The organism is Helicobacter trogontum (assembly GCF_000765905.2).
In the GTDB taxonomy this organism is placed as follows: domain Bacteria; phylum Campylobacterota; class Campylobacteria; order Campylobacterales; family Helicobacteraceae; genus Helicobacter_A; species Helicobacter_A trogontum.
Genome location: NZ_JRPL02000001.1, coordinates 115,344 through 201,759, shown reverse-complemented (window position 1 = coordinate 201,759; position 86,416 = coordinate 115,344). Strand labels below are relative to the sequence as shown.

Annotated in this window: 72 protein-coding genes, 2 tRNA genes and 1 pseudogene (1 of these 75 running past the window's edge); 49 read left to right on the top strand and 26 right to left on the bottom strand. The window is 32.1% G+C overall.

The window, feature by feature from the left end; translation table 11 throughout:
* Positions 1-772, top strand: a pseudogene (locus LS81_RS11165) (hypothetical protein); the annotation flags it as partial.
* A gap of 772 nt (positions 773-1,544) precedes the next feature.
* On the opposite strand, the gene LS81_RS01005 reads toward LS81_RS11165, so the two are convergent.
* Together LS81_RS01005 and LS81_RS01000 are read right to left on the bottom strand one after the other, a co-directional pair.
* Positions 1,545-5,069 carry an acyl-[ACP]--phospholipid O-acyltransferase gene (locus LS81_RS01005; protein ID WP_104696417.1) on the bottom strand — a complete coding sequence of 1,175 codons (3,525 nt, stop codon included), beginning with the start codon at positions 5,067-5,069 and terminating at the stop codon, positions 1,545-1,547.
* Between the two features lie 490 nt (positions 5,070-5,559).
* Complete coding sequence (locus tag LS81_RS01000) at positions 5,560-6,273, bottom strand: YebC/PmpR family DNA-binding transcriptional regulator (protein WP_034347513.1); 714 nt, start codon at positions 6,271-6,273, stop codon at positions 5,560-5,562.
* Positions 6,274-6,433: 160 nt separating this feature from the next.
* Here LS81_RS01000 and LS81_RS00995 point away from each other — a divergent pair, with 160 nt between their 5' ends.
* The 9 genes from LS81_RS00995 (at position 6,434) to LS81_RS00955 (ending at position 15,108) form a co-directional block, all read left to right on the top strand.
* Entirely contained in the window at positions 6,434-7,504 is a 1,071-nt protein-coding gene (locus LS81_RS00995; protein ID WP_081955988.1) for an Mrp/NBP35 family ATP-binding protein, read from the top strand.
* A 193-nt stretch (positions 7,505-7,697) separates the two neighbouring features.
* The gene (gene dapE, locus LS81_RS00990) at positions 7,698-8,891 is read left to right on the top strand and encodes a succinyl-diaminopimelate desuccinylase (RefSeq protein ID WP_034347510.1); all 1,194 of its coding nucleotides are present in this window, start codon (positions 7,698-7,700) and stop codon (positions 8,889-8,891) included.
* Between the two features lie 179 nt (positions 8,892-9,070).
* Positions 9,071-9,319, top strand: coding sequence for a phosphoribosylformylglycinamidine synthase subunit PurS (gene purS, locus LS81_RS00985; protein ID WP_034347508.1), 249 nt, complete (start codon positions 9,071-9,073; stop codon positions 9,317-9,319).
* 2 nt (positions 9,320-9,321) lie between these two features.
* Positions 9,322-10,008, top strand: coding sequence for a phosphoribosylformylglycinamidine synthase subunit PurQ (gene purQ, locus LS81_RS00980; protein ID WP_034347506.1), 687 nt, complete (start codon positions 9,322-9,324; stop codon positions 10,006-10,008).
* Positions 10,009-10,072: 64 nt separating this feature from the next.
* The gene (locus tag LS81_RS00975) at positions 10,073-11,512 is read left to right on the top strand and encodes a tetratricopeptide repeat protein (RefSeq protein WP_034347504.1); all 1,440 of its coding nucleotides are present in this window, start codon (positions 10,073-10,075) and stop codon (positions 11,510-11,512) included.
* Positions 11,513-11,676: 164 nt separating this feature from the next.
* A complete protein-coding gene (locus LS81_RS00970; RefSeq protein ID WP_237022184.1) occupies positions 11,677-12,168 on the top strand; it encodes a type II secretion system protein in 492 nt (163 codons plus the stop codon).
* A gap of 74 nt (positions 12,169-12,242) precedes the next feature.
* Positions 12,243-13,157, top strand: coding sequence for a radical SAM protein (locus LS81_RS00965; RefSeq protein WP_034347501.1), 915 nt, complete (start codon positions 12,243-12,245; stop codon positions 13,155-13,157).
* Positions 13,158-13,367: 210 nt separating this feature from the next.
* On the top strand, positions 13,368-14,360 hold the full coding sequence (gene purM, locus LS81_RS00960) for a phosphoribosylformylglycinamidine cyclo-ligase (RefSeq protein WP_034347499.1): 993 nt from the start codon (positions 13,368-13,370) through the stop codon (positions 14,358-14,360).
* 4 nt (positions 14,361-14,364) lie between these two features.
* The gene (locus LS81_RS00955) at positions 14,365-15,108 is read left to right on the top strand and encodes a hypothetical protein (protein ID WP_034347498.1); all 744 of its coding nucleotides are present in this window, start codon (positions 14,365-14,367) and stop codon (positions 15,106-15,108) included.
* Positions 15,109-15,693: 585 nt separating this feature from the next.
* On the opposite strand, the gene LS81_RS00950 is transcribed toward LS81_RS00955, so the two are convergent.
* The 4 genes from LS81_RS00950 to LS81_RS00935 form a co-directional block, all read right to left on the bottom strand.
* Positions 15,694-17,280: a bifunctional anthranilate synthase component II/anthranilate phosphoribosyltransferase gene (locus tag LS81_RS00950; protein WP_034347497.1), complete on the bottom strand. Its 1,587-nt coding sequence runs from the start codon at positions 17,278-17,280 to the stop codon at positions 15,694-15,696.
* A gap of 74 nt (positions 17,281-17,354) precedes the next feature.
* Positions 17,355-19,040, bottom strand: coding sequence for an N-6 DNA methylase (locus tag LS81_RS00945; RefSeq protein ID WP_034347495.1), 1,686 nt, complete (start codon positions 19,038-19,040; stop codon positions 17,355-17,357).
* A 255-nt stretch (positions 19,041-19,295) separates the two neighbouring features.
* Positions 19,296-19,372: transfer RNA gene (locus LS81_RS00940), tRNA-Met, on the bottom strand.
* 90 nt (positions 19,373-19,462) lie between these two features.
* Positions 19,463-19,537: transfer RNA gene (locus LS81_RS00935), tRNA-Gln, on the bottom strand.
* A 105-nt stretch (positions 19,538-19,642) separates the two neighbouring features.
* Here LS81_RS00935 and LS81_RS00930 point away from each other — a divergent pair.
* From LS81_RS00930 to LS81_RS00890, 9 genes are all read left to right on the top strand, one after another.
* Positions 19,643-20,710, top strand: coding sequence for a bifunctional 3,4-dihydroxy-2-butanone 4-phosphate synthase/GTP cyclohydrolase II (locus tag LS81_RS00930; RefSeq protein WP_034347493.1), 1,068 nt, complete (start codon positions 19,643-19,645; stop codon positions 20,708-20,710).
* Positions 20,711-21,334: 624 nt separating this feature from the next.
* Positions 21,335-22,078 (top strand): Nif3-like dinuclear metal center hexameric protein, encoded by a 744-nt coding sequence (locus LS81_RS00925; RefSeq protein ID WP_034347491.1) that lies wholly within the window; start codon positions 21,335-21,337, stop codon positions 22,076-22,078.
* 9 nt (positions 22,079-22,087) lie between these two features.
* Positions 22,088-22,810, top strand: a complete 723-nt coding sequence (locus tag LS81_RS00920; protein ID WP_034316864.1) for a zinc ribbon domain-containing protein — start codon at positions 22,088-22,090, stop codon at positions 22,808-22,810.
* A complete protein-coding gene (locus LS81_RS00915) occupies positions 22,810-24,117 on the top strand; it encodes a 3-deoxy-D-manno-octulosonic acid transferase (protein ID WP_034347490.1) in 1,308 nt (435 codons plus the stop codon). Before LS81_RS00920 ends, LS81_RS00915 begins: the two co-directional genes overlap by 1 nt.
* Positions 24,118-24,342: 225 nt before the next feature.
* Entirely contained in the window at positions 24,343-24,582 is a 240-nt protein-coding gene (gene acpP, locus LS81_RS00910; protein WP_034316858.1) for an acyl carrier protein, read from the top strand.
* Positions 24,583-24,626: 44 nt separating this feature from the next.
* Complete coding sequence (locus LS81_RS00905; RefSeq protein WP_034347488.1) at positions 24,627-25,880, top strand: beta-ketoacyl-ACP synthase II; 1,254 nt, start codon at positions 24,627-24,629, stop codon at positions 25,878-25,880.
* 1 nt (position 25,881) lies between these two features.
* Complete coding sequence (accA, locus tag LS81_RS00900; RefSeq protein ID WP_034347487.1) at positions 25,882-26,808, top strand: acetyl-CoA carboxylase carboxyl transferase subunit alpha; 927 nt, start codon at positions 25,882-25,884, stop codon at positions 26,806-26,808.
* 487 nt (positions 26,809-27,295) lie between these two features.
* Positions 27,296-28,585: an O-acetylhomoserine aminocarboxypropyltransferase/cysteine synthase family protein gene (locus LS81_RS00895; RefSeq protein ID WP_034347481.1), complete on the top strand. Its 1,290-nt coding sequence runs from the start codon at positions 27,296-27,298 to the stop codon at positions 28,583-28,585.
* A 33-nt stretch (positions 28,586-28,618) separates the two neighbouring features.
* Positions 28,619-29,500, top strand: a complete 882-nt coding sequence (locus LS81_RS00890) for a homoserine O-succinyltransferase (protein WP_034347479.1) — start codon at positions 28,619-28,621, stop codon at positions 29,498-29,500.
* Positions 29,501-30,166: 666 nt separating this feature from the next.
* On the opposite strand, the gene LS81_RS00885 is transcribed toward LS81_RS00890, so the two are convergent.
* Together LS81_RS00885 and LS81_RS00880 are read right to left on the bottom strand one after the other, a co-directional pair.
* Positions 30,167-31,513 carry an FAD-dependent oxidoreductase gene (locus LS81_RS00885; protein WP_034347478.1) on the bottom strand — a complete coding sequence of 449 codons (1,347 nt, stop codon included), beginning with the start codon at positions 31,511-31,513 and terminating at the stop codon, positions 30,167-30,169.
* Positions 31,500-32,309 (bottom strand): metal ABC transporter ATP-binding protein, encoded by an 810-nt coding sequence (locus LS81_RS00880; protein WP_052089051.1) that lies wholly within the window; start codon positions 32,307-32,309, stop codon positions 31,500-31,502. Before LS81_RS00880 ends, LS81_RS00885 begins: the two co-directional genes overlap by 14 nt.
* Positions 32,310-32,662: 353 nt before the next feature.
* On the opposite strand from LS81_RS00880, the gene eno reads away from it, so the two are divergent.
* From eno to LS81_RS00845, 7 genes are all read left to right on the top strand, one after another.
* Positions 32,663-33,937 carry a phosphopyruvate hydratase gene (gene eno, locus LS81_RS00875; protein ID WP_034347476.1) on the top strand — a complete coding sequence of 425 codons (1,275 nt, stop codon included), beginning with the start codon at positions 32,663-32,665 and terminating at the stop codon, positions 33,935-33,937.
* Positions 33,938-34,228: 291 nt separating this feature from the next.
* On the top strand, positions 34,229-34,318 hold the full coding sequence (locus LS81_RS12400) for an Imm70 family immunity protein (RefSeq protein WP_324761635.1): 90 nt from the start codon (positions 34,229-34,231) through the stop codon (positions 34,316-34,318).
* A gap of 421 nt (positions 34,319-34,739) precedes the next feature.
* Positions 34,740-34,877: a 50S ribosomal protein L34 gene (gene rpmH, locus LS81_RS00865; RefSeq protein ID WP_004086213.1), complete on the top strand. Its 138-nt coding sequence runs from the start codon at positions 34,740-34,742 to the stop codon at positions 34,875-34,877.
* A 545-nt stretch (positions 34,878-35,422) separates the two neighbouring features.
* Positions 35,423-36,211 carry a hypothetical protein gene (locus tag LS81_RS00860; RefSeq protein ID WP_034347465.1) on the top strand — a complete coding sequence of 263 codons (789 nt, stop codon included), beginning with the start codon at positions 35,423-35,425 and terminating at the stop codon, positions 36,209-36,211.
* Between the two features lie 34 nt (positions 36,212-36,245).
* Positions 36,246-37,115: a hypothetical protein gene (locus tag LS81_RS00855; RefSeq protein ID WP_237022183.1), complete on the top strand. Its 870-nt coding sequence runs from the start codon at positions 36,246-36,248 to the stop codon at positions 37,113-37,115.
* A 28-nt stretch (positions 37,116-37,143) separates the two neighbouring features.
* A complete protein-coding gene (locus LS81_RS00850) occupies positions 37,144-38,121 on the top strand; it encodes an outer membrane beta-barrel protein (protein ID WP_237022182.1) in 978 nt (325 codons plus the stop codon).
* 35 nt (positions 38,122-38,156) lie between these two features.
* Positions 38,157-39,050 carry an outer membrane beta-barrel protein gene (locus tag LS81_RS00845; protein WP_081955986.1) on the top strand — a complete coding sequence of 298 codons (894 nt, stop codon included), beginning with the start codon at positions 38,157-38,159 and terminating at the stop codon, positions 39,048-39,050.
* 142 nt (positions 39,051-39,192) lie between these two features.
* Here the strand turns inward: LS81_RS00845 and LS81_RS00840 are convergent, their stop codons facing one another.
* The 4 genes from LS81_RS00840 to LS81_RS00825 all read right to left on the bottom strand — a co-directional run bounded on the left by LS81_RS00840 (position 39,193) and on the right by LS81_RS00825 (position 43,404).
* Positions 39,193-40,251 carry a YihY/virulence factor BrkB family protein gene (locus LS81_RS00840; protein ID WP_034347461.1) on the bottom strand — a complete coding sequence of 353 codons (1,059 nt, stop codon included), beginning with the start codon at positions 40,249-40,251 and terminating at the stop codon, positions 39,193-39,195.
* A 10-nt stretch (positions 40,252-40,261) separates the two neighbouring features.
* On the bottom strand, positions 40,262-40,597 hold the full coding sequence (locus LS81_RS00835; protein WP_233715836.1) for a toxin-antitoxin system YwqK family antitoxin: 336 nt from the start codon (positions 40,595-40,597) through the stop codon (positions 40,262-40,264).
* A gap of 237 nt (positions 40,598-40,834) precedes the next feature.
* A complete protein-coding gene (locus LS81_RS00830) occupies positions 40,835-41,275 on the bottom strand; it encodes a hypothetical protein (RefSeq protein ID WP_034347459.1) in 441 nt (146 codons plus the stop codon).
* 380 nt (positions 41,276-41,655) lie between these two features.
* On the bottom strand, positions 41,656-43,404 hold the full coding sequence (locus LS81_RS00825) for an ABC transporter ATP-binding protein (protein WP_034347457.1): 1,749 nt from the start codon (positions 43,402-43,404) through the stop codon (positions 41,656-41,658).
* A gap of 490 nt (positions 43,405-43,894) precedes the next feature.
* Here LS81_RS00825 and ribA point away from each other — a divergent pair, with 490 nt between their 5' ends.
* Positions 43,895-44,476 carry a GTP cyclohydrolase II gene (ribA, locus tag LS81_RS00820; protein ID WP_034347455.1) on the top strand — a complete coding sequence of 194 codons (582 nt, stop codon included), beginning with the start codon at positions 43,895-43,897 and terminating at the stop codon, positions 44,474-44,476.
* Positions 44,477-44,747: 271 nt separating this feature from the next.
* Here ribA and LS81_RS00815 read toward each other — a convergent pair whose 3' ends face one another.
* From LS81_RS00815 to LS81_RS00795, 5 genes are all read right to left on the bottom strand, one after another.
* On the bottom strand, positions 44,748-47,537 hold the full coding sequence (locus LS81_RS00815; RefSeq protein WP_034347453.1) for a valine--tRNA ligase: 2,790 nt from the start codon (positions 47,535-47,537) through the stop codon (positions 44,748-44,750).
* A 29-nt stretch (positions 47,538-47,566) separates the two neighbouring features.
* The gene (locus LS81_RS00810) at positions 47,567-48,115 is read right to left on the bottom strand and encodes a hypothetical protein (protein ID WP_034347452.1); all 549 of its coding nucleotides are present in this window, start codon (positions 48,113-48,115) and stop codon (positions 47,567-47,569) included.
* 69 nt (positions 48,116-48,184) lie between these two features.
* A complete protein-coding gene (locus LS81_RS00805; protein WP_034347450.1) occupies positions 48,185-48,721 on the bottom strand; it encodes a hypothetical protein in 537 nt (178 codons plus the stop codon).
* 9 nt (positions 48,722-48,730) lie between these two features.
* Positions 48,731-49,783, bottom strand: coding sequence for a hypothetical protein (locus LS81_RS00800; RefSeq protein WP_233715835.1), 1,053 nt, complete (start codon positions 49,781-49,783; stop codon positions 48,731-48,733).
* Positions 49,784-49,924: 141 nt separating this feature from the next.
* A complete protein-coding gene (locus LS81_RS00795; protein ID WP_034347448.1) occupies positions 49,925-51,220 on the bottom strand; it encodes an adenosylmethionine--8-amino-7-oxononanoate transaminase in 1,296 nt (431 codons plus the stop codon).
* Between the two features lie 109 nt (positions 51,221-51,329).
* Here LS81_RS00795 and LS81_RS00790 point away from each other — a divergent pair, with 109 nt between their 5' ends.
* From LS81_RS00790 to LS81_RS11810, 17 genes are all read left to right on the top strand, one after another.
* The gene (locus LS81_RS00790) at positions 51,330-52,487 is read left to right on the top strand and encodes an aminotransferase class I/II-fold pyridoxal phosphate-dependent enzyme (protein WP_034347446.1); all 1,158 of its coding nucleotides are present in this window, start codon (positions 51,330-51,332) and stop codon (positions 52,485-52,487) included.
* Between the two features lie 130 nt (positions 52,488-52,617).
* Complete coding sequence (gene dnaA / locus LS81_RS00785; protein WP_052096625.1) at positions 52,618-53,943, top strand: chromosomal replication initiator protein DnaA; 1,326 nt, start codon at positions 52,618-52,620, stop codon at positions 53,941-53,943.
* 215 nt (positions 53,944-54,158) lie between these two features.
* Entirely contained in the window at positions 54,159-55,277 is a 1,119-nt protein-coding gene (gene dnaN / locus LS81_RS00780) for a DNA polymerase III subunit beta (RefSeq protein WP_034347444.1), read from the top strand.
* Between the two features lie 16 nt (positions 55,278-55,293).
* Positions 55,294-57,624 (top strand): DNA topoisomerase (ATP-hydrolyzing) subunit B, encoded by a 2,331-nt coding sequence (gene gyrB, locus LS81_RS00775; RefSeq protein ID WP_034347442.1) that lies wholly within the window; start codon positions 55,294-55,296, stop codon positions 57,622-57,624.
* A gap of 239 nt (positions 57,625-57,863) precedes the next feature.
* On the top strand, positions 57,864-58,688 hold the full coding sequence (locus LS81_RS00770) for a prepilin peptidase (RefSeq protein ID WP_034347440.1): 825 nt from the start codon (positions 57,864-57,866) through the stop codon (positions 58,686-58,688).
* A gap of 10 nt (positions 58,689-58,698) precedes the next feature.
* Positions 58,699-59,697 carry an LptF/LptG family permease gene (locus tag LS81_RS00765; RefSeq protein ID WP_237022181.1) on the top strand — a complete coding sequence of 333 codons (999 nt, stop codon included), beginning with the start codon at positions 58,699-58,701 and terminating at the stop codon, positions 59,695-59,697.
* On the top strand, positions 59,697-60,464 hold the full coding sequence (gene truA, locus LS81_RS00760; protein ID WP_034347439.1) for a tRNA pseudouridine(38-40) synthase TruA: 768 nt from the start codon (positions 59,697-59,699) through the stop codon (positions 60,462-60,464). The genes LS81_RS00765 and truA overlap by 1 nt, the downstream gene beginning before the upstream one ends.
* 9 nt (positions 60,465-60,473) lie before the next feature.
* Positions 60,474-61,025, top strand: coding sequence for a hypothetical protein (locus LS81_RS00755; RefSeq protein WP_034347438.1), 552 nt, complete (start codon positions 60,474-60,476; stop codon positions 61,023-61,025).
* Between the two features lie 464 nt (positions 61,026-61,489).
* On the top strand, positions 61,490-62,311 hold the full coding sequence (locus tag LS81_RS00750) for a heat-inducible transcription repressor (RefSeq protein WP_034347437.1): 822 nt from the start codon (positions 61,490-61,492) through the stop codon (positions 62,309-62,311).
* A gap of 127 nt (positions 62,312-62,438) precedes the next feature.
* Positions 62,439-63,002 carry a nucleotide exchange factor GrpE gene (grpE, locus tag LS81_RS11710; protein ID WP_034347436.1) on the top strand — a complete coding sequence of 188 codons (564 nt, stop codon included), beginning with the start codon at positions 62,439-62,441 and terminating at the stop codon, positions 63,000-63,002.
* Positions 63,003-63,023: 21 nt separating this feature from the next.
* On the top strand, positions 63,024-64,931 hold the full coding sequence (gene dnaK / locus LS81_RS00745; protein ID WP_034347434.1) for a molecular chaperone DnaK: 1,908 nt from the start codon (positions 63,024-63,026) through the stop codon (positions 64,929-64,931).
* Positions 64,932-65,492: 561 nt separating this feature from the next.
* Positions 65,493-66,083, top strand: a complete 591-nt coding sequence (locus tag LS81_RS00740) for a toxin-antitoxin system YwqK family antitoxin (RefSeq protein ID WP_052096623.1) — start codon at positions 65,493-65,495, stop codon at positions 66,081-66,083.
* A 288-nt stretch (positions 66,084-66,371) separates the two neighbouring features.
* Positions 66,372-66,875, top strand: coding sequence for a type II secretion system protein (locus LS81_RS00735; RefSeq protein WP_034347432.1), 504 nt, complete (start codon positions 66,372-66,374; stop codon positions 66,873-66,875).
* 3 nt (positions 66,876-66,878) lie between these two features.
* A complete protein-coding gene (locus LS81_RS00730; protein ID WP_034347430.1) occupies positions 66,879-67,337 on the top strand; it encodes a hypothetical protein in 459 nt (152 codons plus the stop codon).
* A complete protein-coding gene (locus LS81_RS00725) occupies positions 67,334-68,293 on the top strand; it encodes a type IV pilus twitching motility protein PilT (RefSeq protein WP_034347428.1) in 960 nt (319 codons plus the stop codon). Before LS81_RS00730 ends, LS81_RS00725 begins: the two co-directional genes overlap by 4 nt.
* A 43-nt stretch (positions 68,294-68,336) precedes the next feature.
* Positions 68,337-69,062 carry a glycosyltransferase family 10 domain-containing protein gene (locus LS81_RS11815; RefSeq protein WP_233715834.1) on the top strand — a complete coding sequence of 242 codons (726 nt, stop codon included), beginning with the start codon at positions 68,337-68,339 and terminating at the stop codon, positions 69,060-69,062.
* 13 nt (positions 69,063-69,075) lie between these two features.
* Positions 69,076-69,510: a hypothetical protein gene (locus tag LS81_RS11810; protein WP_233715833.1), complete on the top strand. Its 435-nt coding sequence runs from the start codon at positions 69,076-69,078 to the stop codon at positions 69,508-69,510.
* 182 nt (positions 69,511-69,692) lie between these two features.
* Here LS81_RS11810 and mrdA read toward each other — a convergent pair whose 3' ends face one another.
* From mrdA to metG, 6 genes are all read right to left on the bottom strand, one after another.
* Positions 69,693-71,480 carry a penicillin-binding protein 2 gene (gene mrdA, locus LS81_RS00715; RefSeq protein ID WP_034347666.1) on the bottom strand — a complete coding sequence of 596 codons (1,788 nt, stop codon included), beginning with the start codon at positions 71,478-71,480 and terminating at the stop codon, positions 69,693-69,695.
* Positions 71,481-71,482: 2 nt separating this feature from the next.
* Entirely contained in the window at positions 71,483-71,959 is a 477-nt protein-coding gene (locus tag LS81_RS00710) for a hypothetical protein (RefSeq protein ID WP_034347665.1), read from the bottom strand.
* 595 nt (positions 71,960-72,554) lie between these two features.
* Positions 72,555-73,604, bottom strand: coding sequence for a D-alanine--D-alanine ligase (locus tag LS81_RS00705; RefSeq protein WP_034347664.1), 1,050 nt, complete (start codon positions 73,602-73,604; stop codon positions 72,555-72,557).
* Between the two features lie 402 nt (positions 73,605-74,006).
* A complete protein-coding gene (locus LS81_RS00700; protein ID WP_034317938.1) occupies positions 74,007-74,315 on the bottom strand; it encodes a c-type cytochrome in 309 nt (102 codons plus the stop codon).
* Positions 74,316-74,433: 118 nt separating this feature from the next.
* Positions 74,434-74,703 carry a hypothetical protein gene (locus tag LS81_RS00695; protein ID WP_034347663.1) on the bottom strand — a complete coding sequence of 90 codons (270 nt, stop codon included), beginning with the start codon at positions 74,701-74,703 and terminating at the stop codon, positions 74,434-74,436.
* A 31-nt stretch (positions 74,704-74,734) separates the two neighbouring features.
* Positions 74,735-76,726 (bottom strand): methionine--tRNA ligase, encoded by a 1,992-nt coding sequence (metG, locus tag LS81_RS00690; RefSeq protein WP_034347662.1) that lies wholly within the window; start codon positions 76,724-76,726, stop codon positions 74,735-74,737.
* A gap of 282 nt (positions 76,727-77,008) precedes the next feature.
* On the opposite strand from metG, the gene LS81_RS00685 reads away from it, so the two are divergent.
* The 4 genes from LS81_RS00685 to LS81_RS00670 all read left to right on the top strand — a co-directional run bounded on the left by LS81_RS00685 (position 77,009) and on the right by LS81_RS00670 (position 80,482).
* Positions 77,009-77,365, top strand: coding sequence for a rhodanese-like domain-containing protein (locus tag LS81_RS00685; protein ID WP_034317944.1), 357 nt, complete (start codon positions 77,009-77,011; stop codon positions 77,363-77,365).
* Between the two features lie 32 nt (positions 77,366-77,397).
* Positions 77,398-78,777, top strand: coding sequence for a S41 family peptidase (locus LS81_RS00680; RefSeq protein WP_034347661.1), 1,380 nt, complete (start codon positions 77,398-77,400; stop codon positions 78,775-78,777).
* A gap of 293 nt (positions 78,778-79,070) precedes the next feature.
* On the top strand, positions 79,071-79,844 hold the full coding sequence (gene purC, locus LS81_RS00675; RefSeq protein ID WP_081955997.1) for a phosphoribosylaminoimidazolesuccinocarboxamide synthase: 774 nt from the start codon (positions 79,071-79,073) through the stop codon (positions 79,842-79,844).
* Positions 79,845-79,873: 29 nt separating this feature from the next.
* The gene (locus LS81_RS00670) at positions 79,874-80,482 is read left to right on the top strand and encodes a hypothetical protein (RefSeq protein ID WP_034347660.1); all 609 of its coding nucleotides are present in this window, start codon (positions 79,874-79,876) and stop codon (positions 80,480-80,482) included.
* A 635-nt stretch (positions 80,483-81,117) separates the two neighbouring features.
* On the opposite strand, the gene LS81_RS00665 is transcribed toward LS81_RS00670, so the two are convergent.
* Entirely contained in the window at positions 81,118-81,594 is a 477-nt protein-coding gene (locus tag LS81_RS00665; RefSeq protein WP_081955996.1) for a DMT family transporter, read from the bottom strand.
* A gap of 1 nt (position 81,595) precedes the next feature.
* Entirely contained in the window at positions 81,596-82,720 is a 1,125-nt protein-coding gene (locus tag LS81_RS00660; RefSeq protein ID WP_034347659.1) for an alanine dehydrogenase, read from the bottom strand.
* A gap of 455 nt (positions 82,721-83,175) precedes the next feature.
* Between LS81_RS00660 and LS81_RS00655 the strand changes: the two genes are divergently transcribed.
* Positions 83,176-83,910 carry a BspA family leucine-rich repeat surface protein gene (locus LS81_RS00655; RefSeq protein ID WP_034347657.1) on the top strand — a complete coding sequence of 245 codons (735 nt, stop codon included), beginning with the start codon at positions 83,176-83,178 and terminating at the stop codon, positions 83,908-83,910.
* A 546-nt stretch (positions 83,911-84,456) separates the two neighbouring features.
* Here the strand turns inward: LS81_RS00655 and LS81_RS00645 are convergent.
* Positions 84,457-86,416 carry the 3' portion of a heavy metal translocating P-type ATPase gene (locus LS81_RS00645; protein ID WP_052096636.1) on the bottom strand. The gene runs 551 nt beyond the window's last position, so only the last 1,960 of its 2,511 coding nucleotides appear in the window; the start codon falls outside the window, past its right edge — the gene reads right to left on this strand; its stop codon occupies positions 84,457-84,459.

Below are 86,416 nucleotides of genomic sequence, written 5' to 3'. Positions count from 1 at the left end.
CATAAAGCATTCAGATGGTGTTGAGATTGTGTGGTTTGATTTCTTACCATTTTATGAAAATGATAACAAGAGGGAATGGGGAATAACTATGCAAGAATGTTTTGAATTCCAAGGAGACATAAGAATAAGTAGCCAAGAATGGCTAGATTGTTGTATCAAGAAAAAAATTGGCAGCTTTTATCTAGCCACAGCTGGTTTTATAAATTTTAATTTCTTGCAAAACATCGGATTATATTTTCTTGATGGCGTAATTCATGAAGATCATAATTTTGGACTATTGCTTATACTACAATGCAATAATATCTTTGTTCTACAGAAAAATTTCTACTACGTAAGGGCACGCCCTAATAGTACCACCCGCTTTGATTCTAGTGATCCACACATAGTCCCACATTGCAAGCATATTTATAAGGCTTTTAATAATGCGAGAATGACTAAGCAATATCATATTGCCAGTAGTTGGTTTCTTATGCTTATACAACTCATTCAGTTTTTAAAAGATCACCCAAGTAAAGACAACAAGATAATAGAGCAACTCTTTTTTCCGTATTACATACACTATAGCCTAAAACTTTTTGATTTTAAACATGATCCATTAAACCTTATCCCACAACTCACTATTATAGAGCCCTATCTTAAAAAAGGATTTAAGTGGCGTCATAAGCTCCGTATTACAAATCCAGAAAAATATAATAAACTTAAGCCCTTGTTTACATGTTATGATTTTATAAAAAGTATTGAGAAGGGTATAAGAAGGGTGTTTAAAAAATAATCAAAAAACTATTAAACCCTCCTTGCAATATTAGCAATATAACAAAGTGGCATCACTATTTAGAATCTTGCAATAAACTATGTTTATGCATGTCTAAATACAAGCATCTTTTATTGCCTACCCAATCATTACAAAAATCCCGCAAAACATTAAAAGATTAGAGCATTGTATTAAAAACTCTTTAATTGCCCTTTTCTCTTTTTACCAGTTCACAATATCTTTCAAAAAATAACCCCTCTTATTTGTTTTTCACTACTTCATATTTGCAAAATCTAACACTCTTTTCGCATTAGCAAACACAATCACAAGCATAAAGGACTTTACCATATAAGCCTTTAATATACTCATCACAATAGCAAGGACAGCACATACACACCTAAGCTTAAATAATTGGTCAAATACATAACAACACAACAAGGAAGCTTTATGGATTCTTTACATAAAAATATCTAATAAATTGTTTTAATAAATATAGATATCTAAAAGGTTATTTTAAATTTCTTTTATATTCCCTACACAATATAAGTATTTAAAAAGTCTATTTGAAGCAACTTATTTGCATTCCTCACATCACGCAAACATCTAAAAAGTTATTCAAAAAGCAAAACCTCTCAAAATACACTTTACAGGATGTTCTTATATATAGTTTGTAAAAAGCGTTAAAAAACCTAAAGCCATATCGCAAGCTGAAAAACCTTGTATATAGCTTTAAATGATACTTGTTGTAGAGTGTAATTGTAAATATAGTTTATTTCTACATCTTACAACCTTCTTAGCCCATACACCTCTTTGCCTCAATCTCTTTTGCAAGCTCTTTTGTATTTTTTAGATCCACTTTACCACTACCAAGTATCGGAATATGATCAACAACAAAATATTCGCTTGGTTTCTTAAGAGGGATAATGTCAGATTTTTTAATACTATCGATTGCCATAGCACAATGTTCTTGTGGCGATTCTATGAGCAACACCACTTTTTCACCTTTTTTGCTATCTTCAAGTGCCACTGCACAAAACTTCACATCGCTTGAAATCTCTTTGAGTTTAAAAACCTTTGCAATCTCTTCTTCAACACTCGACAAACTAATCATTTCTCCGCCAATTTTTGCAAAACGCGAATATCTATCTGTAATATGTAAAAATCCATCAGAATCTAGATATCCCTTATCGCCACTCTTATACCAGCGAATTCCGTGTAAATCAACAATAACCTCATTTGTCTTTTCTTCATCGTTGAGATAACCTACCATGATTTGATGTCCACCTATAAAAATCAACCCATGCTCTCCGAGCGGAAGCTCCTCTAATGTATCATAATCAACAATTCTAATTGCAGTCCCTGGTAGTGGCATACCTACACTGCCCTCTTTATTTGCTCTATGAATCTGCCAAAAAGTAACATCAAACTCATCTGGTAGATTTACACTTGCAACAGGTGTGGTTTCAGTCGCACCATACCCCTCGTAAATAGGCTTGTTAAATTTCATTGTATAAGCTTCACGCACTTCTTTTTTAAGTTTTTCAGCTCCTGCTACAGTCAAGCGAATGCTATCAAACATCACTCTATCAATCTTTGGATTCCTCGCATAGATTCCAAGTAACGTAGAAGTAGCACACATAATTGTTACATTATTTTGTGCAATCGCTCGTGCAATACCTAATGCATCAGTCGGATCAGCATGTGAAATTACCAACATATTCTCAATGAGCGGCATAAGTGTCGTAACGGTGAGACCAAAAGCATGAAATGGCGGCAAAGAAGAAAGCATCGTCTCATCATTTTTTGCGTGGATAACATCAGCAATTTGTGCGATATTACTCATGATATTTAAATGGCTAAGCATGACACCTTTTGGCACCCCCTCACTTCCACTACTAAAGAGAATAGCACACACAGATTCTATCTTGCTTTCTTTGGCAAATAAGAGTTTTAAAAGCCAAGTTGGTGCAAGTGTGATAAAGGCAACATTTAAGATAAAAGCGCCTTTTTGCTTACGAATTTGTGCAACAATATCTTCCATAAAATGCAAAGTAACATTACTAAAATCAATCTCTATACCTTTATCTTTTAATTTTTCCAAAAATTTTCTTGAAGTATAAATATGTGAGATATTAGCAGATTCTATTGCACTCCTAATAGCATTAGCCCCAGCAGTAAAGTTAAGATTGACGACAATTTTTCCAGCCATTATGCTAGAAAAATTACATAGCACACTTGCAAGTGAAGCAGGCAACATAATACCTATGCAATCATTTGGCAATGAACAAGAATTTGTCTTTTTTGGCAGAGGTTTATACTTCATTTCTTTCATATCTTGACTAAGCATAACGCAAAGGGTAAGTAGTTTGCGATAAGACATGCTGCCTGTCTGTGTATCAATGATTGCGATATCACTCCCACCACGTTTACAAGATTCTATAAAAGCAGCGGATAATGTCGGTGAATTTTGGCATTGATGCTCCCATGCCTTAAAACTCATTTCAAACACTTTTGCCTTAATTTTCTCTTTTTGTGTATGTAGTGGCAAAGGCATACCAAAGGCAATACTTACGCTTCTTTTTGTAAAACTTTTCTTACGCTCTCTAAATTGCTCGTTACTGCGACTAAAAATACTACCCCACATACCGCGAATATAAAAGGGCAAAACAACTGCGAGATTCTCATCTACACCTTGTGCTATTTTTTCAAATCCGCTCTTAAACTCATTTAAATGCCCATGTCGACTTATTACACCCTCAGGGAACAAGCACACAATATCACCATTACTTAATCTCTTTTGAACCTGCTCTATTGCCCCACGACTTGCCAAACTAGAAACAGGTATCACGCCAAAAAAATCAAGAAAAAACTTAATATACCAACGCGAATAAATGCTTCGCTCCATTACAAAATACACTTTCTTTGGTACAGCCATTTGCACAATAGCCCAATCAATAAATGAGATATGATTCCCGAGTAACAACACCCCGCCTTTTTGTGGGATATTATTAAAGCCCTCTACAATGAGTCTGTATCGCTGCAATATTGCCATGCTCACCAAAATTCTGACAAGTGAAAATGGTAAAAGTTTAACCATATACACAGTAGCAACTATCCCAAGCAATGCACTCACATAAAAAAGCCACTCTATAGGGAGATTCTGAATACCAAATAAAGTAGCTACAAATAGGGCTAAAAGCATACCGACATTTTGCACAAAATTATTTCCAGCAAGAATTGTCCCTAGTTCTTTGTCATTGCTATAAAATTGCATCAACGCATTTAAAGGCACAATATATAGTGCACCGCCCAAGCCAAAAAGAAAAAATAAGATTGAAATACCAAATAACGAAGTAAATGTAGTAAAAAATAAAAGAGCAACAGACATGATACATGCGCCAAGCGGTATAAGCCCTGTTTCAATATAATTTTTAGAATAACGACCAGCCATAACAGAGCCAATGATAATACCTAATCCAGTACAAGCAATAAGCATATTGACGACATCTGTATCCATAATCTGTAATACGCTTTTTGCATAAACAGGAAAAACATTGACAATGAGTTGTGAAATAGTCCAAAATACTGCTATAAAAAGCACTGATAGATAGATCATTTTGTGTTTTTTTATGATAGCAAGATTTTCTTTTAAAAGTTCACCTCTTAAATATTTATCCTTGTTAAATGAGATATTAGTATCTTGCGTTACTGTCGGCAATCTAAAGCTTAATAAAAACTCTAAGCATCCAAATACACAAAGCAATATTGCTAAAAATACCATATCTTGTATAATAAGTGATGGATCTGTAAGCCCTTGCGTATAGAATCTCTCAAAAAGAGCTGAAAAAAAGATCATACCGCCAAGCATTGCGATAATAGCAGTTGCTTGCACAATACCATTACCCCACGTAAGATTCTCTTTGCCCACAAGATCTTTTATATAACCATACTTTGCAGGTGAATAGACTGCTGCTTGCATCCCCATAAGCAGCGTCATATAAAACGCACCCCAAAAAAAGCCTATAGAATAGAAAAGCATAAGAATAAATAATAAAATAATATTAACTAAAGCCCCAATCTTTAGAATCTTATTTTTTGAAAACTTATCGCTAAGAAAACCAGCAGGAGAAAAAAGCAATATAAATGGCAAAATCACAAGTGCGTTTGCGATGGAATTATAGAATAAATGCTCTCCTTCGGCAAATGACTTGTAGATAATGCTTAGCATTAATACCTTATGTCCCAAATCAATGAATGCATTGATAAATGCCACAATTATAAATGGCGTAAATCCTTTGATTTTATAGATCTTATTCATATTACACACCCTCATAGTCATACTGAAATGAGATATTCTAGCAGAATTTTACACAAAGCAGAAAACCACAGCTTATTTTAGGATTACAGAGTCTAAAATCTCTTTTATCCTCCAATATTCTTCAAGAACGTATTATTAATTGGTTTTATTCATTGTTACTTTTGTGTTTTTGTATCACATACTAAATCATTACAATCTTTAAACTTAACTGCAACATTTTGCAATTGGCTTTTAATCTAATCAAATTGCAATACACCATATCGTCACAGAGGATTGCATACTTTTATTTGTTCCTTGCAGCAACATCACTAGAAAAATAGTCAAAAAAGATTACATACTTAAAACGATAATACTTTAAAATCAAACAGAAAAGAGAAGCGGTAAAAATTCATAGGAATATCTGCTCAGGGCAAATCACATTACTATCTATCAATAGTAGAACCAAAACATCAGCACCTTTAATTATACTTAAGCTACTTTCATAAGAAACTTAGGCAAGGTTTGTATAAACTGCTTGTACATCATCATCTTCTTCAATTTTGTCAAGCAATTTGTCAAGCTCTTGCATTTGCTCTTCTGTAAGAGTTATGGGGCTTGTTGGAATTCTTACAAGCTTTGCAGATTTTACCTCAATCTTTAGCCCTTCTAAACCAAGTGCTAATGCACCAAAATCTTCGTATTTAGAATATGCTATATAGTTATTTTCCTCTTCATTTTTTTCTAAAGAATCAAGTCCACAATCAATTAATGCAAGTTCCACCTCATCAACATTATCATCATTTAAAATGATCTGAAATTCACCTTTTCTTTCAAACATAAAATCAATTGCACCATTTGTAAGCAAACTAGCATTTGGGGTTTTATTAAAATAGCTTTTTATATTGGCAACCGTTCGTGTTGGATTATCAGTAGCACATTCTATGAATATCAGCACCCCATTTGCCGCCTTACCCTCATAGCTCACTTCCTCAAAGTGCCCATCCTTGCCACTTGCACGCTTAATTGCTGCATCAATATTATCTTTTGGCATATTTTGTGCCTTCGCATTAGCGATGGCGGTACGCAATTTTGCATTCATTTCTGGATCTAAACCACCTTCTTTTGCAGCAAGTGTAATCGCTGTTGCAAGCTTTGGAAAGATTTTACTCATTTTACCCCATCGCTTTTCTTTTGCGGCTCTGCGGTATTCAAATGCTCTACCCATAGTTATCTCCCTGCTAGATTCTAAAATAAAGGGGTGACATTATATCATATGCATTTAAATGATGATATTTTATAGAATCTACATTTAACCATGAACTTGTACAAATACGCTATAATTGCACCCATTACTACATAGATAAAGGAAAAGTATGCAAACAGAAATGAAAGGGGCGGTCGAAAACGCGTTGCGACAAGTGATCTACCCAAATTTTGAAAAAGACATTGTAACCTTTGGTTTTGTTAGCAAGATAGAGATTAATAATAATGTATGCTATCTTAAGGTCAATATCCCATCAAGCAATGAAGAAGTCATTAAAAAGGTAAAAGAAGAGATTCTAGAAAAGACAAAAAAACTCCCACTTGCAAATATTGATATAGAAATTGTAACCCCAAATATACAAAAAACGCAGACAGAACAATCACCAAAAAACCTTGCTCCATCAATCAAGCATTTTGTAATGGTTAGCAGTGGTAAAGGCGGTGTTGGTAAATCAACAACAAGCGTAAATCTTGCAATTTCTCTCGCAAAAAGTGGTAAAAAGGTAGGATTACTTGATGCAGATATTTATGGACCAAATGTTCCACGTATGTTTGGATTAGATGGAGTTGAGCCAAAAACGAGTAAAGATGGCAAAAAGCTCTTGCCACTTGAACAATATGGTGTGAAAATGATAAGCATAGAATCCATTTATGGCAAAGGGCAAAGTTTTATATGGAGAGGACCTGTTGTTATGCGTATTATTACGCAACTATTGCAAGATGTAGAATGGGGCGAACTTGATATTATGGTTGTTGATATGCCGCCAGGGACTGGTGATGCACAACTCACACTAGCTCAAAGTGTGCCCGTTGGTGCTGGTATTAATGTAACAACGCCACAAATGGTAGCAATCGATGATGGTTTTCGCGCACTTGATATGTTTGCAAAATGCAATATCCCAATTTTTGGAATCATTGAAAATATGAGTGGTTTTGTATGTCCAGATTGCAACAAGAAGTACGAAATTTTTGGAAAGGGCAATAGCGATATGTTGGCACAAGAGTTTCATACAGAAGTTATAGCAAAGATTCCATTGGAACCAAGCATAGTTGCAGCAAGCGATAGTGGTAAGCCCATTAGTTTTTTTGAGCCTGATAGCCGAACAAGCAAAAGCTATATGGAATGTGCAGTGCGTTTGATTGAATTTCTAGAATCAAATAAAGCTGATAATAGCACAATCCAGCCACGCTAATTTAATTGTTTATGTATTTTACATGCAAATATCTGCACAAATTTTTACTTGTGCAAGATAAGAATCAATCTTAATCATCCAATCCTTATTATTTTAACCATGCTTTTAACATTTAATTTTAATTCTATGTTAGAATCTAGAGTATATAACTCAACAAAGACATTTATTGTTAGTCAAACCACATGGAGTAAGAATGGCACTAGAGATTTTAAAAAAACTTATACAATATCCTACGGTTACCCCACTAGAGCATGGAATCTATGATTATATACAAAGCCTTCTACCCTCATTTCGGGCTCTACATATAGAAAAAGGTGGTGTAAAGAATGTATTATTTTATAAGATTCCAAAAAATTATGATGAAAAACTAGCATGGGAAACCCTAGAGCATTTTTGCTTTGCAGGGCATATTGATGTTGTAAAGCCTGGCGGTGGAGCGATTGTGCCAAGAGGTATAAACGACACGCAATATAATGAACAAAACAAAGGTGACTGGATCTATCCACCATTTACACCCACAATACATGATGGCTATATGTATGGTCGTGGTACGCAAGATATGAAAGGCGGTATCGCATGCTTTCTTAAAGCACTGCAAGATTTCACAGCACGCAATGAACCCCAAATAATTCTTTCTGTACTTTTAACAAGTGATGAAGAAGGTGATGGAATTTATGGCACACAATATATGTTAGAAATCTTAAAAGAAAAGGGTATGTTGCCTCAATATGCTATTGTCGCAGAACCCACGAGCACAAATTTTGTAGGTGATACCATCAAGGTTGGCAGACGCGGATCTATCAATGGGATAATTAAGATTATAGGAAAACAAGGACATGTTGCTTATCCTGAGAAATGTATTAATCCTGTGGAGCTATTAGGAAGTAGGCTTGGGCAACTCGCTGGAGTAAATCTTGATTCTGGTGATTCTGTATTTAGTGCATCAAAGCTTGTAATAACAGATATACGAGGCGGTATCGAAGCAGTAAATGTAACACCAAATGATCTAACCATTATGTTTAATGTGAGAAATTCTACGATGACAACACTAGAGAGCGTAAAATCGCATGTAGATTCTGTATTGCATGGAATCCCTTATACACTAGAGCTTAAACAAAGTTCAAAAAGCTTTCTCACAAAAGATAGTAGCTTAATTACACTTTTGCAAGATTCTATTCACGAAATTACACAGATAGAAGCAGAACTTAGTACAAGCGGTGGCACAAGTGATGCAAGATTTTTTAGTGAATATGGCGTTGAGGTTGTGGAATTAGGTGTTTGTAATGACAGGATTCATGCCCTAAATGAACGTGTCTTATTGCAAGACATAGAACGACTAGAAGCAATATTTTTCAGATTTTTAACAAATGTTGCCAAAAAAATCTAGTTAAATCCTACTGAATCATATAAGCTCTCAATACAAAACATACATAAACTTTATATCTATTCCTTGTATCCTCAACACAGCACAATACGTGAGATAGAGAGTTTTTCGCTTTATAAACAATAACTTTATAAAAAAGATTCTATAATACTTAATTTATTAGATTGCAAAAAAGGATAGCAATGCGTTACGATATAACCATAGAAGTTAGCACACGAGATGGTGTTTTAAATCCAGAATCAAAAGCCATTTTACAGGCATTACAGGGGCATGACTTCGCTGTTTCAAGTCTCACTATGAATAAAAGGTTTTATCTTACCCTCGATGCAAAAGATACACACGAAGCAGAACAATTAGCTAACCAGATGTGTGAAGATTTTTTAGCAAATCCAATTATACAAGATTATACAATTGAAGTGCAAAAGGCGTAACTATGGTAGCAATTTTGCATTTTTTAGGGACAAATTGCCAATATGATGTCGCAAATTTTTATACAAGACAGGGTATAGAAAACACGCTTGTATGGCATACAGAAGATACATTACCTAGGGAAACAAAACTCGCAGTGATTGCAGGTGGATTTAGCTATGGGGATTATCTACGATGTGGAGCGATAGCAGCACAATCACATAGCATGAAAGCCTTAAGGCGATATGCAGAGAATGGTGGCAGGGTTCTTGGCATCTGTAATGGATTCCAAATTCTTTGTGAATCAAAACTTTTACCAGGTGTGCTTATGCGTAATAAAGATTTAAAATTTATTTCCAAAAATGCCCTACTACAAGTAAAAGCAACAAACAATGCTATGCTTAAGAATTACGAAAAAAATCAAGAGTTTATGTTACCAATAGCACACGCTGAGGGCAACTACCAAATAGATTCCAAGGGTTTAGAAAATCTGTATAGCAACGATCAAGTGTTACTGCAGTATAGCGATGACATAAATGGGAGTGTTGATAGGATCGCTGGTATTTGCAATAAAGAGCACAATATTTTTGGACTTATGCCACACCCTGAAAGAGCAGTGCATAATAAATCTATCAATGCAGATTTATTAGACAATTCAAATGAAAATGCTATGGGTGTAGCTATGCTTAATTCGCTTTACAACGAACATTAAGTATCCTGTATGGTATATATTTTGCTTTTAACTGATATAAAACTGCTAGATTAAGGATATGATGATGAAAAAAAGGATATTTTTACTGGCTTTACTTGGCTTTTCTATCTGTGTATATGCTGCTGATGAAGAACAAGCAGAAACAAGAAAATCACAGCAAAATACAAACAATTCAGGAAGAAGCCCTGTAACAAATGTACCTGCAAATGGTGGTTATGATTTACGCGATCCAAGATATTATGGTGGGCAATATAACATGCAAGGTGCATATTATCCAGGTCAGCAGCAATATTATACGCCAAATAGTGGCTATTATCGCTATGATCCCTACGATCCACGAACCTATGAGAAATATTATTATGGCAATAGCTTCTATTATCCTATACCTTCGATCCCACAAACTATACCAAGCTATGGTCAAGGGCAGCCTATATATAGTGGCAATGAAGCAAAACCACAGGCACCGAGTGTTGTACCAAGCGAGAATCTACCATGGTTTGATGAGGGTGGTAGTAGCCAAATCCAAATCGCGCCAATTCAAATTGCACCAACACCACCAAGCGATATTGCTATAAGTTATGCACCGCGTGTGCCACCAATGCCTTATACACCAAATAATATTAACATTGTGCAACCAAGCTATAATTTCCCAAAACCAGATAATAGTCCAGTGGAGGATGCATTAGCAGATCCAAGGAGTGCAAGTGCTACTTTAAATGCAGGTGTTGAAGCAGCAAGGAAAGGAGACTATAAACAAGCATTAAGCATGTTTAATACTGCATGTGATCAAGGTAATCCTGCGGGTTGCTTTGGCGTGGGCGTGATGTTTATGTATGGTGCGGGTGTGCAAAGCGACACGCAAAAAGCAATTAAATATTATCAGAAAGGCTGTGCGGGTGGCGATCCAACGGCATGTGCAAATCTAGGTATGATTTATGATGAAGCCCCAAACATGGGAAACAACAAACAAAAAGCTGCAGAAATGTATATGACAGGCTGTGCGGGTGGCGATGTAGATGCATGTAATAACATCGGCTGGGCATATGCGAATGGATCTGGTGTGCCAAAAGACTTAAATAAAGCATTGCAATACTATCGTTTTGCATGTGATTCTGGAAGCCAACTAGGCTGTTATAATTTAGGTTTATTGAATAATGCAGGTAGTGTATATGGAATTAGCAATGCAAATATGAATCCTGCGGATTTAAATTATGTAGCATGTAATGCGGGTGATATTGTAGGCTGTGCTAATCTTGGCTATATTTATGCGCAAGGACTTGAGGGTGCGCCAATCAATTATGGACTTGCTGCACAATACTTTAATACAGCATGTATGGGTGGAGTAGCAAGTAGTTGTAATAACTTAGGTGTTTTGTATGAGCAAGGTAGGGGCATTACGCAAAATGCAGGACAAGCGCTACAAATGTATAGCCTCGCATGTGAAGCAGGATTGCAAAATGGTTGCGATAACTATAGAAATTTAAAAAAGAAAGTTGGGGGATAACTATCCTAGAAAACTTTTAGAGATCGCATGAGAAACTTATCTTATGTAGCTCTAAGCATATATAAGAAATGAATATGAAAAAATTAAAGTGCCTAAATATATCCTACATACTCAATGCAATTAAAAAGCTTCTCTATAGTATTAAAATAAGCTCCCTTAAAAGCATGAGAAGAAGAACGCATAATCTAGATTTAAATAAATCACACAAAAACATACGATATTACGCTGGTTTTAGCATGATGGAGCTTTTATTCGTGCTTGTCATAATTGGCATATTAGCAAGTCTTGCGTTACCACGTATAAGCTTTTCCCGAAACAATGCCTTAAGTATTGCCATCCAAAGCGATATACAAACAATTATTTCAAGCACACAAGAATATGCAATTACAAATGAATTTATGCCGCAAAATGCTAATCCGCAATGGCTTATCACCTACTTACATCTATCGCCCCAACGCTGGGTTGCAAATGGAGATTCTTTAAAGATTGCAAAAAATGGTATTCCAGATTCTCAAAATGATTGCCTTAGTATTCGCTTTAATCAAACAAATTCTTTGCAGATTTTGTTTAATAGAGCTCAAGATTCTAATCTGTGTCAAAACCTTTTAAAAAATTATGCAAGTGATATCATTATTCCACTGCATATTACACCCTAAGTATTTCTTAAGTAAGATTAAGACAAGATAATTTATTGCTATAATCACAAGACAAAATATAAAAAGGATACTTAATGCAAATTGTCTTTGGACCTATTCTATCAAGACGCTTTGGGGTGAGTTTAGGTGTGGATCTAAGCCCTTATGCAAAGCAATGCAATTTTGATTGTGTATATTGTGAACTCGAAGCAAAAAAACCTATGGATGCACAAACGCAAATCGCACCAGTAGAAATTATTATAGAATCTATTAAGAATGCTTTGGTAATACACCCTGATATTAATGTTTTAACCTTTACTGCTAATGGAGAGCCAACGCTTTATCCCCATCTTGAAACACTTATTTTACAAGTAAAAGAATTATTAAAAGAATACCCCACCATTAAGACCCTTATATTAAGTAATGGTTCGCTTTTTCAAGCACAAAAAAATGCTCTCAATCATTTTGACATTGTAAAATTTTCACTTGATTCTGCAGTTGCAACGCAGTTCAAACGCGTAGATAAACCAAGTAAAACGCTTGACTTATCTACAATCAAGCAAGGCATTAAGGAATTCTCAAAACAATATCATGGTGAGCTAGTCGCTGAAGTATTGATTGTAGCCAACATGAATGATGATATAGAATCAAATAAAGAAAGTGCTGCATTTTTGCGTGAAATAGATATTAAACGAGTTGATATTTCAACTATTGATAGGCCAAGTTCACACAGAGTATATCCTGTAAGTAATGAAAAACTTTATGAGCTAAGTACGTTATATGAGGGACTAAATATCTGTGTTGTTACACGCAAAAATGATACACTTAAACTCGTACAACAAGAAATTCAAGAAATAGAGATTCTTGAGCTATTAAAAAGACGACCCTTGACACATGCAGATTGTGAGATTTTACTAACAAAAGCAAGTATAAAGCGACTTGAGAATATGCTTGTGGCAGGGCAAATAAAGATAAAAAACATTGCTGGTGTTTCATTTTATTGTGTGTAAGATCATCTCTGACAAAACACGTAACAAGATTCTATACTTATAAATCTAGGTGATTAAAATATAACCTACGTTATTATTTACATATTGACAATTTAATAAGACTTATATATTTAGACAAATAGCGTAATGCTTCATTTTTTTATGTTTTAAGCGTATTTTGAGTGATTTTTTGTTACAATTCTTACACTTAACAAATAAGATGAGGAAAATATGGAAACACTACAATATAAGGACTTTGGTGTGGATATAGATGAAGGAAACAACTTCGTCCAAGCGTTAAAACCGCTTGTAAAAGAAACCTTTAACCCACTTGTTTTAGGTGGTTTAGGTGGTTTTTCTGGTTGCTTTACAATGCCAATGAACTATAAAAACCCCATATTATGTGCAGCAACAGATGGCGTTGGATCAAAACTTAGCCTTGCACTTGCATATAATAAATTAGATGGCATAGGGATTGATTTAGTTGCCATGTGTGTAAATGACTTAATTTGTGATTTTGCTACCCCTATGTTTTTCCTTGATTATTATGCAACACACAAGCTTGTAAGTCAAGATGCTTTACGTATTGTTCGTGGCATCACAGAAGGCTGCAAACAGGCACAATGTGCCTTAATAGGCGGCGAAACAGCAGAAATGCCGAGTGTATATGCAAAAGGTGATTTCGATTTAGCAGGTTTTGCTGTAGGTATCGCAGAAAAAGATGATATAGAAAGACGTGCAGGTATAACAGAGGGTGATGTTATACTTGGTTTAAAAAGTAGTGGATTTCATAGCAATGGATTTTCTCTTATACGTGGCATTATTGATACAAAAAAGATTGATGTAGAAATGAATTTTTCAGGAGGGCTACTTATAGATTCTATATTGCAGCCAACTCAAATCTATGTATCATCATTTCTGCAGAATAAAGATTCTATAAAAGGACTAGCTCATATTACAGGCGGAGGTATTAAAGAAAACCTTATTCGTATTTTACCTGAGAATACGCAAGCGATTATTGATGAGCATGCTATAAAAACCCCAGAAATTTATCAGTTCTTCTTGCCATATATCAATAAAGATGAAGCTTGGCGTGTATTTAATATGGGTATTGGTATGGCTGTTGTTGTGCCAAAGGAAAAAGCCCACGAGTTAGCTCAAAACATGCAAGCATCTATTATTGGGCATATACAAGCAGGTCAAAAACAAGTTCTTATAAAGTAGTTTCATGAAAATAACATTCTATGCAAAATTATATGCTTTGCCTATTAGCATCATATGTATTGGTTTTTTGGCATATTATTTTGTCTTTGATTCTCTTAACCAATATCAACAACATGTAATCACCATTACGCAACCCGAAACACCGCGAAATAATGACACAACTGATGAAAAAGCTCGTATACGTGAAGAATTAGAAAAAATCAAACAAAGTTCCAATGTTGATTTTATCCATAGCACACTATCACAAAATCTCAATCGCATGAGTGCCTATGCAAATATAGAATTTGATGATACAAAAACAATAGCACAAACAGAATTAAAGCAAAAACCAGACAATACTACGCGTAATCATAGCACAATAGAGATAAAAAAACCAAACAGCATAGAGTATGTCCCATATAGACAGATTCACACACATGAATTGCCAAATGCATTCATCACCAATCCAAATGCTGCAACAAATATTAAACTCAATAGCACTAACAATCCTTTTGATGTAAAAACCATACAAATCACGCAAGAAGATAAAAAATCAAGATGGGTAATACCCACCACAAAAGAAGCTAGAATTTATCATGCGCCAGACATACAAACAAAAGTAGTCGCTATCAATAAAAATGGCATGAGAATGCAGGTCATAGGGATCAACAAATCGTGGGTGCATGTTCGCTATGCAATTAGAAAAGAAATTATTGATGGTTATATTCCCATGAAAAATATACGCTTTGTGCAACCAATAAACCAATAAATAAGCTTTAAACGTCCAACAAAGTGAAAAAAGTAAGAATATCACTTTCTACACTTATTGATACTCCCATAAATAGCCTTTTGCTTGTAGTCTTTTTTTGAACACAAAACTATTTTTTCACATAAATCAAGCTCTATATCAAGCCCCCTAACCTTGAATAATATAAATCAAAAACCTGTCTTATATCCTTAAAGCGTATTGCTAAAATCACTATTTTTCATTAAGGTTATTAAAAGTGGTAGGCATATCCCAACATTACCATATATATTCTTATCTCATTTGTATTTGGAAGATTTAGTCTTTAATGCAATTAAAGTTTATTATCTTCCAAAACCATACGCAGAAAATTATTGAATAAAACTTGTTTTACGGGCTTCTTCTTTTGTGGAATCTTTTAAATGTTTTTATTGTCTGATAAAAGATTTAAATATGAAATCTTACTTTTTTGAAAGTGTGTGTAGAGTATTTTTAAAGTCACTATAAATCTATAAGCTTTAAAAAATAAATTACATAAGAATCTTAAAGTAATTTAAATGCGGTTTTACAAATGCTATAACCTACAATATTGCAAGGACGTCATGCATATTACATATTGCTTTGCAAACGAAAGGATTCTAAAAGATCTAGCACTTTTTTACTTTGCAAATGTGTTTTTGCCTGATGAAATCCTTCTTCAATACTTGCTGCATAACCATAGATATAAAGACTTGCTCCGGCATTTAAAGCGACTAAATCAGCTTTTTTACTTGCATTACCACTGAATATATCAAGTGTAATTTCTGTATTCATAAACACATCACTACCACGTAACTCCGAATGATTAGTAAGCTCTATGCCCAATTTTTGCGGTGAGAATACATAAGTATAAATCTCCCCATCCTTTAATTCACTAATTTGTGTTGCTGCACAAAGGCTAATTTCATCAATACCATCTAATCCATGCACAACCATTGCTCTCTCAACACCAAGAATCTTTAGTGCATTTGCAAGCAGTTCTGTATAATCTTTATGAAAAACACCAACAAGCTGATGTGTAGGACGCAAAGGATTGCTTAGAGGACCAAGCAAGTTAAAAAAGCTTTTAAACCCTAGTTCTTTACGCACACCTTGCACATATTTTAGGGCATTATGGATATTTGGTGCAAAAAGAAAGGTAATCCCTAGATTCTCATAACACGCTCTACAGGTTTGCATATCCATATTAATATTAACACCAAGATTTGTCAATAAGTCTGCACTCCCGCTTTTGCTTGTAATACCACGATTGCCATGTTTTACAACTTTTACCCCCATACTTGCTAATAAGAGGGCTGTTGTCGTAGAAACATTAAAAGTCTTTCTCGCACTCCCACCTGTCCCAACAATATCAAAGCGTTTAGAATCTTGTATCTCAAAATACTTTGCCTTTGATATTAAAAGACTAGCAAATGCTGCGAGTTCTTCTCCGCTTGGACCCTTATGATAAAAGCTTGTAATGAGACTACCAAGCTGGGCTGGTGTAAGATCATTTTCTGCAATACACTCCATTAAATCATAACTTTCCACAAAATTTAGACTCTCTGAGTGTGCTAGTTTTTGCAGATAAAGTTTTATAGGTATGCTTCGTCTTTTATAGTGAATAAAGTTTAAAATCATCTTTTCACCATATTGAGTGCCAATAGATTCTGGATGAAATTGTAAACCAAAAAGTGGATATTGTTTATGTGCTACTGCCATAACTTCACCATCATCACTCACAGCATTAATATGAAAGCAATCTGGGATTTGTTCTCTCTTAGCAACCAAGGAATGATAACGTGTAATTTGAACATGCTGAGGAATGTTTGTAAAGATTCCATCTTCAGTATGCGTAAGCGGCGATATTTTTCCATGCACTATACTTTTTGCATTCACAATAGGAACATCGAATGCATATAAAATTGCTTCATGTCCAAGACAAATTCCAAGAATAGGATATTCATTTTTTAATTGTGTAATAATATCAAGACAAATTCCAGAATCTTTTGGGCTATTTGGTCCAGGTCCCAATATAATATGTGTTGGTTTTAACATGCGGATTGTCTCAATATCAATAGCATCGTTACGCTTTACGACGACATTGAAGCCAAGCTTCGCTACAAGCTGATAAATATTATATGTAAAAGAATCATAATTATCAATTAAAAGTATCACTGCTATACTCCATTAAAGTAAAGATACAATTGTAACGCAAAATTAAACAATTGCATTCAATACTCTTTCTCTCATCATGTTTGCTTTAAGTATTGTAGCTTCATCTCAAGAGATTCAAACTCATGTTTTAAGTCCTCTATCTCCTGCATCCTTTTCTTACCCTCTAAAAGATATTGTGGCGGTATGGCACTAGCAAGTAGTTCATCAATATATACCATACCCTCCCCGCTTTGCTCATAAATTCTTTTTAAATGCGTAAAGCCCTCATTTGAAAAGAAATAGCAATAAAGCCCAACAGCCTTATCTTTATCGGCTAATCTTAGAATCAAAATGCCTGCATTTGCCACAGCAACACAATCTTTTATAGATTCTCCAAGTATAGTAACCTTTGGAACAATACTGCGAAGTGAGAGCAAAATATCGTAAGGCTTTAATCGATACTTTTGTATCTTTTGTTTATCTCCACTCATCTTCTTGTGAGTAAATTGCGTACTAAAGCCGCAAACTGCAAAGTCAGCAATCCCTACATCATAATATGTAATCTCTGAATCTTTATTGCTTCCATGCACTCTTTGACCACGAAAAATTGTCGCTTCCATATCAATTAAACGTGATTCATGTGTATTTATCGTCTTAGAGGCAAGATAATAACTTGCCCTTAAGTCATGCGTCTTTACATCTTTTATATTTGTGATTTTAGAAAATTCACTCTCCTTTTTTTGTCTAAATAACATAGCAATTTCATCAATATTCTTCAATCGATTATATTTGCCATCCTTAACATAAAAATGCGGATTATTAGCATTAATGTGTAAAATTTCTTTATTGTTATGAGAAATAACAAGCACGGAAAAATCACAAGCTTGATGTGGAAAAATATTTTTAGGCAACTCTATAACTGCTTCTATCATGCGCTCTTTTACAAGCTTATCTCGAAGTTTTTCTTCTAAAAAGCTTTTTTGTAGAGTTTGATTACGAACGATAAAAACGCCTCTTTGTTTCAGATGTGCTAGTGCATGTGTTAAAAACACAAGTTCTGGATAATTTTTTGCAAGTATGCCGATTTTACTAAATCGTTCATCGCCTTTGAGTTGCTCAACACCCATGTGTGCATAAAGTGGTGGATTGCAAATAACCTTATTAAATTGTCGCAATATGCTTCCTGCTTTAAAAACAGGCTGCTTTAAAATATCATTGACATAAAGCTTATAGTTGCTTATTTGCGTAAATCTTGCGATAAGTTTTGCAATATTTGAAAGCCTTTCATCAAGCTCTTCTCCATATAAATGAATGTCTGGATTTAGATTCCCTAATGATAAAAAAATACTACCAATACCATAACATGGATTATACACCTCATCATTATCTTGTAAATCTAGCAGCAGTGCTAACAAATCATTTACTTCGCGTGGTGTAGAATAATAATAGAGTTTATTTGTTGTACGCTTCTGTGAGATAATATGCAAGAATTGTTCAATATCATGCAATTCAATACTGCTTATTTGTAATGTTTTCAAAATTTTTGCAATGTTTGCATTACTACTTATAGGTACGTATAGATCTGCACTAATAAGCTTTTGTAATATTATATGAAAATCTTCTTTAATTGTCTTTCTTTTGCTGGATTTTGCAATCATGTCATCCAACATTTTTGCATTTTCCTTCTTGAATATAAAAAGCTCAAGCATGATGCTTACAACATCAAGCAAATCAGAATGATAACGTTTGAGGTAATCAAAACAATCAAGCAATTTTTTCACATTACACCTTTAGCCATATAAGTTTAGTTTTATTAGATTATATAATTTTAATATTTTTTTACTCTAAGTTTTAAATTAATGGGCGAATAATAAGGGTTGTGTTATTATAGCTAAAATTTGTAGATAAATATTCAAAGCAAGAACTGCTATTAGATTGGAAACATAGTCAGATTTTTATTGTTTATCTTTACTGAATGTAAAAACAATTAACCTAAGAAAATACTGAGATATAAATATGAGTTAAGCTTACAAAAATGGTTGCGGAGGAGGGATTTGAACCCCCGACCTTTGGGTTATGAGCCCAACGAGCTACCTGGCTGCTCTACCCCGCGTCACTGAATATAGAAGAAAATTCTAAAATAATTCATGGTAAAACAAATAATCTATTCAGAAATAAATAAACTATGTAGTATTTGTATATTTGGCTGGGGTACAAGGATTCGAACCTCGGAATGCCTGGACCAAAACCAGGTGCCTTACCGCTTGGCGATACCCCAATGCTAGTCTAATTTCGAATGAGTTGGAATTCTAACATAGTTTTGCTAAAAAGTCAAATAAAATTGATATAATTTTTAAAAAATTATTATGGAGCACTTAATTCAATGTATCAACAACGTATGAAAGACGCTATAGAAGCAATTAAAAAAGGTGAAATGATTATTATAATGGATGATGAAGATCGGGAAAATGAAGGTGATTTGGTGATGGCTGGGATTTTCTCAACACCTGAAAAAATCAACTTCATGGCACAAGAAGCAAGAGGATTAATTTGTGTATCTATCACACAAGAGTTAGCCCACAAGTTAGATCTCCCTCCAATGGTGCAACGAAATGATAGTAATCATGAAACCGCCTTTACAATATCCATTGATGCTAAAGAAGCAAAAACAGGAATCTCTGCATATGAACGAGATTTGACAATCCGTCTTATGTGTGATAATAATACAAAACCTAGCGACTTTGTGCGTCCAGGACATATTTTCCCACTCATTGCAAAAGATGGTGGTACACTCATTCGCACTGGACATACAGAGGCAAGTGTGGATATTTGCAAACTTTCTGGACTTGCACCTATTAGTGTAATTTGTGAGATTATGAAAAAAGATGGCACAATGGCAGGACGTGGGGATAAATTCTTACTTGATTTTGCAAAAATGCATAACTTAAAGATACTTTATGTTTCTGATATTATCCAATATCGCCTAAAGTTTGAGAATCTTGTGCGTGAAATTTCGCGTAAGAACGCTATATTTATGGCAAAAGAGTGTGAGAAGATTGTCTTTTTGGATCACTTAGAAAAAGAACATATTGCCTTTAGTTTTAAATCTAATTCTCAAACCCCATTGATTCGTTTCCATAACACAAGTAGTGATATTGCACTTCTAGAAAATCCTAACGAATGGCAAGCTCTGCAAAGAAGCATAGAGTTGTTATCGCAAGAAGGTGGTTACCTCATCTGTCTTGATAGTGCAGAAAGAAACATTATAGATGAGAATATCGCAAAAAATTGTGGCGACATAAAAGACTTTGGTATTGGCGCACAGATTCTAAAGAAGCTTAATGTAAAGGACTTTGTACTTCTTAGTTCCCATTGTGTGAACAATACAAACAAAAGTTATAATGCACTCAGTGGTTTTGATCTACATCTGCAAAAAAGTATTGAGGTGTAAGCAAAGTATTAAGGTTTTAGTTGATTAAGAAACTTCTTCAACTAAAAGTCTCATGAGACGTCAAATTCACACATGGATATGATGTTCTGAAATTAGGCTGTATTTCATATTTTTCCATATGAGAATTGGCCCTTTAGAAATCATTTTATCTTCAAATATATAAGCAATAATCCAATTACTTTTTTATGTCATATCTTTTAGTTATGATGTGTTATATATAGGTGATATGACTCGAGAACAAGGATAAAGTTATATTATGAATGTTTATGTGAGCTTCATGACGTCAAAGTTCGTATTAAATGTGTGTGCTCCTTTGTTCTTTGTATAAATACTGCTTTGTATATGCATGAGATATTGTCTAAATGGTGAAACATCTTTAAATAAAAGCTTTAACTTCTTTGGTGCAGTATTGGTTATAGTTTTAACCACTATGATCATAAAGCTGGAAAATACATTATTTTTATATTTATTTTAATAAATCTAATTATACATAAGAATCATACACTTTTATTTCTTAAATCTCATACACATATTAATATATTTGTTTGCAAACAAACTATAGAATCCAATTTATATTTCATAACCTAATTAATAATAAAAAGTCAAGTAAAATAGGAAGATAAGATGAAAGTTTTAGAAATTTATCAAATATTAGATTCAATAAGTCCTTTTGTATTACAAGCACAATGGGATAATAGTGGGCTAAATATTGGCAATATGCACGCAGATTACAAACGAGTATATGTCGCATTAGAGCTTGATATGCAAGTAGCTGCTACTATAGAAAACGAAAGCTTACTCATTGTACATCATCCCTTAATATTCCAACCATTAAAAACAATGCAAACTGACATTTATCCTGCAAATCTCATCGAAATATGTTTACAAAAAAAAATCAGTGTCATAGCTATGCATACAAATTTTGATAAAACGCATCTCAATCAAGCATTTGCAACAAGTTTAGGCTTAGAATCTCTAAATTTCACCCCGAATGGTGAAAAAGATTTTAGCCTTATTTATAGCACAAATACACCGATAAGCACACACTCTCTTGCCACACATATAAAAGATATATTGAAGTTAAATGTCTTACGTTATACGCATAAGGATAATATGATAAATAATCTCTATATTACATGCGGCAGTAATGCTCATGCATATCAAATTGCAAAAAAAGGAGATTGCATTATCACAGGTGATATTAAATATCATGATGCTATGATTGCTGCAAGTAATGGTATAAGTTTTATTGATGTAGCGCATTTTGAAAGCGAATGTATTTTCAGCGATTTGCTGGTAAAAGCTTTACAAAAACACCATATTCAAGCTATAATTACAAATTCACACAATCCATTTTGCTATATTTAGGAGCATTGCATGAATAAAAATCTTGAAAAACTCATTGAGGTAAATCGCTTTGACTTAGAAGTATCAAAATATGATCCACTGATCGAGCAAAAAAAAGCACCAATGAATGAAAAAATCCTTGAAAAAACAAAAGCTCTCAAAGAAAAACAAGAACTAGAAGCACTTATTGCAAGAAATGAAGAATCTCTTGTAAAAAATAATGATGAATTTGCTGTGATTACTGCAGATATTGAACGCATTCGCAGTAAAATCCAAGAGAGCAAAAGTGAAAAGGAGATGAAAAACCTCGATATGGAAGAGGGTATATTACGAGAAAAAAGTATAAGCTTTAACAATGAAATTGAAGCACTTGAAAAAAGCATACAAGCAGCAAAAGACAAAATTGCTACACTTGATTCCAATGTAGCAAAACTTGATGAAGAAATTAGCAATATGGAAGCTAGTTGCAATGAGGCTGTGCAAGAAATCAAAAAACAGCAAGATGAAGTGAGTGCTAAGCGAACAAAAGCCGCATTAGATATGGAAACAACTGTGCTAAGATTGTATGAGAAAATTCGAAAATGGGCAGGGAACACAAGCGTTACCTCCATATATAAAGAGGCGTGTGGTGGTTGTTTTATAAAATTAAGTGATAAGAATATTGCAGATATTAGAAGAGGTGATGAGATTGTGCATTGCCCTCATTGTGGTCGTATTCTTTATGATTCTGCCTTAATTGAAGACAAGGCATAATGAATTTATTATATTATATTCTTTTATGTTTTATGCATATTCTTGCACTGCCCCTGCTTTGCGTTTTATCACTGAAAGAAAAATATAAAAGAAGTATTCCATTTCGCTTTTTAATCCCAAAGAATCGCTCAAAAGAATACTATGATATATGGTTACATGCATGTTCTGTAGGTGAGGTGCAATCTCTGCAAACACTCATAGATTCTATCCCTCAAACACAGCATATATTTCTTAGCGTTATCACACAGACGGGTTATAAACAAGCACAAACACTTTATGCAAAATATGAAAATCTCAGTATTGATTATTTGCCTTTTGAAACCTTTATCCCATTATTTGCACCAACATGTAAAAAACTTTTTGTATTTGAAGCAGAATTATGGCTCATGCTATTTATACACGCAAAACGCAAAGGCGCAACCACAAAATTAATTAATGCAAGAATCTCATCGCGTAGTGCAAAACGCTATCAAAAACTTAAATGGTTTTATAAACACTTCTTTTCATTTGTTGATTCTGTATTATCCCAAAGTAACGAAGACACAGAAAGGCTAAAACTTTTAGGAGCAAACAATGTAAAAACAATAGGAAATCTAAAATTATTAAATCCTATAAAGCCAAAAATATCTTACAAGAAACCACAATCTTTAATTATTGTTGCAGCAAGTACGCATGCCAATGAAGAAGAGTTCGTGCTTAATGCATGGAAGAAAGTCAAAATAGCATGGCAAAATAACACAGAATCTCATATGCACACAAGCAATGATGATCTAAAAAATAACAAATGTAACACACATATATATAATGTTTGCAAGGATTTATGTCTACAACAAAATGAATCAATCTATAAAGATTCTAAAAAAAGTTTTTTGATTGTCGCACCACGACACCCTGAGCGATTTTACTCCGTATTGCAGCTTTGCAAACGATATGGAAAGACGATTTGTTTAAGCGAATTGCAAAATAATTCCTTGCTTAATTTAGATGCAATTTGTGCAGACATTTTACTTGTTGATACTATAGGGTCGCTTATTGATTTTTATGCAATTAGCGATATTGTTATACTTGGTGGAGCATTCGCAAAAGTTGGGGGACACAATCCGCTTGAACCAGCCACTTTTCATAATGTATTAATCAGCGGCACAGAGATCTTTAATCAAAAAGCATTATTTACATATATTCAAAACTATTATTTAGTGAATAGCAGTGACTCACTAGAACAGCTACTCTATCACTATAAACAACTAATGATTGCATCTGTAAATAAAGACTTATGTAGCAACATGATTAAAAGCATTTTAGAATAGTGCAATTCATGCGAAACTATATCAAGTATATAATTGCATAAAAACCACTAATTAATTGGATTATATTTAAAAGTATTGTAAAAATAACATAATATTTTTTACTCTGGCATCTAAGTTTATAACTATTATTAACACTTATCGTGTATAATTTTTCTTTTTCTTAAGCAATAAGTTGTGACTATAATATGACTTAAGAAATAAATATTTGAAATTAGGAGTTTGGGTATGGATTCTATTGAAGTTTATAATCAAGTGAAAGAATTAGTAGCAAGTGAGCTTAAAGTTGCGTTAGATGAAATTAAGCCAGAATCTGATTTTACAAAAGATTTGAATGCAGATAGTCTTGATGTCGTTGAATTTATCATGGCACTGGAAGAGAAGTTCGATATTAAAATTCCAGACGAAGAAGCAGAAAAGATTAAAACTGTTCAAAATGTTGTAGATTACATTATTGCAAATCAGTAAGTCGGTTGTTTAAACTTTAACTGATTTCCGTTTAAGGAGCCATATTGCGAAGGGTTGTAGTAACAGGCATTGGCATGGTGAATGCTTTAGGACTAAACAAGGATGTTGCATTTGATAACATTGTAAAGGGAAATTGTGGTATTAGAAAGATAGAGTCTTTTGATATTACAGATTTCCCTGTGCAAATTGCAGGTGAAGTTGTTGGCTTTGATCCAGAATCTGTTCTTGACGCTAGAGAGGTAAAAAAGGCACATAGATTTATACAGCTTGGTTTATTATCTGCTAGAGAGGCTTTACAAGATAGTGTTGGACGAAGTAAGCAATCGTTTGCAAATGCAAGTTTAGAAATTTTGCCAGATCTTTCTGATCGTTTTGGTATTAGTTCTGCTTCTGGTATAGGTGGCTTAGAAAACATTCAGAATAATGCTGTTACATGGTATACAAAGGGTGTAAAACGTATTAGTCCTTTCTTTATTCCATCTGCACTTGTCAATATGCTTGGTGGATTTGTGTCCATTGCTCATAAGATTAAAGGCCCAAATCTATCAAGCGTTACTGCATGTGCCGCAGGTACGCATGGTATCATCGAGGCTGCTAAAACGATTATGCTTAATTGTGCTGATAGAATGCTCGTTGTAGGAGCAGAATCATCTATTTGCGAAATAGGCATTGGTGGTTTTGCAGCTATGAAAGCTTTGAGTGTATGTAACGATACGCCTAGCAAAGCATCAAGACCTTTTGATAAAAATCGTGATGGTTTTGTCATGGGAGAAGGTGCGGGTGCGTTAGTGCTTGAGGATTACGAGAGTGCGAAATCTCGTGGTGCATACATTTATGGTGAGTTGTGTGGCTTTGGTGAAAGTGGCGATGCTAATCATATTACGACACCTGCACCAGAAGGTGAAGGTGCTTACAGAGCCATGAAGCAAGCCTTACAAATGGCAAACATTAAGCCTGATTATGTAAACGCACATGGTACAAGTACATACTATAATGATGTGCATGAGACCCAAGCCTTAAAGCGAGTCTTTGATAATGATGTTCCTCCAGTTAGTTCGACAAAAGGACAGATTGGGCATTGTTTAGGTGCGGCTGGTGCTATTGAAGCAGTTATATCGCTTATGGCTATGGAGAAAGGTGTAATACCACCAACTATTAATCAAGAAGAGAAAGATGAACTTTGCGACCTTGATTATGTTCCAAATGTTGCACGTCCTGCAACACTTCAAAGTGTTATGAGCAACTCGTTTGGCTTTGGTGGTACAAATGGTGTCGTAATTTTCAAAAAGTGTCAATGATATGGCTACATACTTAGATTTTGAACAGCGTTTAAAGTTTTTGCAAGAGGATATAGAGTCTGCAACATTGCGAAATGATAATGCTGCAGTGTCAATTCTACAAAAAGATTTGCAAGATGAAATGAAGAAAATCTATGCAAATTTAAATGACTACCAAAAATTGCAATTAGCAAGACATCCTGATCGACCTTATGCTCTCGACTACATTGAACTCATCATGAAAGATTCTTATGAGATTTTTGGTGATCGCCACTTTCGTGATGACAAGGCAATAGTATGTTTTTTAGGAAAGATTGAAGATGAACGTGTTATTGTCATCGGTGAAGAAAAAGGGCGTGGTACGAAAAATAAAATTGCAAGAAATTTTGGTATGCCACATCCTGAAGGCTACCGAAAAGCACTTAGAATTGCAAAAATGGCAGAAAAGTTTAATATTCCCATACTTATGCTTGTTGATACTGCTGGAGCTTATCCAGGACTAGGCGCTGAAGAGAGAGGGCAAAGTGAAGCTATCGCAAGGAATTTACAAGATTTTGCCATGTTACAAGTGCCAACCATCTCTATTGTTATTGGTGAAGGAGGTAGCGGTGGAGCCCTAGCAATTGGTGTAGCAGACAAATTAGCTATGATGGAATATTCTATCTTTAGTGTTATCTCTCCTGAAGGTTGTGCTGCAATTTTATGGAATGACCCAACAAAGATTGAAGCAGCAACAAAAGCAATGAAGATAACACCCCAAGAACTCAAAAAAGCTAACCTCATTGATGACATTATTCAAGAGCCTTTAAGTGGTGCACACAGAGATAAAATGGCAGCTGCAGAAAAGATTAAAGCTTACTTTCTTGAATCATTAGAACAAATAAGAAACACTCCAAATTACCTTGCAAAACGCTATGATAGACTTATGCGTTATGGTTCTTTTCAATAATTTATCACTTCATAATATACATATACCACACATTTATACTCATTAGGGCTTTATTTTAGCCTATTATTTTTACATACTTAACTTTTTTCACTTAACAACAGCATGAGCTACTTATTTTTATTTTATGCCTTAAAAGTAACATTTCATATATTTTTTTGCATTTTTTTATATATTACATATTGTAATCATGTTTTTTATGTTATTATACTGCTTAATTTAGGGTATAAGTTCTAAAATAATATTCTATATTTTAAAGTTTAGAGTATTTTTTTTAAAAAATTCTATATTACTTTTACTTATAGTTAAATAAGTTTAAATAATATAGGTGTTTTAAAAATAACTTGAATTTTAAGCATAGAATCTTAGAAGCTCAAGGCGATACTAAAGAAGTCTGTTTGAATAATTTCTTAAGTAACCTCTTTGGAGTTATTAAACAGAATAAACTTGAATTCGCAATTAAAAATATACACAAAAGAAAGGAAATAAAATGGCAAATTTGTCTCATAATAACTACACACAGGAAACACTCGCTCTACATGCAGGATATACATATGATACACAACGTACAATGAGCGTACCAATCTATCAAAACACAGCCTACAGCTTTGAAAGTCTCGAACAAGCTGCAGCAAGGTTTGGGTTAAAAGAGTTAGGTAACATTTACACACGTCTTACAAACCCAACAACAGATGTGCTAGGCTCACGTCTTGCAGCGGTTGAGGGTGGAATATTTGGTGTACCAACTTCAAGTGGAAGTGCAGCAATTTTTTATGCTATTGCAAATTGTGCAGAGAGTGGAGACAATATTGTTTTTGCAAATAAAATCTATGGTGGCACACAAACGCTTTTTACTCACACGCTAAAACGCTTTGGCATACAAGCAAGAGTATTTGATATTGATAATATTGCCTCCTTAGAATCTGTTATAGATTCTAAGACAAAAGCAATTTTCTTTGAGAGCATTTCTAATCCAGTCATTTCAATTGCGGATACACTTGCGATTACTGCCATTGCTAAAAAGCATAAGATTATAAGCATTTGTGATAACACTGTAGCAACCGCTTTTTTACACAAACCTTTCGATTTTGGTGTGGATATTTCTGTGCATAGCTTGAGCAAATATGTTAATGGTCAAGGGAGTGCTTTAGGTGGTGTAATAATTGAACGAGCGGGATTAAATGAGTTAATTAAGGATAATCCTCGTTATCCTGCATTTAATACACCTGATGCAAGTTATCATGGACTAGTTTATTCTTCCTTAGAACTACCTTGTTTTAGCATTCGTCTTATTACAGAATGGCTTAGAAATATTGGTGCGACACTTTCTCCGCAATCAGCATGGATTTTATTGCAAGGATTAGAAACATTGGAGCTCCGCATTAAAAAACATAGTCAAAATGCTTTGGAAGTAGCGAAGTTTTTAGAATCTCATAGTTTAATAAAAAGTGTAGCATATCCAGGGTTAGAAAGTAGTCCTTACCATAATCTTTTAAAGCAATATTACGTAGATTCTCAAAGTTCAGGACTTATTAGCTTTGAAGCACAAAGCTATGAAGCAGCACAAAAAATTTGTAATAGTACAGAGATTTTTGCTATGGTAGTAAATATTGGGGATTCTAAGTCTCTAATTATTCATCCAGCTTCCACTACGCATTCACAGCTTAGTAAAGAAGAGCTACAAAGTGGGGGTATTACCCCTTGCACAGTTCGCTTAAGTATCGGACTAGAATCAAGTAAAGATTTAATTGATGATTTAAAACAAGCTATAGAGAAATAAAATTCGCATAATATAGAGTTTAAAGGAGTATGTATGCCTATTGTCATCCCAGAAGATATTCCTGCGTATTCATTACTTAGTCAAAATGCCTTTATAATGGGGGCAAAGAGGGCAAAACACCAAGATATTAGGACGCTTGAGGTACTACTTATAAATCTTATGCCTACAAAAATCGAGACAGAGAATCAGATTTTAAGTTTACTTGCAAATTCACCTTTACAAGTTAAAATCACACTTTTATCCACAGCAAGTTATATAGGGACAAATACGCCAAAAAGTCATTTGGATAAATTTTATGTCAATTTTAATGACATTTCGGGACGACGATTTGATGGGGCAATTGTTACAGGTGCGCCTATTGAACATTTGAAATTTGAGGATGTAGCATATTGGAATGAGATGAAGGATATTATGGGATATTTAAAGACTCATTGCACAAGCACAATATATTTATGTTGGGGTGCAATGGCAGGACTATATCATTTTCACAAAATTAATAAGGTTATGTTAAAAGAGAAAGTGTTTGGTATATTTTCCCATAAAATTGTAGAACAAGATCTGCTTTTAAATGGACTAGATTCCATCGTAAAAATACCTCATTCAAGGAATGCTGGTATTGATGAAAACGCAGTTAGAGAATCTAGATTAAAAGTTCTGTTAGAAAGTGAACTTTGTGGCATTACTGCATTAAAAGATGAAAAAGACTTTTATATTCTAGCTCATCCAGAATATGGTAAAGATACACTGCTTTTAGAATATGAAAGGGATAAAAAGAAGGGCTTAGATATAGCCAAACCTCTTGATTATTTCGGAGAAAATGAAGAGCCAATCTTATCATGGAGATCAAGTGCGAGTGTGCTATTTTCAAATTGGCTAAATTTTTCTGTATATCAAGATACACCGTTTGTATTATAAAAAGTATTTAATTACATCCAAGTATCACATATAATATTATATGCGATATACAATATAAGAGATAAATTCTATAGTATATAACATATCTGTTTGCTCCTAAGTTCAAAAGATAAATAAAATCTATACATTATATTGTTTTATAATTCAGAATATCATCATGAATTTCTAAACAAGCCAATCAAAGTTCAACGTAATATAAGCTAAGATTCTAATCGCAATATTTTTAATTACATAAAGACTTAGATTGCTATTTTGCAGAATAATCTTATAAGAGTTAATAACAAAATATGGATAAGAAATCACAAACATTTGCTTACAAACTTTACATTAAAACTTTTAGCAAAATAAATTGTCTCTCAAAATATATTTTTTAAAAAATTTAATTTTATTGTATGAATAAGATTATTATATTAAATCTCAGTTTTATTGAAAAATGAAATACGAAAGCAACTTTGAAAAAGAATTTACTCAGTAAAAATATATGAAATAAATATGTTAGCCATTAGCTTAAATCTTTTATTTTAGCACACTCTTACTAAGACTTAGAACTTTGTTAATATTTAAGTTTAAAAACCCCAAAAGAGCCAATCATGCCAGATTCTTGAACTCTCCTGCATGTGCTAAATCCTTTTCATTATGAAACTAGAAAAGGAAAGAGAATAAATATTATTGCAATTCTTCAGGCGATAGCTCTTTTAAAAATCTCTCTTTATCAAATTTCGCATTCAAAAATGAAACAATCTCTTCAGAATCAACCATAGCATTTTGTAGACAGGAAGTTGCACCTGGTGATGGTGTCATATTAAATGTCATACCTTTTCCTGTACGTATTTTTTTCTCACCAAGCTCAAGTTTCTTAGCTGTCCTATCAACCACTTGTGGTCGCACTTCGCCATATCCTTTTGCAAATGTAATATCTTCAAGCTTCAAAGACGGAATAATCTTTTGCGCATCTTTTATAAACAATCTCTTACCAAAGAAAGGCAAATGGAAGAAAATATTACACAAAATATAATTTCTAATCTCAGAATCACTCAATAAATCATAAGTAACTTTCATCACATCTAAATGTAAATCAAGTTTCAATAGTTCTGGACTAAGCACATCAAAAAAATGTCTACTATTTTCAAGTCGTAATGTAGCAAGTGCAGTTGGTCCGAGTCTTGTCTTACCTTCTACAAATACATCAGGATCACCGTGCAAAGCAGCAAATGGAAGTTTAGGATTTTGCACACCATATACTTTTCCTTTTAAAAGGTTTGGTGCAAAATAAAACTCCCCACCAACAGGTAAACAACCAAGATCTAAACCATAACCGGCTCTTTGGGCCAATGGTAATGAATATGAACCAGCATCAACGAGCACAAATTTTGCATAAATTTCTCTACCATCTGCACCAATAACAGCATATCCTGCATTTTTTGGCTCAATCTTATTTACGCGAAAGCCCAAAAATACTTCATTTTGTGGATTTTTTTCCTTTGCTTTCTGTATAAAATATTCACTTAAAGCTTCATAATTTACTGCACACCAGTCAGAATCAAAACCAGAACCCACAACATTTTCAGGTCGATCCCCACCATCTTTCCCTTCTATAACCTTTGGTTCCATGCTTTTAATCGCTTCTTTTGTATAGAACTTAAGTCCAGGGAAAATATGTTGAAACTCTTCATGTCTCTTTGTCATAACTTCACATTCATGATCACCCACACCAATTGCCATTTTTTGCATACTATAAATAACTTTATTTTGCAGATTCTCTTTCAAACAAAAGTTACGAACTTTTTGTGCAGATAACTTTACTTTTTTAGCTTTTTCAGGACTATAATTTGTTTCTATGGAACCATCATGTATCGTTTGTGAATTTGCCTTATGGCTTGAGCTTATCTGTGCTAATTTTGTTTCTTTTTCTATAATTGCAACTTTCTTTATATCGCTGTATTCTGTTAATGTGTAAAAAGTGCAGCAACCACTCACTCCACCGCCAATAATGACGACATCAAACTCGTTCATTACTTAAGCCTCCTTCATTATAATTCTTTGCAAAATCTTGAAAAATATCAATCTCACAGATATGCCCATCTTTATTCAACGTAATATGCGGTGTTTCATGGCTATGAATTGCTCTATTAATGTGCAAAATTCTTGTTGCATATTCTAAAGTTATGGGTATATCGTGACTGATCGTAATTATAGTATGAAATTCGTTAATTGTTTTTAATATTTTATATATCTCAACCTGTGTTTGGGTATCTATATTTGATGTTGGTTCATCTAAAATTAGAAGCTTTGGATTGCCAATTAATGCACGTGCAATAAACACTCGTTGTCTTTGTCCGCCACTTAAATCACTGATTTTTTTATATGCAAGATTCTCAATTCCCAACTTACTTAAAATCTCAAAGGCTTGCATTCTTAGTTTCTTATTTACTCTATATCCAAATACTCTTGTTTCTAATATACCCATTTCTACTATTTCTATCACCATTATAGGAAAATCTATATTGATTTGCGTATTTTGTGGCACATAACCAATCTCTTTTTTACTTGCAAAAAGTTCTCTATTTGGATAGCTAATTTCTCCTGTAAAATCTGGTAAAAGTCCAAGTAAAATTTTTATAAAAGTTGTTTTTCCACCACCATTTGGACCTATGATTCCTAAGAATTCTTTATGTAGAATCTCAAAATTTACAGATTCAAAAATTTTTTCTCCATTGTAACTAAAAGAAACATCTTTGCCTATAATGATGGGTAAATTTCCTGACATATAAGAATCATTCTTATCTTTTTGTATGTTTATTTGTTTCATATTTTCCCTTTTATTAAAATTTTATATTTCTTAGAATCCCATTAATTATAAGACTTCATTATTATTCACACATATTTAAGACAGGTGATATTCAAAATAAGTTATTAATCTTATAAAGATTACTACAATTACATAATACATATTAATTATTAATCTATAAATCTTTAAACATCTAGTAATGAAATTCCATAGAATTGCAAGTTAATGTTTATATCAAATGTAATTATAATACAACTCTAAATAAGCAACTTTATCGTATATGCAAAATTACAGAATCTTGATTAAAAGTATAAAAAACGCATTCAATATGTTAAAATAAGCAACACAAAGTTTTATGTAATTAAAGGATATAAATGGCAATTATTAAAGAACTTGATGCATTTGAAGTATTAGATAGTCGTGGTAATCCAACAATTTGCGTTAAGGCGGTTTTGAGTGATGGTAGTGTAGGCAGTGCGATTGTGCCAAGTGGTGCAAGCACGGGGAAAAAAGAAGCCTTAGAACTTAGAGATAAAGATAATATGCGTTTCTTGGGTAAGGGTGTATTACAAGCATGTGCAAATATAACAGAAAAAATAGCAAGAGATATTGTGGGCATGGAAGCATACAGGCAAACAAGTATTGATTATATGCTAAAGAGTATTGATAATACGCACAATTACTCCAGTCTTGGTGCAAATGCTACACTTGGCGTTTCCATGGCGATAGCACGTGCAAGTGCAAATTCACAAAAAATCCCGCTTTTTAGATACCTTGGCGGTATTAATGCAACAACACTACCCGCTCCTATGTTAAATATTATTAATGGTGGTAGCCATGCTGATAATAATGTAGATTTTCAAGAATATATGATTATGCCTCTTGGATTTGATTGTTTTAAAAGAGCATTACGTGCGAGTGTTGAAGTATATCACACATTAAAAAAGATTTTAAATGACAAAGGCTTAAGCACAGGTGTGGGTGATGAAGGTGGTTTTGCACCAAATTTAAGAAATAATGAAGAACCTATTAATTATATAATTCAAGCGATTGAACAAGCAGGATATAAAGCAGGGGAAGATATAAGTATAGCACTTGATATTGCAAGTAGTGAGTTTTATGAAGATGGAATTTATCATTTAAAAGGCGAAAATAAAAAATTAGATTCTAAGGGCTTAGTTGCTTATTACGAAGAATTAGTAAAGAAATATCCTATTGTGTCCATAGAAGATGGTTTAAGTGAAGATGATTGGAATGGTTGGGAATATTTAACAGAAAGACTTGGCAAAAAAATCCAACTTGTAGGTGATGACTTATTTGTAACAAATACCATGATACTACAAGAGGGCATTAATAAAAATATTGCAAATGCAATTCTTATTAAACCAAATCAAATAGGCACAATCACACAAACAATGGAAGCTATAAGGTTAGCACAAAAGAGTGGGTATAAAACTATTATTAGCCATAGAAGTGGTGAAAGCGAAGATTCCTTTATAGCAGATTTAAGTATCGCGGTTAATGCAGGCGAAATAAAAACAGGAGCACCTGCAAGAGGTGAGAGAAATGCAAAATATAATCGACTTTTGGAGTTGCGTCATGGACATAAGTTTTTAAGCTATGATGCAAAACAACTATTTGCACAATAAATCCTTGGTCGACGATTAAATAAAAGGTAGTTTTATTATCTTAAGTCTGATCTGAGGGCAAGTAGTGGTAAACTTCAATGCTAATGATCTGTGATATAAAATAGGCAGTAGTGATTCTATACGCATTTTTAGCAATGTAGCTTATCATCTTGAAAAAGGAAATTGGGGAAGTAGATTTCCATAATAATGAATGGAATATATCAAGGTCAATTAGATTTTTCAAAAGCTTCTTTAGCGTTAAATGAATTAGAGACTATATAAAAAGAGTTTAAAAATCTTACTCCAAAGCAAATAATTTGGGATATTAAAGATTTATCTCTTGTGCCACCTTGGGGTGATAGTATCAGTAATGATTTACAGACCTATCAAATTATTTTATAACAAGTGATGCTAATGATTTTATACAACTCTTTAAAAGAGTTTTACAAATAGCTAGAGACAAAAAGGCTAGTCTTGCAATTACAAATATCTAGAGTAATCTCATGCTGTAATAAAAAAAATGAAACACAACATATTAAGACTTTTTTAAAATTCAATTACTCTTCAGGAATCCATTTAATTTTAAGAATCAAAATAGAAGATATATCCTATTAACTACTATCATAAAACAAAAAGTCTAAATAAATCCCCACATTCCATAAAGACTTAATGAAATTTTTATAATGTTTTATTGGAAATTCAAATAAAAGATTGCTAATTAAGAATAGATTCTAAAAAAGATGCAATCTTGCAAAAATAACAAAAGTATGCTATGATTGCAGGCTTTGTTTATTAAACTTATTTCAAGAAAAGGTAGCACACAATGAAACGAACATATCAACCACACAATACACCAAGAAAAAGAACTCATGGTTTTCGCACAAGAATGAAAACAAAAAATGGGAGAAGAGTGATTAATGCAAGACGTGCTAAAGGTAGAAAAAGATTAAGTGTTGCATAACGTAATCTTTTAATCATATAAAGTGATTACATACTTTTAGCCTATATATAGGCATAATATGGGGAGTTTTACTTATTTTTTAGGCTTTAAGTACGTTATTAGACCCAAATGTTTTGATACTATGTTGCGTATTTTATGACATGTCTCATATCACCCTACATTATTTAAATTTAAAGTGATATAATTATTCATAATACATTTGGTTTGGTTTTTACGAGCTTTTTTAGAAATAAAGGAGATCTGTATGTTGTGTGAATAGTTTGGGGCATATTTTGCGTATGCAGATTTTTCTTACTATCACATATTTTACTAGAATTGGTGCTCTGATTTGTTGTGAGAGTTGTGGGGAACTTTATGCAAATTTATACTACTTTATCGATTTGGTTTTATTATACTACATATACTCTCAAATGGCTTATTGTCAAAATAAATTACGACAAAAAAACATTAAGACTCTTATATGTGTGTTTTTCTGTTTTATGCAGCAATTATATGATAGAAAAACATTTACTTGTAAATTTGCACAAAAAGTCTAGGATTGTGCTATGAAACAAAATATTATAAAACATACCTATGTTATTCATCTGCATTCTTATATACGATATATTTGTCTATATTTTCTCATACCTCTCTGCCTCTATGCTAATGAAGAAAATATTAATAACACTAAGACATCCCAGATTAATAAAGCAAATCCATATAATATAGATTATCCTAATCTAGATTCTAAATATTATCCTTATATCCAATCCCGCAATAAATTTTATGATAAAGATATCATACAAATTATTCATAACGTTGATAGTGCAGAGAAAAAGAATGCTTTCTTTATAGGTGCGACCTATGGGTTTAATTTTAATGTTGCATTACCTTTATTTGTTGATATGGGTATGGTGGGCACACAAGCAATAAAGCAAACAGCGTTTAACTTTAGTTTATTTGGACTTCGCGCAGGATATCAAAAATATACAGGAAAAATTCTACCTATAAACCGCTTTGGATATCAAGTTTATATTGATTTTTGTGTAAGTTTTGGACACAATGGATTGTTTTTTACTGGCATTAATGCAGATATGCTATGGGATTTCTTAGAGCTTCGTGGATTTATTGCTAATATAAATCTTGGTGTTGGGCTTGGTTCAAGCAAAATTACAGGGCTTATTGTATCACCTTATGGAGATAAATATGAGGTAGCATATAGACTAAATTTGGGTATAAGTGTGCGTTATCCGCGTTATCACCATAGAGCTGGAATCTACTTTGGAAGCACTCAAGGGATAGAACGTGGTTTTCTGGGATATACCATGATGATTGGATATGATTATGTTTTCTAGAATCTTATTATGTCTTATAATATCATTTAATCTTATGTATGCAAATGATGCAAAAGAAAGTAAAGTAAAACAAGATAAACATAAAAAAGATTCTATGCAACTAGATAAAGATAGCACAGATATATTTGATGTGATAGAAGACAAACATACTATAAAAATTAGGCATTCTATAGAGAGAATGCAACATGTAAAAGATTCTATGAGAGAAGTATATGAAAGAGAAAGAATCTATACTCTAGAACCACAAAACTATTCTGTTGAAGATCTACAAATCGGGATTAATGACGCACAAAACAAGGTGCAAAGAGAACAAGCCAAGCATAAATTAGAAAACAGTGAATACAAAACACAATTATTTCTTGGGGTGCAACTTGGTGCTACATTTGCTGCAGTAGCCGATAACGTTAATGTTTTACCAACTATAAATCTAAAGGTTGGATTCCAAAACTTTCTTGGTATTGCAAGTAAACAAATAGGGCTTAAAATTTACATTGATACACTTATTGCGAGTAATATTTTATCATCTCTAAAAAATGATCCTTATGCAGACTTTATAGCTAGTACTTTTAATGCAACAAATATTAATGCTGAAGTTATGTATGAATTCCCCATCTCTAATGATATGAAATTTGGAATTGGTGCGGGTTTTGGAATAGGTTATATGACTTATAATGATAAATATTGGGATAAACTTAATGGATTTGCCTCAAATATTACATTGCTAACTTATATTTCATTTCATGAGAAACATAAGCTTGAATTAGGTTTTAAAACCTTTATTTATCATTATGGAAGTTATATCACTAGAAAGCTTAATGATGTGGTGCAAAACCCGAGCAATATATTTTCAAGTGATTTTGCAAAACCTATGAATCTAAGTTTAGGATGGGTATATGTATTTTAAAAAATATATACATACTATAAAAAGAATCATGTTTTTGTTTATTGCTGTAATATTTACCACATCTATACATGCTAAAGAAGCCAACAAAACAAAGCCCAAAAAAGATACACAAAAACAAAAAATAACGGAAAAAAAAGTAAAAAAGAAAGTGGATAACTTTATCCCAAATATTCTTTTACAAGATACATCTAATATCCTTGATTCTTCACTGCCATTACCCTATTTTTCATTACCATACACACAAACGCATAATTACCTCAATCGACGAAATAGTCCTAAAGATTCTCTCTTTGATGAGGCGATGAAACCCATAGTGCCAATAATCACAACCTATGATTATTCGCAGTTAAAAAACATGGATACTACGCAAGATGAGCATTTTATTGATTTTAGGATTCATGAGCTTGAAAAAGAAGCATATATGCTAAGATCTCAACTTATAGAAAAAGAGAAAAAAAAGCGAAATTGGCTTATAAATACTCAAGCTAGTGGATATTATATAGGTATTGGTGTTATGTTAGGTTTTATGCATGATGAACAAACTTTTGGAATAGAAGCTAGTAAAGCTAGTGCTGGAGGTATTGTAAAGCTTGGTTATTTACGTTATTTATATAATCATTTAGGTTTAAAAGCAGAACTCTTCAATATTTATGGTAATCATTTTCATAATAATGAGCTTGTATTATATAACTATTATGGGCTTAGATTTGTTGTCTTACATGATATTCCTGTATTTTTTAAACAGCATTATTTTGGCTTTTTTGCAGGCTTTGGCGTCGGTAGTTATTTTTTTTCAAAAAAATATCAAAGCATAGAGACTTACAACTATCTAACAAACGCACATAGTATGGGTTTAAATCTAAATATAGGTGCTAGCTGGACATATGCAAAACATCATAGAATAGAGATTGAGCATATTCTTATATCCCCATTAACAACACTTTCAAATGGCATAACAAATATTTTTGAACCTAGTTATATAGTGAGTTACTCATGGGTATTTTGAAAAAACTATTTTATATTCTATTACTTATAAATCTTATGTCATATCTTCATGGATTAGATTCCAATAAAAAGAATTTTGAAGAAATACAACAACCCATCAAAAGCTATGAGGACAAATTACGTTATCTACAATCTTTACGCTATGAAGTCATGAGTTTAAAAGAACAAATTGGCAATGACTTTCAAATAAGTGTGCCTTATGGAAATTATATAGATAATAAAACAAGTGCACAAAGATTTAATGCTCTAACACAAAGTTATAATGACGCACTAAAAAAGAGTGGCTTATTTGCTGGTATAAGTATGGGTGTCTTAGATATCTATACAAGTGGTTATATTAACGATAATCTTGTAATAACTCGTTCGACACCACTTGTATATGGCGGTAGTGGTGGTTATCAAAAGTTTTTTAATCATTATGTGGGCACAAGGCTTTATGGTGGGCTTTTTACTTCATTTTTCAATGATGTTTACACCTATGATATACGCAATGGTGCTAGTTCGCCTGTAAGTAACCCTTATGGTGGTCCTGGGAATCTAGAAAGCTTTTATATGTTAGCCTTTATGAGTGCTGATATATTATTTGAATTTCCATTTGACAATACATTTAAAAATTATATTGGTGGTTTTATGGGATTAAATGTCGGGGTTATGTATTATCGCCCTTATGCCTCACATCCACAAAAAGGTAATTATTATCCTGCAAAATATATTTGGAACTACAATTTGCAAGTAGATTATTCCTTTAATCTAGGCATGAGTCTCACCTTTAATAATATTCATAGGGTGGAGTTGGGACTAGGCATACCTTTTTCTTATCTTTCATTGCCTGGTTTTGCAGAAAGTGCGGATATACTCGAGAAAATACCTGCAAATTTTTGGCGTAGTGCAGTATTTTTAGCAAATTATCGCATATTGATAAAGTTTTAGAATCTAGATGTATTTTTACATATTTAATAAATATAAAAAGTAAAATTATTAAAGTAAAGATTCTAATATATATTTATTAGAAACACAAAATAAATTCATCTCTTTATATTTTATAGTTATTACAACTAAATTATTTCAAAATCTAGTTTTCATTACACGGATATTTTGTATCAAGCCATTTGCAAAATTGCATGGAGAAAAGTATAACAAGCCATGATACATAGATCCATAAGAATGCAAACATAATAATTGAAACTGAACCATAAATGTTGCTATAAAACTTATTATAACTCATATAATAAAAAAACATGATTTTTAACTCATACCACGCAATTGCACCAAGCAAACTTGCCAACACTAATATTAAAAATCGTAGTGGTTTATTAGCTGCTATACGAAAAAGTATAGCAAATATTACCCAAGTGGCAAACATAGGTATAAAAGAATAAAATTTTGTAATGACAGCATCAGAGTAAAGATTCACAATTACGGCGTTGAAATAAATAGAAGTAGCAAAAAACATTGGTATAAGTGTAATTAAAAGCCAATATATAATAAAAGAGTCAAAGTAGCTACGTTTTTTTGCTTCAAATATTCGTGCAGCAACATCATCAAAATTTCTAAAAAAGATAAAAGAGCTCACAAGGGAGATCAAAAACCCTATAAAACCCATCTCTTTGCCATTTGATAAAAAATTATCTAATATTTTTGCAAACTCATAAGAGTTATCAGGCAAAATATTATCAAGAATTGATTGCTTTAGAATTTGTAACTGATCTTGAAAACTTGGAAAGAGGGAAAAAAGGGAAAAAAACATTAAAAAAGCAGGAATGATAGAAAAAATACTATAAAAACTTAGAGAAGAGGCGTAATGAAAGATTCTATCATTATCTGTTATAGTATGCCAACAATATGAGATTTTTTTGCTAATAAGATAGCGATATTGAATCATATTCTTATAAAAGTGTTGCAACCTTCGAAAATAATTGCTATATTTTGTCGTATCTGAAGGTAATCTATTTTGTATTTCATGTGCTGAAGTAGTTTGTTGTATTTCTTCGGTGTGTAATATTGCATTACTAGCATTATGTGTTTGGGAAATGTGTTCATCGTGCAATAAGCCTTCTTCTATTATATTAGCAGGAGTAGTTTTAGAATCTATATGTCTTATCGTAGCTGCATGAAGCTTTGAATCTCGCACTTACAAACCCCTAATCAAAATATTCTTGAGCTATTAGTTTGCCATAATAATACCGCAAGGCTTGTATCTTTTTTTTCTGAGTTACAACATACAGCCAATTATGCAATACCCCTCTTTTAAAAGTCGTCTTTAAAGATACATTATCTGATGCATATTGCACAAAGTCTCCATGCAGTATGCCATGCTTATAAAAACCTATAAAATGAGGATTACCATTTGCATAAAAATGACGGAATCTTCCGTGCAACATATTGTCTTTATAATGAACTTCCCATGCAAGTACACCGCTTGGATAATACCCTACAAATTTACCATGTTTTAATATCCCCTTACATGTACCCTCCATCACAACACCATCAATGATAGTCTTACATGAGGTCATTTTGGCATATACATAAGAAGATGAAGATATAAAAACCAAAATAATACACTTAAAAATATTTTCTCTCAACAAAAGATACCTTAATTTTACATACGAAGAAACAAAAAAATGAAAGGGGATATAACAAAAACTGCCACAAAGGACAGGCTATGAAAACCTAGCATAAATAGATTTTCATAATGGTTAAAGAACAGCGTAGTCTTACTTTACCTTAAGTACAGCATTGATTTTTTTCAATTTATCTTCTTCAAGTAGATAGCGTAAATTGCGTTCATCTTGTTTACTTTTTCTTAATTCTTCTTCTTTTTTGGTAATTCTATGAAGAATTTCTGTAGATCTAGTAACATTTCTATTTGATTGTGCTTCTTCTAAATCTAAACGTAAATTTTTAATATCAAACTCTACTGAATCTCTATATTGTCTGAATTTCTCAGTTTGTGCTTTCACCGCTTTTAGAGTGTCAAACTCAATTTGTGCGATCTCTCTTTTTTGTTTTAGATTCGCTGTTTCATAAAGTTCTTTTACAACGCCCTTGGGTGCGGCAGATGCACCAACATGGTCATGGTGGGCTGCATGATGACATGCAAACATTAACCCGCTCGTCGCTATAGAAACAAACATCAACTTTTTAAGAACCATCATAGCTTCTCCTTTTGGCATAGAAAAAAATAAAAATTATGGATGCCATTATAACGAAATATAATGGGTTTTAAACCTAAATTTTATAAAAAAGTAGATATTTTATCTTATATCACATCTATTTTTACCATTTCAATCACTTTGTAATATAGCATCCAAACTTCTACAAAATAGAGCGTACAACACTCCTATAAATACCACTTAAAATGATTAATATATAAACTTTAATACTTTACTTATACAATAAATTACATCCTAGATTATCAAATAATAATTAAAGCTTATAAACATCTTAATAATACAAAAAATAACATTTATAATTAAACTTATATACTTGTTTTATACTTGATTTTACATAAAGCTTTAGACTTAGCATACAAAATTTATGCAAAATCTTCATCTTTTACTCGCCCTTTTCTTCTCTCTTCTTGATACTCCTGCTGTGTCCAAATATTTATAATCTTGCCTTCGCTCATTTGCACAACCCGCTGTGCTAATTCAATAGTGCTTGGCCTATGTGCTACAACAATCAGGATTTTATCTTTTTGCAATGTGGCAAGTGCATCTTTAATCGATTCTTCTGTCTCCTCATCAAGAGCACTTGTGGCCTCATCAAGTATTAAAATATCAGGATTTTTATAAATTGCCCTTGCAATCGCTATCCTTTGTCTTTGCCCACCACTTAAATTTGTACCAAATTCATCAAGGATAGTATCTATACCATCATCAAGTTGTGATACAAAATCATATGCCTGTGCCTTTTTTAAGGCATCAATCACCTTTTCCTTATCAATCTCCATCCCATAAGCAACATTACTAGCAATACTTCCGTGAAAAATAAAAATACGTTGCGTTACAATAGAGATATTTTTACGCAAACTCTCTTGTGAAAGATTCTTTAAATCATAATTATTAATGAGGATCCTGCCCTCATCTGGTTCATAAAGCCGTAGCAAAAGACTCATAAATGAGCTTTTTCCACTACCACTTTTACCGATAATAGCTGTTGTTGTATTTCTTTCAAACTTTAAAGTAAGGTTATTGATTGCAGTAAAATCATCATATTTTAGTGTAATATTCTGTGCTTCAATAGATTGTATAGGAGATTGTAAAATCTCTTTACCATCAATAATTTTTGGCTCTCTATCAATAATATCTGAAAGCCTCTCATTTGCAACAAGTGCTGGTTGTATGCCTGCAAAACTTCCATTCAACCCCTTTAATGGTTTATAAAGTAAAAACATAGCTGCCAAAAGCGAGAAAAATTGCCCTGGACTCATCTTATCATGCAAGACTTCTAACCCACCTATGATAACAACAATTGCCATGCCTATTGCACCAAAAAGTTCCATAAGAGGCGAAGTTAATAAACCAACTCTTGTTGATTTACGTCCTAAACGAAACATTTCGTTACTATATTCTTTATATTGCTTGAATTCTAATTTCTCACCATTACTTGCTTTGATAATTTCCATATTATTAATAATTTCAAATACTCTTGAATTCATATTTACACTTGTTTGAAAACTTTGATTTGCAATAGTTCTTAACTTTTTTGCGATAAAGCGAATAGGAATAATAGATAAAGGCATAATCATGAGTGCAAGTAATGCTAGAAATGATCCATTATACACAATAACTACACTATATGCGATAATAGTTAGGATTGTGCTTAAAAAGTTCATAAGATAGCTTGTAGCAAAATATGATACTGTAGAAATATCACTAATACGTGCTAGAATCTCACCGCTACGCATACGATTAAAAAAATCAAGCTCAAATTCTAAAACTCGCTTCATTACCTTCTGTCTTACTAGATTCTCAACATTAGCATTAATATAAGAAAGATAATAGCCTTGCATATAAACCCCAAGCCCTTTAATAAAAAATATTGTAATAAGAACTAAAGGCATAATATATAACATCGCTTCATTTTTAGTATTAAAAACATTATCGATCAAAGGTTGTATTACATGTGCACTACCACCAGACCCAATGGCAGCAAGTACTATACCAATAAAAGCCATAAGGTATTGCCATTTATGTTGCTTCACATAGGGACCAAAACGCTTATAAATCAGTTTAAAATCTTTGCGTAAATTAAGAGATTGGTTTTGCTTATTATTTTTCATTTTTACTTCCTTATGAAAGAAATAAGGCTGGATTCTAACATATTTGAATAAACTATCTAAAAGTAGTAAATATTAAATATTTGAGGTTTTTATCATTAAATATCGTCTTACAAGTACCCATTATATCCCCATTTGGACGTTAAAGATTGTGTTATATTTCTTGAGAAATGAAAAATAGCTTTTTTGTTTATTGCTATCATATAGCATTTTTAGATGTTTTATATGGGCACATGAGATTATTCATACTTTGCTTCTATAGTAGCTTATATACATTGGTTTACAAGAACCTAAGAATTAGCCAATAATATCTTATAACCTCATGAACATATTATACTTTAATTATTAAATTTATTATTTTTAGTATATAAAAATTATTTATTTTAAATTTATATCTACAAAAATAAAAAGTTACACAAGCCCTATATTACTATAGTTATATATTTTATATTATAATTTCGATTTTCACAACGAAAATATTTGGAGATAATTTATGTTGCAAATTGAAATTTCACAACAGGCAAATCTGCCTACTCGGTTTGGCGATTTTAAAACAAAAGCATTTCGCGAATACATGCCTAATGGCGAAAAAAGAGAGCATCTTGTTGTTTTTACAGAAAAATTTGAGAATACACCACTAGTGCGAGTGCATTCAGAATGTTTAACAGGAGATGTGTTTGGATCTAGAAAATGTGATTGTGGTCCAGAGCTCTCTTTTGCCATGAAGCAGATTCACAAAGAGGGCGGTATGCTTATTTATTTGCGTCAAGAAGGAAGAGGTATTGGACTTTTTAATAAAATTAATGCTTATAATCTGCAAGATCAAGGTATGGATACAGTAGAAGCAAATGAAGCATTAGGTTTTGCAAAAGACGCACGAGAATACGAGATTGTAAATGAAATCTTTAAGCATTTTAATATTAAAAAAATAAGACTTTTAACAAATAATCCACGCAAGATTGATTCAATGAATCAATATGTTGAATGCGAAAGGGCAAGTATCATCATTGAGCCAAATGAGCATAATAAAGGTTATTTGCAAATCAAAAAAGCAAAACTAGGACATTTGTTATAAGTCTTACTGAATACATGATATAAGGAACATCTACTCATAGTCTTAAGACTTTTTAGTAGATGACTAGATAATCTATTTTAGATTCCACTTCTTTTATTATAAAAACTTCTACTTTTTAAGTTCTTTTTATCCACCATAAAGTCCTATTTATTAATAAAAAATATGAAAATTTATAAGAATCTATGATAAAACTCATACATCAAAAAAATACCCTTAATATAAAATATAAGAAGTATTGATTTTTCAGTCAAGTTTTATAATTTATGTGCAATTAAACTTGCAAGGCTTTTTTCTCATCAAGTACTTTAGTAAGTTTTTCTTGTAAATCATGTAAATTCTGCTTATTTTGTAAAACCACTGATTCTGGTGCATTTGCAATAAAATTTTTATTATTCAACATACCCTCTAGTTTTGTAATCTCCTTTTGAATTTTTTGTTCTTGCTTATCTAATCGCTCTAAAATCCCTGCAACATCAAAATTACTTGCAGCTAAATATACTTTTGTTATCTCACCAATATCAGCAATACACTGCGATGGTTTAGAATCTACAAATACAACTTCTTGCACCTTTGCTAATTTTGCTACAAAGGAAACAAAAAGTCGATCAAAGCTTACAGAATCTTGACCTATATAAAGCGATTGCAATAACTCTTGATCATCTTTTTGTAATTCTATAAACACTTTTGACAACACATCGCTACTTATCCCTAAATTTGCACGCATTCTGCGAATTGTAGTAATAGAATCAAGTGTAATCTCAAAACCCTTTTCTAATGTAATATTTCTCGCAGTATCTTTTGGAAAAGATTCTATCATGATAGAACGATTTTCTTTTAACCCTGCTTCTATATCACGTCCCAAAAGCCTTTGAAAGATATATTCACTTAAAAATGGCATTAAAGGATGTAAAAGCTTCATGGATTCTATAAGGATACTCGCAAGTTCAAATACACTTTCCTTACTTGCTTTCGCACATTCTATACCAATGTCACAAAATTCATTCCACAAAAAGCGGTATAAAACACTGGCATATAAATCAAAACGATAAGCTTCCAAGGCATTACGCACCTCAGCGATAGCTAAATTTAACCTTGATTTCATATAGATTCCAAGCGGAGTTTTATATTCTTGTAAATTCTCCTTTTCGCTAAATACATACTGTGCTTCTAACTGCCCTGCATAAAGTTCTAAAAAACTCATTGCGTTAATAATTTTATTTGTAAAATTACGTGTAATTTCAAGTTGCTTTTGTGAAAGGCGAATGTCCCTACCCTGCACACATAAAAAAGCAAGGCTAAAGCGGACAACATCAGGGCTGTAAGTCGCACAAAGATTCAAAGGATCAATTACATTGCCCTTTGATTTACTCATTTTTTGCCCTTTTTCATCAAGCACAAGAGCATGCAAATAAATATCTTTAAATGCAATTTCCTTGCAATTAATATCCGCACTTAAAAGCATCCGTGCAACCCAAAAGAATAAAATATCAAAGCCTGTAATAAGCAACGAATTAGGATGAAAATCATTTAAATCATTTTCTTGCCACAATTCCCCCTTACCAAAATCACCATTACCAAAACCAAGTGTGCTATGTGTCCAAAGCCCAGAGCTAAACCATGTATCAAGCACATCATTATCCTGTGTGATATTCTTACTACCACATTTCGGACATACTGGATTCTCATTTTTACTTGCAAATTCATTTCCGCATTCACAATAAAATACTGGGATTCTGTGCCCCCACCATAGCTGACGACTGATACACCAATCACGTAAATCACGCATCCACGCATCATAATTATTTTTCCATTGACTTGGATAAAATCTTGTTTCAGCATTATTCACACGCTCGATTGCTCCTTGTGCAGCCTCTTTCCTCACAAACCATTGCTTTGAAATATAAGGTTCAATAATATTTCCACAGCGATAGCAAACACCTACTTTATTCGTATAATCTTCAATTTTTTCTACAAACCCCGCTTCTTCTAATGCAGACACAATGTGCTCTCTTGCCTTAAGCCGCTCCATACCGCGAAATTCGCCGCAATACTCATTTAAGATTCCATTTTTATCAAACACTACAATATGTTCTAAATTATGACGAAGTGAAACTTCATAGTCATTCATATCATGTGCAGGTGTTACCTTTACTGCTCCGCTACCAAACTCCATATCTACGATAGAATCTGCAATAATTTGTATCTTTCTGCCAACTAATGGTAAAGTAAGTGTTTTACCAATCAAATGCTTATAGCGAGAATCCTCTGGATGCACCATTAATGCTGTATCACCAAAAAATGTCTCTGGTCTTGTTGTCGCAACGATAATATAGGGTTGTTCTTTTTCAGATCCCTCATTTTTTACAATATCTTCTATAATATGCCCATTAGAATCCATATACTCGCTGAGGTAATATCGTAAATAATAAAGTTTACCCTTATTTTCTTCATATTCTACTTCTATATCACTTAATGCTCCATCATGTGTGCACCAATTAATCATTCTTTCGCCACGATAGATAAAACCTTTTTCATACCAACTACAAAAGCTTTCTTTCACCGCATTTTCAAGTCCTTTATCCATAGTAAATCGAGTGCGTTTAAATGCAGGAGAAAAGCCCATAATACGCATTTGCTCTAGGATCTTTCCACCACTTTCCTCTTTCCATTCCCACACTTTTTGAATGAAGGCTTCTCTTCCAATGTCTTCTTTTTTAATACCTTCTGCAAGTAATCTTTTTTCGACAACATTTTGCGTCGCAATACCTGCATGATCAAGTCCTGGCTGCCACAATACTCTAAAGCCATCCATTCGCTTATAACGTGTAATAATATCTTGCAATGTAAAAGTCAAAGCATGTCCTATATGCAATACACCCGTAACATTTGGTGGAGGCATCATAATGCAAAATGGCTTAGGGTTCTTATAATGTGGATTATAAATTTGATGACAATCTGGCTCAAAATAGCCTTTTTCTTCGCATTCTTTATAAATTAATTGTTCCCAAGCATGATTAAAAACTCGCTTATCATTTATAGAAGTATTTTGTTCTTGTGACATGGTATTTCCTTTGTGGCTTAATATTTATATTAACGTTTATAAGTGCTTTGTGTGATAGCAAGATGCAATTCAAAAGAAAGATTTCCTTTTTTTGTTTTTTGCACTACAAATGGCAACTCAAGTATTGCACTCATATTATTTGCATGTAACTTAGGTATAATATCAAGTATCAATGATAAATTATTAATCCCCACTTCCCCTGTAATCATGTAGAATTGTTTCTTAAGTTGATCTTTTGATATTAAATCCTCGCCTGTCTTTTTTACATTTATACGCAAAAAACCTTTAGGCAAATTTTTCCGTATAACAGCTTCATTTATAACACCATTAAATACTTTTATTTTTTCACGATTTTTCCCAGAAAACGCATCAATTTTAGCTTGTGCATTATCTCTTACCGCCCTTGTGTTAGCAAGCACATCTTGCGTTACACGCGTAAAACGCACTTGTTCTTTATAAGTTTCAACATGTGGCATAATATCAACATTGATATAATAGACAACCGCAACAACAAATAATACACTCCATACAATATGTCGAAAAATAATATCTGGTTCCACATCTTTTAGTATTGCCATACAAACCCCTTATTACTTTACACTTGCATTTCTATCATATTATTTTTGTATACATTCATCGCCTCTACCCTATATTTCATCGATACGTTCTACCAGACCATCATCATTTAATGTCTGGCTAATAGATTCGAAATTTAGCCAACCGCTTGGGAGCTCATAAAAACTTGCATTACTACTTGCATAAATAGTGCGTAGTTGAGACTGCAATGAGGTTTCAAAAAGCTCTTTGCTGATAGTTATTCCACGCATAAAAAGCTGGTTATTTTCAAATCGTATTGTCGTTATTTGTACTCCTTGAGGAATCATGGCAATAATGTTTTGAATCTGCATTCTTAGCTTTTCATCTCTTACATTAATTTTTTGTGCAACCTCAAGTTCATAATATAATCGCTCACTTGCTTGTTCTAAATCTTTTGTTGTCTGTATAATTCTTTCTTGCTCTGCCTTTGCCAATTCTTGAGTTTCTTTTAGGTTTTCTACTTGCAATAAAAGTTGTACTTTAAAGATAATTAAAATGCTAAAGGCAAGTATAAAATAAAAAATCCAAATCTTTGTAGCTGGCTTTAACACATGCTTTGATGTTGCTTTTGTAAAACTATAAGTCATAATCTTTTCCTAACTATCTAACTCAATTTGCATAACATTTGTTAATTCTTTTAATAAATCAAGTCTAACAAGTGAAAGATCTATCATAAGATTTGATTTAATATTATCTATTGCTTGAGATGAGATTCCATAACAATCAAATAATACAATTTCCTCAATAAAATCACTTTCATACAATGAATTATTATAAAAATCCTTAATCGCAGCGTGTAAAAGATTAATGATAGTAGTAGATCTTCCTAAATCTTGCAAATGATCCATACCTGTTCCTTCATCATCACCACTGTTACTTGAACCACTCACATTCCCACTTACTTCACTTGTAAGACTATCAAAATCAAAATTTTCATAATCCTCCAATTCATCTTCTAACCCACCAAGTTCCGTATTTAAATCATCTAAACCCTGCATAGTGGAGCCTTGCTGTGTGCTTGTTGTTGCAACAAGTGTATCCTCTGATAATGAAGATGGTAAAGAATCTTTTACATTTGTAATATGTTCTCCTGCACTCATAGGCAAAAAAGAACCATATAAAATCGCTTTTCTCGTTAAGACAAGTGCTGATAAATTCTCTTTTTCTTGCAATACAAAAAGTTTTGGTTTATCACCCACAAATGTTTTTGCTTTAAAAAAAAGCAGTACAAAAGGTGAAAATAAAAAATCCAACCCCATGGCTTTTTTAAACATATTTTGATATTGTGTAACATCATCTTTTAAAATAAAAGCAAAAGCACTTGGTAGTTTTATAAACTTGTATTCCTTTTCATTCACATTAAACGCAGCAAATTGATTTTTCTTTACACCTGGGACCAAAACCTGCTCTGTATTCTTAGAGAGGATTGCTACATAACTATATGCATAGCGAGATTTTAATTTCTTGATAAACTTAATAACTTCAGCAGAGAGATTCCCATCTAAAATCTTAAATTCTCTATCAATCTCTTCCACGATATGACCACCACGTTTTTTTACAACCTTGATATTACAAGCAGTCGTATTATAATTTACACCGATAAGCACAGTTGCAAAAAGTGGCCGAAAAAGCATACCAAGAATGCTCACAATAAAAACCTTATCTATTCAATTTTCCAGCATTATAGCATAGTTTTAACTATATAATTTTTGGATACTGCCTATTGTCAAGCAAAAGTTGCTCCATTTATTAATATATGTAAGAAATCCAAATAAGCATACCTTTTATTCTTACAATAATTCAATAATTTCTTTTAAAGATTTCACAACATGGCTTATAGAATCTTGCGTGATAATATAAGGAGGCATAAAATATATTGTATTACCAAGTGGACGCAATAATAGTCCCCTTTTTAATCCTTCTTCAAAAATCAATATATTTGGACGTTCTTTTTCTGTCATAACTTCAAAAGCTACAACCATACCGCATATTCGCATATTCATAACTCTATGAGATTCTCTTAAAACCTCGAACTCTTTTTGCATAAATAGGCTTAATTGTTTATTCTTTTCAATAATATTATCATGTTGAAAAATATCAAGCACTGCATTTGCTGCTGCACATGCAAGTGTATTTCCTGTGTAACTGTGTGAATGCAAGAATGCCTTATAAGTGCTATATGGTGCATAAAAAACATCATATATAGAATCTGAAGTAATTACAACTGAAAGAGGCATATAACCACCACTAATTCCCTTTGACAAACATAAATAATCTGGCACAACATCACATTGCTCCAACGCAAACATGCTTCCTGTGCGACCAAAGCCAACTGCAATCTCATCAAAAATAATCTGAATTCCATACTTTTTACATAATTTTACTGCTTCTTTAATATATTCCTTATTATACATGTGCATATTGCCAGCACACTGAATGAGTGGCTCAAGGATAAAAGCACAAATTTTTTCTCCATGCTCTTTTAGTTTTGTTTCCAAATTTTCTAAAGCATTGGCATAATCACCAAATTGCGTTGTTGGGACATCTGTGCGTAAAGTTTTTAACAAAATAGGTGCATATGTTTCTTTATATAAGGAAACATCCCCAACACTCAAGGTGCCTATTGTTTCTCCATGATATGAGTTGCTCAAAGAAAGGAAGAGATTGCGATTTTCCTTAAGATTACGAAAATAATGGAAACTCATCTTTAATGCAACTTCAATGGCAGATGAACCATTATCAGCATAAAAACATTTATTGAGTGGTTGCGGCAACATTTCACAAAGTCGCTTTGATAACGTAATAATTGGTTCATGACTAAATCCAGCTAAAATTACATGTTCCAAATTATCAAGCTGTGACTTTACAGCTGCATTAATATAATCATTGCAATGTCCAAAAAGATTAACCCACCAGCTACTCACACAATCAATATAGCCTCTATCATTAAAGTCATATAAATAAATGCCTTTTGCTTTCTTGATAGGAATGATAGGGAGTCTTTCATGGTCTTTCATTTGCGTACACGGATGCCAAATATGTGCTAAATCAAGTGTTGCTAGGTGCGTTTGAATGTTTCCTTGCATAATAAAGCCTTTTTGATTAAAACTAGCTATTTTTCAGTACAATAGTAACTAAAAATCACTTATTTTGCAATGTTATTACAAATAAGATTTCACACAAAAGGAACATAAAATGCAAGCTACAGCAATTTTACAAGCATTAGAAAAGGATAATAATCTACGCGCACTACAAAATATAAAACATGATGGAATCTTCATTATTAAAGACAATAAAAGAATGTTAAACCTATCTAGCAATGATTATTTAGGTGTTGCTACTGATACGCAATTAAAACAAGAATTCTTTGATACGATAGATAAAGAGTATCTACTTCTAGGTAGTACTTCATCGCGTAGCTTAAGTGGAAATTATGAAGTTTTTACGCAACTTGAAGACTATATTGCCTCACATTTTAATAATAAAGCTTGTCTTCTCTTTAATAGTGGTTATCATCTTAATGTCTCCTGCATGCAAGCCTTAAGCGAATTTAATAATGTATTGTTTATTGTAGATAAACTTGCCCATGCAAGCATTATTGATGGCTTGCGACTTGGTGGAAAAAGATTTATGCGATATACGCACAATGATATGGAATCACTTGCCAATATTCTAGAGAAAACACACACGCAATATGATAATATTATTATCGTAACTGAAGGACTTTTTAGTATGGATGGCGATCTAGCCCCCTTGCAATCTCTTTGTGCTTTTAAAAAGCAATATAACAATGTTATGCTGTATCTTGATGAAGCTCATAGCGTTGGTGTATTTAGCGAAAATGGCTTGGGTTTGGCTAATCATTTAGGATATGCTGATTCTATTGATTTTTTAGTTTATACCTTTGGTAAAGCTATCGGTTCTTTTGGTGCGAGTATGCTTTGTTTGCCTCATTTTAGAGATTTCTTTATAAATAAATCTAGAGGTTTTATTTATTCAACTGCCATTCCTCCAATAAATGCAGCATGGAATCTCTTTATTTTTCAAAAGCTTCAATATATGCAAAAAAGACGGGATCATTTAATGCATTTGAGCAAATTATTACGCCAAGAGTGTTTAAACTATAATATAAAATTAATGGGGGAGGCACAAATCTTATCCGTAATAGTCCATACAAACGAAAATGCACTTTTACTAGCCAACAAGCTTAATAATGCTTGTTTCTTTGCTCCTGCGATTAAAACTCCAAGTGTACCGCCAAATACAGCAAGGATTAGAATCTCACTTACAAGCAATATGCAAGAAGAAATGATGATAAATCTTGCTTCCATATTGAATATGAATAAATTTTAATTCACATCATATTCATGATATTTTCACTTAACTTTCACTTAATTTTCATGTATAATACGTGAATATAAGTTTAATTCACTAAAATTATAATGTATTAAAAAATTCTATAGTGAATATATTAAGGACAAATATGAATGATATGAATGCTTTACTTGAACAATTACAATATGAGATACCACAAAAAGAATATCAACAATACATAAGTCAAATTTCTTTTGATTCTATAAATTCAACTCCCAATCATCTTATTTTTACAACACCAAACATTTTTATAGCAAACTGGGCAAAAAATAAATACACAGATTTAATATTAAAGATTCTAAAAGTCAAAGCAGAAGAAAAAATAAAGATAGATTTTATTGCGAATAATAAACAAAATAAAATAAATACAGAGAATAATAAAAGTAAAAAATATATTATTTCAAATAATCAAACTTTTAGAAATGAATATGCTTCATTTAAGAACTTTATTGTTGGAGAATGTAATCGATTTGCCTTTGAAACTGCAAAAGAAATCTCAAAAAATCAAGCTAAATGGAATCCTCTCTTAATCTATGGTAATACTGGGTTAGGAAAAACACATCTATTAAATGCTATTTGTAATGCCGTATATGAAAGGTTGCCAAATGCAAACATTATATACATAACCGCAGAAAACATGTTTAACGAATACAGATTAAGAGTCCAAAATAATACAATGCAACATTTTAGAGAAAGATTCCGAACATGTGATTATTTGCTCATTGATGATGTACAATTTTTATCAAACACAGAAAAATTTCAAGAAGAATTCTTTAACACTTTTAACATTATCGTCCAAAATGGTGGGCAAATTGTAATGACAAGCGATAAAGCACCAAAATTTATAGATAAACTTGAAAAAAGATTGAAATCTCGCTTTGCAGGAGGAATGATGACAAAAATAGAATCTCCAGAGCTTGAGATGAAAATAAATATTATTAAACAAAAATGTGCCCTAAATAACATTACCCTTGATCAAACTATAATCAATTTCATTGCAACCCAACTACATGATAATATACGAGAAATAGAAGGTACAATCATTGATATATATGGCAACATGTCAATTATGAACATACCAATAACACTTGATATAGTGCAAAATATTCTCAAAGATAGAGAAATAGAGGCAAAAACCACAAACTTTGATGATGTGGTTAATCTTATAGCAAAAGAATACAATATCAAACCAAGTGAGATAAAAAACAAAACCAGAGGTAAAAAGATCATCGCAAAAGCAAGAAAAATAGTAACCTATATTGCAAGAGAAGCAATCAACACAACTTTTCCATACATTGCAACAGAACTAAATCTTAAAGATCATAGTGCAGTAAGTAAACAAATAAAATCAATTAAACAGGAAATGGAAAAAGATAATGCACTAAAAATCGAGGTGCAAAACCTACTATCAAAACTCAAACAAAATGTACAATAAACAAACAAATTAAAGCTACTTCCAAGTATATTTTTGTTATACTACATACCTTGTTTGTGTCCTAAAAATGAATTAAATGTGAATAAAAAAGACAAAAGATAATTACGTAAAATCACCTAAATAACGCTTTAAAAAAGCAAAAAACTCTTTATTCACATTATTCAAGCACACTACTACAACAACTAACTTTACTATTAATAATAAAGGAGAGATATATGAACATAATAAGTATTGATAAAAGCAAATTAGATCAAGCCATCACTAATATGCAATCTGCTATAAATAAGAAGAATGTAATAGATATTACTGCAAACATATCTCTAGAAACAACTGATAATAAACTTATCCTTAAAGCAACAGATCATGAAATTTATATACGCACAACACTTAAAACAAACTCAATACAAGGTGAAATAAAATGCGCGGTTAATGGTGAAGCAATAGGTAACTTCATAAAAGGATTAAATGACACAGAAGTAATTATTGAACAAGATAACGAAAATCTCTATATTAAACAAAATAAAGCTTCTGTATTTAAGATTCCAATATTTGAAATCAATGACCTCCCATTTAGCCAAGACTACAAAAATGAACAACAAGATTTCCAAGCAGTAAATATTAATAATAATTTTTTATTGCAATCCTTAAAAAAAATTATGCACTGCTGTAATGATAAAGAAAGCTTTAATATTGCTATGCAAGGCATTCTTTTTGAAATCAAAGACAACCAAATAAACATCGCAGCAACAGATTCAAAACGACTAGGATATATACAAAAACAAACAGAATGCAATAAAGACTTTATCAGTATAATACCCAAAAAAACACTACAAGAAATTTTAAAACTATTCTCAACAGATTGTGAGTTATATGTTAAACCAATGCAAGATAGCAATAAAATTGAGACAATATGTTTTGTAAATGAAGATGTGGAATTTTACGCAAAACTCATAAATGCTAACTTTCCAGATTTTAAAAGCATTATCTCAAACAAACCACAAACACCTGCTATACAAATCAGTAAAGAAAAAATCTTAAAAACTCTTAATCAAATGAATGCTATATGTCAAAGAGTAAAAGTTACTTTTGAAACCAATAAAATTATTTTTGAAACGTTAGAAGGTATGAATGGTGCAAGTGCTTCAGTAACAATCAATGATATTGAAAATCACAAAACCGAAACAATTACGATTGGACTTGTTAATAGACACTTATTGGAGTGTATCAGTAATATTAAACAAGAAGAATTCGAACTAATTATCGATGATCCATATAAACCAATTTTTATAATTACTAAAGATTTTGAAGAAGTTATAATGCCTCAAATTCTCTAAAAAAGAAAGGAAAATAATGGAAAATAATATAAAAAAAGAATACTTAGCAGATAATATCAAAGTTTTAAAAGGACTAGAAGCAGTCAGAAAACGACCAGGTATGTATATTGGCGATACCAATACAAATGGATTGCATCACATGATCTATGAAGTAGTAGATAACTCTATAGATGAAGCAATGGCGGGGTATTGTAAAAATATTAAAATAACAATTACGGACAAAGGCAGTGCTATTATCGAAGATGATGGTAGAGGAATACCAGTTGACATACACCCAACTGAAAATATACCAGCTGCAACAGTTGTTTTAACCGTTTTGCATGCAGGCGGTAAATTTGATAAAGATACTTATAAGGTATCAGGTGGTCTGCATGGTGTTGGAGTAAGCGTTGTTAATGCTCTTTCTTGCAAGCTTATTATGACAATTCACAAAAATAATAAAATTTATAGGCAAGAATTTGAAAAGGGGATTCCAGTTACTGATTTAGAAATCATTGGAGAAACAAAAAAACACGGTACAACTATTGAATTTTTTCCAGATCCAGAAATTATGGAAGTAACTGAATTTGATTCTAATATTCTTACACGCAGATTTAAAGAAATGGCATACCTTACACATGGTATAAAAATTAGATTTAAAGATGAAAGAGATGGTAGCGACACTACTTTTCATTTTGAAGGTGGTTTAAGCCAATTTATAGAAGATATTAATAAGAAAAATTTAATTACGCAAATTTTAAGTTTTGAAGCCACAGAAAACGAACACGATTCTGAAATAGAAATTGCCCTAGCCTATAATGAAGGTTATGATGAAAAGGTTTTAAGCTTTGTAAATAACATTAGAACTCCAGATGGTGGCACACATGAAGCTGGATTTCGTGCAGGGCTTAGTCGTGCGATCTTAAATTACATCGAAACGAATGCTAATGCAAGAGAAAAGGATGTAAAAGTATTGGGCGACGATGTAAGGGAGGGGTTAGTAGCTATTATTGCTGCTAAAATCATGGAACCACAATTTGAAGGGCAAACAAAAGGCAAATTAGGGAGCTCTTTTGTAAAAGGTATAGTCCAAAAACTTACCTATGAAAAAATGGCGAAATTTTTTGAAGAAAATCCTAGTCAAGCAAAACTGATTATGCAAAAAGTACTTATTGCAGCAAGAGGCAGAGAAGCAGCAAAGAGAGCAAGAGATCTTACACGAAAAGATAATAAAGTTTCAGTCTCTACACTGCCAGGTAAATTTGCTGATTGCCAAAGCAAGGATCCAAGTGAATGCGAAATTTACCTTGTAGAAGGTGATAGTGCGGGGGGATCAGCAAAGCAGGGCAGAGACAGAAGATTTCAAGCGATATTACCATTGCGAGGTAAAATTTTAAATGTTGAGAAATCAAGACTTGATACAATCTTAAAAAGTGAAGAAATTAAAAACATGATTACTGCTTTTGGTTGCGGTATAGGTGATGAGTTCAACGAAGAAAAATTACGCTATCATAAAATTATCATCATGACAGATGCAGATGTTGATGGTAGCCATATACAAACACTTCTTATGACATTTTTCTATCGCTACTTTAAGCCATTAGTGCAAGGTGGATACATTTATATAGCCCAACCACCACTTTATAAATATAAACGCAATAAAAAAGAAGTCTATCTTAAAGACGATAAAGCTTTGAGCGATTTTCTTATAGAAAATGGCATTGAACATTTTAATTTTAAAGGCATAGGACATAATGAACTGTTGCAGATTCTAAAAATTATAGCACATTATAGACAGCTTATCAATGATTTGGAAAGACGCTATAGTGTGCAATATGTCTTGCGATATTTGGTGGAAAATGAGCTTGATACACATGATTTAGAAGCTCTGTCTAAAAATATTGAATCTTATCTCTTAAGCAAACAATATAATGTTTTAAAAAAACATATTGATGAAGTTTCTATAACTTTAAATGCACAAACAAATCTAGGTATAACAGAGATAAAAATTACACGTAATCTCTTTCATGATATGAACTTTAAGGAATGTAAAAGAATATATCAAAAAATCATTGAAAGAGAACTTGAATTTTTAGAAGGTAAAGACATTATAACAGGATTAGAAGAAATTGAGGAAGCCACAAGAAAGAAAGGTGATATTAGCCGCTATAAGGGCTTAGGCGAGATGAATAAAGAGGAGTTATGGGAGACAACTATGTCACCACAAAATCGCACTTTAATCCAAGTAAAAATTGAGGATGATGAAATGGCTGATGAAATGTTTAGTATTTTTATGGGTGATGAAGTGGAGCCAAGACGACAATATATTCAAAAACATGCACGAGATGTTAAGAATCTTGATGTCTAATTGTGAAAATATAGCTTTAAAAAAGTTTTACTTATGTTTTTAAAAGCAAGATTAAATCACTTTAAACTTTCAAATGCAAATTCTAAAGTGAATTTTTTGTATCATTTGCAAGAAAAGCTAGATGTTATCAAGAAAATATATCTGATTAAAAGGTAGAGTTTATATATCTCATTTTAAAACTTATATAAAAGTAAAAACTCTTTTTTTTACATTCCAAACTAAGGTTATAAAGGAAAAATATGCTTACTAATATTTTATATCTAAGCGTAAGCATATTATTTTGCTCTTTGTTGTGGCGTGTTGTATTGGGATTTTTCATGACTCAGCTTAGCATGTCTTATAAGATGTTAAAACGCAAGACATTACATTATTTACTTATTTGTTTTTATATAATCTTTGCATACATTATAGGGATGTATTGTGCCTATGGAACAATAGAATATCTACATATAATCTATGACATCAGAATACAAGATTCTATCGTATTAATAGTTTGCTCTTATATATGTTTTATGCTTTTACATATATTAAGCATACTTGATTTTTATACACAACGTGTTCCAAATATATTACTCGCCATTCTTTTTATTTGTGCTAATATTCTCTATTATTTAACACATCATTATTATGATTCTTATCCTTTTAGTGTCTTGGGTGTTATATATGGGGTGTATTTTATGTTGCATTTGGTAGGAAGAAAACAATATATAGGTGAGGGCGATGTATGGATTATTGCTAGTCTTACAATTCTTTTAGAATCTTTTTTTTTATATCAGATAAGTTTTATTTTTGAGGTATTATGCCTAGCGTCTATGATGGGTATTTTCTTTTATTATTATAAAGTGAGGCAAATAAGAAAAAAAATACCTATTTTAGATTCCAAAGACAAAGATATGCTAACAACTCATTCATGCGATAATAACCCTACTTCTTTGCAAATGCAAAAACATCCAGATTACTCACAAACATTTGAAAATAAACATTCTAAAATAAATTTGCAAATTCCTTTTATCCCTTTTTTGTCACTTAGTTTTTTATGTGTGAGTGTATATCATGTTGCTTAAAAAATACATAATGCGTGCCATTGGTGAAATGTTTTTCCCTTTCTTTTTTGTTTTGTTTTTTATTGCGTCCATTATTCTGCTACTAAATATTGCTATGCTAACAAATGGCGTAAAACTAGGTATGATTGATTTAGTGTGGTTATATCTCTATGGTATTCCAGCAAATACTTTTTTTGTCATTGCTCTCACTTTTTATAGTGCGTGTATTTTAGGTTTAAGTAAGCTTTCTTATGAATCTGAAATGCTTGTATTTTTTTCTCTTGGAGTTAGTCCTAAAGATATTATACGCATATTATTACCTTTATGTATTTTAGTGAGTTTTGTGCTTTGCATGTTTTCTTTTGTAATGACGCCAAATTCCAAACAAGCATACAAAGATTTTATTAATTTAAAAAAAAATGAAATCAATATAGATTTGAAGCCTGGTGATTTTGGGCAGAGGATTGGTGATTGGCTTGTATATGTTGATTCTAAAGATAAAAATGTTTTTTATGGGCTTGTCTTATACGCAAATACAACAGAACAAATAAATGATAATTTTATTATCGCAAAGACAGGCAAGATAGAAAATCGACAAGGTATTTTAGAGCTTGTATTATATGATGGAGAAGCATATTTTAGTGATAAAGACTTCTTACAAAAAATAGAATTTAAAGAGATGGTTGTGCGTAACTTTCTTGAGAGCACACAAGAGAGTGAATATAATGTTATTACATATTGGGCAAGTGCATTTCAAGGGGATCATAAACAATTAAAAAGATTCTCGCAGTCTTTTTGCACATCTTTATTTCCTCTTGTTAGTGTATTTTTTATACTCTTTTTTGGAATTAAAAATCCTAGATTCCATAAAAATTATGCATATTTTTATGTATTAGGTAGTGGTAGCTTTTATCTTTTAGCCATGTATATATTGTCTATGAATTTTCCTGCATTAAGCTTATTATTACCATTTATTTGGCTTTTTGCAGGTTATTATCTATATAAGAAATATATTAAGAGATTTTATTAATGAGCCTTAGTAATATTGTTTGTATTATTGCCTATGATGGATCAAAATTTTGCGGTTTTAGTCATCAGAACCATACAGATGGCTTACTTAGCGTAGCGGACTTTTTTGAACTTACTTTGCAAAAGATTGGCATAAAAACACATATTATAGGCAGTGGTCGCACAGATAAAAATGTGCATGCAACAAACCAAGTCATTAATTTTCATGCCCACTTATTTATGTCATTAGAAAAAATGCAAAAATTACTTAATGATAGATTATATCCTTTTATATTGATTAAGCAGATATTTATTGCAGATTCCAGCTTTCATGCACGTTTTAGTGCAAAAGTGAGATTTTATCGCTATATTTTTACGCAAGAAGAAATACTGCCTTTTTATAATGCTTATATTGCAAAGGTAAAACATGGGGATATTACTTTATTGCAAACTGCTTTATGCGAGTTTATAGGCACACATGACTTCACACTTTTTAAAAAAAATGGTAGTGAAACAAAAGATTCTATACGAACCATTCTAAAAACACATATTTTTCCAGCAAAAATTCATAATATTCCGTGTTTTGTCGTGCATATTGGAGCAAATGGTTTTTTGCGTTCGCAAGTAAGAATTATGCTTAAAGCTTGTTTTGAGTTTAGTTTAGGTAGAATTACATTGCAAAATCTTAGACGTCAAATACAAAATGATGTAACATTAGAGACAAATTTATGTGTGAGAGAATTAGCCCCAGCATGCGGGTTATATCTTCACCGCATTTTATATAAATAAGGTAGAATTATGCAACAATTACAACCAAGCATTGCTGAAGATGATGTAAAAATTCATCTAGCATGTAAAAATATATTTTTATCTTTATCACTTGGATTTTATTTGAAAGGGCATTTAAGTGCAATTGATAAGGCAGATTTCATTATTACAGATTCTGTGCTCACAAAAGAGAAATTCACACATATTCCAATTTGTGTAATTGGGAGTGATTTGCGTATCCCATGCAGTGTTTATGAAATGTTTTTTCAACTTCATGAGTTTTACAGCCATGTTAATGCAAAACAAGCTCAAATTTTTCAAAAAGATATGCATGCATTACAGCAAAATGAACTAAAATATAATAAAACGACACATCAGGCAAAAAAAATTCATGCACAACAATCTAAACCCATATCATCAAATCAAGCAAATGTAGATATGATTGAAGCCATCAAACAACAAAAAATGCAAGAAGTTATACAGCAGACAAACCCAGCTTTAAGTGGGCAAATTGAATTACTTTTTAATGAGCTTTCACAAAAAATTTATGATACATTAAAGAATAATACTCCTAAGGACTGATAGAAATATTTGCATTCAAAAACTAAAAATAAACAAATACTCTAACTAAATTCCATTAAACCAAGAAAATAAACTAGTTTTAGCCTTAATGATATACAGAAAAACTTATAGAATCTAGCCTTTTGAAATCTATTTCTTTTTTCTTACTAAAGCAATTTTATTTTTAAATACCTACAGAAATCCCAATAGCTTTACTTATAAGATGTATGAGTAAAAAAGCAATAGATCTTCTATACTTTATTATCTTTTTCTCTAAAAACTATAAACTTTACTAATAATATTTATCATCCATAAAATATATTATTTAGTATATGTATATAAAATTTCTAAGTTTTATAAATAATAAAAGTTTATATATATTGACTAAAGTTTTTTAAAAATTTAGCAATTTTTTATATCAAGTGCTAATTCTATTTACTTTTTATGTTATAATACCATTCAAATTTTTGCAAATGAGGTTTTGCATGAGTATAAAGAGAGAGTTGCTTACTGGAATTATAGAAGAATATATTAAGAGCAAAGAGCCTATTGGTTCAGAGTTTTTAAAATCAAGACAAAATCTCTCTGTCTCATCTGCTACCATTCGCAATTATTTTAAAATTTTAGAAAAAGAAGGTGCTTTATTCCAACCACATATTAGTAGCGGCCGAATTCCAACAGAGGCCACCTTATATACATATTGGAAAAATGTATTGCAACATGTATATCAGAATGAGGTAGTAATTAATACAACAAAATTGCAAACTCTAAGCGCAGATTATGCAATCTATTGTATTGTGATTCCAAAAGATGATAATCGCTTAGAATCTGTAATAAATACGCATGGCTATCTTATCTTAAAATTTAGTCGTGGTGAAACATTAATTCAATATTCTGAAGCGTTACAACGTTTTTTAGAATCTTTTGTGCTAACAGATATACATGATATTCTAAAGGTTGCAAGTGAAGTTGGTGCAGGTGAGTTAAGGCGAAAGCTTATGGCGTTGTTGCAAGTAGATTCTGAAGAGCATTGTTTTCAGTGTGGTAGCGAGTATATAGGCACTATCGCGCAAAACAACGCAACGCAATATCTTAATGCAATACAGGGTAAAACACTTTTATCATGTAGTAATGGAATTTACTTTGATCATATTGTGTCAAATGGGCATTTAGCCATCATACATGATGTTTTATATGAAAATGCAAAGACACACAATATATATCAAGCAAGAATGATGTGTATTGGCGGTTTGCTATGTGATTACAAGAGTTTTTATACAAAATTAGGTTTTAATAATTTTGTATAAAGATTCTTTAAGTTATTAGAATCTTATTGTTAGACGTTAGTAAGGAGTTTTTTAAATGATAAGGAACTCCTTACTAACGTGATAAGAAGGTAACTTGGAATCTTCAATAAAAGAGAAAGGAGTATATATGTCAAAAGATATAGAAAATGAAGAAGTATCTAATGATGTTGAATCTACTCAAGCTAGCGATGAAACAAATAATATAGAATCTCAAATAGATTCAGAAGAAATTGCAAAGTTTGAGCAAGATGAACATATATTGGAGCAAAAAATAAAAGATTTGCAAGATCAATATTTACGCACACATGCGGATTTTGAGAATGTAAAAAAGCGGCTTGAAAAGGAAAAGGCACAAGCTCTTGAATATGCAAATCAAAACATTTTAAAGGATTTGTTACCTGTTATCGACACGCTTGAAAAGGCTTTAGAATCTGCAAATGCATTGCCTAGTGGTGATAAGATTGCAGAGGGTTTAAATCTTGTGCTTGGTAATTTTAATAAGGTTTTGAGTAAGCATGGGGTAGAGGTAATTAACACAGAAAATGGTTTTGATCCAAATTTACATGATGCTATCATGCAAGTAAAAGATGATGAAAAGGAAGATGGTGCAATAAAACAAGTATTGCAAAAAGGTTACAAATATAAAGAGCGAACATTGCGTCCAGCAATGGTAAGTATTGTAAAAAATTAATTTTATTTGAAAGGGTATAATATGAGTAAAGTTATAGGAATTGATTTAGGAACAACAAATTCAGCAATGGCGGTTTTTGAAGGAAATGAAGGCAAAATTATTGCAAATAAAGAAGGAAAAAATACGACTCCTTCGATTGTTGCTTTTACAGATAAAGGTGAGATTTTAGTAGGTGAACCTGCAAAAAGACAGGCTATTACAAACCCGCAAAAAACTATTTATTCTATTAAAAGAATTATGGGGCTTATGTTTAATGAAGATAAGGCAAAAGAAGCAGAAAAGAGGCTGCCTTATAAAATCATTGATAGAAATGGAGCTTGTGCAGTAGAAATTGCTGATAAAATCTATACTCCGCAAGAAATTTCAGCAAAGATTCTTATGAAAATCAAGGAAGATGCAGAAAGCTATCTTGGTGAAAGTGTTACAGAAGCAGTTATTACCGTGCCAGCATACTTTAATGATGCACAAAGAAAAGCGACAAAAGAAGCAGGTACAATCGCAGGATTGAATGTATTAAGAATTATTAATGAGCCTACTTCTGCTGCTCTTGCTTATGGTTTGGATAAAAAAGATTCTGAAAAAATCATGGTATATGATTTGGGTGGCGGAACATTTGATGTTACTGTACTAGAAACAGGTGATAATGTTGTAGAAGTATTGGCAACTGGTGGAGACGCATTCTTAGGTGGCGATGATTTTGATAACAAAATTATTGATTGGGTAAGTGAAGAATTTAAAAATGATGAAGGCATTGATTTAAAAAATGATGTTATGGCATTGCAGCGATTAAAAGATTCTGCAGAGAATGCAAAAAAAGAGTTAAGCAGTGCAACTGAAACAGAGATTAATCTACCTTTTATTACTGCAGATGCAAGTGGACCAAAGCACTTAGTGAAAAAACTTACAAGAGCAAAGTTTGAAACACTAATTAATGGTCTTATTGAAGATACTATTAAAAAGATTGATTCTGTAATTAAAGATGCAGGGCTTGATAAAAGTGAGATTAGCGAAGTTGTTATGGTTGGCGGTTCTACAAGGATTCCAAAAGTACAGCAACGTGTAAAAGAATTTATCGGTAAAGAGCTTAATAAATCTGTGAATCCAGATGAGGTTGTAGCAGTTGGCGCAGCTATTCAAGGCGGGGTACTTAAAGGTGATGTTAAAGATGTGCTCTTGCTTGATGTAACACCATTAAGTCTTGGTATTGAAACTTTGGGTGGCGTAATGTCAAAAATCATTGAAAAAGGCACAACAATCCCTGCGAAAAAATCACAAGTTTTTTCTACTGCTGAAGATAATCAACCTGCAGTTTCTATACAGATTTTCCAAGGTGAAAGAGAACTTGCAAGGGATAATAAAAAACTTGGAAATTTTGATTTGCAAGGTATTGCACCAGCACCAAGAGGTGTGCCACAAATCGAAGTAACACTTGATATTGATGCAAATGGAATCTTAACTGTGTCAGCAAAGGACAAAAATACAGGTAAATCACAAGAGATCAAAATCACAGGCTCAAGTGGTTTATCTGAAGAAGAAATTGAAAAAATGGTAAAAGATGCTGAGTTACATAAAGAAGAAGATTCTAAGCGTAAAGAAGCAATAGAAGCAAGAAATCAAGGGGATAATCTTGTCTATCAAGTCGAAAAAAGCATAGAAGAAATGCGTAAAGATGAAAATAAAGGTAAAATCGATGAAAGTGTATTAGCTGAAGCTGAAAATGTAAAAAATTCATTAAAAGAGGTTCTAAAAAATGAGTCTGCGAGTAAAGCAGATATAGAATCTAAAATAAAAGAGCTAAATGAAGTTTTTGCAAAATTAGCAGCAGCACAAGGTGCAAATGCTGGAGCAAATCCACAGGGCACACAGCAAAATGAAGTAAAGAAAAAAGATGATGATGTGATTGATGCTGAAGTGGTTGATGAGAAGTAAATATAAGGTTGGTGTGCTAAATAGTTATGCTTTAAAAGTTTGCATGGCTAAATAGCCCTTCTATGTAAAATGTGTTACATATGTATTTTATGTATCACATTTGTATTTTTATTACAACATGTATCATATAAAACTTATTATTTTATATTCTTACAGAAATAAACATTAATTATTTATATAGATTTTATCTTACAATTAGAATTATACTTAAGCTAAGCATACCCATTTCTTACTTAAACTTAGAATCTTATAATAATAAATCTGTTGTTTGTTTTTTCACTATGTGTGTTTTAACTATAAGGAGAGCTTTTTAATATATACATGATTATATTTTTATTGATATCTAATATTAATAATTTTCATGTTATAAAAGATAATTTTTCTATTGAAAGCAAATTGCTTGTATGTGTGAATATTGCGCTACACACAAAACTAACAATAAAACCAATACAACTATTATAAGATCTCTAATAAGATAATATTATTCTATTCATTTTTATTCTTGCTAATCTATTTTATTTTTTATAAAATTAGAATATTTTGTTTGAGTAGGAGTTTTATATGTATGGTATCAGAAGAATGGTAGTGAGTTTTGGGATTATAAGTGCTCTTGCATGGCAAGGTTTATATGCAAAAAAGCTAAAAGAGTGTGAAAATGATACGGACAGAGAAAATGGCTGCGTTGTGTATCGTGAGGATGGATTAGAAATGCCTTATAAACATGGTCAAAAAAATGGTATTGCAAGGCAATATTATCCAAATGGGAAACTTCAGCTTGAAATACCCTATGAAAATGATGAACAAAATGGTATCGAAAGGCGATACTATGAAAATGGCAATATTCTCTCTGAAATCCCATTTAAAGATGATGAGGAAAATGGTAATGTAAAAGTGTATTATGCAAGCGGGAAGCTTAAATTAGAGGGTGTTATAATGAATGGGGATGGCAAGGGGGATCATAAAATATACTTTGAAGATGGTAAGTTAGCAGCAGTGGCACATTATGATGAGAATGGCGTGTTGCAGTTTGTAAAATGTGGAAGTAAAAAATTTAATCTAAAACGCGGTGAAACAAGTCAATTTTGGTCTATGGTGGTTAATAAAAATCAAGTGCAATATTGTGATATACAATTACTTAATTCCAAACGTTAAAATTTAACACTTAAAAGATAACTCTCTAAATTAGAAAAATAATTTTGAAAGTATGGTTTTGTGTGGATTCTATAAGGATAAAGAACTCTCATAGAGTATTGTTCTATATTATCTTTAAGATCTTTAGTGTTATTCTTTTGTGATATGTGGCATTACAAACATTGCATTTAAGTTTTATACGTGGAATCTTTACTAAGGATGAGCTTATTAAAATATAATGGTGTAATAGCTAAATATCGCAAATATGCTACAATATCATGAGAATTAAAAACATAATATGAGTTTTACTTGCAATATAGAGAAAATATTATCAATACAAAGAATGGTTTTAGTGTTCTTGAAGTATTACTAGCGATATTTATTATTGGAATCTTGGGTGTAAGTCTTATGCGGAGTATAAGTGCTTTAAAAGCACAAAACTATACGATACAACATTTCCTTGTTACAAATACCAGCCTTTTTGAAACACAACTTTTTATTAATAGACAGCTAGGTAGTATTAAGCCAGAAAGTATCGCAATAACACAAAACAATATAACATGGGAACAATATAAAGAGCTATTTATTGAGACAGAACAAAATGAGTATATGAATTTTTCCCTGCAAACCACAAAATCTATTTTAACATTGCAAAATAATAATCTTTATTTTAATAATGCTATATTATTACATAATGTTAAAAGCATGCAGTTTGATAGAATGCAAGTAAATTCACATGATATTCTCTCATATAGTATCTGCTCTTTTTATATGTGTATATCAGATTCTATATTGATTGAAAAAGTAAGGTAAACTATGCTGATAAGAGATACTAAAGGAAGTGATTTTATATGTGTAAAATGTAAGTTTCAAATAAAACATGGTTTTATCAGTCTTTATGCTTTGCTTGTCACACTTGCTATAAGTCTTAGTGTCCTGCATACAGTGCGAACACTAAGTGTAAAGCAAGATATTATGCTCATGCTTTATTTTCAAAAACAATCACATTTATATGCAAAAACTTTGCATGATATTGCCCTGCAATGTTATAAGCAATACGATAGTCAATCTTGCAAAAAAGATTCTATACAATTTGATCCATATTTCTATGGAGAATATATTTTTCATGACCAAACTATAAAGGAAGAAAAGTCGCAACATGATATAAAAGCGCAAGTATTAGATATTTCTATCCACTCACAAACATTATTAAGTACACATCCACTACGATATGCTAAACGATATATTGTAGATATAGAGAAAGGAGATATATGATTTTAACGCAAATTATAAATGATGCTATAAGATATAATGCCAATGATATACATCTGCAATTTAATATGATAGGAAATGATATAAAAGATATTAGAATTTACTTCCGTGTCAAAAAACAAATCCTCCCTTACAACTATCATGAAGATTCGAAAGTTATGTCTCAAGTAGTATTTGAAGCGATAGAAGGGCTTTGTGATACACTCCAAAATGAGCAAAGTTGTAGCGTTTATATCGGAGATGTGCGATGTCGTATTAGTAAATTTGAGGCTATAAATGGGATATGTTATGCTATCCGTGTATATAACAATCAAATACCAACTTTAGAATCTATTCAAGCTCCATCAGCTATAGCAAAGCTTTGTGAAAATACAAGTGGCTTAATCCTTGTATGTGGCACGACTGGGGCAGGTAAAAGCACAACACTTGCAGCTATGATACATTACATTAATACACATGCAAGAAAACATATACTGACATTAGAAGATCCAATAGAATATATTCATAAAAATGATAAATCTTTAATTAGTCAAAGAGAAATTGGTATCCACTCTAATAATTTTGAAACCAGTCTTATCGCAAGTTTAAGAGAAGATCCTGATGTGATTTTAATCGGTGAGATTCTGAATGCAAAAGTCTTAGAACTTGCAATCGTTCATGCTTTAAGTGGGCATTTAGTACTTGCAAGTTTTCATGCACATAATTGCATGGATGCTATAACACGCATGATTGGTATGAGACAACGTGATATTAATATACATGCGAATCTTTCAGCATGCTTGCGGGGTATTGTTACACAAGGGCTTTATGAAGATGGGGAAAGACTGATGGCTGATTTTGAGATCCTTCTTGCAACTGCAGCAGTCAGCGCACTTATTAAAGATGACAAAATATGGCAGTTAGATTCTCAAATTTCTATGGGTAAATCAATTGGTATGCAACATTTTAGTAAAATATGATATAATCTGAAGCTTTATTGATATGTTAGGTTTAAGGAAATATATGCAAAAACAGCAAGTAAAAATGCGAGTTCTTGACTGGTGGAATAAAGATTGCGAAGAAAATTTTTACAATAATTCTCTTATTCAGATACTACAAAAGAAATATGATGTAATATATAGTGATAAGCCTGATTTCATTCTTTATGGACCTTGTGGATATGAGCATTTAAAATATGATTGTGTGCGTATTTTTTATACTGCAGAGAATATTCGCCCAGATTATAATGTAGCAGATTATAGTATAGATTTTGATTATATTGAATTTGAGGATAGACATTTAAGATTACCTTATATGTTTTGGGGTTTTTATGATAGAATCCGACAAAAAGAAATGGATAATAGGATAAGTTTACTGGATAAAAAGGAAAAATTTTGCAGTTTTGTGGTAAGTAATAAAGGATTAACAAACAAACGCGATGATTTTTTTGAAGCCTTAAGCAATTACAAAAAAGTGGATTCTGGTGGTAGATGGAAAAACAATATTGGCGGGAATATTGATAATAAAATAGAATGGTTAAAGTCTTATAAATTTAATCTTTGTTTTGAAAACTCAAGCTATCCTGGCTATCTCACAGAAAAGTTATTTGATGCATTTTTAGCTGGTTGTGTGCCAATTTACTGGGGAGATACAAGCCTTAGAAACCATAAAAATGTAGCAAATAATAAGAAAGATATATGTATGGATTTTAAAGATCAAAATATAGACAATCTGGGGGGGGGGGGGTAATGATATCTTTGATATGAGAATTCCTTATATTTCTCACTCACTCATTGATTATGAAATAAATCCAAAAGCCTTTATCAACGCACACGATTTTCCAACTTTTAAAGATTTAATAGAAGAAATAAAAAGAATTGATAATGATTCTTATGCTTTTGAGGAAATGTTAAGAGAACCTATATTTCTCAATGGTTTTAATCCATATGAGTTTTATATTACAAAGATTACTATATTTTTTAACCATATTATTTCGCAGGGGGCTATCCAGGCAAAAAGGTGCGGTGATGGGTATTGGCTAAGAACACATTTAGAATTTAAACGAGCTAGTGCAAAATATCAGAATATCTCATCAGATTTTCTTCATTATTGTTTTAGGCACAAAAAAATTATTCAAGGAATTCGTAATATTTCTGAGTTTCCTAGAAATTGTATGCGTTTTTTGCGTAGAAAATAGAGGTGTTTTGATGAATACCATAACAAACACTTACATAGTATACAGAGATTTTATGTTATTACATGTTTTATTTAGTTTTGGATGATAATCATAGACTAGAATTTGAACATCTAAAGAATGTTGAAAAGTCAATTATAGATTATAGTTTTTTAAGCACATAAGTCAAAGAATAGATATCAGAATTACACATACCCAAGCTCACGCAGGGCATTTGCAAGTTGCACAAGTAAAGGACCTCCACGCCCTCCACTACCGCCATGCTCAATTAAAATTGTAATTACATATTTTGGATTCTCATAAGGTAAAAAAGCGGTAATCCAACTTTGTGATCTATGCCAATACTCCATATCAGCTTCTTTTTTCCTACGTATTGCATCTTGTGAAATACCTACAACCTGTGCTGTCCCTGTTTTACAAGCAAGACTTACTTTTGCTCCTTGTGTTACGCGATAAGCAGTACCAGAGGGCTCTGAACATACTTGATGCATACTAAGTCGTAAAGCAGGTAGCTTAGAGTGTTCAAATCTTGTTAATACGTCCTTTGTAGGCATAATTATTGGTTTGCCACCTAATTCTTTGGCAAAATGTGGTGTTACAAGCTTACCACTTGCAATGAGAGCTGTATAACGTGCAACTTGCATAGGCGTAGAGAGAAAGGACCCCTGCCCTATAGAAGTAACAATGGTGTCACCTACATACCATTGCTGTGAGTAGTTTCTCATTTTCCATTCTGGTGTTGGAAATATTCCAGAGTTTTCATAAGGCAAATCAACACCTGTTTTTTGTCCAAAACCCATTTTATTCATTATAAGAGCAATATTATTTATACCAGCAATTTGTGCAAGTTTGTAAAAATACACATCAACACTTTCTCTAATTGCCTTATACATATCAGCACTGCCATGCCCACCAGCCTTCCAATCGCGGAATTTATGTTTGTTGACTTCAATATATGGTGGTGTAGAAATAATTGTTTTTTCTGTGGTATCTGTAAATTCTAAGAAAGCTAGAGCCATTCCCATTTTAATGACAGAACCAGGTGGATATTGACCACTAATAAGCTTATTAATGAGTGGTTTGTGGGGATTTTCTAGTAAAGCCTTATATTTTTTATGGGAGATTCCGCCAACAAAATCATTAATATTATATTCTGGATAACTCCCAGCTGCAAGTATCTCACCATTGTGTGCGTTCATAATAATGCCCGCACCGTTGTGCTCACTAAACACAGAATCAAGTTTTTCTTGCAAACGCATATCAAGGCTTAATTTCATATCATTATTGCTTGTTGCAGGTGTTTCTTCGATTAAACGTAATTGCTGGTTGAGGTTATTTACTTGTATGATTTTTTCACCAAGTTGTCCTTGCAAAAATTCATTGTATTGCTTTTCGATACCTTGTTTACCAATAATTTTTGTATATCGTGAAACGCGATCATTTTCTCTATCACGCACATCACTCGCACCAATATAACCTATAACGTGTGCAGCTGACGAATTGTTTGGATAATATCTTTTTGTTGTTGGAGTTATAATAATATTTTTTTCTTGTATCATAGCAGGATATATAATCTGCATTTGTGCATATGAAACAAAGTCTATAAGCGTAACAGGTGTGCGACGATAAATGCTATTGAATTTTTGATAAGTTTTTAATAATTCTTCTGCATCTACATCGATAATATGAGCAGCAATAAAATTAATATTGCTTTCTAATTCTTCTTTGCTTAGACGATTGCGTAATGAAAGGGTAAAACCTAGCTCATTTATTGCTAGTGGTTCGTCATTCCTATCAAGCATCTGTCCTCTAGTTGGTATAAGAATTTCTGTTTTAATTGTGTTTGCTACTGAAAGTTTATTGTAGTATTCATGTCTTGCAACTGCAAGTATATAAAGTTTTACAATGATAATAGCAAAGACAACACCAAAAATAGTATATAGAATTCGAAAACTTTGTGGTATATTTTTCATTATCACTCTTTAATAATAAGGTAGTAGTATAACAATGCAAGGATATAATCTATTGCAAGATAATAAATATAGATTGTCGATGCTGAAAGCATGGGAGTTTGAAATAAAATATTACATAGTAGCAAACCTGCAAAATAAAGTAGATATAAAGAACAGATGTATATAAGGATAAAAGTTGCATTTATAACCATAATAGATTCCAACTGATCTGCGATAAAGAAACGCACGATAAAAAACACACAAGGGATAATTCCAACAAGTAGGCTTTTATCAAGTTCATAAAAAAATAAACAGGCAAGAAGAATTGTTGGTATATAAAATTTTTCATCATTGTAGTGTTTGTGAAATACAAGGAATAATACCCCCATCAGTGGTGGTAATATAGGATAAATATCGCTCAATAAAACATAGATCAAAAAAGCCATGATACCTAAAATAATAAACAATATATGTTTTATTTTTGTTTGCTTATAAGTCATAATTAAATACTCTTTTAGATTATTGTATATAAATATTTTAATATATTAAACGTATTTTATATTATAATATAATTTCATTCCCTTAATCACCTAAATAACATGACTTAAAGAGATATTAACAACACAAAATAACTCCGTGTTCCTATGTATATGGGTTTTGATAACTAAATGCAAAAATTTTATATAAATAGTATATTGATATTTTGAATTAATAAATTAATATTGCAACCCACAATTTACTCTCTTTTGAATTAAGAATTGATAAGATTAATATGAAAAACTTAATATAACAATAAGTTAGGATAGCTTATGCAAATATAGATATGGAATAATAAAAAGAATTAGATAATAGAAATGAATGAATATAAAAATACAGCAAATTAAGCCTATATTTTATTTTAAGTCAAATAACAATGAATATGTAAAGCTAATTTAAGAAAATATACTAGTTTGCTTGATACTTAAAAACTTAAGATATTTTTTAATAGTTGTTCATGTGTAATTTATGGATAAGAAAGACAACCCCAAGATTTTTAATCAACCTTTATAAGCTTAGAAAATCTAAAAGATGAGGTTAAAACTTTATAATCTTGGCTTATTTACCCTTTGCATGTTGTATCTGATTGATATATTGGTAATTTATCTTGATTGTATGTTTTCTTGGTAATGAAGTAGCAATTTTTTCTAAAACAGATTCAAAATCAGGAAAAAGATAATTTGCCATGCTACCAGGCACTGGATTAATCTCATTTAAATAAATCTTATCTTCAGATACAAAAAAATCACATCGTATAAGCGCACCTTCAAAGATTGTATTATAAATCTTCTTAAATTCTTCATGTAATTTGTTTGTCAAAGATTCTGTAATTTCTGCACTTTTAACCTCTTCTGTCCTAGAAAAATCCAAATATTTATCATCAAAACCTAGTAAATCTTTCTTTATTGGCTCCTCAATAAGTGATAATATAAATTCATCTTTTACTTTTGTGCCTGCAAGATTATATTCTTTTATCCCTTTCTTAAAAGGTTCGATAATAACCTCATCGCTGAATTCAAATGCACAATCAAGTCCATAAGAAAGCTTTGCAGAATCTTCGACTATACATACGCCAATAGAACTCCCAAGACATGTAGGTTTAATGATATAAGGTGGCTCAAAAGGAATTTTACAATCTTCATTTCGTCTTAATACATAGTAAGGGAGGGTTTCTACACCGCACTCTTTTGCGTAAAACTTTGTTAATTTTTTATTGTAGCTTAGCATACTAGCCTCAAGTCGTGGTCCAATATATGCAATCTTGTAAAAGTCAAATAAGCCAGAAAGCACACCATCTTCGCCATCGCCACCATGTATAAGATTAAGCAATAAGCCTGTATGTAATAATTTTTTCTTACCCAGAAAACCTATCTCATAGAATCCACCCATACCAATTTCAATTTTTTTTGCTTGTTTGTAAGAAAGGGTGCTAAAATATTTTGATTTCATATTACTAGATTCTATAAGATAGAAGTCATGATTAGAATCAAGAAAAATAAAATGTGTGATTTTGATATTTTTACCAAGTTTTTGTGCCATGGTAATAGCACTTACAATACTTATCTCATGTTCATAACTTACACCACCAAATATAACGCTAAGATTCAATTTTTTTCCTTTATGAGAGTTTTTATAATTTTACTATATTTTATGTTGAATTGAAAAGCAATAATTTATAAAATAGTTTGAAATCTATATAGAATAATGCAAGTAGACTTCTGCATAATATTTAGACTTAAGGCTAAGTTTTATTAGGTTTAAATCCTGTAATATTTTATATATAATTCATTTTAATTATTGTAAAAATCCACCCAAACATCTTAATTAAAACTTATTATATAAAGAATGTAACTGCTATAACAATCAAGAAGTTTCTTTATGAAAATGTAACTAAAGAGTTAGCATCTTTAATGCACAATGAAATACCATGTTTTGATATTATAAGGATTTTAAAGAAACCTTAGTCTGCTAAATGGTATTTCATTTGCAACTAAAGTATGAAGAAATAAATTATTTTAGTGTAGGGATATAGTTTGCTAATGCTTCAATATCTTCTTCACTAAGTTTTGCAACTTGAGCCTTCATTTGAGCACCCATTTTGTAGCGATTAAGTGTTCCCGCCTTATACCCAAGCAAATCTTCTTTAATCTCTTTGCTGCTTAGAGTATTTGGAATTTTTGTTTTGTTAAGATAAGATTTCTCCATTTTCGCACCATGGCAAGTCTTACACTGCTTTGCAATGATCGCAGCTGGATCACTCGCTGCAAATGCAATACTACCCAAACTTACAACAACCATTAATGGTAACAACTTTCTCATAATCTATCCTTTCTATAGTTTGATTGGCCTCCAATTATACACTTTTTTTGTTATTTAAAGCTTAAGAATAGTAAAAAATATAGAGAAACAATAAAATCAATAAATTGGGAATATTAGCTTAAGAGAAAAATTTTTTTGCTTGTCGTATTTTTTCTATTTGCTGTCGTGTATCATGACGACTAGATTCTAGCAGTTCTATAGTTTGAGATATAAGCTCTTTTGCTATATCCAGGTATTCTATCATCTCTTTATCCGCACCTTCCATGGATATAGCTGTGTTAAAAGGCAGATTCTGCGTGAGTGCAAAAGCCTCTTGTATATTATTTTCAATAAGGGCTATCTTAAATGATTTGATCCATTGCTCTATTTTGACTTTATCATATTTCATTTTTTTTCCTACATGATTCCAAAAAGACGTCTTAACTAATCCTTGAGCCATTTAATCTTGCATGTTCTGTGCGTAAAAGGCTTAAACCATTTGTATCTTTGCATGCTAGAATCATGCCTTGGCTGATTTCTCCCATGAGCTTTGCTGGTGCTAGATTTGCCAATACGCATACTTGTGTGCCTACAAGATTTTCTGCATCATAAAATTCAGCGATACCTGCAATAATTTGACGCAATTTTTCCTCACCCAGATCAACTTGTAATTTTAAAAGTTTCTTACTTTTTGGTAGTTTTTCTGCAGAAATGATTGTCCCAACCTTAATAACAACTTGTTGAAAATATTCAATATTAATTGAATCATTCATGCATGAATCATCAACGATATCTGTTGTCTCTTGTGGTTTATTTTCTGCAAATGGTTGGTGTATTGTTTTCATCCTTGGCTCTTCGATTTTTGGGAAAAGAGCACAGACTTTCTTGATTGTAAAATCATGTATATATTCATGTTTGTTAATAAGCATATCAAAATGCTTAGAATCTATACTGATGTTTAATGCTTCACTTATTTTTTTACATGTATTAGGTAACACAGGATAAAGTAATAAAGCAGCTTTTGCAATAAGATTTGCAATAAGATTTAAGAATGCCCTACATTCTGTAGTTTTATCTTGTTTCATGAGTTCCCAAGGAGAAACTTGTGTAATCATAGTATTTGCTAAAGAGAATAATTCCCATACAGATTCTAAAAACTTATGAGGTTGCATAGAATCCATGTATGCTAGACTTTGGTTAATGATACGAGAAATCTCTTCTTTTTGTGGAACATTTGCATTTGCCGCATAACTTTGGGTTAAATCAAACTGAAAGTATTTTTCACTCATACCAATAAGTCGATTAAGCAGATTACCCAAATCATTACTTAATTCTCCATTATTACGATTAATAAGAGCAACTTGTGAAAAATCACCATCTTGCCCAAATGGCACTTCGCGTAATAAAAAATAGCGGAATATATCAGTAGGGTAAGCATTTTTAATATCAAGAGGATGAATCACATTGCCAATACTTTTACTCATTTTTACACCATCGATAGTCCACCAACCATGCACGAAAATATGTTTTGGCAATGGTAAGTCTAGGCTCATAAGGAATGCAGGCCAATATATTGCATGAAATCGCAATATATCTTTGCCTACAATATGCGTTGTATTATTGAAGTATTCCATTTTAGATTCTAGACATGGGTTTTGTTCCATTTTATAGCTTAATTGTTCTTTTGCATTATTGTAGTCTAACCCATAACCAAGCGCACTTGCATAATTCATCAACGCATCAAGCCATACATAAATAATATGTTTGCTATCACGCAATTTTAATGGAATCTTAATACCCCATTCAAAGCTTATGCGTGTAATTGATAGATCTTGCAAACCTTGCTCTACAAATTTTATTACCTCATTTTTTTTATGTGAGGGTATGATGCAATCTGGATTTTCTTTATACCATTTTAAAAGCTTATCTTGATATTTTGAAAGTGCGAAGAAATAACTTTCCTCTTTTACTAGTCGAGTTTCTTTTTTGCCACTGCAATCAGGACAATAGATTCCATCTATAACTTGTGATTGTGTGAAAAAACTTTCACAACCAACACAATACATGCCCTCATAAGCCCCTTTATAGATATCTCCTCTATCATACATAATCTCAAAGGCTTTTTGCACAGACAAGATATGCTCAAAATAGGTTGTGCGGATAAATTTATCATAGTCTATATCATATTCACGCCATGTATCGCGGAATTTTTCACTAATAGAATTTGCATATTCAATTGTTTTTATTCCATGTTTTTTTGCTGCTTCTTCTATCTTTTGCCCATGTTCATCAGTGCCTGTGAGGAGAAATACATCATCACCTTTAAGAGACCAGTATTTCTTTATAACATCAGCAAGAATAGTTGTATAAGCATGTCCAATATGTGGTACATCATTTACATAATAAATGGGTGTTGTTAGCAATCGCTTCATTTATGTCCTTTTGTGTTATCTTTTATAATGTTGTTTGGTAAATAAGAGTCTTAATTATACTTGATTTTGTTGTTTTTTTGAAATCTCATAAACGTTTTAGTGTATCTAGTATTGTTTTGGAGTTGATACATTTTTAGTAAAGGTGTTATTAATAATGGATTTAAGCGATTTGTCTGTATCGACTTTATAGAATTAATGATTAAAATTTAGAATACACTCTCCATTTATTTAAGAAAAAACGATAAAATAAAGCTTTTATCTCACTAAATTTCAAGGATATACATGCAAGAATATGGCAAGAGAAATAAAAGTCTTGCAAAGGCGGTTTACATTGAGGAAGCAAATCTAGAAGACTATATTATGGTTGATATGCGAGATGAAGAGGAGGTTTGTGCAGCACGTATTAAAGGGGTTCCAAATATTAAAGAAACCCATGCACTTTACAATCTTGCTCAAGATAACCCAGATAAAAAAATACTTATACATTGTAAAAGAGGGGGCAGGGCGTCTGCTATGGGGAGTAAGCTTGTGAGACTTGGCTGTGATAATATCTATTTCTTTGATGATACCTTTGCTCGATTCTATGAAAAGTTTGAGATTGTGGGTATTGCAAAAGATTGTTTAAGAGATTTACAGTAATGTTTTAAAAATTATTTTTGGATATTAATGAAATGAAAAAACTTAATTTTTATATTTTATCAGGGTTTGTATCTTCAGCTTTGCTTGTAAGTGGCTTTGGGATTCTACAAGCGCAAAATATTGCAAATCAAATGCAGATAGAGGTTGCACAAAATGTATCAACTACACAAGCACCTAAAAAGAAAAAGCTTACACAAGCAGAACGAGATAGGGCATTACAGAAATTCATGGCAGCAGTAAATCTTGTTGAGAATAGTTATGTAAATGATGTCGATACAAATGAGATTATTGAAAAAGCAATTTCAGGTATGCTTAGTAATCTTGACGCACATTCTGCATATCTACCGCAAAAAGACTATGAAGACTTACGCACAAAAACAAGTGGTAGTTTTAGTGGTATAGGTATAACCGTTGGTATGAAAGATGGAGCATTAACAGTTATTGCACCGCTTGATGATACCCCTGCGAAAAAAGTTGGTTTAAAAAGTGGGGATATTATCTTAAAAATTGATGACAAGCCAACCCTTGATATGAAGATAGATCAAGCCGTGTCACTTATGAAAGGCAAAAAAGGGACAAAAGTAACTCTTACAATCATAAGAAAGGGTGAAACAAAACCACTGAAATTTGAGATCAAACGTGATGATGTAAAAGTTCGTTCTACTCTAGTAAGCAAAATTGAAGAAACGAATTATGCGTATGTTCGTGTTGCAACTTTTGACCAAAATGTAACTCGTGAAGTAAAAAATGGATTAAAAGAGCTTGGCAAAGTTGATGGGATTGTACTTGACTTGCGTGGGAATCCTGGAGGGTTACTCGATCAAGCAATTGGGCTTGTAAGCCTTTTTGTAAAAGATGGTGTAGTGGTAAGTGAGCGGGGCAAAATAGAAAATCTTGAGCTTAAGACGTCTGGTAATGCAGATTTTTTACATGAACCACTTGTAGTACTTGTAAATGGTGGCAGTGCATCTGCAAGTGAGATTGTAGCAGGTGCGTTACAAGACTATAAAAGAGCTGTTATTGTAGGGGAGAGCACTTTTGGTAAGGGAAGTGTGCAAAAGATATTCCCATTTGGTAGAGAGGCTAATGAGGCAATGCAGCTTACTATAGCAAAATATTATTTACCAACTGGTAGAAGTATACAAGCAGTAGGCATTACACCAGATCTTATCGTTGCAGAAGCTGAAGTGCCATTAGGCGATGCAAATCAGCTTGAATTTAAAGAGGCTGATTTAAAACGGCATTTAAAGAATGAGTTATTACAGGAAGAAAAGAAAAATAATGCAAAGGCAGATTCTAAAGATACCGAGAGTAAAGATATTACACAGAGTATGATCATGAAAGATATACAACTAAAAAGTGCTATTGATGTGTTAAAAACTTGGGCAGTTATTAAAGGAGGAGCAAAATAGTTTCTGCTTTTGTTGTGTAAGATTTGGTTTAAAAACTATTATAAGCTTAATATGAGGTCTGATAAATATAGGTATAGATGTATAAAATACCAGTTTTTTGATGGTTATGTTATTGTAAGGCTGTATTTATTTTGGTTGAGGGTTAAAAATATTATTTAAAAAGTGTAGAAAGTTAGGCTATCAAGGTTTTTTTTGGAGTTTCTAAGCAACAAAATATTATGAAAATACTAGGGATTACAGCACTATAAAGTTTTTTAAAATAATGCAAATCATTAACTTTAAGGAGAATGTGTATGGAAAATATGATAACTCAAGAAAATGAATTTTTACAAGAGAATCTTGTAGAAGCAAATCTACTTTATGAAGGTAAAGGGAAGAAACTCTATAAAACAACTTTAGATAATACTTTACTTGCAGCATTTAAAGATGATTTAACAGCATTTAATGCACAGAAGAGAAGTAGCGAAGAAGGCAAAGGAAGTCTAAATTGTCAAATCTCAACGCAAATTTTTATGCTTTTGGAATCTAGAGATGTAAAAACTCATTTCATACAAACATTACAAGATAAGTATATGCTTTGTAAAAAACTAGAGATTATTCCTATTGAAGTTGTAGTGCGAAATATTGCTACAGGTAGTTTAAGTAAAAGATTAGGTATTGCAGAATCCTTAAATATTAAAGAAACACTGCTTGGTGCACCACTTGTAGAATTCTATTATAAAGATGATTCTTTAAATGATCCTATTATCACAGATTCTCATTGTCTTTTAATGGGACTTGCAAATATACACGAGATTGAAAAATTGAAAGAATTAGCATTGCAAGTAAATGAGATTTTAAAAGAATATTTTGATAAAGCCTCATTACGCTTAATTGACTTTAAACTTGAGTTTGGCAGAGATTCTAGTGGTAATATCTTACTTGCAGATGAAATAAGTCCAGATAGTTGTCGCTTGTGGGATAAGACAACAAATAAAAAGATGGATAAAGATATTTTCAGGCAAAATTTAGGCAATGTGACAAATGCTTATAAAGAAGTATTATCTCGTCTAGCAGAGATTAAGTAAAGCTTTGAAGTTGTAAGGTAGCAAAAAACATGCGTTTTTTTGCCTATGTATTTTTTGTGGTGTGTGTGCTTAGTCTCACTGGGTGTACGATTAATCGCCAACTTATTCCGCTTGCAAAGAGTAAAGAAATCGGTTTTGTGAGTGATGGTAGTTTTGTATTACAAGATCCACCGCCAGGAAAGGCACGCATTTATGTGTATAGGGAAAATAACCATGTTGGTTCTTATTTAGGTTATACTTTGCGGATTGAGCATCAACCAAAAACAGATTCTAAAGGGCGTCCAAATTATAAGAATTATCAAGATTCTCTTGGTTATATGGCAATGGGAAAGACATTCTTAGCTGATGTTGAAGCTGGGTATCCTATCGCTCTTATGGCAAAAACAGAGGCAACATCTTATATATTATTTACGCCAATGGAGGGGGAGATTTATTGTGTTAAGGGTAGTATGCGAAATGGTTGGACTATGCCTAGACCACATCTTGTTTTGGTAGATAAAAAAACATGCGAAGAAGCATGGATTGATTATTTTTCAAATAAAAATATAGAATTTCAGAATCAATGGCGTAAAGTTTATAATGAAAAGGGTGACAGGATTAGACTTGACACACCAACAAAGGCACGTAATACTCACTAGCTATTATTAAGTTTCTTAAGTAAGTATTATACACCTTAGAGTGTCATACTAATTATCATATATTCTGTTAAAATATTAGTCAATATAGTTTATTTTATACAAAAGCTTTAAAATTATATTACCCCTAAAATTCTCCTTTATAATAACTAACAGATATATTCAAATAGAATTATGGCTATTTTTACAAGCACTAAATACAAATATGGTTTAGGAAATTGTAATATATAGCTAACAAAAATGATTTAAAACACACATAGTATTGGTAATACAAAATACAATAAAAAAGAGTTAACATATCTAATAATGTTAATAATAGACACTCGCATGTTCTGTAATCAAATTTATCGCAAGTAGAGATAATGTTAAGATTTTATGTGCAAAGTATAGAGTTAGTAGAAGTTCTTTTTACAGGTATAAGTAACAGGTTAGCAAGGCTTATAATATAGATTTTGATGTAAAGTATGATGAGTGAAACGAGCTATTAAAAGACTTGGTTTTAGAAGTTTACTAGAAGTGTTTAAACACATAGATACACTAGCAAAAAGCGATGATACGATGTAGATTATCAGGTAAGGAGCTGCTATTCTATCATGTAAGACTTTTGAATGATTTTAATTAATTCTTAGGATAATGGCTTAATGTTCTTCCCCTAAAATAACACATATAATACCTATAAAACCAACTGCTATACCCACATATTCTTTTAGTGTAAGATTTGGTGGAAAGAAAAGAAAAGATATGAGTAAGATTCCAATCATACCTACAATTTCCCATACAGAATAGGCTACTCCTAAGGCAATTCTACGCAATGCAAGGGACATGCAATAATATGAAGCTGCAATCATGATTAACATGATGGCTTTTGCTATTAAATGTGGGGCAATTTCTATAAAACCAATTGCCACCCCTTTACTATTAAAAGCTTCAAACCATAGTGGAATGGCACTCAACATAGCTACACCACCAACTTCAAGTAAAATTGCAATAATTAGAAACATCCATGATAGTTTGCGAGTTTGTGTTGTATTCGCTTGATTAAAATGATATGGAGAATTCTTAGAATCTAAAGGATCTTTAAGGTTTGTAGAGTCCTGTTGCATTGTGTTTTGCATATCATTTCCCTTCAAGCACGCTTTGTGCGTCAATATAAGGCAATGAAAAACTTTTTGATACAGATTCTAAAGCGATCTTGCCATCATAGGCATTTAAGCCGCCAATTGCACCAGGCATTTTTAACATTTCACGCCAACCACAATTTGCGATACATTGTACATAAGGTAGAGATTCATAAGAATATGTAATACTTGAAGTGCGTGCAATCACACCTGGTATATTTGGCACACCATAATGGATTAAGCCCTCTTCGATATAAGTTGGGTTGTCATGTGTTGTTTGTTTTGAAGTTTCAATACAACCACCAAGATCCACAGATACATCCAATACAATACCACCTTTATTCATAAGCTTTAAATGCTCTCTTGTGATAACCTTTGGTGTTGCAGTTGCAGTGACGAGGACTGCACCAATTAATATATCAGCCCCATTTAATGACTGCGTTATAGAATCTTCATTTGCATATAACACCTTGATCTGATTATTTAAGGCGAGTGGGTGATTTGCAATCTTTTGTGTATCAATATCAAGCACACTTACATCTGCCCCCATACCTACCAATACACGTGCTGCATTCATACCTACTGCACCACCGCCAACAACCACCGCTTTTGCAGGTGAAACACCAGCACAACCACCTATAAGCACACCTCTTCCGCCATAATTTGTAGCAAGAAGCGTTGCAGCATGTTGTGCAGCAAATTTACCTGTTACTTCACTCATTGCTGCTAATACTGGATAATTTCCCTTTGGTCCAGCAATCGTCTCACCACATATCGAGGTAACCCTAGATTCTACAAGTGCATTTGCAAGTTCTTTAGAGTAAGCGAGATCAAGAAAACTATATAAGATCATATTACTTCGTAAATATTTAAATTCAGATCCAATAGGTTCTTTGCATTTTACAATCAGTTCTGAATCTTTCCATATCTTCTCTGCGTTTGAAATAATCTTTGCCCCTGCATTCTCATAATCTTTATTTGTGTAGCCTATCGTACTACCTAAGCCATCTTCTACATAAATGATATGTTTTGCATTTGATTTTTGCAGTAATGCTACATCGCTTGGGATAAGTCCTACTCTATGTTCGTGATTCATAATCTCTTTTGGAATACCAATAATCATTACTTTTCCTCATCTCCATAGAAAATCAATTGTTAAAGGTTTCATTATATCGAAATATTGCGTAGAATTTGTTAGTGTTATTATTTTACTCCAAGTGGTGAATTTGTATATTTCAGATTCTATAAAGATTGTTTTTATGTATGTTTGCTAGATTCTCTAACTTTAAGATACTTAGTTATATCAAAATAAATATTCTATCTTTTATAATATTGCATACAAATTTTCTAAAGATAATAAAAAAGAATGAACTAGAGATTTGCTTTGGCTTAAGCAGATATAAGTTGTATATATTTTAATTAGATTTCATAGCAATATTTCTAAAGTTTAAGATTTGTATGAAGAAAAGAATAGAATTTCATTACCTAAGATTACCAATAGTAATCTTATAATATTTTTAAGATTCTATAGGCTTTTGATATAATGTAGTTTTAATATTACTATAAGAAAGAGGTCATATGCAAAAAAGTATTATGGGTGCAGTATGGTTTTGTTTATTATATTTTATTGGTTGTCATTTTATAACCGCACAAGAGATATATGCTCCAAAAACAAAGGAATATCTTATGCGTTTGCTAAAAGATCCAAGTATTCCATTAAGTGCGATTGATACAAGTAATATTACAGATATGAGCAGACTTTTTGAAAACTCGAACCGAAAGGATTTTAGCGGCATAGAAACGTGGAATGTGAGTAATGTGACAGATATGAGCTACATGTTTTCTCATGCAAGGTTTTTTAATCATAACATTAATGAGTGGAATGTGAGTAATGTAATAAGCATGAGTGGTATGTTCTATGAAGCAGTAAATTTTAATCAGCCATTAGATAAGTGGGATGTCTCTCATGTGCGTTTTATGTTTGGCGTGTTTTTTAACGCAAAAGCTTTTAATCAGCCATTAAACTCATGGAATGTTAGTAATGTAGAAGGTATGGGGAGTATGTTTTGTGGGGCAGATAACTTTAATCAGCCACTTGATAGATGGGATACACACAACGTGCTTACTATGCGTGATATGTTTCATAGTGCAAAGTCTTTTAATCAGGATATAAGCATGTGGAATATTAATAAGGTTAAAAATAAAACAAAGATGCTTTATCGATCTGGTATGCAGACAATCCCTAGCTGGTATAAAAAAGAGTTTCAAGAAGAACAAAAAATAGATGCTATGAAAAAGGAAGAATATAGATAATTTTGTAATCTTTGTGCAAGATACACTCGTATTTGATTGAGTGTCGGTATATTGCATAAGAGATTATTTGGATTGATTATCTTGCTAACATTTCTTTTTTGATTGTGCACTTTTTTGTGATTGCAATATAGTTTGTTGTAATAAATTGCTCATCTGTTTCTTTATAACTATTAATGCACTATTAAGTTGCATTATAAAATGTTGTATAAAAATAATAGATTGTTTTCTTAAATTATTTATCAAACTATCTAGACATTTTTTAATGCTGATATACAAAAATACAAAGTAAAATGCCTTGTTATTTGTTATAGTGAAATAAGTAGGCAAAAGCAATATTATGGTTTTAGACTTAGATGTATTGACAAGACGTATAATAACTTTTTCTACATTTATTAATAAGTGCCTAAAGGATTATGAATATATAGGCTTTTAAAAATTATAAGATGTCTATATAGTTTCAAAAATATCAAGAGAAGTCTTAACACTCCTATAAAACAAATCATTGTAAACTTAGCTTTAAAGAGATGACTAAGTGTATTTGTAAAATCATTTAACTCTATATAACCTACTTGCATTACCTACAACACTAATAGAGCTAAGACTCATAGCAAGGCTTGCAAACATTGGATTTAATGTGATTCCAAAAGAGCTAAATAACCCCATCGCAATAGGTATACAAATGATGTTATATATAAATGCAAAACCTAAGTTTTGTTTGATATTCTTTAAAGTTCGTTTGCCTAATTGCAGTGCTTCTACAATGCCTAGCAAATCATCTCTAAAATAAACAATATGTCCATACTCAATACTAACTTCACTTCCACTTGCCATAACAAGTGAAATATCTGCCTTTGCTATTGCAATGGAATCATTTACCCCATCACCTACCATAATGACTTTATGTCCTTGATTTTGCAATGTTTCAATATGTCTCATTTTATCTTCAGGTAGGCATTCTGCTTGATATGGAATTTGCAACATTTTAGCAATATATCCCACATTTTCCTTCGTATCTCCACTTAAAATCTCGCAGTTAAAACCACTTTTTTGCAATTCTTGTATCATTTCTTGTGCATGCGGTTTTAGAGTTTCAGCTAAATAGATATGCCCTAGCAAAATCACTTCATTTTGAACAATTTCTGCAATATATACGCAAACGCAACCTTCTATAAATTCTTCTGTAACCACAAATCCTGCTCTATCTTTCAAAAGCTTTGCATTGCCAATAAGAAACACCCTCTCTTTAGAATCTATAAGTAGTTTAGATTCTATACCTGCATTCATATATTGCTTAGATTCTATTTGTTTATACAGCCCCGTATCTTCAAAACTATTGCAAATTGCTCTGGCAATGATATGATTACTTGAAACTTCAATGGAAGCTGCTAGATGCAGTAATTCTTTTTCATCTATATTACTCTCTTTATTTTTTAAAATTATCTTATGTAGATGGAAATCCCTTTGTGTGAGAGTGCCTGTCTTATCAAATACTATATAATCTGCTTTGCTTAGATTTTCAAGGCTTTGTGCATTTTTAAAAAAGATTCCAAGCGTGTTTGCCCTAGCATTTGCAAAAAGGATTGCCATAGGTGTAGCAAGTCCCAATGCACACGGACAAGAAATAAGAAGTGTGCTTGCAAAATAGAGCATGGCACTTTCTAAACCTTCAAAAATAAACCAAAAGATTCCACTACAAATCGCAAGCAGCATGACCACTGGAACAAATATAAGTGAAATTCTGTCTGCGAGTTTTGCAATTTGCGCCTTGCTTTCAAGAGTTTGCTCTAATAATGTTTGCATTTTGCTAATCTTAGAATCTTTTAAAGTATGACTAACACAGGCTATAATTGGCGTGTCAAGATTTAGTGTTCCTGCAAATAGCTGTTCTGTCTTTTCCTTTCGTATTGGGATACTCTCACCGCTAAGCATACTTTCATCAACACTAGCCTCTACTGAATAGAGTGTAGAATCTATAGGGATAAAACTATGTGGCAATATACGTATATAATCGCCTATTTTGAGATCATATGGGGACACTTCCTTAACTTCTAACGCATCGTTATTATCTAAATATAGAGCCTGTGTATTTATGATTTTTAAGGCTACATTGCTTTGCCTTTGTAAAAGTGCTTTTGCATTCTTTATGGCTTTATTTTTTGCATTTTCTTCCATAAATTTACCAAGCATAATAAAACTTAGAATGATACAAACACTCTCAAAGTACAAATGATTTGTGTTTGAAGTATTCCACATTTGATATAAACTAAAACAGCTATATAAAAAGCCCGATAAGCTTCCAACACTCACTAGCGAATCCATATTGGGACGCAAGGCAAATAGTGCCTTTAAACCATGAAAATATATATTTCGTCCAAAATGCATAACACAAAGTGTTATAAAGAGTTGTATCATACCATTATAGATGGGGTTATATAACACCTGTGGTAATGGAAGATTAAACATATCATGCAACATACTAAGATAAAGTATTATTAAGGAAAGTATA

Coding starts and splice junctions, on each gene's coding strand:
- ribA (WP_034347455.1), top strand. CDS start 43,895: ATGTTGCAAATTGAAATTTCACAACAGGCAAATCTGCCTACTCGGTTT.
- LS81_RS00750 (WP_034347437.1), top strand. CDS start 61,490: ATGAGTATAAAGAGAGAGTTGCTTACTGGAATTATAGAAGAATATATT.
- LS81_RS00850 (WP_237022182.1), top strand. CDS start 37,144: ATGTTTTTGTTTATTGCTGTAATATTTACCACATCTATACATGCTAAA.
- LS81_RS00725 (WP_034347428.1), top strand. CDS start 67,334: ATGATTTTAACGCAAATTATAAATGATGCTATAAGATATAATGCCAAT.
- LS81_RS00805 (WP_034347450.1), bottom strand. CDS start 48,721: ATGACTTATAGTTTTACAAAAGCAACATCAAAGCATGTGTTAAAGCCA.
- LS81_RS00855 (WP_237022183.1), top strand. CDS start 36,246: ATGTATGCAAATGATGCAAAAGAAAGTAAAGTAAAACAAGATAAACAT.
- LS81_RS00995 (WP_081955988.1), top strand. CDS start 6,434: ATGAAAGGGGCGGTCGAAAACGCGTTGCGACAAGTGATCTACCCAAAT.
- LS81_RS00655 (WP_034347657.1), top strand. CDS start 83,176: ATGCAAAAAAGTATTATGGGTGCAGTATGGTTTTGTTTATTATATTTT.
- purM (WP_034347499.1), top strand. CDS start 13,368: ATGGAAACACTACAATATAAGGACTTTGGTGTGGATATAGATGAAGGA.
- mrdA (WP_034347666.1), bottom strand. CDS start 71,480: ATGAAAAATATACCACAAAGTTTTCGAATTCTATATACTATTTTTGGT.
- LS81_RS01000 (WP_034347513.1), bottom strand. CDS start 6,273: ATGGGTAGAGCATTTGAATACCGCAGAGCCGCAAAAGAAAAGCGATGG.
- LS81_RS00970 (WP_237022184.1), top strand. CDS start 11,677: ATGAGAAGAAGAACGCATAATCTAGATTTAAATAAATCACACAAAAAC.
- LS81_RS00965 (WP_034347501.1), top strand. CDS start 12,243: ATGCAAATTGTCTTTGGACCTATTCTATCAAGACGCTTTGGGGTGAGT.
- gyrB (WP_034347442.1), top strand. CDS start 55,294: ATGGAAAATAATATAAAAAAAGAATACTTAGCAGATAATATCAAAGTT.
- LS81_RS00835 (WP_233715836.1), bottom strand. CDS start 40,597: ATGGAGGGTACATGTAAGGGGATATTAAAACATGGTAAATTTGTAGGG.
- eno (WP_034347476.1), top strand. CDS start 32,663: ATGGCAATTATTAAAGAACTTGATGCATTTGAAGTATTAGATAGTCGT.
- LS81_RS00795 (WP_034347448.1), bottom strand. CDS start 51,220: ATGCAAGGAAACATTCAAACGCACCTAGCAACACTTGATTTAGCACAT.
- LS81_RS00770 (WP_034347440.1), top strand. CDS start 57,864: ATGCTTACTAATATTTTATATCTAAGCGTAAGCATATTATTTTGCTCT.
- LS81_RS00815 (WP_034347453.1), bottom strand. CDS start 47,537: ATGTCACAAGAACAAAATACTTCTATAAATGATAAGCGAGTTTTTAAT.
- LS81_RS00930 (WP_034347493.1), top strand. CDS start 19,643: ATGTATCAACAACGTATGAAAGACGCTATAGAAGCAATTAAAAAAGGT.
- LS81_RS00730 (WP_034347430.1), top strand. CDS start 66,879: ATGCTGATAAGAGATACTAAAGGAAGTGATTTTATATGTGTAAAATGT.
- LS81_RS00975 (WP_034347504.1), top strand. CDS start 10,073: ATGAAAAAAAGGATATTTTTACTGGCTTTACTTGGCTTTTCTATCTGT.
- truA (WP_034347439.1), top strand. CDS start 59,697: ATGAGCCTTAGTAATATTGTTTGTATTATTGCCTATGATGGATCAAAA.
- LS81_RS00825 (WP_034347457.1), bottom strand. CDS start 43,404: ATGAAAAATAATAAGCAAAACCAATCTCTTAATTTACGCAAAGATTTT.
- LS81_RS00890 (WP_034347479.1), top strand. CDS start 28,619: ATGCCTATTGTCATCCCAGAAGATATTCCTGCGTATTCATTACTTAGT.
- purQ (WP_034347506.1), top strand. CDS start 9,322: ATGGTAGCAATTTTGCATTTTTTAGGGACAAATTGCCAATATGATGTC.
- rpmH (WP_004086213.1), top strand. CDS start 34,740: ATGAAACGAACATATCAACCACACAATACACCAAGAAAAAGAACTCAT.
- dapE (WP_034347510.1), top strand. CDS start 7,698: ATGGCACTAGAGATTTTAAAAAAACTTATACAATATCCTACGGTTACC.
- LS81_RS00830 (WP_034347459.1), bottom strand. CDS start 41,275: ATGATGGTTCTTAAAAAGTTGATGTTTGTTTCTATAGCGACGAGCGGG.
- LS81_RS00700 (WP_034317938.1), bottom strand. CDS start 74,315: ATGAGAAAGTTGTTACCATTAATGGTTGTTGTAAGTTTGGGTAGTATT.
- LS81_RS00790 (WP_034347446.1), top strand. CDS start 51,330: ATGCAAGCTACAGCAATTTTACAAGCATTAGAAAAGGATAATAATCTA.
- LS81_RS11815 (WP_233715834.1), top strand. CDS start 68,337: ATGCAAAAACAGCAAGTAAAAATGCGAGTTCTTGACTGGTGGAATAAA.
- LS81_RS00915 (WP_034347490.1), top strand. CDS start 22,810: ATGAATTTATTATATTATATTCTTTTATGTTTTATGCATATTCTTGCA.
- LS81_RS00860 (WP_034347465.1), top strand. CDS start 35,423: ATGAAACAAAATATTATAAAACATACCTATGTTATTCATCTGCATTCT.
- LS81_RS00920 (WP_034316864.1), top strand. CDS start 22,088: ATGAATAAAAATCTTGAAAAACTCATTGAGGTAAATCGCTTTGACTTA.
- purC (WP_081955997.1), top strand. CDS start 79,071: ATGGAAAATATGATAACTCAAGAAAATGAATTTTTACAAGAGAATCTT.
- accA (WP_034347487.1), top strand. CDS start 25,882: ATGGCTACATACTTAGATTTTGAACAGCGTTTAAAGTTTTTGCAAGAG.
- LS81_RS00685 (WP_034317944.1), top strand. CDS start 77,009: ATGCAAGAATATGGCAAGAGAAATAAAAGTCTTGCAAAGGCGGTTTAC.
- grpE (WP_034347436.1), top strand. CDS start 62,439: ATGTCAAAAGATATAGAAAATGAAGAAGTATCTAATGATGTTGAATCT.
- purS (WP_034347508.1), top strand. CDS start 9,071: ATGCGTTACGATATAACCATAGAAGTTAGCACACGAGATGGTGTTTTA.
- LS81_RS00885 (WP_034347478.1), bottom strand. CDS start 31,513: ATGAACGAGTTTGATGTCGTCATTATTGGCGGTGGAGTGAGTGGTTGC.
- LS81_RS00895 (WP_034347481.1), top strand. CDS start 27,296: ATGGCAAATTTGTCTCATAATAACTACACACAGGAAACACTCGCTCTA.
- LS81_RS00710 (WP_034347665.1), bottom strand. CDS start 71,959: ATGACTTATAAGCAAACAAAAATAAAACATATATTGTTTATTATTTTA.
- LS81_RS00680 (WP_034347661.1), top strand. CDS start 77,398: ATGAAAAAACTTAATTTTTATATTTTATCAGGGTTTGTATCTTCAGCT.
- LS81_RS00845 (WP_081955986.1), top strand. CDS start 38,157: ATGTCATATCTTCATGGATTAGATTCCAATAAAAAGAATTTTGAAGAA.
- LS81_RS00925 (WP_034347491.1), top strand. CDS start 21,335: ATGAAAGTTTTAGAAATTTATCAAATATTAGATTCAATAAGTCCTTTT.
- LS81_RS00670 (WP_034347660.1), top strand. CDS start 79,874: ATGCGTTTTTTTGCCTATGTATTTTTTGTGGTGTGTGTGCTTAGTCTC.
- dnaA (WP_052096625.1), top strand. CDS start 52,618: ATGAATGATATGAATGCTTTACTTGAACAATTACAATATGAGATACCA.
- LS81_RS00695 (WP_034347663.1), bottom strand. CDS start 74,703: ATGAAATATGATAAAGTCAAAATAGAGCAATGGATCAAATCATTTAAG.
- LS81_RS11810 (WP_233715833.1), top strand. CDS start 69,076: ATGAGAATTCCTTATATTTCTCACTCACTCATTGATTATGAAATAAAT.
- dnaK (WP_034347434.1), top strand. CDS start 63,024: ATGAGTAAAGTTATAGGAATTGATTTAGGAACAACAAATTCAGCAATG.
- LS81_RS00665 (WP_081955996.1), bottom strand. CDS start 81,594: ATGCAAAACACAATGCAACAGGACTCTACAAACCTTAAAGATCCTTTA.
- metG (WP_034347662.1), bottom strand. CDS start 76,726: ATGAAGCGATTGCTAACAACACCCATTTATTATGTAAATGATGTACCA.
- LS81_RS00660 (WP_034347659.1), bottom strand. CDS start 82,720: ATGATTATTGGTATTCCAAAAGAGATTATGAATCACGAACATAGAGTA.
- LS81_RS00765 (WP_237022181.1), top strand. CDS start 58,699: ATGCGTGCCATTGGTGAAATGTTTTTCCCTTTCTTTTTTGTTTTGTTT.
- LS81_RS01005 (WP_104696417.1), bottom strand. CDS start 5,069: ATGAATAAGATCTATAAAATCAAAGGATTTACGCCATTTATAATTGTG.
- acpP (WP_034316858.1), top strand. CDS start 24,343: ATGGATTCTATTGAAGTTTATAATCAAGTGAAAGAATTAGTAGCAAGT.
- LS81_RS00740 (WP_052096623.1), top strand. CDS start 65,493: ATGTATGGTATCAGAAGAATGGTAGTGAGTTTTGGGATTATAAGTGCT.
- dnaN (WP_034347444.1), top strand. CDS start 54,159: ATGAACATAATAAGTATTGATAAAAGCAAATTAGATCAAGCCATCACT.
- LS81_RS00880 (WP_052089051.1), bottom strand. CDS start 32,309: ATGAAACAAATAAACATACAAAAAGATAAGAATGATTCTTATATGTCA.
- LS81_RS00755 (WP_034347438.1), top strand. CDS start 60,474: ATGCAACAATTACAACCAAGCATTGCTGAAGATGATGTAAAAATTCAT.
- LS81_RS00955 (WP_034347498.1), top strand. CDS start 14,365: ATGAAAATAACATTCTATGCAAAATTATATGCTTTGCCTATTAGCATC.
- LS81_RS00810 (WP_034347452.1), bottom strand. CDS start 48,115: ATGGCAATACTAAAAGATGTGGAACCAGATATTATTTTTCGACATATT.